This is a genomic window from Pseudomonas sp. NPDC099000, from assembly GCF_044759925.1.
Classification (GTDB): Bacteria; Pseudomonadota; Gammaproteobacteria; order Pseudomonadales; family Pseudomonadaceae; genus Aquipseudomonas.
Genome location: NZ_JBIWAF010000005.1, coordinates 112,999 through 208,516 on the forward strand (window position 1 = coordinate 112,999; position 95,518 = coordinate 208,516).

The 95,518-nt window shown below is 59.2% G+C and carries 80 protein-coding genes (1 of these 80 cut by a window edge); 33 read left to right on the forward strand and 47 right to left on the reverse strand.

All coding sequences use genetic code 11. The features are described 5' to 3' along the window. Positions 1-2,883, reverse strand: the 5' portion of a protein-coding gene (locus ACIQV9_RS08945; protein WP_403100153.1) for a transglycosylase domain-containing protein. The gene continues 234 nt to the left of window position 1, outside the view; 2,883 of the gene's 3,117 nt are visible here — the first part of the coding sequence; the start codon lies at positions 2,881-2,883; its stop codon lies beyond the left edge, outside the window. Between the two features lie 317 nt (positions 2,884-3,200). Then, complete coding sequence (locus ACIQV9_RS08950; RefSeq protein ID WP_403100155.1) at positions 3,201-3,659, reverse strand: REP-associated tyrosine transposase; 459 nt, start codon at positions 3,657-3,659, stop codon at positions 3,201-3,203. A gap of 662 nt (positions 3,660-4,321) precedes the next feature. Here ACIQV9_RS08950 and ACIQV9_RS08955 point away from each other — a divergent pair. Beyond that, positions 4,322-5,743, forward strand: coding sequence for an amino acid permease (locus tag ACIQV9_RS08955; protein ID WP_403100157.1), 1,422 nt, complete (start codon positions 4,322-4,324; stop codon positions 5,741-5,743). 253 nt (positions 5,744-5,996) lie between these two features. Here ACIQV9_RS08955 and ACIQV9_RS08960 read toward each other — a convergent pair whose 3' ends face one another. Then, on the reverse strand, positions 5,997-7,121 hold the full coding sequence (locus ACIQV9_RS08960; RefSeq protein ID WP_403100159.1) for an OpgC family protein: 1,125 nt from the start codon (positions 7,119-7,121) through the stop codon (positions 5,997-5,999). A gap of 250 nt (positions 7,122-7,371) precedes the next feature. On the opposite strand from ACIQV9_RS08960, the gene ACIQV9_RS08965 reads away from it, so the two are divergent. Both ACIQV9_RS08965 and ACIQV9_RS08970 read left to right on the forward strand, forming a co-directional pair. Then, a complete protein-coding gene (locus ACIQV9_RS08965) occupies positions 7,372-8,877 on the forward strand; it encodes a glucosyltransferase domain-containing protein (RefSeq protein WP_403100161.1) in 1,506 nt (501 codons plus the stop codon). Between the two features lie 119 nt (positions 8,878-8,996). Then, positions 8,997-9,371: a GtrA family protein gene (locus ACIQV9_RS08970; protein WP_403100163.1), complete on the forward strand. Its 375-nt coding sequence runs from the start codon at positions 8,997-8,999 to the stop codon at positions 9,369-9,371. A gap of 50 nt (positions 9,372-9,421) precedes the next feature. On the opposite strand, the gene ACIQV9_RS08975 is transcribed toward ACIQV9_RS08970, so the two are convergent. Both ACIQV9_RS08975 and ACIQV9_RS08980 read right to left on the reverse strand, forming a co-directional pair. Next, a complete protein-coding gene (locus ACIQV9_RS08975; RefSeq protein ID WP_403100164.1) occupies positions 9,422-11,041 on the reverse strand; it encodes an FMN-binding glutamate synthase family protein in 1,620 nt (539 codons plus the stop codon). Positions 11,042-11,191: 150 nt separating this feature from the next. Next, positions 11,192-11,992 (reverse strand): LuxR C-terminal-related transcriptional regulator, encoded by an 801-nt coding sequence (locus ACIQV9_RS08980; RefSeq protein ID WP_059406091.1) that lies wholly within the window; start codon positions 11,990-11,992, stop codon positions 11,192-11,194. Between the two features lie 124 nt (positions 11,993-12,116). Between ACIQV9_RS08980 and ACIQV9_RS08985 the strand changes: the two genes are divergently transcribed. Together ACIQV9_RS08985 and ACIQV9_RS08990 are read left to right on the forward strand one after the other, a co-directional pair. After that, positions 12,117-12,938 carry a carbon-nitrogen hydrolase family protein gene (locus ACIQV9_RS08985; protein ID WP_403100166.1) on the forward strand — a complete coding sequence of 274 codons (822 nt, stop codon included), beginning with the start codon at positions 12,117-12,119 and terminating at the stop codon, positions 12,936-12,938. A 184-nt stretch (positions 12,939-13,122) separates the two neighbouring features. Further along, the gene (locus ACIQV9_RS08990) at positions 13,123-14,448 is read left to right on the forward strand and encodes an APC family permease (RefSeq protein ID WP_403100169.1); all 1,326 of its coding nucleotides are present in this window, start codon (positions 13,123-13,125) and stop codon (positions 14,446-14,448) included. A gap of 124 nt (positions 14,449-14,572) precedes the next feature. Here ACIQV9_RS08990 and ACIQV9_RS08995 read toward each other — a convergent pair whose 3' ends face one another. From ACIQV9_RS08995 to ACIQV9_RS09015, 5 genes are read right to left on the reverse strand one after another with little or no spacing between them, the layout of a single operon-like run. Beyond that, a complete protein-coding gene (locus ACIQV9_RS08995; RefSeq protein WP_403100170.1) occupies positions 14,573-15,979 on the reverse strand; it encodes an ATP-binding protein in 1,407 nt (468 codons plus the stop codon). Beyond that, positions 15,976-17,787, reverse strand: coding sequence for a DAHL domain-containing protein (locus tag ACIQV9_RS09000; RefSeq protein ID WP_403100172.1), 1,812 nt, complete (start codon positions 17,785-17,787; stop codon positions 15,976-15,978). Before ACIQV9_RS09000 ends, ACIQV9_RS08995 begins: the two co-directional genes overlap by 4 nt. Continuing rightward, a complete protein-coding gene (locus ACIQV9_RS09005) occupies positions 17,784-18,743 on the reverse strand; it encodes a cytochrome-c peroxidase (RefSeq protein WP_403100174.1) in 960 nt (319 codons plus the stop codon). Before ACIQV9_RS09005 ends, ACIQV9_RS09000 begins: the two co-directional genes overlap by 4 nt. A gap of 44 nt (positions 18,744-18,787) precedes the next feature. After that, the gene (locus ACIQV9_RS09010; RefSeq protein ID WP_403100177.1) at positions 18,788-20,662 is read right to left on the reverse strand and encodes a putative bifunctional diguanylate cyclase/phosphodiesterase; all 1,875 of its coding nucleotides are present in this window, start codon (positions 20,660-20,662) and stop codon (positions 18,788-18,790) included. Next, entirely contained in the window at positions 20,659-22,956 is a 2,298-nt protein-coding gene (locus ACIQV9_RS09015) for an EAL domain-containing protein (RefSeq protein WP_403100179.1), read from the reverse strand. The genes ACIQV9_RS09010 and ACIQV9_RS09015 overlap by 4 nt, the downstream gene beginning before the upstream one ends. A 257-nt stretch (positions 22,957-23,213) precedes the next feature. On the opposite strand from ACIQV9_RS09015, the gene ACIQV9_RS09020 reads away from it, so the two are divergent. The 4 genes from ACIQV9_RS09020 to ACIQV9_RS09035 all read left to right on the forward strand — a co-directional run bounded on the left by ACIQV9_RS09020 (position 23,214) and on the right by ACIQV9_RS09035 (position 26,385). Next, complete coding sequence (locus ACIQV9_RS09020; RefSeq protein ID WP_403100182.1) at positions 23,214-24,593, forward strand: HD domain-containing phosphohydrolase; 1,380 nt, start codon at positions 23,214-23,216, stop codon at positions 24,591-24,593. Positions 24,594-24,780: 187 nt separating this feature from the next. Then, entirely contained in the window at positions 24,781-25,215 is a 435-nt protein-coding gene (locus ACIQV9_RS09025) for an NUDIX domain-containing protein (protein WP_403100184.1), read from the forward strand. Between the two features lie 25 nt (positions 25,216-25,240). Beyond that, positions 25,241-25,879 (forward strand): LysE family translocator, encoded by a 639-nt coding sequence (locus ACIQV9_RS09030; RefSeq protein WP_403100187.1) that lies wholly within the window; start codon positions 25,241-25,243, stop codon positions 25,877-25,879. Positions 25,880-25,881: 2 nt separating this feature from the next. Next, a complete protein-coding gene (locus tag ACIQV9_RS09035; protein ID WP_403100190.1) occupies positions 25,882-26,385 on the forward strand; it encodes a GNAT family N-acetyltransferase in 504 nt (167 codons plus the stop codon). A 154-nt stretch (positions 26,386-26,539) separates the two neighbouring features. Here the strand turns inward: ACIQV9_RS09035 and metR are convergent, their stop codons facing one another. Then, positions 26,540-27,457, reverse strand: coding sequence for a transcriptional regulator MetR (metR, locus tag ACIQV9_RS09040; protein WP_008155262.1), 918 nt, complete (start codon positions 27,455-27,457; stop codon positions 26,540-26,542). 119 nt (positions 27,458-27,576) lie between these two features. On the opposite strand from metR, the gene metE reads away from it, so the two are divergent. Then, entirely contained in the window at positions 27,577-29,889 is a 2,313-nt protein-coding gene (gene metE, locus ACIQV9_RS09045; protein WP_403100195.1) for a 5-methyltetrahydropteroyltriglutamate--homocysteine S-methyltransferase, read from the forward strand. 98 nt (positions 29,890-29,987) lie between these two features. Here the strand turns inward: metE and ACIQV9_RS09050 are convergent, their stop codons facing one another. After that, positions 29,988-33,335, reverse strand: coding sequence for a hypothetical protein (locus ACIQV9_RS09050; protein WP_403100198.1), 3,348 nt, complete (start codon positions 33,333-33,335; stop codon positions 29,988-29,990). Between the two features lie 259 nt (positions 33,336-33,594). Here ACIQV9_RS09050 and ACIQV9_RS09055 point away from each other — a divergent pair, with 259 nt between their 5' ends. Then, complete coding sequence (locus tag ACIQV9_RS09055) at positions 33,595-34,614, forward strand: alpha/beta fold hydrolase (protein ID WP_403100200.1); 1,020 nt, start codon at positions 33,595-33,597, stop codon at positions 34,612-34,614. A gap of 225 nt (positions 34,615-34,839) precedes the next feature. Here the strand turns inward: ACIQV9_RS09055 and ACIQV9_RS09060 are convergent, their stop codons facing one another. Continuing rightward, positions 34,840-35,199 (reverse strand): DUF6124 family protein, encoded by a 360-nt coding sequence (locus ACIQV9_RS09060; RefSeq protein WP_403100203.1) that lies wholly within the window; start codon positions 35,197-35,199, stop codon positions 34,840-34,842. 532 nt (positions 35,200-35,731) lie between these two features. On the opposite strand from ACIQV9_RS09060, the gene ACIQV9_RS09065 reads away from it, so the two are divergent. After that, positions 35,732-36,397 (forward strand): DsbA family oxidoreductase, encoded by a 666-nt coding sequence (locus tag ACIQV9_RS09065; protein WP_403100206.1) that lies wholly within the window; start codon positions 35,732-35,734, stop codon positions 36,395-36,397. Positions 36,398-36,555: 158 nt separating this feature from the next. Here the strand turns inward: ACIQV9_RS09065 and ACIQV9_RS09070 are convergent, their stop codons facing one another. The 10 genes from ACIQV9_RS09070 to ACIQV9_RS09115 form a co-directional block, all read right to left on the reverse strand. Then, positions 36,556-37,884, reverse strand: coding sequence for a sigma-54-dependent transcriptional regulator (locus tag ACIQV9_RS09070; protein ID WP_403100209.1), 1,329 nt, complete (start codon positions 37,882-37,884; stop codon positions 36,556-36,558). Further along, positions 37,881-39,782 (reverse strand): ATP-binding protein, encoded by a 1,902-nt coding sequence (locus tag ACIQV9_RS09075; protein WP_403100211.1) that lies wholly within the window; start codon positions 39,780-39,782, stop codon positions 37,881-37,883. Before ACIQV9_RS09075 ends, ACIQV9_RS09070 begins: the two co-directional genes overlap by 4 nt. 198 nt (positions 39,783-39,980) lie before the next feature. Then, positions 39,981-40,715, reverse strand: coding sequence for an amino acid ABC transporter ATP-binding protein (locus tag ACIQV9_RS09080; RefSeq protein ID WP_403100214.1), 735 nt, complete (start codon positions 40,713-40,715; stop codon positions 39,981-39,983). Next, entirely contained in the window at positions 40,712-41,383 is a 672-nt protein-coding gene (locus ACIQV9_RS09085; protein WP_109634474.1) for an amino acid ABC transporter permease, read from the reverse strand. The genes ACIQV9_RS09080 and ACIQV9_RS09085 overlap by 4 nt, the downstream gene beginning before the upstream one ends. Then, positions 41,383-42,129, reverse strand: coding sequence for an amino acid ABC transporter permease (locus tag ACIQV9_RS09090; RefSeq protein ID WP_403100216.1), 747 nt, complete (start codon positions 42,127-42,129; stop codon positions 41,383-41,385). The genes ACIQV9_RS09085 and ACIQV9_RS09090 overlap by 1 nt, the downstream gene beginning before the upstream one ends. 192 nt (positions 42,130-42,321) lie before the next feature. After that, a complete protein-coding gene (locus tag ACIQV9_RS09095) occupies positions 42,322-43,236 on the reverse strand; it encodes a glutamate/aspartate ABC transporter substrate-binding protein (protein ID WP_403100219.1) in 915 nt (304 codons plus the stop codon). Between the two features lie 445 nt (positions 43,237-43,681). Further along, positions 43,682-45,220 carry a glycerol-3-phosphate dehydrogenase gene (gene glpD / locus ACIQV9_RS09100; RefSeq protein WP_403100221.1) on the reverse strand — a complete coding sequence of 513 codons (1,539 nt, stop codon included), beginning with the start codon at positions 45,218-45,220 and terminating at the stop codon, positions 43,682-43,684. A 316-nt stretch (positions 45,221-45,536) separates the two neighbouring features. Then, entirely contained in the window at positions 45,537-46,292 is a 756-nt protein-coding gene (locus tag ACIQV9_RS09105; RefSeq protein WP_007916700.1) for a DeoR/GlpR family transcriptional regulator, read from the reverse strand. Between the two features lie 83 nt (positions 46,293-46,375). After that, on the reverse strand, positions 46,376-47,881 hold the full coding sequence (gene glpK / locus ACIQV9_RS09110) for a glycerol kinase GlpK (protein ID WP_403100224.1): 1,506 nt from the start codon (positions 47,879-47,881) through the stop codon (positions 46,376-46,378). A 75-nt stretch (positions 47,882-47,956) separates the two neighbouring features. Beyond that, entirely contained in the window at positions 47,957-48,808 is an 852-nt protein-coding gene (locus ACIQV9_RS09115; protein WP_403100226.1) for an MIP/aquaporin family protein, read from the reverse strand. Between the two features lie 371 nt (positions 48,809-49,179). On the opposite strand from ACIQV9_RS09115, the gene ybaK reads away from it, so the two are divergent. After that, positions 49,180-49,650: a Cys-tRNA(Pro) deacylase gene (ybaK, locus tag ACIQV9_RS09120; protein WP_403100229.1), complete on the forward strand. Its 471-nt coding sequence runs from the start codon at positions 49,180-49,182 to the stop codon at positions 49,648-49,650. Between the two features lie 15 nt (positions 49,651-49,665). After that, positions 49,666-50,448, forward strand: a complete 783-nt coding sequence (locus ACIQV9_RS09125) for a PhzF family phenazine biosynthesis protein (RefSeq protein WP_403100232.1) — start codon at positions 49,666-49,668, stop codon at positions 50,446-50,448. Between the two features lie 125 nt (positions 50,449-50,573). On the opposite strand, the gene ACIQV9_RS09130 is transcribed toward ACIQV9_RS09125, so the two are convergent. Further along, positions 50,574-51,683 carry an ABC transporter ATP-binding protein gene (locus ACIQV9_RS09130; protein ID WP_403100235.1) on the reverse strand — a complete coding sequence of 370 codons (1,110 nt, stop codon included), beginning with the start codon at positions 51,681-51,683 and terminating at the stop codon, positions 50,574-50,576. Continuing rightward, on the reverse strand, positions 51,680-52,600 hold the full coding sequence (argF, locus tag ACIQV9_RS09135; RefSeq protein WP_403100237.1) for an ornithine carbamoyltransferase: 921 nt from the start codon (positions 52,598-52,600) through the stop codon (positions 51,680-51,682). The genes ACIQV9_RS09130 and argF overlap by 4 nt, the downstream gene beginning before the upstream one ends. A gap of 449 nt (positions 52,601-53,049) precedes the next feature. Between argF and ACIQV9_RS09140 the strand changes: the two genes are divergently transcribed. The 5 genes from ACIQV9_RS09140 to grxD all read left to right on the forward strand — a co-directional run bounded on the left by ACIQV9_RS09140 (position 53,050) and on the right by grxD (position 56,701). Then, a complete protein-coding gene (locus ACIQV9_RS09140) occupies positions 53,050-53,256 on the forward strand; it encodes a hypothetical protein (protein WP_010457690.1) in 207 nt (68 codons plus the stop codon). Then, entirely contained in the window at positions 53,237-53,572 is a 336-nt protein-coding gene (locus tag ACIQV9_RS09145; RefSeq protein ID WP_403100240.1) for a hypothetical protein, read from the forward strand. Before ACIQV9_RS09140 ends, ACIQV9_RS09145 begins: the two co-directional genes overlap by 20 nt. 153 nt (positions 53,573-53,725) lie before the next feature. Continuing rightward, positions 53,726-54,019, forward strand: coding sequence for a hypothetical protein (locus ACIQV9_RS09150; RefSeq protein WP_403100243.1), 294 nt, complete (start codon positions 53,726-53,728; stop codon positions 54,017-54,019). 134 nt (positions 54,020-54,153) lie between these two features. Continuing rightward, a complete protein-coding gene (locus tag ACIQV9_RS09155) occupies positions 54,154-56,262 on the forward strand; it encodes a molybdopterin oxidoreductase family protein (protein ID WP_403100246.1) in 2,109 nt (702 codons plus the stop codon). Between the two features lie 97 nt (positions 56,263-56,359). After that, positions 56,360-56,701, forward strand: coding sequence for a Grx4 family monothiol glutaredoxin (gene grxD, locus ACIQV9_RS09160; RefSeq protein ID WP_010457686.1), 342 nt, complete (start codon positions 56,360-56,362; stop codon positions 56,699-56,701). Positions 56,702-56,875: 174 nt separating this feature from the next. Here grxD and bfr read toward each other — a convergent pair whose 3' ends face one another. Together bfr and ACIQV9_RS09170 are read right to left on the reverse strand one after the other, a co-directional pair. Beyond that, positions 56,876-57,349 carry a bacterioferritin gene (gene bfr / locus ACIQV9_RS09165; protein ID WP_064679481.1) on the reverse strand — a complete coding sequence of 158 codons (474 nt, stop codon included), beginning with the start codon at positions 57,347-57,349 and terminating at the stop codon, positions 56,876-56,878. A gap of 199 nt (positions 57,350-57,548) precedes the next feature. Continuing rightward, positions 57,549-57,767, reverse strand: a complete 219-nt coding sequence (locus ACIQV9_RS09170) for a bacterioferritin-associated ferredoxin (protein ID WP_403100253.1) — start codon at positions 57,765-57,767, stop codon at positions 57,549-57,551. Positions 57,768-58,083: 316 nt separating this feature from the next. On the opposite strand from ACIQV9_RS09170, the gene ACIQV9_RS09175 reads away from it, so the two are divergent. Further along, complete coding sequence (locus tag ACIQV9_RS09175; protein ID WP_109634439.1) at positions 58,084-58,686, forward strand: peroxiredoxin; 603 nt, start codon at positions 58,084-58,086, stop codon at positions 58,684-58,686. Positions 58,687-58,763: 77 nt separating this feature from the next. Here the strand turns inward: ACIQV9_RS09175 and rnt are convergent, their stop codons facing one another. Beyond that, positions 58,764-59,441, reverse strand: coding sequence for a ribonuclease T (rnt, locus tag ACIQV9_RS09180; RefSeq protein WP_064679478.1), 678 nt, complete (start codon positions 59,439-59,441; stop codon positions 58,764-58,766). Next, positions 59,438-60,484, reverse strand: a complete 1,047-nt coding sequence (gene pyrC / locus ACIQV9_RS09185) for a dihydroorotase (RefSeq protein ID WP_403100257.1) — start codon at positions 60,482-60,484, stop codon at positions 59,438-59,440. Before pyrC ends, rnt begins: the two co-directional genes overlap by 4 nt. Before the next feature lie 157 nt (positions 60,485-60,641). Between pyrC and ACIQV9_RS09190 the strand changes: the two genes are divergently transcribed. Continuing rightward, positions 60,642-61,550, forward strand: a complete 909-nt coding sequence (locus tag ACIQV9_RS09190) for an OmpA family protein (RefSeq protein WP_403100259.1) — start codon at positions 60,642-60,644, stop codon at positions 61,548-61,550. 129 nt (positions 61,551-61,679) lie between these two features. Further along, complete coding sequence (locus tag ACIQV9_RS09195) at positions 61,680-62,897, forward strand: argininosuccinate synthase (RefSeq protein ID WP_007898502.1); 1,218 nt, start codon at positions 61,680-61,682, stop codon at positions 62,895-62,897. A gap of 180 nt (positions 62,898-63,077) precedes the next feature. On the opposite strand, the gene ACIQV9_RS09200 is transcribed toward ACIQV9_RS09195, so the two are convergent. Next, the gene (locus ACIQV9_RS09200; RefSeq protein WP_403100262.1) at positions 63,078-63,647 is read right to left on the reverse strand and encodes a hypothetical protein; all 570 of its coding nucleotides are present in this window, start codon (positions 63,645-63,647) and stop codon (positions 63,078-63,080) included. A 598-nt stretch (positions 63,648-64,245) separates the two neighbouring features. Here ACIQV9_RS09200 and ACIQV9_RS09205 point away from each other — a divergent pair. After that, positions 64,246-64,872, forward strand: coding sequence for a response regulator transcription factor (locus ACIQV9_RS09205; RefSeq protein WP_010457667.1), 627 nt, complete (start codon positions 64,246-64,248; stop codon positions 64,870-64,872). 91 nt (positions 64,873-64,963) lie between these two features. Here ACIQV9_RS09205 and ACIQV9_RS09210 read toward each other — a convergent pair whose 3' ends face one another. The 8 genes from ACIQV9_RS09210 to metG all read right to left on the reverse strand — a co-directional run bounded on the left by ACIQV9_RS09210 (position 64,964) and on the right by metG (position 71,762). Beyond that, positions 64,964-65,143 (reverse strand): PA3496 family putative envelope integrity protein, encoded by a 180-nt coding sequence (locus ACIQV9_RS09210; RefSeq protein ID WP_007898493.1) that lies wholly within the window; start codon positions 65,141-65,143, stop codon positions 64,964-64,966. 107 nt (positions 65,144-65,250) lie between these two features. Beyond that, on the reverse strand, positions 65,251-65,889 hold the full coding sequence (gene nth, locus ACIQV9_RS09215; protein ID WP_403100266.1) for an endonuclease III: 639 nt from the start codon (positions 65,887-65,889) through the stop codon (positions 65,251-65,253). 25 nt (positions 65,890-65,914) lie between these two features. Then, positions 65,915-66,433: an Rnf-Nqr domain containing protein gene (locus ACIQV9_RS09220; RefSeq protein WP_403100269.1), complete on the reverse strand. Its 519-nt coding sequence runs from the start codon at positions 66,431-66,433 to the stop codon at positions 65,915-65,917. After that, on the reverse strand, positions 66,426-67,037 hold the full coding sequence (locus ACIQV9_RS09225; protein WP_403100272.1) for an RnfABCDGE type electron transport complex subunit G: 612 nt from the start codon (positions 67,035-67,037) through the stop codon (positions 66,426-66,428). The genes ACIQV9_RS09220 and ACIQV9_RS09225 overlap by 8 nt, the downstream gene beginning before the upstream one ends. Next, positions 67,034-68,017 carry an RnfABCDGE type electron transport complex subunit D gene (locus ACIQV9_RS09230; protein WP_403100275.1) on the reverse strand — a complete coding sequence of 328 codons (984 nt, stop codon included), beginning with the start codon at positions 68,015-68,017 and terminating at the stop codon, positions 67,034-67,036. The genes ACIQV9_RS09225 and ACIQV9_RS09230 overlap by 4 nt, the downstream gene beginning before the upstream one ends. Continuing rightward, positions 68,004-69,014 carry an electron transport complex subunit RsxB gene (gene rsxB, locus ACIQV9_RS09235; protein WP_403100278.1) on the reverse strand — a complete coding sequence of 337 codons (1,011 nt, stop codon included), beginning with the start codon at positions 69,012-69,014 and terminating at the stop codon, positions 68,004-68,006. The genes ACIQV9_RS09230 and rsxB overlap by 14 nt, the downstream gene beginning before the upstream one ends. After that, positions 69,011-69,580: an Rnf-Nqr domain containing protein gene (locus tag ACIQV9_RS09240; RefSeq protein ID WP_403100281.1), complete on the reverse strand. Its 570-nt coding sequence runs from the start codon at positions 69,578-69,580 to the stop codon at positions 69,011-69,013. Before ACIQV9_RS09240 ends, rsxB begins: the two co-directional genes overlap by 4 nt. A gap of 130 nt (positions 69,581-69,710) precedes the next feature. Beyond that, a complete protein-coding gene (gene metG / locus ACIQV9_RS09245; RefSeq protein WP_403100284.1) occupies positions 69,711-71,762 on the reverse strand; it encodes a methionine--tRNA ligase in 2,052 nt (683 codons plus the stop codon). A 353-nt stretch (positions 71,763-72,115) separates the two neighbouring features. Here metG and apbC point away from each other — a divergent pair, with 353 nt between their 5' ends. Beyond that, on the forward strand, positions 72,116-73,210 hold the full coding sequence (gene apbC, locus ACIQV9_RS09250) for an iron-sulfur cluster carrier protein ApbC (protein WP_403100287.1): 1,095 nt from the start codon (positions 72,116-72,118) through the stop codon (positions 73,208-73,210). A gap of 92 nt (positions 73,211-73,302) precedes the next feature. On the opposite strand, the gene ACIQV9_RS09255 is transcribed toward apbC, so the two are convergent. Next, positions 73,303-74,061, reverse strand: a complete 759-nt coding sequence (locus ACIQV9_RS09255) for an SDR family oxidoreductase (RefSeq protein ID WP_403100290.1) — start codon at positions 74,059-74,061, stop codon at positions 73,303-73,305. Between the two features lie 166 nt (positions 74,062-74,227). Here ACIQV9_RS09255 and ACIQV9_RS09260 point away from each other — a divergent pair, with 166 nt between their 5' ends. The 4 genes from ACIQV9_RS09260 (at position 74,228) to groL (ending at position 77,736) form a co-directional block, all read left to right on the forward strand. Next, the gene (locus tag ACIQV9_RS09260; protein WP_403100292.1) at positions 74,228-74,959 is read left to right on the forward strand and encodes a HugZ family protein; all 732 of its coding nucleotides are present in this window, start codon (positions 74,228-74,230) and stop codon (positions 74,957-74,959) included. Positions 74,960-75,025: 66 nt separating this feature from the next. Continuing rightward, on the forward strand, positions 75,026-75,502 hold the full coding sequence (locus ACIQV9_RS09265) for an FxsA family protein (RefSeq protein WP_403100295.1): 477 nt from the start codon (positions 75,026-75,028) through the stop codon (positions 75,500-75,502). A gap of 247 nt (positions 75,503-75,749) precedes the next feature. Then, entirely contained in the window at positions 75,750-76,043 is a 294-nt protein-coding gene (locus ACIQV9_RS09270) for a co-chaperone GroES (protein ID WP_007948593.1), read from the forward strand. A 49-nt stretch (positions 76,044-76,092) separates the two neighbouring features. Further along, complete coding sequence (gene groL, locus ACIQV9_RS09275; RefSeq protein WP_008155543.1) at positions 76,093-77,736, forward strand: chaperonin GroEL; 1,644 nt, start codon at positions 76,093-76,095, stop codon at positions 77,734-77,736. Between the two features lie 171 nt (positions 77,737-77,907). Here the strand turns inward: groL and ACIQV9_RS09280 are convergent, their stop codons facing one another. Then, positions 77,908-78,651, reverse strand: coding sequence for a phosphatase PAP2 family protein (locus ACIQV9_RS09280; RefSeq protein WP_403100299.1), 744 nt, complete (start codon positions 78,649-78,651; stop codon positions 77,908-77,910). 219 nt (positions 78,652-78,870) lie between these two features. Here ACIQV9_RS09280 and colR point away from each other — a divergent pair, with 219 nt between their 5' ends. The 5 genes from colR (at position 78,871) to ACIQV9_RS09305 (ending at position 82,594) form a co-directional block, all read left to right on the forward strand. Continuing rightward, positions 78,871-79,554, forward strand: a complete 684-nt coding sequence (gene colR / locus ACIQV9_RS09285) for a two-component system response regulator ColR (protein WP_054045155.1) — start codon at positions 78,871-78,873, stop codon at positions 79,552-79,554. Continuing rightward, positions 79,544-80,818: a sensor histidine kinase gene (locus ACIQV9_RS09290; protein WP_403100302.1), complete on the forward strand. Its 1,275-nt coding sequence runs from the start codon at positions 79,544-79,546 to the stop codon at positions 80,816-80,818. The genes colR and ACIQV9_RS09290 overlap by 11 nt, the downstream gene beginning before the upstream one ends. A gap of 159 nt (positions 80,819-80,977) precedes the next feature. Continuing rightward, positions 80,978-81,646, forward strand: a complete 669-nt coding sequence (locus tag ACIQV9_RS09295) for a class I SAM-dependent methyltransferase (RefSeq protein ID WP_403100506.1) — start codon at positions 80,978-80,980, stop codon at positions 81,644-81,646. Positions 81,647-81,650: 4 nt separating this feature from the next. Next, the gene (locus ACIQV9_RS09300) at positions 81,651-82,364 is read left to right on the forward strand and encodes a lipopolysaccharide kinase InaA family protein (RefSeq protein WP_403100304.1); all 714 of its coding nucleotides are present in this window, start codon (positions 81,651-81,653) and stop codon (positions 82,362-82,364) included. Positions 82,365-82,366: 2 nt separating this feature from the next. After that, positions 82,367-82,594 (forward strand): hypothetical protein, encoded by a 228-nt coding sequence (locus ACIQV9_RS09305; protein WP_403100307.1) that lies wholly within the window; start codon positions 82,367-82,369, stop codon positions 82,592-82,594. 256 nt (positions 82,595-82,850) lie between these two features. Here the strand turns inward: ACIQV9_RS09305 and ACIQV9_RS09310 are convergent, their stop codons facing one another. From ACIQV9_RS09310 to ACIQV9_RS09340, 7 genes are all read right to left on the reverse strand, one after another. After that, complete coding sequence (locus ACIQV9_RS09310) at positions 82,851-85,886, reverse strand: multidrug efflux RND transporter permease subunit (RefSeq protein WP_403100309.1); 3,036 nt, start codon at positions 85,884-85,886, stop codon at positions 82,851-82,853. A gap of 13 nt (positions 85,887-85,899) precedes the next feature. Beyond that, positions 85,900-87,048, reverse strand: coding sequence for an efflux RND transporter periplasmic adaptor subunit (locus tag ACIQV9_RS09315; protein ID WP_403100312.1), 1,149 nt, complete (start codon positions 87,046-87,048; stop codon positions 85,900-85,902). Between the two features lie 204 nt (positions 87,049-87,252). After that, positions 87,253-88,350 carry a DUF1513 domain-containing protein gene (locus ACIQV9_RS09320; protein WP_403100314.1) on the reverse strand — a complete coding sequence of 366 codons (1,098 nt, stop codon included), beginning with the start codon at positions 88,348-88,350 and terminating at the stop codon, positions 87,253-87,255. Positions 88,351-88,364: 14 nt separating this feature from the next. Further along, positions 88,365-89,429 carry an imelysin family protein gene (locus ACIQV9_RS09325; protein ID WP_403100316.1) on the reverse strand — a complete coding sequence of 355 codons (1,065 nt, stop codon included), beginning with the start codon at positions 89,427-89,429 and terminating at the stop codon, positions 88,365-88,367. Positions 89,430-89,455: 26 nt separating this feature from the next. Then, a complete protein-coding gene (locus ACIQV9_RS09330) occupies positions 89,456-90,883 on the reverse strand; it encodes a di-heme oxidoredictase family protein (RefSeq protein ID WP_403100319.1) in 1,428 nt (475 codons plus the stop codon). Between the two features lie 327 nt (positions 90,884-91,210). Then, positions 91,211-92,560, reverse strand: a complete 1,350-nt coding sequence (locus ACIQV9_RS09335; RefSeq protein WP_403100322.1) for an imelysin family protein — start codon at positions 92,558-92,560, stop codon at positions 91,211-91,213. Between the two features lie 208 nt (positions 92,561-92,768). Further along, on the reverse strand, positions 92,769-94,820 hold the full coding sequence (locus ACIQV9_RS09340; protein WP_403100324.1) for a putative bifunctional diguanylate cyclase/phosphodiesterase: 2,052 nt from the start codon (positions 94,818-94,820) through the stop codon (positions 92,769-92,771). Positions 94,821-95,518 lie beyond the last annotated feature (698 nt).

The window sequence follows — 95,518 nt, forward strand, 5'->3', positions numbered from 1 at the left end:
GCCGGAACCAATGGCTTCGATGCGGTTATCCCCGGTCCCGGTCTTGCCGCCCATCGCCAGGGGTTTGCCGTCGGGCGTGATGAAACTGCCGGAAACACGTTTGGCCGTACCGGCGTCCACCACTTGCGACAAGGCCTCGCGCATGGCCGTGGCCACTTCGGACGGCATCACCCGTTTGCCGGCGTCCGGGTCATTGATCAGTTTGGTTTCGTATGGCGTATTCGCCGCGAAATTCAGGGTGTCGATGCGCAATGTCGGCATGCGCACACCGTCGTTGAGGATGGTACCGATCAACTCGCCCAACGCTGCCGGGCGATCGCCGGAGCTGCCGATGGCAGTGGCCAGCGAGGGCACCAGGTGATCGAACGGGTAACCGACTTTCTGCCAGCGCTGATGAATGTCGAGGAAGGCTTCGATTTCCAGCATGGTACGAATGCGGCTGTCGCGGGCGCCCTTGTGACGACTCTTGAACAGCCAGCTGTAGACTTCCTGGCGCTCGAAGTGGCTGGCTTTGACGATCTGGCTCCACTTGGCATCCGGGTTATTCAGCAGGTAACCCATGAGCCACAGGTCCAGCGGGTGAACCTTGGCGATGAAGCCTTGATCCGGCAAGTCGTAGGCGCCGGGGCTGTAATTCTCGTAGAGCCGTTGCAGGCGTTCGTCGGTGAGTTTTTCGGTGAGCTTGGCGCCTTTGAGGTGCGCGCGCACAAAGGCGTTGAAACTTTCCTGACTGGCCTGGGGCAACAGATAACGGTGCACCGCCGCCATGCGAATCGGCGTCGGACGCATGCTGTCGAGGAAGGTGTCGAGCCGCGCCTGGGTGTCCTTGTTTTTGTATTTTTTCCAGAACTTCAGCAGGAACGAAGTGCCTTCGCGGTCGGCAAACGAGGCCAGGTATTCCTGACGCCGCGGGTCGCGATCGTCCTTGAGCAATTCGGCGCTGTTGTTGGGGCCGGAATACGTGGTGTAGCGCACCAGGTCACGCATCAGCCGAATGAACGGCAGGTTGATCGACTCACGCAAGGCATCGCGCAAGGTCGGAATGCGGCCGTTGTCTTCCTTGCGGAAGTTGACGAAGGTGTGCAGCCCGCCGCCGGTGAAAAACGCTTCGCCGGGGCTGGCCGAATATTTACGATCCAGCGCGGCGCCGAGCATGGCCGGCAGGTTGCGGTCTTTGTTCTGAATCAGGTAATCGACGGCCCAGCGGCTCAGGCGATCCTGATCCGGGATGTCGACTTTCTTCAACTCCGGGACGGTCATCGTGGCGTATTTATCGTGCAGCTCGGCCATGATTTGCAGGTAAGTCGTGAGTACGCGCATTTTCGCGGTGGAGCCCAGTTCCAGCTTGCTGCCCTCGTTGATGTCGAACGGCTGGTCGGTGCTGTCGGTCTGCACCCGCACGCGCGCGCCGTCCGGTGTCAGCTCAAACAGCGTGAAGCTGTAGCGCACCTGGGTGGTGCTGGTGGGGGTGAGCAAGCGTTCGCCCATCAGACCGATTTGTGTGGCAAACGCCGGGTCGGCCAGGTGTTTGAGGTACTCGGTGGCCTGGGTCTGCAAGTCACCTTGCAGGGTGCTGGTGGCGGACAGGTCGAGGCGGTCGAGGTCGTACAGCGGACGGTTGAGCAGCCCGCCCAGACGACTGCGCGCTACGCTGATGCCTTTGTTGGTTTCAATCGGCTGAATGGTCGGCTGGGTCTGCCAGTCGCGGTAGGTCACCTTGCTGGCCAGGGCGGCGGCAGCGAAGGGCGCGTCGATCACACCATTCGCCGCCAGCAGGCGGATGTGGCTGTCGGTGAGATCCGCCAGTTCATCGTGACCCTTGGTCAGGTAGTGAGAAGGGCGGCGCTGGGCGATCATCAGCGAGAGCATTTCACGCAGGGCCAGGCCTTTTTCGGCCATGCTCTTGGGATCCGTGTCGGTGCTGGCCAGCCGTTCGTTGGCCTTGTTGAAATCGGCGCCGTACCAGACGCGCAAGCCCTCGGCCATGCCATGTACTTCACCGTGGCCCGGTACCGCCGACAACGGCACGCTGTTGAGGTAGTCGCGCACCACATTCTGCCGGGTCTGCAAGGTTTCCGGCCCCGCTTGATAAGCACGCACGGTGGCGGAAATCATCTGCCGGATCTTTTCTGCGCCCGAGACCGTCAGGCCATCGGGCGAGTGCCGGTATTTCTCAAGTTGCGTCGCCAGCGTACTGCCGCCCGCCGACTGGCCCGGCAGGTGTATCAGTTTGGCCACCTGCGACCAGATCGCCATGCCGAACCGCGGCCAGTCCACGGCGGGGTTGGCCAAGGGTTGCTTGGGGTCGAGCAAAAAGCGGTTTTCAATAAACAACAGACTGCTGACCACCACCGGCGGAATCGACTCAAAGCTTGAATACAGTTGTTGTGGGTATTTGTACTGGTACAGCGGCGCCGCACGGCAATCGGTGATCGACAGTCCAGCCTGTATTTTCTCCGCATAGGGCACGAAAAAGCCCTTGTCGGTGTAGTCCATCAGCTTTTCAGAGAAGCGGGTTTGTGAGGCAATGACATAGTCACGCTTGAGCAATCGCGGCAGGAACTCACCCAGCGAGCTGTAACCCAAACGCAGGTCGAACGGGCCTGCACCGGGATAGCGAATGGCGTCGCTGGGGCCGGGTTTCATTTCGTAACTCAGGGAGGCGGCGAATTTGCTGACCTCGCGGGATTGAAACTTCGAGGTGCGCATTTCCTTGGCAGCGGCGAGCCCCAGGACAATCAGGATAATGACCAGCAACAACCAGAACGCCCCCCATCCGTGCGTCATACGACTGCCAGGGGGTTTTTCAGGTAAAGGCGCTTCATCCACACGTTCAGTCGGAACCACAGTTTTACTCGAATCGGTTTGCCATAAAGCGCCCATAGTCGATTGATCCATTCACGCAGATTGATCGGACTTGTCTGAAGCTTAGTCGGTGGTTGGCGATGGTGAAAAAATTGTGGGTGCACAAATTTCGAATTTTCATCGTCAAGTACCTGAGGAAAGGAGCTTTTGGGGTGAGGGGATTGATGTGGTGAGGGAGCCTTTTGTGGCGAGGGGGCTTGCCCCCGTTGGAGTGCGAAGCGCTCCCCCGTCATTTCAGCCACACCGCATCCGCAGGATTTACGACTGCTGCGCAGCCGAACGGGGGCAAGCCCCCTCGCCACAGGAAGCCCCTTGCCACAGGTTTTTTGTTCGTTTTATAGCCAGTTGGCATCCCAGAGCGGGTAATCACCGATTTTTTCTACCAACCCTGCGCGCAATGGATTAGCAACAATGTAGCGAGCGAACGGAAGAAGTTCTTCGCCATCGCGGATCGCTCGGTCGTGGAAACCGGTTTGCCATAGCGGGCCATGCCTATCAGTCATTTTGTTCACTGTTTGAGTGCAACGTGACTTGATGGAACCGATGACACCACCCAGATCGTTTTCTTTCAGTTGCATAAGCCAATGAAAGTGATCGGGCATTACAACCCAAGCTATTGAGTCTACAAGCCCTGCATCGTGTGCTCGTCGGAGTTCTGCAACAAGTAAACGCCCCACTCGCCAATCAGAAAATAGGGGTTGGCGGTCATGAACGACTGCAGTGATGAGATAGGCGCGACCGCTCTCGGAATTCCTGCCTGAACGCAGGCGGTGGGAGTTTGGTTGAGTAGGCAATCCAATGCTTCCTTGCATGAAAGTTAAGTGACGCTTTCAGGCTAGTAGGGAGTGATCTGCAAGAACGCTGAGACTATTGAGTGAAATTTCTGATTTCTGTGCAGGACCCAGCGAAGTGATCGGCAGAGACTTTGTGGCTGCGGGGCTTTTGTGGCGAGGGGGCTTGCCCCCGTTGGAGTGCGAAGCGCTCCCCCGTCATTTCAGCCACACCGCATCCGCAGGATTTACGACTGCTGCGCAGCCGAACGGGGGCAAGCCCCCTCGCCACAACAGCTCCTTTGCCTAAGGACGCGTAAGTACGCCTGAAAAGCTTGAGCCAGAGCCATCGATCAGCAAATAAGGCTTAGCCGGGGGCATGACGATGCACCAATGCTGTGCAATACTCCGCGGCGTTTCAGCTGGTGAAATATCCTACAAAAGTCAGGTAATGCCCCTCCGCTAACCGGGCTTTTCCCGAGAGTTCTGGCTGAATGTTGTGGTTTATAGAGTGAAAAACCCTGTACGAAGCTTTTTATACTGCACGCCCCGCTGATCTTGCAGGTGTTGTCCTGCAAGACGGGTTTGCTCACGAAGCAGGCCCGGTTTCTCAGAAGCAATGGCTTACCGGTCAGCGCTTTGTTACTCGGTGGTCATATCCAATAACAAGACGAGGTTGTACCCCTATGCCAGTCGGCAATCACCTGCCCCACGGCGAGACCGCTCAGGGCGGCCCGCTTAAACGCGAACTCGGCGAACGGCATATTCGCTTGATGGCGCTCGGTGCCTGTATCGGCGTCGGCCTGTTTCTCGGTTCGGCCAAGGCCATCGAAATGGCCGGCCCGGCAATCATGCTGTCCTACATCATCGGCGGTCTGGCGATCCTGGTGATCATGCGCGCCCTCGGCGAAATGGCCGTGCACAACCCGGTCGCCGGCTCCTTCAGCCGTTACGCTCAAGACTACCTCGGCCCTTTGGCGGGCTTCCTGACAGGCTGGAACTACTGGTTCCTGTGGCTGGTGACCTGTGTCGCGGAAATCACCGCCGTGGCGGTGTACATGGGCGTCTGGTTCCCCGATGTGCCACGCTGGATCTGGGCACTCGCTGCGTTGATCAGCATGGGCTCGATCAACCTGATCGCGGTGAAAGCCTTCGGTGAATTCGAGTTCTGGTTCGCCCTGATCAAGATCGTCACCATCATCGCGATGGTGGTCGGCGGCATCGGCGTGATCGCGTTCGGCTTCGGCAACGACGGCGTAGCACTGGGGATTTCCAATCTCTGGGCCCACGGCGGCTTCATGCCCAACGGCGTGCAAGGCGTGTTGATGTCGCTGCAGATGGTGATGTTCGCCTACCTCGGCGTCGAGATGATCGGCCTGACCGCCGGTGAAGCGAAGAACCCGCAGAAGACCATTCCCAACGCGATCGGCTCGGTGTTCTGGCGGATTCTGCTGTTCTACGTCGGTGCGTTGTTCGTGATTCTGTCGATCTACCCGTGGAACGAAATCGGCACCCAGGGCAGTCCGTTCGTGATGACCTTTGAACGTCTGGGCATCAAGACCGCGGCCGGCATCATCAACTTCGTGGTGATCACCGCGGCGCTGTCGTCCTGCAACGGCGGCATCTTCAGCACCGGGCGCATGCTCTACAGCCTGGCGCAGAACGGCCAGGCCCCGGCCGGTTTCGCCAAGACCTCGAACAACGGCGTGCCACGTCGGGCGCTGCTGCTGTCGATCGGCGCGTTGTTGCTGGGCGTTTTGCTCAACTACCTGGTGCCTGAAAAAGTCTTCGTCTGGGTGACGGCGATTGCCACCTTCGGCGCGATCTGGACCTGGGTGATGATCCTGCTGGCCCAGCTCAAGTTCCGCAAAGGCCTGAGCGCCAGCGAACGTGCCGGCCTGAAATACAAGATGTGGCTGTACCCGGTCAGCTCGTACCTGGCGCTGGCGTTCCTGGTGCTGGTGGTCGGCCTGATGGCCTACTTCCCGGAAACCCGCGTGGCGCTCTACGTCGGCCCGGCGTTCCTGGTGCTGCTGACGGTGTTGTTCTATGTGTTCAAGCTGCAACCGACCAATGTGTCGCAAGGTGCGGTGCGTTCGGCTTCGTAAGTCGTAACGCCTGAAACGCAAAAGCCCCGGTCCGTTGGCCGGGGCTTTTTATTGGCTGACGAAATCCCTGTGGCGAGGGGGCTTTTGTGGCGAGGGGATTTATCCCCGTTGGGCGGCGCAGCCGCCCCAAAACCGGCGGTCGCGATAAGTCAGGTATACCGAGTGCTATGGTTTTACGACTGCTGCGCAGCCGAACGGGGATAAATCCCCTCGCCACAAAAGTCCCCTTGCCACAAGGGTTACTGTGTCGATATCAAGCGGCGGCGACGTGAGCCGACCGATTCAGGCGTTTGTTGAAATCCAGCCAAACCCCCAACAACCCCATCAACCCCGCTCCCACCAACGCGGTGAAGATTTGCATGGCAAACGCATCGTCGGTCAGGGCGTTGACCATGTCCGCCAACGGCGCCAACAACACGCCGAGGCAGAACACTTCCAGCGAATAACGCCCCATGCGACTGCATTGCTGCGCCAGCCAGTTCTGCGTCCAGCCAGTGTCCGGCAACAGTTTCGCCGTGACATACGCCAGCGCCAGAAAGTGCAGAAGACGCACCGGCGACAGGTCGGTCTTGCTGATCGGATACAACAGGTTGCTCAGGCTGCTCGGTACCATCGCATCATGCAGTTGCGGCCACCGCCACAATACGGTCAGTACTCCGGCAACGCCTGCGTATAACGCCGCACTCACAAACAATGGCTGGCGCAGCAACGAGCGTCTGTCGGGCAACCGCGGGCGTTGCCCATGAATCGCAGCGGCACCGCCGAGTACGAACAACAGTTGCCAGGCGACGGGGTTGAAATACCACACGCCGTCCTTGATGGCGGCCAGATTCCAACCGAACAACGGCACCGTCAGGTACACCGCAAACGACATCGCCACCACCACCCATGGTTTGCGCACAAATATCGGCAGCACCAGCGGCAAACCTGCCAGCAGCACGATGTAGAGCGGTAACGGGTCCATCAGGTTCGGTTTGAAGCGCAACAGCAGCTCATCGATCAAGGCTTGCTGCGGGTTGCTGATGAAGTGGTGCATGCCCATCTCCTCCACCAGATCTCGGGTTTCCACATGGCTGTTGGCGAAGAACACGATGCCCATCAGCATCGCCAGCAGGAAAATATGCACCACATACAACACCCAGGCGCGGCGCAGGATTTTCACGCAGGCAATCAGGTAACCGTCGCGGGCGAGGATCTTGCCGTAGGCCAGGACCGCCGCGTAACCGGCGAGGAACACGAAGATTTCCGCGGCATCGCTGAAACCGAAATTGCGCAGGGTGATTTGACCCAAAGGGTTGTGGGGCACGTGATCCCAGAAAATGAAGATCAGCGCCAGGCCGCGGAAAAAGTCGATCCGGTGATCGCGTTCAGTCGTCATGGCTGCGGGCTCTTGAACGGGTTTTGAAGTAGGCGCGGCCTGCGACACAAAGGGTTGCGCGCCGCACATTGGCGGCGCGCAGGGTGCAGGGATTCACCGGCAATTGCAAAGTGCGGATATTACGGAATGTCTCAGTGCATTGCCGAGGGGGCCACCGCCTGTCTAAAAGACGCGCAGGTCCGCGATCTCTAACTACCGTCGGGGTTCAAAGCTTTATCGATTGAAGGCGGAATTCCCATGAGGCGCCGGCATGAAGATCAGCGATTGGCTCGACAAAGAACTCACAGGCCGCCAAGTCTGGTTGTTGTTTCTGTTCGCGACGCTGATTTACATCCTGCCGCTGATCCTCGCGGATTATCCCTACATCGATGACAACTGGCGTGCCCTGGCCGCCGGCACCGGCTGGGCGGAGGAGGGCCGGTTGTTCGCGCAGTGGTTCTACAACCTGCTGACCTTCAGCGGCGCCGCGCCGAACATCTTCCCGCTGCCGCTGTTGATCGCCACGCTGGCGATGAGCTCAGCCCTGACCCGGCTGACATTCCACTACTTCCCAGAACCGACGTTTACCCATTGCCTGGTGCTGCTGCCGCTTTGGTATAACCCGTTTTTCCTGCAAAACCTGTCGTATCAATATGACGGACCGACCATGGCGCTGAGCCTGGTGGCGGTGATCTACGCGACCACCTTTCAAAGCCCCTCGCGCGTCCAGCATCTGTTGATACCGGCCGCGCTGATTGCCTTGGCCATCGGGCTTTATCAGGTCAGCTTCAATGTGTTTCTCGGTCTGTGTTGCCTGGAGTTGTTGCGGCGCACGGACGACCCATTGGCATGGCCTGCGTGGTGGCGATTGATCGGCTGCAAAGTTGTACAGGTTGGGCTGGCCGGTTTGATTTATTACGCCACCGCCTACTCCTTCATGACTCAGAGCCGAACCTCATTGTTGAACGGGGCAGCGGCGCCGTTGCTGCAAATTGAAACCAATGCGGGCCGGGTGCTGGAAAAGATCGTACTGCTGTTCCATGGCGGGTTTGCCTGGGTGTTCGCCGCGCTGTTGCTGTGCGCCGTCGCCGGTGCCGTGGGCGTAGGACAGCGTGTACTGAAGCGTGCCGACACTGGGCTGAACAAAACCGTGATCGGCCTGCTGTGCCTGTTGATCTTGCCCGTACTGATGTTGCTGGTGCCGGGCGCCTCATTGTTTTTCCGCGACTTCAATGAAGGCGCCCGCACCTTGATGGGCTTTGCGGTCGTGCTGGTATTGCTGTTCTACCTGAGCCATCGGGCGCTGGCGCCGGTGCACGGAAAGCTGCCGTTGCTGTTGCTGGTTCCATTGTTGGCGATGCTCTCGCTTTCCTTCGCTTATGGACGGGTGCTGACGTTACAAAAGACTTTCGCGACTAATGCGCTGTCTGCCTTGAGTGCCGACATTGCTTCGCGCCCGGCGTTGCGCGAAGCCAAGCGCATTTATATGTCGGTGACGTACTCCGATCACTGGCTGGTGGGGGCTGTCGGGTCGTTCAAGCAGATACCGGTTTTGCATTACTTGTTGAACATCGACTTCTACATGCTCGCGGAAAACCTGCCTAAAGCAGGCATTACCAATGTGGTCAGGGAAAAGGAACGGCGCAACGCGACGATGGTGGGTTACCAGGGTTATGCACCACTGGTGGACAGTCTGTTTTATCGGATTTATCTGCTGGGAGATTACGGCTTTATCGTCATGAAAGAACCTGTCCGGATCCCCTCGCTCCAGTGGTGAAGCCCTTGACCGTTGGTCTGGAATACCGCGCTACCTGTTAGTTCTTACAGTAGACGCGCAACTGTCTGCGACTTTAGGTTTGAACCGCACCTGAAACCGGAACAGTTCAAGGAACGGACATGAAAGCCTTATGGAAAGAATTCTCCACGTATGCGGTCGTTGGCGTGGCCAATACGCTCATTCATTGGCAGATGTTTTATGTACTCACCATCGCCGCAGAATTGAGTCAGGCTGCCAGTAATTTTTCGGCGTTTTGTGTGGCCGCAACGTTCTCATTCTATGTGCATGCGCTCTACACGTTTGAGGCCGGGGCATCGGTAGTTCGTTATCTGCTGTATGTGTTGTTTATGGGGGTAATGAGTTTTGTCGTCGGGCATTACGCCGATGTCTGGAAAATCCACGGGCTGGTGACCGTAGGGTCGTTCTCGTTGTTGAGTCTGGTCTGCGGGTTCTTCTTTTCGAGATTTGTCCTGTATGGCGAGCGCGAAGCGTGAACGTGCCGCTGATGCCAGCCTCCCCATAAGGCTGGCATGCAGGATAATCTTTACGCGGCAATCACTTCGTTAGGCTCAAAACTATCCGCCCGCGCCATCTGCCACATCCGCGAGTAAAACTCGCCGTTCACCTCACCAGTGAGCAATTCCCCCGGTTTCAAGAACACATGCAACTGCGAGAACAACTTGATCTCGGTCGCCGACATGCGCCGCACCAGATGCTTGGCCGACAGTTGTGAAGGATGATCGAGGCCGGCGGCCGCGAGCATTTCCGCCAGGGCCTTGAGCGTGTTGCGGTGAAAGTTGAACACGCGCTGGGCCTTGTCCGGGACCACCAGTGCACGTTGACGCAGGGTGTCTTGAGTGGCGACGCCGGTCGGGCATTTGTTGGTGTGGCAGCTTTGCGACTGGATGCATCCGATGGCGAACATGAAGCCGCGTGCCGAGTTGGCCCAGTCGGCGCCGATGGCCAGGACGCTGGCGATGTCGAAGGCACTGACGATCTTGCCGCTGGCGCCGAGTTTGATTTTGTCGCGCAGGTTCAGGCCGACCAGCGTGTTGTGCACGAATAGCAGGCCTTCGCGCATTGGCACGCCGATGTGGTCGGTGAACTCCACGGGCGCGGCGCCGGTTCCGCCTTCCTTGCCGTCGACCACGATGAAGTCCGGGAGAATGCCGGTCTCAAGCATGGCCTTGGCGATGCCCATGAATTCCCACGGGTGACCAAGGCAGAACTTGAAACCCACCGGTTTGCCGCCGGACAGTTCACGCAATTGCTGGATGAAGTGCATCAGTTCTATCGGCGTGGAGAACGCGCTGTGCCGCGACGGCGAGATGCAATCTTCGCCCATCAGGATGCCGCGGGTTTCGGCGATTTCCTGGGTGACTTTGTGCTTGGGCAGGATGCCGCCATGGCCGGGTTTGGCGCCTTGCGACATCTTGATTTCGATCATCCGTACTTGCGGCGTTTGCGCCTGGGCGGCAAAGCGCTCTGGATCGAAGCGCCCGTCAGCGGTGCGGCAACCGAAGTAGCCGCTGCCCAGTTCCCAGGTCAGGTCGCCGCCGTTTTCCCGGTGATAGGCGCTGATGCTGCCTTCGCCCGTGTCATGGGCGAAGTTGCCGAGTTTGGCGCCTTGGTTCAACGCGCGAATGGCATTGGCGCTGAGCGAGCCGAAGCTCATGGCCGAGATGTTGAACACCGACGCCGAGTACGGCTGAGTGCACTGTGGCCCGCCGACGATGACCCGGAAACTGCTCGGGTCGCTCAACGGCGCCGGGCGCATCGAGTGGCCGATGAATTCGAAACCCGATTGGTAAACATCGATCAGCGTGCCGAAGGGTTTGTCGGCGCTTTCATTCTTGGCCCGGGAATAGACCAGCGAGCGCTGGGCCCGGGAGAAGGGCAGGGCGTCGCTGTCGGATTCGAGCAGGTATTGGCGGATTTCCGGGCGAATGCCCTCCACCAGATAGCGAATGTTGCCCAGGATCGGGTAGTTGCGCCGCACCGCGTGGGGGCTTTGCAGCAGATCGAACAGGCCCACCAGGCTCAGAACGCCGGTCATGGCGGTGATCGGCCAGAGCCAGTCGTGTTCGAGGAAGGGCAGGCTGGCGAGGGTGAATATCACGCAAGCGGCAAAGAAGGCGTAGCGGCTCAGGAGTGACAGGCTCATACGGGTTCCTTGGTTCGGACTCGGTTAGCAGGTACACACGGACCCTGTAGGAGCGAAGCTTGCTCGCGAAAGCGGTGTATCAGCCAATATCAATGTTGAAAGAAATGGCCTCTTCGCGAGCAAGCTTCGCTCCTACAGGCCCGTGCTATGTCAGGCATTTTGCGCCTGGAGGAATATCGAGAACAGCTCGGACTGGGACTTGATCCCCAGCTTGCTGTACATGTGTTTCTTATGGACTTTCACGGTTTCTACAGAGATTTCCAGCTTGCGGGCGATTTCTTTGCTGGAGCAACCGCTGAGCATCAAGCGCCCGACATCCAGCTCCCGGGCGGTCAATTGCGCGCCCTTGAGTTGTTGCACCGACGCTTCCAGCTGCACACGCCAATCGCCCTGGATCGGTGCCGGCGCCAGGGCCACGACTTCGTTGATTTCGTAGGGCAGGCGCTGGCGCAACAGGCCGAGCACCCAAGGCTGGATCAGCGACAGCAAGGCAATCTGCTGGCCGCTGAAACGCTGCTTGCTACCCAATGACAGACACAATGTGCGGTCGCCTTCGAGCTGACAATTGAACTGGATTTCATCGGCCACCACATTCAGACGAAAGTAGCGTTGGTAATACTCGGTCAGCTCGAAGTGCTCCGGCGCCACTTCCGACAGTCGATAAAGGCCGGTGCGCGATTGCTCGCGGCAGGCGATGTAAAACGGGTCGAGCAAGTACAGCCCGCGCAGGTAATCCTGGAACAACTGGTCGGGGCTGCCGTCCTCGCCCGGGCATTCGGCGAAGACCTGCGGGTGCTGGTCCGCGCTGAAAAGCAGCGCCACCCAGCTGTCGAAGGTCACGTACTGATCCAGCAGACGCACCAGCTGCGTCCAGAAGTTGGGCTTGTCGAGGGCGTCGATCAGTTGCCCGACCGAGCGGTGCCAAGCGATATCGTCTAATGAAAGTGTCATGCCTCTACCCCTATCGGGTTACCCCAGCGGCGTGATTCCCCGGCCGGTGGCTTGCTGCGCATACTGGCGCACAGACACAGACCGGGCAATCTTTCTGCCGCCCGGCCCATAACAAGGACTCCCCATGAAAGTCGAACTCGCCCAGCTGGCGGGCCGTGACAACGGCACAGCGTACAACCTCGAACGAGCCTTGGCGGCCATCGCGGCCTGCAACGCGGATACGCAACTGATCGTCTTCCCGGAAACCCACCTGATGGGCTTTCCGACCGCCGACACCGTGGCCCAAACCGCCGAACCGCTGGACGGGCCGACGGTCAGCGCCGTCGTGGCGGCTGCCCGTGAACGCAACATCGCCGTGGTGATCGGCATGGCCGAGAACGACAACGGCCGCTTCTACAACACCACGCTGCTGATAACCCCGGAAGGCATCGCCCTGAAATACCGCAAGACCCACCTGTGGGCGTCGGATCGCGGCGTGTTCGAGGCGGGCGACCGTTACGCCACCTGCGAGTGGAACGGCGTGCGGGTCGGCCTGCTGATTTGCTACGACATCGAATTCCCGGAAACCGCCCGCGCCCTGGCGCAACTGGGCGCCGAATTGCTGATCGTCACCAACGGCAACATGGACCCTTACGGCCCGACTCACCGCACCGCGATCATGGCGCGTGCCCAGGAAAACCAGGCGTTTGCGCTGATGGTCAACCGGGTAAAAGAGAGCGATGACGGGTTGGTGTTCGCCGGTGGCAGTGCGCTGGTCGATCCGCTGGGCACCTTGTTGTTCGAGGCCGGGCGCGATGAAGGGCAGTTTGCGGTTGAGCTGGATTTCAGCCGGCTGGAGGCGGCACGCAAGGACTATCGGTACCTGGATGATCAGCGACTGCGGTTGCCGGGGGAGATAGTTGAGCATGCTTGTGGATTGCGGGAGCTGCTCATTCCTAAAAACTGAAGAAGACCGATCGTTCCCACGCTCTGCGTGGGAATGCAGCCAGGGACGCTCTGCGTCCCAAGAGCGGACGCAGAGCGTCCATTGAGGCATTCCCACGCAGAGCGTGGGAACGATCATGCAATCCCCGAAATTTAGCGCCGAACTCGGCTCTGCCATAAATCTAATAAATTCGGAGTAGTCGCTCATGGCTCGTTTGCAACGCACCCTGTCATTGGGTTCGGTGGTGCTGTTCGGCATCGCCTACATGACGCCGATCATCGTGCTCGGCACGTTTGGCATTCTTGCTCAATCCACCGCCGGCATAGTTCCAGCCGCGTATCTGGCGGCGCTGGTGGCGATGTTTTTCACCGCCATGAGTTACGGGCGAATGGCCTCGGCGTTCCCCGTCGCAGGCTCGGCTTACAGCTACGTACGCAAGGCGATCAGCCCGAAACTCGGGTTCATCGCCGGTTGGGCGGTGCTGCTCGATTACCTGTTCCTGCCCATGGCGATCTGGCTGATCGGCGCCGCCTACCTCAACTCCGCGTTCCCGGCAGTGCCGCAGTGGATCTGGGTGCTGGCGTTCATCGGCATCACCAGCGCGATCAACATCGTCGGCCTGAAACTGGCCAACGGCATCAACGCCTTGCTGATGCTCGTGCAATTCCTGGTGCTGATCGCCTTCGTCGCGTTGTGCATCCACTACGTCGGGGGGGATGCGAGCACGCCGTTGTGGTCGATCAAGCCGTTCTTCAACGGCGACATGCAGATGCCGCTGATCATGAGCGGCGCGGCCATCGCCTGTTACTCGTTTCTCGGTTTCGACGCGGTCAGCACCCTGACTGAAGAAACCCGCGATCCGCGCCGCACTATTCCGCGGGCAATCATGCTGATTACCCTGATCGGCGGGCTGATCTTCGTCAGCGTCTCGTACTTCGTGCAGATCGCGCATCCCTCGTTCCAGTTCGACAGCGTCGACTCGGCGGCCTATGAAATTGCCCGCAACATCGGTGGCGACCTGTTCGTGACGATCTTCCTGATCGGTCTGATCGTCGGGCAGTTTGCTTCGGGCCTGTCGGCTCAGGCCAGTGGTTCGCGTCTGCTGTTCGCCATGGGCCGCGACGGTGTGCTGCCCAAATCGTTTTTCGGCAGCTTGCATGAGCGCTTTGGTACACCGGTCAACAGCATCCTGTTGTGCGCCGTGGTGGCGTTGCTGGCGCTGAAACTGGACGTCACCACCTCGACCTCGTTCATCAACTTCGGCGCGTTCCTGGCGTTCAGTCTGGTGAACCTGTCGGTGATCTTTCACTACTGGATCGGCGGCGAAAACAAAGGCCTGCGCGAGTTCGTGCTGTTCCTGTTATTCCCGTTCATTGGCCTGGCGGCAGATTTGTGGCTGATGGTCAGCCTCGATCACCTGGCGATCTACCTGGGCCTGAGCTGGCTGGCGATTGGCGTGGTGTACCTGGCGGTGCTGACCGGTGGTTTCCGCCGCCAGCCACCGGAGATGGATTTCCAGGAGGCCACCTGACCCCCGGACAATGCATAACCCTGTGGGAGTGAGCCTGCTCGCGATAGGGCCATATCAGTCAACATCAATGGTGACTGATACACCGCTATCGCGAGCAGGCTCACTCCCACATTTATTACGGTGTTCAGGCGGCTGGTTTTGTCTGGTGCACGGGCAACTCGACTCGGAACGTGGTCCCCACGCCCACCTCACTGCGCACCGAAATATCCCCCCGATGCTTCTTCACGATGCCATAGGACAGGGACAATCCAAGCCCTGTCCCCTGGCCCACCGGTTTGGTGGTGAAGAACGGGTCGAAGATTTTCTGCAGGCTGTCCGGCGCAATACCGGAGCCGGTGTCAGCCACCTCAATCCACACCCGTTCACCCTCAAACCCGGTGCGCAGGGTGATGGTGCCGTGCTGCGGGCCCATCGCCTGGGACGCGTTGACGATCAGGTTCATGATCACCTGGTTGATTTGCGACGGCAGGCACTCGATGTCGGGCAGCGTCTGATACTCCTTCACCACATCGGCCTTGTACTTGAGTTCATTGGCGACGATGTTCAGGGTCGATTCGATGCCTTGTTGCAGATTGGTCCACTGCCATTCCTGGTTGGAGTCCACCCGGGAGAAGTCCTTCAGGTCCTTGACGATCTGCCCGACGCGGTTGATGCCTTCCTTGGATTCCTTGATCAGCAACGGAATGTCGTCGCGCAGAAACTCCAGTTCGATCCGTTCCCGTAACTGCCCAAGCCGCTTGATCACCTCACTCGACGCAATCGCTTCTTCGGCCTCGCGATAGGCGTCGAGCATTTCCTGCAGTTGCTTGAAGTAGCCGTCGAGGCTGCCGAGGTTGGAGGAAATGAAGCCGATGGGGTTGTTGATTTCATGGGCGACCCCGGCGGCCAATTGCCCCAGGGAGGCGAGTTTTTCCGATTGCACCAGTTGCGATTCAAGCTGTTTGCGCTCGTCGATCTCCCGCTGCAACGCCTCGCTGGCTTGTTTGAACTCGGTGGTGCGCTGATCCACCAGATGCTCCAGGTGGCTCATCTGCACAAAGGCGCGTTCGGTCATCTCCCATTTGGTCAGCAGGGTGTTGGCCATCTGCTGGACTTCGATGTTGTCGAACGGTTTTTTCAGGATCAGCAAGCGGTCGTGGGCCTGCAAACGGTCCAGCAGTTCATCCCAGGAATAGTCGGAGTACGCGGTACATACCACCACCTGCAGGCGCGGGTCTTCCTGCCACAGATGCTCGATGGTCTGCGCGCCGTCCCAGCCCTCGGGCATGCGCATGTCGACGAACGCGAGGGCGTAGGGACGGTTTTCCTGCAGGGCCTGAGTGAGTTTGCCCAGGCCTTCCTGACCGCCATAGGCCGAGTCCAGTTCGAACAGGGCAGTGGTGGCTTTGATTTCACTGCCAAACAGCGTGGCTTCCATCTCGTCCAGTTCGACGTGCTGCCCCGAAACCGGTGTGAGGATCTTGCGAAAGTCGTCATGAATCGATGGCGTGTCGTCGATCAGCAGAATGCGCCGGTTCGAAAGCTCACTCATGCTTCCTCCGGGACGGTTTTGAGCGGGATCTGCAGGGTGAACTGCGCGCCCTTGCCAGGCCCGTCGCTGTGGGCGCTGAGATGGCCGTTCATCTCGATCGCCGCCAGCGCGCAGCTGTGCAGACCGAAGCCGTGGCCTTCCTTGCGGGTGGTAAAGCCGTGGGCAAAGATGCGCGTCATGTTCTCCGGCGGGATGCCCTCACCATCATCCTTGACGCTGATTTGCAGGGTGGCGTCTTCGACGATTTTCACCCCCAGGGTCATTTGTCGCGGACGATTGCTGAGGCCGGACATGGCGTATTTGGCATTGCTGATGAGGTTGATCAGGATCAGCAACAACCGGTGCTTGTCGCCCATGACCTGCGGCACCTCGTTGTACTCCTTGACCACCGTGACGTGATGCCGGGTCAGGGCGCCGGAGTTCATGCGCAGGGCGTCTTCCAGCAGTTCGCTGATGTGCAGCGGTTCCATCAGGCTGTTGGCGCCGGCGTAAGACTGCTGGGTGGCGACGATGTCCTTGATGTGGTCGACGCTTTTGGTCAGTTGGGCGAGTTCGTCGGTCATGCTCTGTTGTTCGAGCGCTATGGCGTCGACCAGTTGATTGAGGTAGCCGGGCAGCAACTTGCCTTTGTCGTCCTGGGTCAGAAAGGCACCCAGGTCGCCCTGGTGTTCGTTAATCAGTTGCATCGCCTTGCCCAGCCCCTGGGCCTTGCTGCTACGCAGTTTGCGGCTGACCAGGTCGGCGGAGATGTTCACGCTGTTGAGCACGTTGCCGACGTTGTGCAGCACATTGGTGGCGATTTCCGCCATGCCGGCCTGGCGCGCGGTGTCCAGCAGTTCGCTCTGGGTATCCTTGAGTTCGCGGGTGCGTTCTTCGACCCGTTTTTCGAGATCGTCATTGGCGGTTTTCAGGGCTTTGTTGACGCGACTGATCACCGTGAAACTGCGCATCAGGTGAATCGCCAGGTACACCAGCAACATCACCAGCAGCACGGAAAACACCAGCATGTAAAAGTGATAACGCTGATTGACCGCATCGGTGCGCTGCTGATCGTTGTTCAGCAGATCGGTGATGCCGTCCAGCCGGCCGGCCACGGGAGTGGCCTCGATGTTTTCCAGCAAGCGGTTGACCACCGGTTGTTCACGCAGAATCAGCTCGATGTGGTTATTGAGAACATCCAGCGGACTGTGGAATTCCTCCGGCAGTCGCAGTTTGTTCACTTTCAGTTTGCTCAACCCCACCAGGATTTCAGCGGCCTTGGCGTCAGAGATGACCATGGCGAACTCCATGGTGCTGAGTACCAGGTCATAGGTGTCGTTGGCGATGTATTGCAGTTGCAGTTTGTCTACGTCCTGCAACTGGGCGAGGGGTTCCTGAATGTCGTCTTCGGCGGTCGGTAGAAACGCCAGTGAGTTGCGCAGCACGGCATTGTGAGATTTGAACTGCTCCACCAGCCGGATCTTTTCCTCGAAGGCGCTCAGGTACGCATCATGGCTGGTCAGCCAGACAGGCGAGGCGTTGCGGCCATGATTCGACTCCATCGTGTCGAACCGTTCCCACAGCTGCGTCATCTCGATCAGTGGTGTGACCAGCGGATCGTAGTTGTGGTTGATGGCAATCCTGGCCTTGAGGATTTCCGTTTCCCACTGCGCATTCAGCTGTTTCATTCGGGAAATCAGATCCCGGGACTCCGTGTACGTCGATGTCTGGTTCGAGCTGGATTTGAGGTACAAAAACAGCAGCGTCGAGGCCAGTAACAGGGCCACGACACCGAGAAGTGCCAAGCTGCGTCGGCGGGACATTTTCATAACGGTTTGCCGTCCCATTCACCGGTCAGGGTCTTGAGGAATTTGATAATCAGCACCTTGTCCTCGGTGGAGGGGATGCGCCCCAGCTGAAACTTGAACATCACGTCCACGGCCTCTTCGAGGGTTTTGGCCGAACCGTCGTGAAAGTACGGCGCGGTCACGGCGACGTTGCGCAGGCTCGGGACCTTGAACACGTTGCGGTCCTCTTCGTCCTTGGTGACCAGGTAGCGGCCCAGGTCGGTTTCGGTCGGGTTGCCCCGGGTCTTGAAGTAATCGCCTATCACTCCGAATTTCTGGAACATGTTGCCGCCGATGTTGACCCCCTGATGGCAGGCGATGCAGCCGTATTCCTTGAAGCGTTGGTAACCGTATTTCTCTTCGCGGGTGAGGATGTCGGTATCGCCCAGCAGGTATTGGTCGAAACGCGAGTTGGCGCTGATCAGCGTGCGCTCGTAGGTGGCCAGGGCGTTTTGCACATTGATCATGGTCACGCCATCCGGGTAGGCATTGCCGAACGCGGTTTGATAAGCCGCGTCGGCAGACAGCGTTTGCACCACGTGTTCCCAGTTGCTGCCCATTTCACTGGGGCTTTGCACCACGGCGTGGATCTGGGTTTCCAGGGTGGCGACGCGGCCATTCCAGAACTGCCGGAAATTCAGGCTGGCGTTGAACACGCTCGGGGTGTTGACCACCACTGGCTCGCCGTTGAAACCGATGGAAAACGCCTTGTTATCGGCGCCACCGCTTTCCAGGCGATGGCAACTGGCACAGGACAGGCTGCCGTTGACCGACAAGCGTGGTTCATTGAACAACTGGCGACCGAGTTCGACCCGCAGAGGGTTTTGCTTTGGCACGGCCGGTAGCGGTTTGAGCGGTTCGTTTAGTGGCGCGCCGCTGGCCGTCAGACAAAGCCCCAGCAGAGGCATCAGGAGCAAGCGGTGGAGAAATGGCGACATCTGATAATTCCTTGGCTGGTAGCCCGTGTGTCGCTGCTGATCGGTCATGTGGCGGCAGAGGGAGGGGATTTCACCGACATCAGGTACTGCACAAAGGCGTCCGGTGGCACGGCTTTGCTGAAGTAGTAGCCCTGGCCTTCTTCGCACTGATGGGCCTTGAGGAAATCCAGCTGCTCGAGGGTTTCCACCCCTTCGGCGATGATGGTCAGCTTGAGGCTCTTGCCCAAGCTGATAATGGCGCTGACCAGGGCTGCGTCATTGCTGTCTCGGCTCAGCCCACGAATAAATGACTGGTCGATTTTCAGCACGTCGATGGGAAACCGTCGCAGGTAGCTCAGGCTGGAATAACCGGTACCGAAGTCGTCGATGGCCAGCCGCACCCCCAGGGCCTTGATCCGGTTCAGGGCGGTGACGGTGGCATCGACGTTCTGCATCAGTACGCCTTCGGTGATTTCAAGCTCCAGCAATGACGGGGCCAGACCGGTTTGTTTAAGGATCTGTTCGATGCCATCGACAAAGTCACGCTGGCGGAAATCGATGGCCGATACGTTCACCGACATGCACAGCTTCGGCAGCCCCGATGCCTGCCAGGCGCAGGCTTGTCGACAGGCCTGGCCCAAAACCCATTTGCTCAACGGCACGATCAAGCCACTGTCTTCGGCCACACTGATGAAATCCGTGGGATAGACCAGGCCGTGCCCCGGCTTTTTCCAGCGAATCAGCGCCTCGGCACCGACTACCTGGCCACTGCCCAGGTCCAGTTTGGGCTGGTAATGCAGGACAAATTCGTCCCGCTCCAGTGCCAGGCGAATACCCGATTCGATGCTCTGCTGGTCCCGGGCGCGCTGGTTCATCTCGTCAATGAAAAAGCTGAAGTCGTTGGGGCCGCTTTCCTTGACGTTACGCATCGCAGTTTCGGCTTTCTTGATCAGTGCGATGGCATCGAAGCCGTCATCGGGGTAGATGCTGATGCCCAGGCTGGCGGTCACGCTCAGGTCATGGCCGGCGATGTGCTGGGGCATGCGGATGGCGTTCAAGAGTTTTTCGGCGATGCCTTTGGTCTGCTGGGGATGGCGGATATCGGCGAGGATCACCACGAATTCGTCAGAGCCGTAGCGAAACACCGAATCGGACTCGCGCACTGTGGACACCAGGTTACGCCCGACTCGTTTGAGCATCTCGTCACCGGCCGGATGGCCCAGGGCATTGTTGATGCGCTTGAAGCGATCAAGGCCCAGAAACATCACGGCCAGTTGTTTGTCATGGCGGCGGGACAACGCCAGGGACTGGTTCAGTCGATCACCGAGCAGCGTGCTGTTGGGCAGCTCGGTCAAGATGTCGTATTGCAACAGGTGGGACACCTTGAGCAGTTCGTGGACCCGCGCCTCGATGGTTTGCTCCAGGCTTTGCACTTTCGTCTCCGCGTCCTGGGTCATCTGCCATTTCCAGGTCAGGGCGCTGGCCATCTGACGGATTTCCAGACTGTCGAAGGGCTTTTTCAACACCAGCAACTGGTCGCCGAACTCCAGCCGTTCAGCCATGTCTTCCCAGCTGTAGTCCGAAAAGGCTGTGCACAGGGCGATTTGCAGGTGCGGGTCGACCTTCCAGAGTCGTTCGATGGTTTCCAGCCCGTCCCAACCCGGCGGCATGCGCATGTCGGTGAACGCCATGGCGTAGGGGCGACCTTCGGCCTGGGCACGCTTGACCATTTCGAGGGCTTCCTGGCCCTGATAGGCAGAATCGAGCTGGAAGGAGAGCCGAGCCGGCTGTTGCGTGCCGAACAGCGCCTCTTCAGTACCGGCCAGGCTCTGTTCTCCTTCGGTATCGGGGCCAAGGATCTTGCGAAAGTCCTGATGGATCGACGGCGTGTCATCGATGATCAGAATGCGCCGGTTGGTCTGGACGGACGAAGTTTTCATCCCTTGTCCTCCGTGGCGTGCGGATTGTCCAGGATCGGTCCGTCGCTTGCGGGCACGATGCTGCCGGCTTTGAGCAACTGGGCGGCTTGTTGGCTGCTGACCGCTTTACTGAAAAAGTAACCCTGAGCGTTCATTGGCGAGCCTGTGGCCATCAGCGAACTACGTTGCTCCTGGGTTTCGACACCTTCGGCGATGATTCCGATCCCTACCTCGCGAGCGAAGTTGATGATTGCGCGCAACGTGTTGGCGCTCGCCGGGTCGCGGGCAGCGGTGTCGATGAAGGCCTGGGCAAGTTTCAGGTGATTGACCTGGTAGGTCTTGAGGTAGTCGAACGAGGAGTACTCGGTGCCGAAGTCGTCGATGGCGATTTTCACCCCCAACTCCCGCAGGCGCGGCAGCACGTCGTTGTGGGTCCATTTGGTCTGGGCCAGGGTTGCTTCGGTCACATCGAAGCGCAGGTCCCAGGCGCACAGTTCCCAGCGCGCGGTGGTACGCAGTACGTCATAGATCAGCTCGGGCCCGCTTTTGAGCTGGGCCAGGGACAGCTTGATGGCAATCACCGGCGGCGCCATGCCATCGTCGCGCCACTGGCGCATTTGCTGGCAGGCTCGATCCAGCACCCAGTGACCGAGGGCGATGATGGCGCCGGTTTTTTCCGCAGCCGGCAGGAACGCCGGCGCTTCCAGCAAGCCGCGCTCGGGGTGGTTCCAGCTGACCTGGGCTTCCATGCCGAGGATCTTGCCGGTGCTCAGGTCAACTTCGGGCCAGTAATTGAGTTCGAGTTCTCCATGTTCAATGGCGGTTTTCAGATCGTTGGCGATGGTCATGCGCTCGACCACCTCCTGATTGATCTCCTCGGAGTGAAAGTGATACTGGTTGCGGCCCTTTTCCTTGGAGCGATAGAGCGCCATGTCGGACTGGTTCAGCAGGCTGTCGGCGCTGGTGATGAGCGGCGAATAGCTGCTGATGCCGATGCTGACCGATACGCGCACGTCATTGCCGGCCAGCGAGTAGGGCAGCACCAGCGCATCGCGGACCTTGGCCGCCAGGGACGCGGACTGGGTCGGGTCGCTGACGTCCAGTTGCAGGATGGCGAACTCGTCGCCGCCGAGGCGGGCGACCACATCGTTTTCGCGCACACAGGCTTTGATGCGCCGGGCCACTTCCTGCAGCAACAGATCTCCTACCGGGTGGCCGAGGGTATCGTTGATCCGTTTGAAGTGATCGAGGTCCAGGTAGAACATCGCGAACGGCGTTGCGCCTCGACGCGCGGCGGCGAACGCCTGGTGCAGACGCTCGATCAAGGTGGCACGGTTGGCCAGCGCCGTCAGCCCGTCGGTGCGGGCCAGCAGGGCGATTTTCTCCTCGGCGACCTTGCGTTCAGTGACGTCGATGATGATGCCTTCGACTTCCAGCAGACGTCCTTCGTCGTCACGCACTGGGATATAACGGTTTTCGACCCAGCGCCAGGCACCATCGCCGGTGCGCATCCGGAACTCGATGGACGCGCCCGCCGCATGGCGATCCAGCACCCGGGCCATGGCCGTGTCGACTTTCGATTGGTCGTCGGGATGAATCAACTCCTGAGCCCAGTTGGCCGAGGCCACCAGGTTCGCTGCGACGTGACCGTACTTGGTGATGTTGTGGGAGATGTACATCAGCGGGAACGACGGTTCGCCCCGCAGGCGATAGAGAATGGTCGGGCTGTTCTGCACGATGATGTTGGCGTCGGACAGCTCCCGGGTACGTTCTTCGACGGCCTGTTCCAGCAGCGACATTTTCAGCTCGGCGTCTTCTGTCATCTGCCATTTGGCGGTCAGGGCGCTGGCCATCTGCCGGATTTCGATGGCATCGAAGGGTTTTTTGAGAATCAGCAGGCGATCGCCCAGCTCCAGGCGTTCATCGATGTCTTCCCAGGAATAGTCGGAATAGGCGGTGCACAGCGCCACTTGCAGCTTGGGATCGACCTGCCACAGCCGTTCGATGGTTTCCAGACCGTCCCAGCCCGGCGGCATGCGCATGTCGATGAAGGCCATCGCGTAGGGCAGGTCGTTGGCCAACGCTTGCTCGACCTTGTCCAGCGCTTCGAAACCCTGAAATGCCGAATCGAGCATGAAACTTTGCAGTGTTACCGTCGATTGAGTACCGAACAGGGCGTTTTCGGCGCTGGTCAGTTCGTCGTCATCGATCGATGGCGGGCTGAGGATCTTGCTGAAGTCCGCATGAATCGAAGTGGTGTCGTCGACGATAAGAATCCGACGGTTGGTTCGCGCCAGCAGCGTATTCATAGGCATACGCCGGGAGCGGTGGCAGTGTGGTGCGGTGTGCTCATAGGGGCATCCTTTCCCTGATCACGTGGCAACGGTGCAGATAATGGATCCGAGTAGACTGAGCATAGTCGCCCGTGCAGCACTTCGCCCGGTCGACCGAAACGAATCATTTCCAGGGGCCTGGCTTAAAATCATCTAGCCTGTAGCTCAGGCAGGGCCGGAAACGGAATGTTTTGGCTGATGACTGACGCAACAATGCCCGTTTCGCTTGAGGTAATGCCATGGAAGAGCAACTCCCCACGACTGTCACCTATAAACCCACGGTTCTGCTGGTCGACGATGAGGAATCGATCCTCAACAGTCTGCGCCGGCTCTTGCGCGGCCAGCCCTTTGAAGTGCTGCTAGCGACCAGCGGTGCCCAGGCCCTGGAAATCATGTCGAAACAGCCCGTCGACCTGGTGATGAGCGATGCGCGCATGCCCAATATGGACGGCGCCACGCTGCTGGCGCACATCCACCAGCGCCATCCCGGCACGCTGCGCATTCTGCTCACCGGTTACGCCGACCTGACGATGATCGTCAAAGCGATCAACGAGGGGCAGATTGACCGTTACATCAGCAAACCCTGGCACGATGAGGAGTTGCTGCTGACGTTGCGCCAATCCCTCGCCTACCAGCATTCCGAGCGCGAACGCCTGCGTCTGGTGCAGGAGACGTGGGACCGCAACGAAGAATTGAAGTTGCTCAACGCGACCCTGGAAAAACACGTCGCGTCCCGCACCGCCGAGCTGCAGCAGACTGCCGACATGCTCGACCTGGCCTACGAAGAGCTCAAACACAGCTATGTCACCGGCACCGAGGTGTTTTCGCTGCTGGCCAACCTGCGTTTGCCGCCGGCCAAGCAGACGAACCGGCAGATCATCGAACTGGTGCGGGTGTATTGCAAACTCCATGGCCTGGACGAAGGCAGCACCCGCGACCTGACCATGGCCGCGGCGCTCTACAACATCGGCAAACTGAGCTGGACCGACAGCATGATGACCGCGCCTGCTGACCTGCTGCACCACAGCGATAAGGAACGCTATCGCGGTTATCCGAAGCAGAGCGAGTCGCTGCTGATGACCCTCGATCCGATGAAAGATGCCGCGCGCCTGATCCTTCACCATCAGGAGCGCTGGGATGGCACGGGATTCCCCGACCGGCTCAAGGGCGAGGCGATTCCGCTCGGTTCGCGGTGGCTGAAACTGGCGGTGGATTTCATCGAGTTGCAGCGCGGGCTGATCCTTGAACGGCAGATGAACAGCGATGAAGCCCTGGTCTATATCCGCCAGTACGCCGGTCGTCTCTACGATCCTGATCTGGTGGAGGACTTCATTCAGGTCTGCGCCGCCTACCTGAGCGATGTGTCGCTGGCCGATCCGACGGTCAAGGTATTGACCACCCGGGACCTGGCGGCCGGCATGGTGCTGGCGCGCAACCTCAATGCGGATAACGGCATGCTGCTGCTCAATGCGGGCAAGGTGCTGAGTGGGCCGCTGGTGGAGAAACTGATCGCGTTCGAGGCGATGGAAGGGGCGAAATACAGTGTTTTTGTGAAAGTGCCAGAGGAGGTAGATGCCCCAATCCTCGAAGCGGGTCCGGTTGCCCAGGCCCAGCCCTGAACCCTGTGGGAGCGAGCCTGCTCGCGATGACGGACTGACATTCACCATTGATGTCGACTGAAAGACCGCTATCGCGAGCAGGCTCGCTCCTACAATGGGCTGGGCGTTTGGCAGAGATCTTTCGGGATGACGCAGAACCCGTGCCCATGTGATCCTTGCGGTTTTAACCCAAGGCCAATCCTGATCCATGACGCTTTCATCTGCCGCTTCCTCCCGCATCATCCGCATCGCCGCCGCCCTGCTGATCGGCCCCGACGGTCGCACGCTGTTGGTCCGCAAGCGCGGCACCGAAGCCTTCATGCAACCCGGCGGCAAGATCGAGGCTCACGAGCAACCGGTTCACGCCCTGGCCCGTGAACTGGAAGAAGAGCTTGGCCTGGTCATCGACCCCGCGCATGCCACCTACCTCGGGCCCTTCTCGGCACCGGCCGCCAACGAGCCGGGGTTTGTCGTCCAGGCCGAGCTCTTTCAGCTGACCATCGATTCAGTCGTGTCGCCTGCGGCGGAGATCGAAGAAGTGCGCTGGATCGATCCGGCCACCGACGGCAATCTCACACTCGCACCATTGACACGGGACCTGATCCTGCCGTTTTATCGAGCGTCGCTGACCGCGACCACCTGATCATTCACGGACTAGGATTGCCCTCATGATCCCGCTTCAAGATTTGCTGATATTCGCCGCTGCCGCGTTACTGATGGTGCTGACGCCAGGGCCGAACATGATTTACCTGATCTCCCGTTCGATCTGCCAGGGTCGCAAGGCCGGCGTCACTTCGTTGCTTGGCGTGGTCGCGGGGTTTTTCGTGCATTTGTTCGCCGCCGCGGCCGGCCTGACCGCGGTGTTCCTGGCGGTGCCGTTGGCCTACGAAGTGCTGAAATGGGCCGGCGCGCTGTACCTGGTGTGGCTGGCCTGGCAGGCGGTCAAACCCGGCGCGCGTTCACCGTTTGAAGCGCAGCAGTTGCCGCCGGACTCGTCGCGCAAACTGATCACCATGGGGTTTCTCACCAGCGCCCTGAACCCGAAGATCGCAGTGTTTTACCTGTCGGTGTTTCCGCAATTCATTACGCCTGAGCATGGCTCGGTGTTTACCCAAAGTATCGTGCTGGGCCTGACCCAGATCAGCGTCAGTTTCTGCGTCAACCTGCTGATCGCGATATTCGCGGCGGGCATCGCGTCGTGGTTCGTCAACAACCCGACCTGGCTGGCGCTGCAACGCTATTTCATGGGCTTTGTCCTGTCCGCGCTGGCAGTGCGGCTGATGATTGAGCAACGTCGGACGGCTTGATCATGTGGATTGAACGACTGGATGCCAGCCATGCCCTGGACTATCGGGCGCTGATGCTCGAAGCCTACGACCTGCATCCGCAAGCCTTCACCTCGAGTGTGCGCGAACGCGCCGCGATGCCGTTGAGTTGGTGGGAATCGCGCCTGACCGGAAAACTGGATGTGGTGCTCGGGGCGTTCGAGGACGGCAAGTTGGCGGGCATCGTCGGCCTGGCCTTCGAATCCCGGGAAAAGGCCCGGCACAAGGCGACGCTGTTTGGCATGTACGTGTCCGGCAAGGTCCGGCAGCGTGGGTTGGGTCGGCAACTGGTGCAAGCCGCGTTGGATGAAGCGCAGAACCATAAAGGCCTGCGACTGATCCAGCTGACCGTCACCGCCGGCAATGAGGCGGCGTTCAACCTGTATCAGCGTTGCGGCTTTGTACAGTACGGCCTCGAACCCATGGCGGTCCGCGTCGGCGAAGACTACTTCGACAAAATCCACATGTGGCGTGAACTCACCGCATAAGCCCTGGTGAATGGGCTTTTGTGGCGAGGGGGCTTGCCCCCGTTGGAGTGCGAAGCGCTCCCCGGCATTCTTTCAGGCAAACCTTGTTCGCAGGTTTTAGGGCCGCTTCGCAGCCCAACGGGGACAAGTCCCCTCGCCACAGGGACCGTGTCGGCTAGCGGACGGCGCTGACCCCGTCGAGTGTCGAGAACGATGTGTCCTTGGCCGTCAGCAGGAAATCGCGCATGTACGGCGCATCCAGCATGTCCGCGCGGATCCCCGCATACAGCGTCGCAAACAATCCCTTCTCGCCCAGCCGCTTGGCCTTCACGTAACCCCGTGAGCTGTATTCATGCAGCGCCCAATGGGGCATGCCGCACACGCCGCGTCCGCTGGCGACCAATTGCATCATCATCACCGTCAGTTCCGAGGTGCGGACCTGGGCCGGTTCGATGTCGGCCGGTTCGAGGAAGCGGGTGAAGATGTCCAGCCGATCGCGTTCCACCGGGTAGGTGATCAGCGTTTCCGTGAGCAGATCTTCCGGAACGATGTAGGCCTTGCTCGCCAAACGGTGCTGGTTGGCCACCGCGAGCATCGCTTCATACGTGAACAACGGCACGTAAGTGATCCCGGCCAGTTCCAGCGGATCGGAGGTCACCACCAAATCCAGATCACCACGGGCCAGCGCCGGCAGCGGGGCGAAGGAGAAGCCCGAGGCCAGGTCCAGTTCGACTTCCGGCCAGGCATCGCGGAACTGGTCGATGGTCGGCATCAGCCACTGGAAGCAACTGTGGCACTCGATCGCCATGTGCAAACGGCCCGCCGTACCGCCCGCCAAACGCGCGATATCACGCTCGGCACCGCGCAGCAGCGGCAGGGTCGCGTCGGCCAGTTGCAGCAGGCGCAAACCGGCGCTGGTGAAACGCACCGGTTTGGTCTTGCGCACGAACAGCGGCATGCCCATGCGCTCCTCCAGTTCCTTGAACTGGTGGGACAGGGCCGACTGGGTCAGGTGCAGGCGGTCGGCGGCATCGACCAGGCTGTCGGCTTCGCGCAAGGCGTGCAGGGTCTTCAGGTGGCGGATTTCAAGCACCGGGGGCTCCATGAGGAAAACTTGTGATCAACACGAAAAGGTTGAGTTTGTCTCATGTTGGGTTGGCTGTCGACAATAGCGCCATGTTTTACAGCCTCTTTTACAGGAAGAAACTCACCATGGCTCTGGCACACACACTTGGTTTCCCACGCATCGGTGCAGACCGCGAACTGAAAAAAGCCCTCGAATCCTACTGGAAGGGCGACCTTGATCAGGACTCGCTGAAAAGCGTCGGCCACCAGTTGCGCGCCACCCACTGGCAGTTGCAGAAAGACGCCGGCATCGACCTGCTGCCCGTCGGCGACTTCGCCTGGTACGACCAAGTGCTGACCCATTCCCTGACCTTCGGTGTGATCCCCGAGCGTTTCGACAGTGCCAAGGATGCGCGCGGCCTGCCGACCCTCGACACCCTGTTCGCCATGGCCCGTGGCGCCACGGCGGCCTGCTGCGGCGGTGAACACACCAAGGCGCAATACGCCCAGGAGCTGACCAAGTGGTTCGACACCAACTACCACTACCTGGTCCCGGAATTCACGTCTGACCAACAATTCAAGCTGAGCTGGGAACAGCTGTTCGACGAAGTCGACGAAGCCAAGGCCCTCGGCCACAACGTCAAACCCGTCATCATCGGCCCGCTGACTTACCTGTGGCTGGGCAAGGCCAAAGGCAACGACTTCGACAAGCTCGATCTGCTGGAGCGCCTGCTGCCGATCTACGGTGAAATCCTCGGCCGCCTCGCCGCTCAAGGCGTGGAATGGGTGCAGATCGACGAACCGATCCTGACCCTCGACCTGCCGCAAGCCTGGAAAAACGCCTTCGAACGCGCTTATCACATCCTTCAATACTCGCCGCTGAAAAAACTCGTGGCGACCTACTTCAGTGGCCTCGAAGATAACCTTGGCCTGGCGGTCGGCCTGCCGGTGCAAGGCTTGCATATCGACGCGGTGCGGGCGCCGGATCAACTCGGCCAGGTGCTCGATCGCCTGCCGACCTACAAGATTCTTTCGGTGGGCCTGGTCAACGGTCGCAACGTCTGGCGTTGCGAACTGGAGCAAGTCCTTGCACAACTGCAACCGGCGCAAGAGCGCTTTGGCGACAACCTGTGGGTCAGCAGTTCCTGCTCGCTGCTGCACAGCCCGGTGGACCTGGAACGCGAAGACAAACTCGACCCGGAACTGAAAAGCTGGCTGGCCTTTGCGGTGCAGAAGTGCGGTGAAATCGCCGTGTTGCGCGATGCCCTGAACGACCCGCAATCGCCCAAGGTGCAAGCGGCTTTGGCCCAGAGCCGAGCGATTCAGACCAGCCGCGCCGAGTCACCGCGTATCCACAAAGCCGAAGTGCAGGCACGCATCAACGCCATCAGCGCGGCGGACAGCCAACGTCATTCGTCGTTTGCCAAACGCATCGCGCAGCAACAGGCGCGCTTGAAACTGCCGCCATTCCCGACCACCACCATCGGCTCGTTCCCGCAGACCGGCTCGATCCGTCTGGCGCGCCAGGCGTTCAAGCAAGGCAAGCTGTCGGCCAACGATTACACCGATGCCATGCACAGCGAAATCCGCCATGCCGTGCAAGTCCAGGAACGCCTGGGCCTGGACGTGCTGGTGCACGGTGAAGCCGAGCGCAACGACATGGTCGAGTACTTCGCCGAGCAACTGGACGGCTACCTGTTCACCCGTTTCGGCTGGGTGCAGAGCTACGGTTCGCGCTGCGTCAAACCGGCGATCATCTATGGCGACCTGAGCCGCCCGACCGCCATGACCGTCGACTGGATCAGTTATGCGCAGAGCCTGACCGACAAGGTCATGAAAGGCATGCTCACCGGTCCCGTGACCATGCTGATGTGGTCGTTCCCCCGCGAAGACGTCTCGCGCAAAATCCAGGCGCAGCAGTTGGCCCTGGCCCTACGTGACGAAGTGGTGGACCTGGAAAACGCCGGCATCAAAATCGTGCAGATCGACGAAGCCGCGTTCCGCGAAGGCTTGCCGCTGCGTCGGGCGCAATGGCAGGAATATCTGGATTGGGCGGTGGAAGCCTTCCGCTTGAGCGCCTCCGGTGTGCGGGATGAAACCCAGATTCACACCCATATGTGCTACAGCGAATTCAACGACGTGATCGAGTCCATCGCGGCGATGGATGCCGACGTGATCACCATCGAAACCTCGCGCTCGGACATGGAATTGCTCGAGGCTTTCGAAGCCTTCGACTACCCGAACGACATCGGGCCGGGTGTCTACGACATCCACTCGCCACGGGTGCCGGACACGGCCGAGATGGTCAAGTTGATGAGCAAAGCGGTGAAGCGCATTCCGGCGGAGCGGTTGTGGGTGAACCCGGATTGCGGATTGAAGACCCGGGCGTGGCCGGAGACTGAGGCAGCGTTGGTCAACATGGTGGCGGCGGCGCGGCAGTTGCGTAGTCAGTTGGCCTGACGGTTAATTGCTTTTTGCTCGAAAGAAAAGCCCGCTGGAACCTTGGTCGTCAGCGGGCTTTACATGGGACGGTTTTTTTGAATCGGCTCGATTGACCGTTAATTCGAGAGCTGTCTGACGGTCAGCAAGTTAATGTAAAAATCATTACCGATGTCTCCTGTCTCGTAGTTGGTAATGTTGAACATGGCGTTGATGGAGGTGGCTGTAAAAGACCCTATCACCGTAATCCATCCCGTATGTTTGTAAATATTCACGACAGGGGTATTAAGCATGTTGTTGACCACCAGGTTTATTTTCGGATCGACGTCGTAGCCGTTCACGGCGGTGTTGTATACCTGGCACGAGAACTCGTACCTGGCGCCAGTCACCAATTGAAACGCACGTGAGAACAGCAGGCCTGAATTGTTTATTTTTCCAGGCGTAAATATATGAAAGAGGGCGTTAGGCGCTGAACCCAGGAAGCGACCTGTTTGTGCACCAATGCCTGGTGCCCAACCATTGAAGTTTGCGTTGTTAAAACTGGTCACGGAGTTCAGATCTGCTTGCACCGTCACAGCCCATGGGGGGGAGACCTGCTGACCATCGGGGGTTTTAGCGGTCAGGCTGTGGCGACCCAACCCGATGTTGATGACTTTCCTCCAGATCCCGTTAATGTCCGCTGTTACCGTTTCTATTGACGATTCACCGTTGAACAAATGGACCACGCTTTTGGGCGTTGCGGTCCCTACGAGTTCAGGTGTTGGGTCATCGCATGTACCACCGTTAACGACTTGCCCGGTAATGGCCCCTTGATTGTCGATCAACTGCGTAATCATCGGCCTTGCCAGCATTTCCGATTTGATCGTCAGTTCCCGCATGGGGAAGAACGTATCAATGCCTCCTTTGTTGCTGAGGTTGGCAATCGACAGGCCGAATACTTCAGTTCCGTCCTTGAACAGTTGCAGTTGCTCCCTGCTGATGACACCGCTTAATCCCGTGTTCACATGGTTGGCGTTAATTACCCCCTCGAACAACATGATGACGTGTTCGCTACCGTCGGCTTTTTGCCCACTCAGGGCCACCCGCATCCGCGTTCCGATGGCAATGAACAGCCAGGCAATCAGCGTCCAGTGAGCATCCCCCGTGAAGTTGTTGAGGTTAAGGACCTTGTGATCCGGCGCCTCTTTAATGGTCATGCGCGGGTAGTTGATGTCTTCATTGGGAATGGAGGTGACTTCGTACCTGGTGGGGGCGGAGCTTTGATCATGTATGCCTTCCTGCGTCACGACATACCAGAAGGACATGAAGGTTCCCATGTTGGCGGGGACGGCGGTCAGGGGCAGGGTGAAGATCAATGTTCCGCTGGCGCTGCCGCCAAGTGTCGCAAGCACCGGGCTGCCAAAGCCCTCGCGCCCTTTGACGAAGAGGGTGACACGATGGGTGGGGTCCATCCCGGTGTAGGTGACTTTGACCGTGGCAAGTTTCTGAGTGTTTTGCGGATTGATACTAGTGCCAGGTGAAGCTTGCACAAGCTCGGGCGGCGGTAGCACCAGGGCCTTGGCGCCGATTCGCAACACCAGTTCGGGCGCTGTCAGCGGGAGTTCGCGCTCGCGCTCGATGTACCAGTCCACCTTGATCACTTGATTGAGCAGTGAATTGATGAGTTCGTAGGCCAGTCTGAATTCAATGTCTTTGTCGAGGTGGGCCGCGGTAATGGGCAACGAGTCTGCAAAAACAGGATTGCCGTCGGGTCCGCGTACTTCCAGATGAACCGTATCGCCGATGCGCGTGTGGCCTTTGGCCAGGCAAATGGCGGAAGTGCCGAAAGGAATGACCTTCGGATCGAGTACGCCGTTTTCGTCTTTGCCGACATCGACGACGCCCAGGAGATTGGTCACTTGCCCGATGCGCAGCCGACGGGTGTAGGACTCAAGAGGTGCGGCATGCCCGATGCCGGTGACGGTATAGGACAGCCGGACCGAACCGTTCTGATAAGTCTCGAAATGGGTGGTTTCACAGACGAATGGCACGACGATGCCCTCCCCCGGAATCACCATGGACTGGGTAACAAACCGTTCGTAAGTTTGCAGGCGCGTTGTGCCGCCGGCGCTTGTACTCAGGCAGGTCAGCGTCACCTTGTCACCGACCGCCAGACCTTCGATTCCAGGTCCGGCATAGACGACCGTCTCTGCCAGATCTGGAGACAGGACCGCCCCGTGAGCTTGCGGCGCAGTAGGTGCTGGGGCTCGGTATTTTTTGCCGATTAGCTCCAGGAAATGGGAGTAGGACGGGGTGCGTTTCTCTACGCCGGCCACGACTCTTATGCGCTCGTAGTAGATCTCTATGGTCGCCGGGGCCAGATTCTTCACTATTTCGTAAAGCACCTCGACCGTGACGATGCCTCTTTGGTAATTAAACGGACCAAAGGACTGAGTGAGTCCAGTCTTGGGGTTGTAGATAAAGCATTCCACTTTATCTCCAGGGATGGCGTCGGCTCGCTCGACGAAGATTTCAATTTCCATGGGCTTGCCATTGAGATCGTCGATTTTCAGAACATTGCCGTTCGAGCCAACCACTGAAGGCGCTTCAAGATAAGTGAGATTCGGATCCAGTTTTCCTTCACCTGTTTTGGAGGTGAGACTGCTGTTGTGTACTTGGTCACGGATCTTGTAACTCACCAACAACGGGTCAGCGGGGCCGATCAGCTTGAGCACGGCAGCCGACACAAATACAACGATGTTCTGACCGACCTCCTCGGGTTTGAGGGTGTACTCGACGATTTGATTGCCGAACATCAGGGTAATGACGTCACCGACGGTCATGATTGGCCAGGCAGGAATAGTGACGTCCACTCCTTCCTCCACCATCGTCTTATCTATAATGGCCGGGAATCGAGGGGCCTCCAGAGGCACGCGCTCGGGGGTGTTGCCGTTGGGATCGCGGCTGTCCGGAAAGGTTGGCTTAAACCATACGGTGATCTCTTCTGAACGTTCCGGGCCATTGCCGCTGGTGCGTTCGACGGTGTACCACATGCGATGGATGCCGGGTTTTTCGACAGCGGTCCTGGGAATGAAGCTGACGATGTCCTCGTTGTTGTGATTCCTGGGGACGGTTTCGGTCTTGATCAGTGTGCCTCGATCCGCCGGGTCAGCGGCCTGACCCGGGGCGAGGGGGGTGCTCATGTACAAGCGCAAGGTGTCAAACGCCGCCATTAACGCGTAAGAGGGAAAAAGCACCCACCACCCCAGGCCGGGACCTACGGTTTCATCCGCGTTGACCCCATACGAGGCGGTGGGGTAGTCGACCACGTGCCAACCCAGAATCAGGATGGGGAAAATGGCGAATGCGCCATCTTCTGTGAACAGGCCCTGCGACCTGATTCCGGCACACAAGTCGACCTGTTGTTGCGGGCTTTCTTTTTTCAGCTCGGCAAGTTGCTCTGGTGTGAAAAAAAATAAAGCAGTCATAGGTGTTCTCCGACTCGCACGAAAGCGCGCGAACCGGGGGCGGCAAGGCGCGTCAGAGACTGATTGAAAGCTCAAACTGGCAGGCTGGCTACTGTCAGAAATAACAGGTACAGACTGTTTTCTGACCAGCGGTAGTCCTCAACACGTCCCTCGACCGCTCGGCAATCTTCATCAAACTGTCACGTAACTGTGGCAGCGCGCTTGATCAAACTTCATCAGACTCGCGCTCTACTGGGGTTCTGCGTTTCGGTGTTTTTTCATGCGTGCATTCATTTTTCTGGCCTTGCTGTTGTTTGGCCTGCCGTCCTTGGCGGCGTCTCGTTGCGATGTCAATGTTCCCACCCTACAGGCCGATCTGGCGCAGGTGAGCCTGGCGTATCAGAGCATCGGCCGTGCGTCCGACCCGGCGTTGTTGCTGGTGATGGGCCTGGGCGGGCAGTTGATTCACTGGCCGGATGAGGTGGTGGTCGCGCTGTGTCAGCAGGGTTTTCGGGTGATTCGTTATGACAATCGCGACGTCGGCCTGTCGACCTGGCGGCAAGCGCCCGTCGACGCCAACCTGACCTTCGAAGTGCTGCGTTACAAACTCGGGTTGCCGGTGGCGGCGCCGTATACCCTGACCGACATGGCCGACGATGCCTTCGGCCTGATGGATGCGCTGAAGGTTGAGCAATTCCACGTCCTGGGCGCGAGCATGGGCGGGATGATCGCCCAGCACATGGCGGCGATGGCGCCGCAGCGGGTCGAGAGTCTGACACTGATCATGACCAGCTCCGGGGCCGAAGGCTTGCCGGCGCCGAGTGCGGCGTTGGTGCAGTTGTTGTCGCGGCGGAGCGCGCCGAATCGCGAAGTGGCGCTGGAACAACAGGCGGACTTGCTGGCGGCGCTGGGCAGCCCGACGGTGAGCGATGATAGGCAGGCGTTGCTGCATCAAGCGGCGCTTTCTTATGACCGGGCGTTCAATCCTGAGGGCGTGAAGCGCCAGATCATGGCGATCCTCGCCGAGCGCAGTCGCGTGGCGCTGCTTAACCAATTGCGCGTTCCGACGCTGGTGGTCCACGGCACGGCCGATCCGCTGTTGCCGGTGATGCATGGCGTGCACCTGGCGGCGCATATTCGTGGCAGTCAGTTGAAGCTGATTCCGGGGTTGGCGCATCGGTTCCAGGAAGCGTTCAAGGCGCCATTGTTGGCGGCGGTGTTGCCGTACTTGCAGGCCCATCGCGAAGACACTTCGCATTGGGCACAGATCGATCCGGTGCCAACCCCGAACCTCCTGTAATCCCCAAATCCAACCTGTGAAACAAAATCCTGTGGTGAGGCAATGCTGTTCACTTAAGACAATCTCCAGTCGAGCAGGAACCTGTGGCGAGGGGATTTATCCCCGTTCGGCTGCGAAGCAGTCGTAAATCCAGACAACTCGGTCTGTCTGAACGGACGCGGGGGCGGCTTCGCCACCCAACGGGGATAAATCCCCTCACCACAAAGGCTCCCTTGCCTCAGTTGGTTATGTCGATGGAACGAGGTTATCCAGCATTCGGTTTACCGCCAGTTCGCCCAGCATGACGGACTGCTGAATGCCCAACACGGTGTTGCGCTGCGGGCCTTCCAGCAATCCGGCGAAATCACTCAGCATCACGCTCGCTGACGCCAGGGATTCACAGGCATTGGCCAGCAGGGTTTCGTGATCGATGTCGGGGGCGATGGTGTAAATGGTGCTGGGCCGGCGTGGAGTGTCTTTGGGGATGACCGGTTTGAGGTAGTAATCTAGGGCGCGGTCGGCGGCTTGATTGAGTTTTTTGGAGTCCGGGGCTTCGTAGGGGGAAACGTCGTCGGTTTCCGGTGGATTTGGTGTGATCTTGAACATTGGATTGGTACTCCTGTTAATAGAGCCGCAACCTGTCTCGCTACTAAACGGAAGGGTGGCAGCTGTGCGCAAGTTAGTAGACCGGCCACCAATCCAAAACCGGCGCGTCCGAGGACGCCATGCGCACAGCTACCATCAAGTGCAGGCGAATGCCTGACTATATGACGCATGTACGTCCGGATTGGAAAGGCCGGGCTACTAAACCCGATCACTGGGAATCAGTGACACGAACCAAGTTACCGACGGCCCCCAAAGCGCACAAGCCGGCGGATTCTGACGTGGTTGTAGGCGACGGCGCAAGGCGCTGTAGCTTTCAGGAAGTAACCTTAAACAGAACTAAACACACTCCCCAAAACACCCCAAAACCCCTGTAGGAGTGAGCCTGCTCGCGATAGCGGTGTATCAGCCACAGCAGTGTTGACTGCAAGACCGCTATCGCGAGCAGGCTCTCTCCTACAGGGGACCTGCGCGCGCCAGCCTTCGGGTGTATCGTTCGAACTTTCCGGCGCGATCCAAGCCTGCGAGGTGAATGATGAGTACCCCCCTGAAAATCGATTTCGTCAGCGACGTGTCCTGCCCGTGGTGCGTGGTCGGCCTGTACGGCCTGACCCGCGCGCTGGAAGTGCTGCGTGATGAGGTCCAGGCCGAGATCCGTTTCCAGCCGTTCGAACTGAACCCGAAGATGGGGCCTGAAGGGCAGAACATCACCGAACACATCACCGAAAAGTACGGCTCGACGCCTGAGCAATCGCAGAAGAACCGCGAGATGATCCGCGCCCGTGGCGCCGAAGTCGGGTTTGCGTTTCGCACCGACGGCAACAGCCGCATCTACAACACCTTTGATGCGCACCGATTGTTGTACTGGGCGGGGCAGGAAGGGTTGCAGTTCAATCTGAAGGAAGCGCTGTTCAAGGCGTACTTCACTGATGGCGGCAATCCGTCCGACCACGGGCAGTTGGTGCAGATTGCTGAAAGCGTGGGGCTGGATCGGCAGCGGGCCGAGGCGATTCTGGCGTCCGATGAGTTTGCCAAAGAGGTGCTCGAAGAAGAGCAGTTGTGGCTGTCGCGCGGGGTGAGTTCGGTGCCGACGGTGGTGTTTAACGGGCAATACGCAGTCAGTGGCGGGCAGCCGGTCGAGACGTTCGTCGGGGCGATTCGGCAGATCATGAGCGAATCAAAGGGCGGGACCGTTAGCTGATCACGCGGCTGGCCGAATTAATAACTGTGGGCGAGCCTGGTCGCGATGGCGGTGTATCAGCCAACATCAATGTTGAATGTTATGGCCTCATCGCGAGCAGGCTCGCTCCGACAGGGATTTGGCTGCCGCACCCAGCGCCGCTTTCAGCATCAAATCCATCAGTGGCTCAGTCCGTACTTTTTGACTTTGTCGAACAGCGTGGTCTTGGCCATGCCCAGTTCCAGGCTGGCCTGGGTCAGGTTGCCGCCGCTGCGTTGCAACGCGTCGCTGAGCAGGTTGCGTTCGAACGCTTCCACCGCTTCGGCAAAGGCCAGACCCTGAGCGCTGCCGCTGGCGCCGGATTTCTTGAAAGCCGGCAGGCCGAGGGCAAAACGCTCGGCGACGTTGCGTAGTTCGCGCACGTTGCCGGGCCAGTCGTGGCTCATGAGGTTCGACAGGGTCTGGTTGTCCAGCTCCGGCACGGCGCGGTCGAAGCGCAAGGACGATTGCTGCAGGAAGTGTTCGAACAGTTGCAGGATGTCTTCGCGACGTTCGCGCAGGGGCGGCAGTTCCAGGGTTACCACGTTCAGGCGGTAATACAGGTCGCTGCGAAACTCGCCGGCCTTGCTCGACTCGTCGAGGTCGGACTTGGTCGCCGCAATCACCCGGCAATCCACGGCCACGCTCTGGTTCGAACCCAGGCGTTCGAGGGTGCGTTCCTGCAACACCCGCAGCAGTTTGATCTGCAAGGGCAGGGGCATGCTTTCGACTTCGTCGAGAAACAGCGTGCCACCGTCGGCGTGTTCGATCTTGCCGATCCGCCGTTTACCGGCGCCGGTGAAGGCATTGGCTTCATGGCCGAAGATCTCGCTTTCAAACAGATTCTCCGGCAGACCGCCGCAGTTCAGCGCGACGAACTGTTTGGTGTGGCGGCGACTGAAGTCGTGCAGGCAGCGCGCGACCAGTTCCTTACCAGTGCCGGTTTCGCCTTCGATCAGCACGTTCGCCGAGGTATCGGCGACGTTGGCAATGAGTTCGCGCAGGTTCTGCATGGCCGGCGAGCGGCCGATAATCCGACCTTCCAGGGAATCACGCTCCGCCAGTTGCCGGCGCAACGAAGACACTTCCCGGGCCAGGCTGCGTTGCTCCAGGGCGCGACGGGCGACATCGACGAGGCGTTCCGGCGAGAAAGGTTTCTCCATGAAGTCATAGGCGCCTTTCTGCATCGCGCCGACGGCCATGGAGATGTCGCCGTGGCCGGTGATCAGCACCACCGGCAGGCTGCGATCGCGGGCCTTGAGGCGGGTCAGCAGTTCCAGGCCATCGATGCCCGGCAGGCGAATGTCGCTGATGACGATGCCGGCAAAGTTGTCGCCAACCCGTTCCAGCGCTTCTTCGGCGCTGCCCACACCCACGCAGGGAATGTCTTCGAGGGTCAGCGCCTGTTGGCAGCCGAGCAGCACATGGGGGTCGTCTTCGACGATCAGCACACTAAGGTCGTTGTTCATATTGGCTCGGCGTGAATGGGGCTTACCAACGGTAAACTGAGGACGAAGGTGGTGCCACCGCTGGCCGGGTGTTCGACACCCAGGTGCCCACCGGTGGCGGCGGCCAGGCTGGCGGAAAGTGTCAGGCCCAGGCCCAGGCCTTGTTCGCCGGGCTTGGTGGTGAAGAACGGTTCGAACAGATGCTTGCGCGCTTCGGCATCGATACCGTGGCCGTTGTCGCGCACGCGCAGGCGATATTTGCCATCGAATGCTTCGCCCTCCAGCCACAGCTCGGGCAACGGTTGCGCCTGCATGGCGTCGAGCGCGTTGCCGATCAGGTTGACCAGAATCTGCTCGAGGCGGGTCTGATCGATCTGCACCTGCACGTCTTTGAAGTCACGGTGCAGTTGCAGATGGACACTTTCCACGCGACCGCCGAGCAGTTGCAACGCGGCGTCAACCGCTTTGCCCAGGCACGCCTGGCCCTTGTCGTCACCGCGACGGGCGAAGGAACGCAGGCTGGCGGTGATCCGGCCCATGCGGTCGATCAATTCGTTGATGGTCTTGAGGTTGGTGCTGGCCACGTCCAGTTGACCGCGCTCTAAAAAGCGCACGGTATTGCCGGACAAGGTGCGCAGCGCCGCCAGCGGCTGGTTCAGTTCGTGGGCGATGCTGGTCGACATCTGGCCGATGGCGGCGAGTTTGCCGGCTTGCACCAGCTCATCCTGGGCGCGGCGCAACGTCTCTTCGGCCTGACGCCGTTCGCGGATTTGGCCCTTGAGGCGTTCGTTGCTGGCGCGCAGGTCGGTGGTACGTTCGGTAATCCGACGCTCCAGTTGATTGTTGGCTTCCTGCAGGGCTTCTCGGGCAGCGAGGCGGGTGGCGATCACCTTGCGCCGCTCGTTCCAGGCAATCAGCAGGAACGCCACCAGGGCAAACGCCACCGCCACCAGAATCCCCTGATTGATCGCTTCACGGCGCAAATCCTGGAGCGGTGTGAGCAGGGTGAAGTTCCACGGGGTGTCGCTCAGGGGACGGGTTTGCGAAAGGTAGCTGATGTCCTCTTCGTCGGACTCCACTTCACTGTTAGCGGGGAAGATCAGTTTTTCTTCGCCTTCGGCCAGTTTCTCCCGAGCCAGCGGTTGCAGTTCGTTCAGCGGGAACCAGTAGTACTGCAGGCTGCGGGCCAGTTTTTCCTTGGTTTCGTCGCTCAACGGCACAACCGACTTGAGTCGTCTTGCCGGATCGCTGGAGAGAATGATGATGCCGTTCTCGTCGCTGACGAAGGCTTCGAGGCGCGCGCGCTGCCAGCGTTCTTCCATGGCTTCGAGGCGCACTTTGACCACCGCGACGCCGATGATCTTGCCGTGTTCTTCCAGGCCGTGGGCCAGGTAATAACCGGGTTCGCCGCTGGTGCTGCCGATGCCGTAGAAGCGTCCCGGCTGACCGCGCACGGCGTTCTGGAAATAGGCGCGAAAGGACAGGTCTTCACCCAGGTAACTGTCGACATCGCGCCAGTTGCTGGTGGCCATGACGCGGCCGGTGGTGTCCATCACGTAGATCGCCCGACTGCGGCTGCGCCGGTTCAGGCCTTCGAGGTATTCATTGACCGTTTGCCGGTATTCCGGTGACGGGTCGGCCAGCAGTTTTGAAACACTGGATTCAAGTTCCAGCAGGCTGGGGAGGTAGGTGTACTTGCTGATCTCGCTCTCGACGGCGCGGGCGTGCAGTTCGAGCTGACGCTGGCCGTTCTCGCTGAGGCTGCGAATCCCGTAGTGTTCACTGACCCAGAAGCCGAGGTAGCCCAATCCGATCATCAGGGCGATGACCAGGGGAGGCAGGAACAGATGGCGAATCAGACGGGGTTTCACGGCGAGTGATGGCGGCGCGGCGCGATAGAGAGTGGGGTCGCATTTCATCACAGATGCCTTGGGTCAACCACAACGCAAATCTCAAGACCACCACCGGCCCCATATGGGAGCAGGCCTGTGTGGTGAGTGGGTTTTGTGGTGAGTGGTTCTGTGGCGAGGGGATAAATCCCCTCGCCACAAAAACCACTCACTCCCAAATCCCTCACCACAAAAGCTCGCTCCCACATTTGGGGAGCGGTGCCTTTCTTAGTGCTGCAGAATCTTGTTGAGGAAATGCTGCGTACGCTCGGCGCGGTGGGTGATGTCGCCGAAGAAGTCCTCTTTCTTGCAGTCTTCGATGATTTTGCCCTGGTCCATGAAGATCACGCGATCCGCCACTTTGCGGGCAAAGCCCATTTCGTGGGTCACGCACATCATGGTCATGCCTTCGTGGGCCAGTTGCACCATCACGTCGAGCACTTCGTTGACCATTTCAGGGTCCAGCGCCGAGGTCGGTTCGTCGAACAGCATGACGATCGGGTCCATCGCCAGCGCACGGGCAATCGCCACACGCTGTTGCTGGCCACCGGAGAGTTGGCCAGGGTGCTTGTGGGCGTGAGCCGAGAGGCCGACGCGCTCAAGCAGTTGCAGGCCTTTCTTGGTGGCTTCGTCCTTGCTGCGGCCCAACACCTTGATCTGCGCGATGGTCAGGTTTTCGGTAATGGTCAGGTGCGGGAACAGTTCGAAATGCTGGAACACCATGCCCACGCGCGAGCGCAGTTTCGGCAAGTCGGTCTTCGGGTCGGCGATGGACGTGCCATCGACCACCACGTCGCCTTTCTGGAACGGTTCCAGGGCGTTGACGCATTTGATCAGGGTGGATTTGCCGGAGCCGGACGGCCCGCACACCACGATCACTTCGCCTTTTTTGACCTCGGTGCTGCAGTCAGTCAGTACCTGGAAGTCGCCATACCACTTGTTGACATTCTTGATAGAGATCATACGGCAAACCTTTTTTGCAGACGCTTGACCAGCAGCGAGGCGGCAAAGCTGATTGTGAAGTACGTGAGACCTGCAAAGATCAGGAACTCATTGGAGCGACCGATGATGTCGCCACTGGCACGGGAGGCATTGAGGAAGTCCACCAGGCCGACCGCGTAGACCAGCGAAGTGTCCTGGAACAGGATGATGCTCTGTTGCAGCAGCAGCGGGGTCATCTTGCGGAACGCTTGCGGCAGGATGATCAAACGCATCATCTGGCCATATGTCATGCCCAAAGCCTGGGCAGCACCCATCTGGCCCTTGGGAATCGACTGCACGCCGGCCCGGACGATTTCGCAGAAGTACGCCGCTTCGAACATCATGAAGGCCACGATGCAGGAGGCAAACGCGCCGATCGGGGTGTCTTCGCCGGTGATCCAGCGCAGCACGAACGGCACCGCCAGGTAGAACCAGGTGATGACCAGCAGCAGCGGGATCGAACGGAAGTAGTTGACGTAGGCGCCGGCGATGTTCGACAGCAGCTTGCTGTGGGACAGGCGCATCAGGGCCAGGATCGTGCCGAGGATGATCCCGCCGACGACGCCCAGCGCCATCAGTTGCAGGGTCATGACCATGCCGTTCCACAGGCCCGGCAGGGAAGGGACGATGCCCGAGAAGTCGAATTCCATCATTTACCCCCTACGGAGATCAGGCCCGGTACGGCGACTTTCTTCTCGACCCCACGCATCAGCAGCATCAGGCTCATGTTCAGGGTGAAGTAGATCAGGGTGGCCAGGGTGAAGGCTTCGAACAGGTTGGCGGAGAACTCGGCGGTCTGTTTGGTCTGCGCGAGCAGCTCCATCAGGCCGATCAGCGACGCCACGGAGGAGTTCTTGAACACGTTCAGGAATTCCGAGGTCAGCGGCGGAATGATGATCCGGTAGGCCTGGGGCAGCAGCACGTTCCAGTAGATCTGCGGCAGCTTGAAGCCCATGGCGCGAGCGGCCGCTTCCTGGCCGCGAGGCAGCGCCTGGATGCCGGTACGCACTTGTTCGCACACGCGGGCGGCGGTGAACAGGCCCAGACAGACGACGACGCTGAGGAAAGCCGAGGTGGTCGGGTTCAGGTCCTGTTTGTACCAGTCCTGCAGGTTTTGCGGCAGCAGATCGGGTACCAGGAAGTACCAGATGAACAGCTGAACCAGCAACGGCACATTACGGAAGAGTTCGACGTAGCAGGTCGCGATGCCCGATACGATGCGATTCGGCACGGTGCGCATGACGCCCAGAACCGAGCCCAGCAGCAGCGCGATGATCCAGGCGGCGACGGCGATGGCGATGGTCCAGCCCAAACCGGAGAGGTACCAGTCGAAATAAATTTCGCTGCCCACGCCGGTGGACTTGAAGAATACGCCCCAGTCCCAGTTGTAATTCATTAGGGTCTCCCCTCAGATCGTTCGATGTACAAATGCCCGCCTGGGGAAGCTCCGTTCCCGCCCGACCTTGACGATCAGGCACACACGAGCGGCTCGACAGCCACCGGTTCGAGTGTTTCCAAAAATGCCAGCAGGGAGTGACTATCTCCTGAAAGGGCAGAGGCCCTCTCAGGAGATAAGGTTAGTCAGAAATCAGGATTTCTTGTCGTCAGCCGCTTTATCGGTCGGATTGGCGATCAGTTCCTTGATCTTCTCGCTCATCGGGAAGTTCAGGTTCAGGCCTTTTGGCGGGATTGGCTGCATGAACCATTTTTCGTAGATCTTGTTGATCTCGCCCGACTTGTAGGTTGCGATGATTGCGTCGTCCACAGCCTTCTTGAACGGCTCGTCGCCCTTGCGAACCATGCAGCCGTAGATTTCATAGGACTGTGCAGTACCGGTCACCGACCAGTCCGTCGGCTTCTTGGCCTTGGCCATTTCACCGGCCAGCAAGGCGTCGTCCATCATGAATGCAACAGCGCGCCCGGTTTCCAGCATCTGGAAGGACTCGCCGTGGTCCTTGGCGGAGATCACGTTCATGCCCATCTGTTTGTCGGCGTTCATCGACTTGAGGATGCGCTCGGACGTGGTGCCGGCGGTGGTCACGACGTTCTTGCCTTTCAGGTTGTCGAAGTCTTTGTATTCGGAAGCGGTTTTCGACAGCAGGCGAGTACCCACTTCGAAAATGCCGACAGAGAAGTCGACTTGCTGCTGACGCTCGACGTTGTTGGTGGTGGAACCGCACTCGACGTCCACGGTGCCGTTCTGCACCAGCGGGATACGGGTTTGCGAGGTGACCAGGTTGTATTTGACCTGGAGGTTGGGCATGTCCAGGTCTTTCTTGATGGCTTCGACGATTTTCAGCTGGATATCGTGGGAGTAGCCAACCGGTTTGCCGGAAGCATCAGCGATATAGGAAAACGGGATGGAAGCGTCACGATGCCCGAGGGTGATCACACCGGACTCTTTGATCTTCTTCAGTGTGCCGGTGAGCTCGGCAGCGAAAACTGGAGTGCTAATCAGAGCGGCAGCAATGGCTGCGCCCAGGATATGGGGAACGATGCGCATCAAATTTTCCTCGACATTGTTTTTATATGGAGCCAGTTCATCGGCCCTTTTTGTGCTTCGAATGCCTGACGGCTCCTGAAGTGGGATGCAACAGGCATTCGTTCAAGAGTGTAGAGCATGACTCGTGCCAGGCCAGGCGACACAGATCAAGTCATTGATTTGTAAGGGGATTAAATATTTATGGCGTTAATTTTTGCGACGGATAATCCGGTTAACCGAATCGACCGACAGGTCGCGTTCGGAAAACCGAATACGATCTCGTGACTGCACATATCCCTGTGGGAGCGGGCTTGCCCGCGATGAGGCCATCAAATCCAACATTATTGAGCCTGACAGTCCGCAATCGCGGGCAAGCCCGCTCCCACATTGATCTGTGGTGTCCTCCAGAATGGAAAAAACCCCTGAATCGTGAGATTCAGGGGCTTCGCTTTAACCGGATTCCCGATCAGGCCGCTTCGATCTTGCTGCGGTTCTGCTCGACCTTGCTCAGGTAGTCCGCCAGTTTCTGCTGTTCCGCCGGGGTAGTGAACAAGCCCAATTTACTGCGGCGCCACAGAATGTCATGGGCGGTGGTTGCCCATTCTTCGCTGCACAGGTAATCGACTTCGCGGGTGTAGAGACCGCCGCCGATGTGTTCGCCCAGGTCGCTGAGGTTCTGCACGCCTTCCATCATGCACCAGGTACGGCTGCCATAGGTGGTCGCCCAGCGGCGTGAGATTTCAGTCGGAACCCAGTCGAACTTGTCGCGAATCAGCGAGCTCAGCGCCTGCGGAGTGGTCATGTCTTCGCCGCCCGGCAGGGTGGCGCTGGCGGTCCAGCTTGGCTTGATGTGCGTGAAGTACGGCGCCAGTTGTGCCAGCGCCGACTCGGCCAGTTTGCGGTAGGTGGTCAGCTTGCCGCCGAACACCGACAGCAACGGCGCTTCTTCGCCAGTGCCCGACAGTGCCAACGTGTAGTCGCGGGTGACGGCCGACGGGTTGTCGGATTCGTCGTTGCACAGCGGACGAACGCCGGAATAGCTGTGCAGGATATCGTCGCGGCTGATCCGCTTCTTGAAGTGGGCGTTGACCACTTTCAACAGGTAATCGGTTTCGCCTTCGGTGATCGCCACTTTTGCCGGATCGCCGGTGTACTCGCGGTCGGTGGTGCCGATCAGGGTGAAGTGGTTCAGGTACGGAATGGTGAAGACGATGCGCTGATCTTCGTTTTGCAGAATGTGCGCGTGTTCGCCTTCGTACAGTTTCGGCACGATCAGGTGGCTGCCCTGGATCAGGCGGATGCCGTATGGCGATTCCATCTTCAGGTCGTCACGAATGAACTTGGCGACCCATGGGCCGGCGGCGTTCACCAGTGCCTTGGCGCGGATCGAAAACAGGCTGCCATCGGCGCGTTCCAGGTGCAGATGCCACAAACCCTTGGTGCGACGGGCGCTGACGCAACGGGTCTGGGTGTGAACGTGGGCGCCTTTCTCGCGGGCGGCCATGGCGTTCAGTACCACCAGACGCGCATCGTCGACCCAGCAATCGGAGTATTCGAAGCCTTTGGTGATTTCGCTTTTAAGCGGGCTGTCCGGACCGAACTTCAGGCTTTTCGAGCCTTCGAGTTTTTCCCGCTTGCCGAGGTGGTCATACAGGAACAGGCCGGCGCGGATCATCCAGGCCGGACGCAGGTGCGGACGGTGCGGCAACACGAAGCGCATTTGCTTGACGATGTGCGGCGCCTTGGCCAGCAGCACTTCGCGTTCGGCGAGGGCTTCGCGCACCAGGCGGAATTCGTAATGTTCGAGGTAGCGCAGGCCGCCGTGGATCAGTTTGCTGCTGGCGGACGAGGTGTGGCTGGCCAGGTCATCCTTTTCGCAAAGGAACACCGAGAGGCCGCGACCGGCGGCATCTGCTGCGATCCCCACGCCATTGATCCCACCACCGATGACGGCGATGTCGTAGACCTCAGCGAGAGGGGGCGTAGGCAAGGTAGAAGTGGGCATCGGCTGGCCTCGGGCTTTTTTGATTTTCTGTATTGGAATACGAACATTAATGTTCATTTGCGAAAATAGTAGCCCATTAAACCGCCCGCAGCCAGTCAACTTCGATTGAAAATACTGATCGAAGGGGCGGGAAAGGAAAATTTACGAACATTTAGGTCGTTGCAAGGAACAAATGTGGCGAGGGGATTCATCCCCGTTCGGCTGCGAAGCAGTCGTCAAACCACCACACGAGGTGTATCAGAAATACCGTAGTTGCAGGTTTTAGGGCTGCTGCGCAGCCCAACGGGGATAAATCCCCTCACCACAGGGGAGGGGTTTAAACGACTTCGAGCCGAATCTTGTGCTGACTCAACAACTGCGCCAACGCCGGCACAGGCTGCTGATCGGTCACCAGGCAATCAATCAGACTGATAGGCCCCAGGCGAATCATGGCGTTGCGCCCGAATTTGCTGGAGTCAGCCGCCAGAATCACCTGCCGGGCATTGGCGATGATCGCCTGCGACACCCGCACTTCCTGGTAATCGAAGTCCAGCAGGCTGCCGTCTTCATCGATGCCGCTGATGCCGACCAGGGCGAAGTCCACCTTGAACTGGTTGATGAAGTCGACACTCGCCTGGCCGACCACGCCGCCATCGCGCCGCACATTGCCACCGGTCAGCAGAACGTCGAAGTCGTCCTTGGCGCTGAGCATCGAGGCCACGTGCAGGTTGTTGGTGATGATCTTCAGGTGGTTGTGGTTGAGCAACGCCCGGGCAATCGATTCGGTGGTGGTGCCGATATTGATGAACAGCGAGGCGTGATCCGGGATCTGCGCCGCAATGGCTTCGCCGATACGCTGCTTTTCATCGCGCATCTGGTCGGCGCGCATGGCGTAGGCGGTGTTTTCGACACTGGAATCGTAGGCCGCGCCGCCGTGATAGCGACGCAACAAATTGGCTTCCGCGAGCTGATTGATATCGCGGCGGATGGTCTGCGGTGTAACGACGAACAGCGTAGCCATTTCCTCGATGCTGACATAGCCGCGTTCGCGGACCAGTTCGAGGATTTGCTGCTGACGGGGAGGCAGATTCATGGGGCTTCCTTTGGCTGCCGTGCAAAATTTGCCCATGATGCCGCAGGAATCTGCTCCCGACCAGTTACAACCCTGTTGTTGGCTTATTCAGCGCCTTCATGCGGTTCCCAGTCGCGGGTGCGGCTGACGGCTTTTTTCCAGCCGGCGTAGAGTTTTTCCTTGGCGGTTTCGTCCAGGGTCGGTTCGAATTCGCGTTCGATCACCGCCTTGCCGCGCAACTCATCCAGGCTGCCCCAGAAACCACACGCCAGGCCGGCCAGGTAAGCGGCGCCCAGTGCAGTGGTCTCGCGCATTTGCGGACGCTCGACCTGAGTGCCGAGGATGTCGGCCTGGAACTGCATCAGGAAGTTGTTCGCGACCGCGCCGCCGTCCACGCGCAGGGATTTCAAACGTTCGCCGGAATCCTGTTGCATGGCGTCCAGAACGTCGCGGGTCTGGTAGGCAATCGACTCCAGGGCTGCACGAATAATGTGATCCACACGCACGCCGCGGGTCAGGCCGAACAGGGCACCACGGGCGTACGGGTCCCAGTAGGGAGCGCCGAGGCCGGTAAAGGCCGGTACCAGGTACACGCCGTTGCTGTCCTTGACCTTGTTGGCGAAATATTCGGTGTCGTGGGCGTCGTTGATGATCTTCAGTTCGTCACGCAGCCACTGAACGGTCGAGCCACCGTTGAACACGGCGCCTTCGAGGGCGTAAGCCACTTCGCCGCGTGGGCCGCAAGCGATGGTGGTGAGCATGCCGTGCTTGGACTTCACGGCTTTGTCGCCAGTGTTCATCAACAGGAAGCAGCCGGTGCCGTAGGTGTTTTTCGCCTGGCCCGGCTCGACGCACATCTGGCCGAAAAGGGCTGCTTGCTGATCGCCGGCAATACCGCCGATGGCGATGCCGCTTTTGGTGTGGCCGTAGATTTCTGACGAGGACTTCACTTCCGGCAGCATCTCGCGCGGAATATCCAGCACCTCCAGCATCTTCGCGTCCCACTCCAGGGTGTGGATGTTGAAGAGCATGGTGCGCGAGGCGTTGGTGTAGTCGGTGACGTGCACCTTGCCGCCGGTAAATTTCCAGATCAACCAGCTGTCGACGGTGCCGAACAGCAGTTCACCTTTACGCGCACGCTCGCGGCTGCCTTCGACGTTGTCGAGGATCCACTTGAGTTTGGTGCCGGAGAAGTACGGGTCGGTGACCAGACCTGTGGTTTCGCTGATGTATTGCTCGTGGCCATCGCGCTTGAGCTGCTGGCAGATCTCGGTGCTGCGGCGGCACTGCCAGACGATCGCGTTGTAGATCGGGCGGCCGGTGGTCTTGTCCCAGACCACGGTCGTTTCGCGCTGGTTGGTAATGCCGATGGCCGCGACCTGGTCGTGATGCAGGCCGGCTTGAGCCAGGGCCTCGACCATCACGGCGCTTTGGGTGGCGAAGATTTCCATCGGGTCGTGTTCGACCCAACCGGCTTGCGGGTAATGCTGGGCGAATTCGCGCTGGGCGGTGCACACCACGTTCGCGTCGCGGTCGAAAATGATCGCGCGGGAGCTGGTCGTACCCTGATCGAGGGCAATGATGTAGTTCTTATTCTGAATGTCGGTCATGTCGATTGCCTTGGACGAAAAAAGGAAGTGAGGTCAGGCGCGAGACCAAAAGGGCAGGATCACGCGCCTACGGTATCAAGAAGTTCTTGGTTTGCCGTCAATGGCCGGTGTTGCGTCCTTTGTAGCAGGTATGGCGCTGGGCAGATGACGGGCAATCAGCCCGCGATACGCGGCAGCGCCGAGGCAGGCACCGACAATCGGTGCAAAAATCGGAATCAGGAAATACGGGATATCGCGGCCGCCGGTGAGGGAAATTTCACCCCAGCCGGTGAAGAAAGTCATCAGCTTCGGACCGAAATCACGCGCCGGGTTCATCGCGAAACCGGTCAGCGGGCCCATGGAGCTGCCAATTACTGCAATCAGCAAACCGATCAGCAACGGTGCCAGAGGCCCTTTTGGCAGACCATTGTTGTCGTCGGTCAGGGACATGATCACGCCCATCAGGATGGCGGTGATGATGACTTCAACCAGGAAAGCCTGGGCGGTGGACAGGGCCGGGTTGGGGAAGGTGGAAAACACCGACGCCAATTCAAGGCTGGCCTGGGTGCCACGGACCATATGGTGAGTTTGTTCGAAGTCGAAGAATAGATTGCTGTACAGCGTGTAGACCAAAAATGCGCCGCAGAACGCGCCAGCAATTTGAGAAAGGATATAGAACGGCAGTTTGCGCTTTTCGAAGTCGGCGAAAATGCTCAGGGCGATGCTCACGGCAGGATTGAGGTGAGCCCCGGAAACCCCGGCGGTCAGGTAGATCGCCATGCTCACACCGACGCCCCAGATGATGCTGATTTCCCACAGGCCAAAGCTGGCACCCGCGACCTTGAGCGCGGCAACACAACCGGTGCCGAAAAAGATAAGCAGTGCAGTGCCCAGAAACTCGGCCATGCATTGGCTTGAGAGCGACGGTTGTTGTAAAGCAGTTGTCATTGAAAACCTCGTTTTTGTTGTTGTCTGGCGCTTCTTTCGTCATGGCCAAAGCGCGTTTTCCACCGAGGCAGAATCCCCATCCTGTTCTCGGCCTGCTGCTGGGGTGCTGCGATGACACATTCGTACAGTATTCAGATTCGAAAAAATATAGACAAGAAACGCTGCTGTCAAAGGTCGAAAGTGAACCGTCAGTCACAATTCAACTATTAGTCACGTGAATGATCGTATCGTTCACGCCGCAGGCTGATCACGGACGAGCGGCAGGCGGCGCTGCCAAGCCTTTGAAACAGTGGCGCAATAGAGCCTTTTTCCGATCAATGTCCTAGAATCCAGCGCAGGATTTTTCTACTGCCGCCCAGTCTGGAGCTGCCATGACCCCCGCATTGGATTTGTTGAAAAAAGTTCGAGCCGAACATCGCGTGCACAGTTATGAACATGATCCGAAGGCCGCGTCCTATGGGCTGGAGGCCGCGGAGAAACTGGGACTGGACCCGGCGCAAGTGTTCAAGACGTTGCTGGCGGCGAGTGAGAAAGGTGAGTTGCTGGTGGCGGTGGTGCCGGTCGTCGGAAGTCTGGACTTGAAGCATCTGGCTCACGCGGCGGGTGTGAAAAAAGTCGAAATGGCCGATCCTGCCGCTGCGCAACGCGCGACGGGTTATCTGTTGGGCGGGATCAGTCCGCTGGGGCAGAAGAAGCGTTTGCGCACATTTATCGATACCTCCGCTCAGCCCTTTGCAACCATTTTCGTCAGCGCCGGTCGGCGCGGTCTGGAAGTTGAATTGGCGCCGGCCGTGCTGGCCGAGCACACACAGGCCAAGTTCGCCGATATCGGCCGCGTCTGAATCAGGGAGAAGGTTATGCAGCTTGAATTTCATCAGGTCGATGCGTTTAGTGATAGTCCGTTCAGTGGCAACCCGGCGATGGTGTATCGGCTCGAGGCCTGGCTCGCCGATGAGTTGATGCAGAAGATCGCCGCCGAGCACAACCTCGCCGAAACCGCCTTCCTGGTGCGCGAAGGGCAGGACTGGCACATTCGCTGGTTTACCCCGACCACTGAGGTGCCGTTGTGCGGCCATGCGACCCTGGCCAGCGCGCATGTGTTGTTTGAAATCTATAAGGAACCGGCCGAGCGCCTGGACTTCATCTGCAAGTCCGGGCCGTTGAGTGTGACTCGGGAGGGTGGACGCTTGTGGCTGGATTTTCCGGCCATCGTGCCGTCTGAAGTGGGCGTGACCCTGGATGTCGAACGCGCCTTGGGCGTCGAAGTAGTCGACGTGTTGGGTTCAAATGAATTGTTCGTGGTGCTGGAATCGGAGCAGGCGGTGCTCGATTGTCAGCCAGACATGATTGCCCTGGGCAAACTGCCGTGGCCCGGCGCAATTGTCACCGCCAAGGGTGGCAAGCATGATTTTGTGTCGCGTTACTTCGCCCCGGCGATCGGCATCAATGAAGACCCGGTCACCGGTTCGACCCATTGCAGCTTGATTCCTTACTGGTCGAAGCGATTGGGCAAGTCGAGCCTCACGGCATATCAGTGCTCGAAGCGAGGCGGGGAGTTGTTTTGCCGGCTGGAAGGGGATCGGGTGAAGATCGGCGGGAATGCGACGCTGGTTGCGAGCGGAACACTGATGCTCGGATGATTTTCTGATTTTCGGTTGATTTCTGTAGGAGCGAGGCTTGCCCGCGAAGGCGTCAGGCCTGCCAAAGAAGGTTTCGACTGACACGACGCCTTCGCGGGCAAGCCTCGCTCCTACAGGTTTCTGTATCAGCTGGCGGTGCTGTAGCGCCGGACGCCGGACTCTACCGCCGGAATCTGCGCTGCCGTGCTGCCGGACGCCTGGAACAACACCAGGTGTTCAGCCGCGACTCGAATGCCCACCTCGGCGCCGACTTGATGATCGGCATGGCTCGGGAAAATCGACTCCAGCTGCGCACCGGTAGGCAGCTGCAAACGGTACAGCGTCGAGGCCCCCTGGAAAGACTTGCCGACAATCCGCGCCTTCAAACCGCTGTCGGGTGCATAAACGATATCGTCCGGGCGCAGCAACACGTCCACCGCACCGCCCACTGGCCAGGTGTAGGCACGGTTACCGCGTAACTCACCCAACTCAGTCTGCACCGACTCGGGGCTGCTCAGCTGACCGCGAATGAAATAACCCTGGCCAATGAAGCTGGCCACAAACGGCGTCAGTGGTTCGTGGTACAGGTTGTAGGGCGTGTCCCATTGTTCCAGCCGGCCTTCCTTGAACACCCCGACGTGATCGCTCACCGCGAAAGCTTCTTCCTGGTCGTGGGTCACCAGAATCGCGCTGGTGCCACGGGCCTTGAGAATGTCGCGCACCTCATGGCTGAGCTTGCGCCGCAGTTCGCCATCGAGGTTGGAGAACGGTTCGTCGAGCAACAGCAATTGCGGTTCCGGTGCCAGTGCGCGGGCCAATGCGACACGCTGCTGCTGACCACCGGACAACTCATGCGGGAAGCGCTTGCCAAGGTTTTTCAGGTTGACCAGTTCCAGCAATTCTTCGGTGACGCGATCCTTTTGCGGATGCTTGCGGATCCCGAAGGCGATGTTCTCGGCCACGCTCAGGTGCGGAAACAGCGCGTAGTCCTGGAACACCATGCCGATCCGGCGTTTCTCCGGCGCGAGGGTGAAACCGGCGCGGGAGAGGGTCTCGCCCGCCAGCGTGATTTCACCTTCGTGCACCGGTTCGAAACCGGCAATCGCCCGTAGCGTGGTGGTCTTGCCGCAGCCCGAAGAGCCCAACAGGCACCCGATGTCACCGGCATTCAAATGCAGGTTGAGGTTCTGCACGACTCGCTGGTCTTGATAGCCACAGGCGAGGTTGCGCAGGTTAAGCAGTAATGGATGGCTCATGCGTGGTGATACGAAGGCGGGACGAGAAACTCGAGCAGGGCCTTTTGTGCGTGAAGACGGTTTTCCGCTTGATCCCAGGCGACGGAGCGCTTGTCATCGAGCACGTCGAGGCTGATTTCCTCGCCCCGGTGGGCCGGCAGGCAGTGCATGAACAGCACGTCCTCGGCAGCCAGGTCGAGCAGGGCGCGAGTCACCTGGAACGGCGCGAACAGCTTCAGGCGCTTGGCGGTTTCTTCTTCCTGGCCCATGGAGGTCCAGACGTCGGTGCTCACCAGGTGGGCGCCGCGCACGGCGTCCTTCGGATCGCGGACGATGGTCACGCGATCACCGGCCTTGGCCACGAATTGCGGGTTGGGTTCAAAACCTTCAGGGCAGGCGATACGCAACTGGAAGTCGAACTGGATCGCCGCTTCTATATAGCTGTTGCACATGTTGTTGCCGTCGCCGATCCAGGCCACGGTCTTGCCCTGGATCGAGCCGCGATGTTCTAGGAAGGTTTGCATGTCGGCCAGCAACTGGCACGGGTGCAGGTCATCGGACAGGCCGTTGATCAGCGGGACGCGCGAATTGGCGGCAAATTCGGTCAGGGTACTGTGGGAAAACGTGCGGATCATCACCGCATCGAGCATGCTCGACATGACAATGGCGGCGTCTCCGATCGGCTCGCCACGGCCCAGCTGCGTGTCGCGCGGTGACAGGAAAATGGCCTGGCCGCCGAGCTGGATCATGCCGGCTTCGAACGAAATTCGGGTGCGGGTCGAGGACTTTTCGAAAATCATCCCGAGCACGCGGTTTTTCAGAGGCTCGAACAGTACGCCGCGGTTACGCAGGTCCTTGAGCTCAACGCCTCGACGGATCACGCTGACCAGCTCTTCGGGCGTGCAATCCATCAGGGAGAGAAAGTGCCTTGCGCTCATCATTGACTACCTTTTTGCAACAGACCGCAGATACTCAAAGCCTTGTTTAACTGAAAAACGGGCGAGACCTGCGGCGTAAGCCGCACGGGGCGACGAAATAGGGGGAGGCGCGATATTGACATTAAATGTCGCGTTTTTCCAATAGGAGGCTTTTTTTACGGCTTCCAACATGTTTCAAGCTTTACAGCGCGATCCGCGTTGCGAGGTTGAGAGCAGCATTTGTACACGGTGCCGAAGCTCGATTGCAATAAATGCCGTGATCTGGCTCGACATCCGGCGAAGATTGAAAGACCCGCCCACCAGCGGTCTCCGGGCCCCGTTACAAGCTCGCGGAGTTGTTTACTGTTACGTTTTCGGGTGCCGGGTCTCGGACTGCGCTCAGGTATTATCTGCCCCATTGCGGATTCTCGACTGCGTAAAGTCAAACACTCCCAGGGAGGGAGCGCTGTATGGCGATCAATAAACCCGGACACACTGGCCTGACACGTCTTCGTCGTGTTTCACCGGCCTTCGATATGGCTGTCATTTCTACGGTCATGGGCTTCGCGATTATCGCAAGCACGATTTATCCAGGCGTTCCGAGCGCCGTGGTTGGCGCCATCGTCGGCGCTTTTATCGGCGTGAAGAATTTCAGGGATGACGCGATTGCAGATTGATTCGACCCAGTTTTTGGTAGTGGGGGGATTGGTCGCAATTGGAATCTACCTGGGGGCTTCGCTACTCGCCCGGTCGACGCCGGACCTTAAGCATGGAGCTGCCCTGGTGGTCGCGTGGTTCACCGTGGTGAGCGTCATTGATATTGCTTTGCAGGTCTATCAAGCCGAGCCTCATCAACTGGGCATCCTGGCAAACCAGAAAGCTATCATCCTGATCGGGTCCGGCGTGATGCTTTGGCTGGCGGTCGGCGGAATCTGGACGGCCTTGGCCTCACCTCTAAAAAAGAAGGCGTTGAAGATTTCTCAACCGCAGTGAGTCTGTCTGTGGGATCGAACTTATGTTTTGGAAATGTTGCTCGTGTCTTGCCTGTTTCAAGGCGCCGGCTGTCACCGTGCCCCGGATGAAACATTTGCTAATGCAAAGTGCTGGGTTATAACTAACTCACGAGTGACGCAGGAAGCCTTCGGAATGGAATCGAAAGAACAGCTGTTAATGGAATTACTCGGCCTCACGGCCCGTTCACTGACCCACCTCACCGCTTCCATGACGTCGATGTCCTTCGAATTGATGCGCAGTGAAGACGAAGTGACCAAGGCGGCCGGTCGACGCATGATCGACCGCATGGCAACCATCAGCACGGGGCTCGACGAGCACTGGCGACTGATCGGCGAGCTCACCGGCGTACATGTCGCCCAGGAGCAGATCGAAACCATTCAGGACATCCAGTTGCAGGCGCCGCCGCCCGGGTTGCCGCCGAACTGACTGTGCGCGGCCATCGGCTGGCCTGATGGTCATCGATTCACAAGACGAACGTCGCTGGCGCAGTCGCGGGTCACGCGCCATAGTTTTGTTTCCGCGGCCGAAATTGCCCGCCCAGAACAAAACAGAGACTGGCCATGACCAAGACTCTCCATCACCGTGCCTGCCACCTGTGTGAAGCCATCTGCGGCCTGACCATCGAGACCTCCGAGGTTGAAGGCAATGGCGTGCAGATCACCTCAATCAAGGGCGACCCGCTGGATACGTTCAGCCGTGGGCACATCTGCCCCAAGGCGGTTGCCCTGCAAGACATCCAGAACGATCCGGATCGCCTGCGTCAGCCGATGTTGCGAGTGGGCAGCGAATGGCAGCCTATCGAGTGGGAAGACGCCTTCAGCCTTGTCGCCGAACGCCTGGCGGCGATTCAGGAGCATCACGGGCAGAACGCGGTGGCGGTCTATCAAGGCAACCCCAGCGTGCACAACTATGGGTTGATGACCCACAGCAATTATTTCCTGGGCCTGTTGAAAACCCGCAACCGGTTTTCCGCGACCTCGGTCGATCAGTTGCCTCATCACCTGACCAGCCATTTGATGTACGGCCACGGTCTGCTGCTGCCGATTCCGGACATCGACCACACCGATTTCATGCTGATTCTCGGCGGCAATCCCCTGGCCTCCAACGGCAGCATCATGACCGTGCCGGATGTGGAGAAGCGCCTGAAGGCGATTCAGGCACGGGGCGGAAAAGTGGTGGTGGTTGATCCGCGCCGCAGTGAAACGGCAGCGATGGCCGATCAGCATCTGTTCGTGCGCCCCGGTGGCGATGCGGCGCTGTTGTTCGGATTGCTCAATACCTTGTTCACCGAAGGTCTGACCCGCGACAGCCATTTGCCGGTGGACGGTCTGGATGAAGTCCGTCAGGCGATCACCACATTCACTGCCGACACAATGAGCCCTTTGTGTGCGGTGCCGGCAGAACAGATTCGCCAACTGGCCCGGGATTTCGCGGCGGCGCCGACAGCGGTCTGCTATGGCCGGATGGGCGTCTCGACCCAGGCCTTCGGCACGCTGTGTCATTGGCTGGTGCAACTGATCAATCTGGTCACCGGCAACCTCGACCGCGTCGGCGGTGCGTTGTGCACCGAACCTGCGGTGGATCTGGTGGCCTCGACGTCGGGCGGGCATTTCAATCTGTGGCAGAGCCGCGTGTCCGGGCGTCCCGAGTACGGCGGCGAATTGCCGGTGTCGGCCCTGGCGGAAGAGATGCTGACGGGCGGGGAAGGGCAGGTCCGTGCGCTGATCACCGTGGCCGGCAACCCGGTGCTGTCCACACCCAATGGCCGGCAACTGGAGCAGGCGCTGGACGGGCTGGAGTTCATGGTCAGCATCGACCTGTACATCAATGAAACCACGCGCTATGCCGACCTGATCCTGCCGTCGACCTCGGCACTGGAAAACGATCACTACGACACCACGTTCAACATGTTTGCGGTGCGAAACGTATCCCGTTTCAACCGGGCGATTCTGGCGAAACCAGAAGGCGCGTTGCATGACTGGGAGATTTTTGTCGGCCTGGCCCAGGCTTTTGCGGCGAAGACAGGCAAGGAACTGAAACCGACCATTGCACCTGCGCAGATGATCGATCGTGGGCTGCGGATGGGGCTTTATGGCGATGCCTCGCAGCATAAGCTTTCGTTGGCGACGCTGTTCGATCACCCGCACGGCGTCGATCTGGGCGCGCTCAAATCCAACCTGGCGCCACGCCTGAAAACCGCCAACCAGCGAGTCCAGGCCGCGCCGGCTGCGATTCTCGCCGACCTGGCACGCTTCGCCGCGCTGCAAGCACCGGCCGCCGACGAATTGCTGATGATTGGTCGTCGCCATGTGCGCAGCAACAACTCGTGGATGCACAACTATCACCGTCTGGTGAAGGGCAAGCCGCGCCATCAATTGCTGATGCACCCGGATGACCTGGCTAGCCGTGGACTCGGTGATGGGCAGCGCGTGCGGGTCAGTTCGCGGGTCGGTGTGATCGAAGTGGAAGTGGTCGCCAGCCTGGACATGATGAAAGGCGTGGTCAGCCTGCCTCACGGTTGGGGCCATGCGCGTCCCGGCGTGCAGATGACGATCGCCAGTAGTCAACCGGGCTCCAGCGCCAATGACCTGACCGATGAGTGTCAGCTCGACGAGTTGTCGGGGAATGCGGCGTTGAACGGTGTTCCGGTGACGGTGGTGGCGGCTTGATTGTGTCTGTCGGGGAGACCGAGCATGGCGCTCGGGTTTCCGTTACAATGCGCCACCGTGCCGACCTCTGAGTCGGAAAGTTCAGCCGAGGTGCTCCATGGATATCATCGAAACGATTAAAGAGCAGATTGCTAACAACACCATTCTGCTTTACATGAAAGGTTCGCCGAATGCCCCGCAGTGTGGCTTCTCCGCGAAAGCCGCGCAGGCCGTGATGGCATGTGGTGAAAAGTTTGCGTACGTGGACATCCTGCAGAACCCGGAAATCCGCGCCAACCTGCCAAAATACGCCAACTGGCCAACCTTCCCGCAGCTGTGGGTCGGTGGTGAGCTGGTCGGCGGTAGCGACATCATGACTGAAATGTCGGCTGATGGTTCGCTGCAGGCCACGATCAAGGCGGCTGTTGAAGCGGCTGCTGCCAACAAGACCGAAGCCTGATCCGGTTCCTGTAGGAGCGAGGCTTGCCCGCGAATAGGGCGCCTCGGTCTTCAGGAATACCGCGTCATCGTTCTTCGCGAGCAAGCATCGCTCCTACAAGAGCGACATTAAAAAGCCCCGCCTCTTCAAAAGAGTGCGGGGCTTTTTATTGTCTCGAGTTTAGCGGGCGCTAACTTACTCTTCGCCCATCTGCGACTGCAGATAGTTCTCAAGACCGACTTTATCGATCAGGCCCAGTTGGGTTTCCAGCCAGTCGATGTGTTCTTCTTCGGACTCAAGGATATCTTCGAGCAATTCACGGCTACCGAAGTCGCCGACGGTTTCACAATGAGCGATGGCAACCTTGAGGTCGGCATGACCGGTTTTTTCGATACGCAGGTCGCACTCAAGCATTTCCTGGGTGTGTTCGCCGATCTGCAGCTTGCCCAGGTCCTGGACGTTCGGCAGGCCTTCGAGGAACAGGATGCGCTTGATCAGCTTGTCCGCGTGTTTCATCTCGTCGATGGATTCGTGGTATTCGTGCTTGCCGAGCTTGTTCAGACCCCAGTCTTCGTACATGCGCGCATGCAGAAAGTATTGATTGATCGCGACCAGCTCATTGGCAAGGATCTTGTTGAGATGCTGGATGACTGTAATGTCGCCTTTCATGATGGGGTCCTGCCCTGTATTAGTTGTCAATAGGGCAGAGTTTGAGCCGCACAACTAAGAGTGTCAAACCTAAGTTATTGAAACTTAAATGAAAATTAATCGGAATAAGAATGTTTGTGTTCCGCGTCTAGAGCGTAAGCGGTTGATTTTCAGACATAAAAAAACCGGACATCAAGTCCGGTTCTTTGGAATACGGTATTTACGCGGCAGTAAATTCTACCGGGTAGGGGATCGCGGCCTGTGACGATTGCAATTTAGTCAGGGTTTCACGCACCACTTCCTTGGCAAGGCAGGCACATTTACCGCATTGGCTGGCTACGCCAGTCGCCTGACGGACTTCTTTGTAGCTGCAGCAACCTTCATAGATTGCATCGCGGATTTGACCGTCGGTGACGCCAGTGCAGAGGCAGACATACATAAGCTAAGAACCGTCGCTGGTGGTGACTCAGTTGCGATGGATCTTAATGTTAACGAGAATGATTGTCAAAGTGGTTTCTGAAAGCTTTGCGTTATAAGCGCGTATGACTGACGAACGGTTTTCATCCAGGCATCTGCCATTACCCTGCCGCGATGGCCAATTTGGTGCGCCGATGAAAAACCGTTGAGGACAGCTCAAAAACGCCGTGTATGATGGTCGGTCCTTGCGAAGGGGGTCGTGTCACAGGGCTGTCGCCTGAGGGTGGCAGGCTGACGCGAACCCAGTTCTTCACGATATATAGACCAGGAGATATTCAATGAGCGTACTCGTAGGCAAACAAGCCCCGGACTTCACCGTACCTGCCGTCCTCGGCAATGGCGAAATCGTAGACAGCTACACCTTGTCCTCGGCCATCAAAGGCAAATACGGCCTGGTGTTCTTCTACCCACTGGACTTCACTTTCGTTTGCCCATCCGAGCTGATCGCTCTGGACAACCGCATGGCTGACTTCAAGGCCCGTAACGTTGAAGTGGTCGCGGTGTCGATCGATTCGCACTTCACCCACAACGCATGGCGCAACACCCCGGTGAACAATGGCGGTATCGGCCAGGTTCGTTACACCATGGCTGCCGACATGAAGCACGAAATTGCCAAGGCCTACGACGTTGAGTCCGAAGGCGGCGTGGCTTTCCGTGGCGCGTTCCTGATCGACGACAAAGGCATTGTCCGCTCGCAGATCATCAACGACCTGCCGCTGGGCCGTAACATGGAAGAGCTGATCCGTCTGGTCGACGCACTGCAATTCCACGAAGAGCACGGCGAAGTTTGCCCTGCCAACTGGAAAAAAGGCGACAAAGGCATGACCGCTTCGACCGAAGGCGTCGCGGCTTACCTGACCGAGAACGCTGCGGCGCTGTAAGCCCAAGCGTCAGGCATAAAAAAACCGGCTGTTGAGGCCGGTTTTTTTATGGGCGGGAGAAATCCAGCGACCGAGGATCAGTCGTTGAAGTCTTCCCAGCCACCCATTTGTTTCCAGCGATTGACGATGCCGCAGAACAGCTCGGCCGTCTTCTCGGTGTCGTAGCGCGCCGAGTGAGCCTCGCGACCGTCGAAGTCGATGTCCGCCGCCTGGCAAGCCTTGGCCAGTACGGTTTGACCGTAAGCCAGGCCAGCGAGGGTGGCTGTATCGAAACTGGAGAATGGATGAAACGGGTTACGTTTCATGTCCAGACGCGCGACAGCGGCGTTGAGGAAGCCCAGATCGAAGCTGCTGTTGTGCCCGACCAGAATTGCCCGTTTGCAGCCGTTGGCTTTCAAGGCCTTGCGGATGCCACGGAAAATATCGGTCAGGGCTGCTTCCTCGCTCACTGCCATACGCAGCGGATGATCGAGCTTGATTCCGGTGAATTCCAGCGCGGCCGCTTCAATGTTCGCGCCTTCAAAAGGCTCGACGCGGAAGAAATAGGTGTGATCGGGGTACACGAACCCTTTTTCATCCATGGCGATGGTGGTCGCGGCGATTTCCAGCAAGGCGTCAGTGGCAGAGTTGAAACCACCGGTTTCAACGTCGACAACAACTGGCAGGTATCCACGGAAGCGCTCAGCCATCGGGTGGCGCGAACCACCTCCGCCGCCTTGACCGTCCTGTTCGTCGTCGAAATGGTCTTCACTCACGCGTGTTCCTCCAGCAGGCGCCAGCGCAGTTTTTCACCGGCGCGCAGCGGGATTACGGTCAGCTCGCCAAATGGCAGGCTGGTTGGGGCGGTCCACTCATCGCGGACCAGGGTGATGCGATCGGTGTTCACCGGCAAGCCATAGAAGCGCGGGCCGTTGAGGCTGGCGAAGGCTTCGAGCTTGTCCAGCGCGTTGCGTTGTTCAAAGGCTTCGGCATACATCTCGATTGCCGCATAAGCGGTGTAGCAACCGGCACAGCCGCACGCTGCTTCTTTGGCGTGCTGGGCGTGAGGCGCCGAGTCGGTGCCGAGGAAGAACTTGTCGCTGCCGCTGGTGGCAGCGTCGAGCAGGGCTTCCTGGTGGGTATTGCGCTTGAGGATCGGCAGGCAATAGAAGTGCGGCCGAATCCCGCCCACCAGCATGTGGTTGCGGTTGTACAGCAGGTGATGCGCGGTGATGGTCGCGCCAACGTTGGCCGAAGCCTCGTTGACGAACTGCACGGCGTCCGCGGTGGTGATGTGCTCGAACACCACTTTGAGCGTCGGGAAACGCTCGACCACACGACGCATGTGCTCATCGATGAAGATTTTTTCGCGGTCGAACACATCGACGTCGCCGCGGGTGACTTCACCGTGAACCAACAAAGGCATCCCGACGTCGGCCATGGCCTCAAGTGCAGGGAAGATCTTGTCGATGCTGGTGACGCCAGAGTCCGAGTTGGTGGTCGCGCCGGCCGGGTACAGCTTGGCGGCGTGAATGAAGCCGCTGGCCTTGGCCTCGCGAATTTCGTCGGGCTGGGTGCGGTCGGTCAGGTACAGCACCATCAACGGTTCGAAACGACTGCCGGCCGGGCGTGCAGCGAGAATCCGCTGGCGATAGGCGTCGGCTTCAGCGGCGTTACGCACCGGAGGTACCAGGTTGGGCATGATGATGGCGCGACCAAAGGTGCGCGCGACATCCGCAACGGTATTGGTCAACACAGCACCATCGCGAAGATGAATATGCCAGTCGTCGGGACGCAGCAGGGTCAGGCGGTCGGACATGAGGGGATTCCAGGCGGGTCAAACTCTGGGGAATGCTACCGGAAAAGACTCTTCCAGGCACTCGCTATCAAGTTTTGCAGGAAGCTTCCGATATCCAACAGGTATGCCGGAAATATGTGTGTCGGTCTTTTTGTTGTAGAAGCCAGTGGAGCCTCCCGTGCGCCAGCGTTATTTAGCCTTGCTCAGTGTGTTTGCCAGCCTCCCTGCGATGGCGCTCACTTTCCAGACGCGTCTGGAGAGCATCGAGTGGACGGTCGAAGGTGACAAGTTCGAATGCCGCCTGACTCAACCGATTACCGATTTCGGTTCGGGTGAATTCGTGCGCCGTGCCGGCGAGCAGGCGACGTTTCGTCTGAAAGCCTACAACGCGATGATCGGCGGTGGTTCGGCGACCCTGCTGGCGGCCGCTGCGCCTTGGCAACCGGGACGTGGCGACATCAATCTGGGTTCGGTGAGAATCGGCAGCGGCAATGTGTTGTTCAACAGTTCGCAGGTTCAGGCCGGGCGCCTGATCAGCGGGTTGATGGACGGCCGCAGTCCGGTCATCCGGCATTCCTCTGGCGATGGTCGTGTGTCTGAAGTGCGCCTGTTGCCGGTCAAGTTCAGCAAGGCCTTCAACGACTATCAGGGCTGCGTGGCGAAACTGCTGCCGAAGAATTTCGAGCAGGTCAAACAGTCCGAAATCGGCTTCCCGGGTGAAGGCGTCGATCTCGATCCACAAGCCAAGGCGCAGTTGCAGGTGATGCTGGAGTTCATGAAGGCGGATCCGACGGTCAATCACATCGAGCTCGACGGGCACTCCGACAACAGCGGCAACCGCCTGACCAACCGCGAACTGTCACGCCGCCGGGCGTTGGCGGTGATGGACTATTTCAAGGCCAATGGCATCCAGGAATCGCAGATCACCCTGCGTTTCCACGGTGAGCGCTACCCTGTGGCGCCGAACACCAACGCCAGCAACCGCGCGAAGAATCGCCGGGTCGCCGTGCGCCTGGAGCGGGTAGCGCCGACCGAGAAAGTCGCGCCTCAGACCACGACACCGGGAAGCGCTCCGGCGACCTCCTGACTCCGCTGAAATCGTCGCTCGCTCGACAGAATCTGTCGCTTCGTCGTCATAAGCTGTCGCGCCTCTGTAAATTATTCCGTATGACCGGTAGACTTCACGGCTTTCCGTAGAACCCCGTGGAGTGATGGCATGGCGGACGTAAACAAGGTCGTTCTGGCGTATTCCGGCGGCCTGGACACTTCGGTGATCCTCAAGTGGCTGCAGGATACTTATAACTGTGAAGTCGTGACCTTCACCGCTGACCTCGGTCAGGGCGAAGAGGTTGAACCTGCACGTGCCAAGGCTCAGGCCATGGGCGTGAAAGAGATCTACATCGACGATCTGCGCGAAGAATTCGTGCGTGATTTCGTTTTCCCGATGTTCCGCGCCAACACCGTTTACGAAGGCGAGTACCTGCTGGGTACTTCAATCGCTCGTCCGTTGATCGCCAAACGCCTGATCGAAATCGCCAACGAAACCGGCGCTGACGCCATTTCCCACGGCGCCACCGGCAAGGGCAACGACCAGGTTCGTTTCGAGCTGGGCGCCTACGCACTCAAGCCAGGTGTGAAAGTGATCGCCCCTTGGCGCGAGTGGGACCTGCTCTCCCGTGAAAAGCTGATGGATTATGCTGAAAAGCACAACATCCCGATCGAGCGCCACGGCAAGAAGAAATCCCCGTATTCGATGGATGCCAACCTGCTGCACATCTCCTATGAAGGCGGCGTGCTGGAAGACACCTGGACCGAGCACGAAGAAGACATGTGGAAATGGACCGTCTCCCCGGAGAAGGCTCCAGACAAGGCTCAATACCTGGAACTGACCTACCGCAACGGCGACATCGTGGCACTGGACGGCGTCGAAATGACTCCGGCCACCGTGCTGGCGACCCTGAACCGTATCGGTGGCGAACACGGTATCGGCCGTCTCGACATCGTCGAGAACCGTTACGTGGGCATGAAGTCCCGTGGCTGCTACGAAACCCCTGGCGGCACCATCATGCTGCGCGCTCACCGTGCGATCGAATCGATCACCCTGGACCGCGAAGTGGCTCACCTCAAAGACGAGCTGATGCCTAAATACGCCAGCCTGATCTACACCGGTTACTGGTGGAGCCCTGAGCGTCTGATGCTGCAACAGATGATCGATGCGTCCCAGGCTCACGTGAACGGCGTTGTGCGCCTGAAGCTGTACAAGGGCAATGTGATCGTCACCGGTCGCAAGTCCGACGAATCGTTGTTCGATGCCAACATCGCGACCTTCGAGGAAGACGGCGGCGCCTACAACCAGGCCGACGCGGCGGGCTTCATCAAGCTCAACGCCTTGCGCATGCGCATTGCTGCGAACAAAGGCCGGAAGCTTTTCTGAGACCTTTGAAGCTGCAACGACGGTAATGGAAATGTGGCCTTGTCGCTGACAAGGCCACAATTCTGAAAGAGGGATTTTTCCTGCCGGGCATCATGTTTCAACTTTCTTGTTGTTACAAATACGCTTTCTCTGCTTTTGCGGTCCGATTGCCCTTCGAGCGCTGTCTTCTGCTATCGGCACTCAAGCCATCATCGTCATGCCATGTGAGTTCAAATTGTAGGCAACCCAGAACGCCGTGCTGTTGCGTTTCTTTGTTTGTTTCGAATGCTTGTGTGCGCCTTCCTTCAGCAACGCCTCTGAATCAGTACACGTGAGAAACACGATCACGCGCGCAGGGTTTTCCTGTGGTTGCTGGACCTTTTCCATCAAGGTGTTGAAATCCATTTTGTTACTCATCCATCGTGCATCGACGATGTGCAGATCCTTTAACAGCACCGTTGCGCGTAAGTGATGCTCAATCAACTGCTCTGGTGTATTGCCTTGCGATTGATCGGCATCGGCCATGGCCTTGATAAAATGCTTTCCTTTCTCAAAATCAGAGGGCGCGTAAAGCGATCGATAGTTGAAGTTGAGTGTGACGAAGAATAGAAAGAGCAAATAAAAGGGAAAGCTGATAAGGAACCAGATATAGATCTCTCGTTCCTTATCGTCGAGAAAGGGAAGAGAAATAGCAGCTGAAGTTTCAGACAGTGTTGCAAATATTGCAATGATTGTCATGGGGTTGGAAATTCTTGTTTTGAGTTTGTTCATATTGTTTGCTCATGAAGGATTGTCTGTTCTCGATCGATTTATGGAGTGGTTTCGGGTTTTGGTAAGTCGGTGTAGTCGGGAAGGCAGTCTACTGTTTTGGTGGTGTCCTTTTAGTGGGTTTATTAACGGGTGTCATAATAGCCGTATTGTTTGCGAGTCGGGTATTTTTATTGTTCTTGTTTTAATAAGTGCAGGGTTGATTGCTGTTCTTGAAGTGTTTCTTGTTGTAAGGCTTGTTGTAATGGATTTAGTGGGTAGGTCTGGATTTTTACGAACTAGTGAGAATGTTGGCTTGACAATGTCGGTTGCTTTTTAAGCGTAGCTCAATCGTCAGCGTTTGTCGGATCCTTCCGCCAGCCTCTGGTTTCTTTGATTTCCTGATGTAAATCGATACAAAAACAGATTTAAAAGCACCGTGCGGACGGGGCGGTAAAATTTAAGACACACAGTATTCGTGTGATTTTTGTAAGACATGTCCTGCTTGTTTGTAGGGAATGTCTCTCGCTGCGGGTGGCCGAGGGGGGCGGCATGCCACTGATGAAACGACTAGGCTATTGTGCTGGCTCTAAAAATTCGAACAGCGAAATTGGACTTGCCCATGAATAAAGTGCTGATCGTGGATGATCACCCCGTCATTCGTCTTGCGGTACGTATGCTGATGGAGCGTCATGGCTACGAAGTCATTGCAGAAACAGATAACGGTGTGGATGCGTTACAACTTGCCCGCGAACTTATGCCGGATATTGTCATTCTGGATATTGGAATACCGAAGCTGGACGGTCTGGAAGTCATTGCGCGTCTGACAACAACGGCGATGCCTCTTAAAGTGCTGATATTGACCTCTCAGGCCCCCGGACATTTTTCCATGCGTTGCATGCAGTCGGGGGCCGCCGGGTATGTCTGCAAACAACAGGATCTCACTGAATTGCTCAGTGCGATAAAAGCCGTACTTTCAGGCTACAGCTACTTTCCGAATCAAGCGCTGCACACCGTTCGTTCCAGTCTCGGGAATGCCAGTGAAGCCGATATGGTGGATCGTCTGTCCGGGCGCGAAATGATGGTGTTGCAACAGTTGGCCCGAGGAAAGACAAACAAGGAGATTGCCGATGGAATGTTCCTCAGCAATAAAACGGTCAGTACTTACAAGACACGCCTGTTGTTGAAACTCAATGCTCGTTCTTTGGTTGATCTGATCGAACTCGCTCAACGCAATGGACTGGTATGAACGCATTGGCGATCGACGAGGCGCGATGAAAGGGTGATCGCCCGGGATTGGCACTTAGTAAAAAGCCTCCGTTTCGGGAGGCTTTTAGGTGTCAAAGGTCAAAATCGTAATCGGCCAATTGCTTTTGCAGTCGGCGCTCCTCCAGCAGATTGTCGATGGTGCGGCGTTTGCTCAGGTTGGTCTTTGCCACTTCAACCACCGGTTCAGCGTCATCGGCCTCAACGGGTGTGAAGTCGTCTTCTACGTCCAATTGCTCTTTGCCAGTGCTCATAAAGTTAACTCCAGGCTAAGACTGCCTTTGGCGCTCCTTATATCGACAATCGCCCGGCGGGTAAAAAAGATTTTTTCAATCGATGGATCAATAAATCTAATAGCGCCTCAATCGTCCGAGGTCTTTTGCTTGTATTCGCACAGGTCTTCGATCCGGCAGCTACCGCAACGAGGCTTGCGGGCCAGGCAAACGTAGCGGCCATGAAGGATCAGCCAATGGTGTGAATCGAGCAGGTATTGTTTGGGGACAAACTTCATCAGCTTCATCTCCACCTCGACCACGTTTTTGCCCGGCGCAATGCCCGTGCGGTTGCTGACCCGAAAAATGTGGGTGTCCACGGCCATGGTCAGTTGCCGAAAAGCGGTATTGAGCACCACGTTGGCGGTCTTGCGGCCGACGCCGGGCAGCGCCTCCAGTTCCTCTCGGGTTTGCGGAACCTCGCCGCCATGGCGCTCCACCAGCAAACGACAGGTTTCGATCACGTTTTTCGCTTTGCTGTTGAACAGGCCGATGGTCTTGATGTATTCCGACAGCCCTTCAACGCCCAAGGCATGAATCGTCGCCGGCGTATTGGCCACCGGATAGAGTTTGGCGGTGGCCTTGTTCACGCCGACATCAGTCGACTGCGCGGACAGAATGACGGCAATCAGCAATTCGAACGGCGAGGAATAGGCCAGTTCGGTCTTCGGTTCCGGGTTGTCTTCGTGAAACCTGCGGAAAATTTCCAGACGTTTTGCGGCATTCATGGACAGTGCGTTTCCTCGAAATCGGTCAGTGTGAGGGTGTCGGTCGGTGCCAGGCCTGCCAGGCCTGCCAGGCGGCGATCAGCAGTCCCAGGAGAATGAATCCGCCAGGGACCAGCGTGGCCAGGTGCAGGCCGCCGTTACCAATGACCTCGCGCAGCAGGCCAAGACCCACCATCAACGCGCCAAACAGGCCACACAAGCGCAGGCGATCAAGCCGTGGCTCCTGGAAAAAACCATTGTGTTCCAGCACCACGCATTGCAGGGCGATCAATCCTGCATAGATCCCCACGTGCTGGTGCCATTGAAGTGACAAGACCTGTGCGGCCAGTTCCGCGCAACTGGTCAACGTGGCAGCCAACAGGATGCTCGCAAGCAAACGGGTGGACGGGATCAGCCGTGAGCGCAAGGCGGCCATGCTGACGCCATAAGCATTGATCACCACGAAGAACATCAGCCACAGGCCGAGGGCGGTCAACCAGGCGTCCGTAGCGCCGATCAGAGGCGCAAGCATCAAAGAGTTGCGCAGTGTCGATGCCTTATTCATGCGTACTGCTCCCGGTCAGCTGTTGCGGTTGTTCGTCGAAGAAACGCAACGCGTCATGAACGGCGCCGATCACCGCTCGTGAAGTAATGGTCGCGCCCGCTATCTGATCGAACTGACCCTGATCTTTTTTCAAGGCCCAGCCCGTGTCACCAGGGTCTGCTCGGGACTTGCCGGTAAAGACCTGAAGCCAGGCATTGGGCCAGTCGGCGATCTTGCCACCCAGCGCGGGGGTCTCCGATTGCTTGAGGGTTTTGACCCCCAGCAACTTGCCGTTGGCGCCGATGGCGATCAACAGTTCGATGGAGCCCTCGTAGCCCAGGGTCTGGCTGCGCAGCAACACCGCGCGAGGTTCGCCGGCCTTGGTCGTCAGATAGCCCCCCAGCAGCGTGCTGTTGGGCAGCCGAATGTTTTCGAGGGCGAGTGGCTGGTCCAGCGGTTGATTGTCGTAGCTGTCTGGCGGTAGCAGGTCCAGCAGGTTGCGGCTGTCGATCAAGCGCTGTTGCGCACTGATGCGCGGTTCGCTGGCGTGTTGCACGAAGTACGTCGCGCCAATCCCCAGTCCGGCCAGCAGCACCAGAATCACAACGCTCGTCGCTCGGTTCATGGGGCAATCTGCTCCTGCCTGGACGCGACTAACCGCTCCAGCGCCGGGACACATAGGTTCATCAGCAACACGGCAAACGCCACGCCGTCCGGGTAACCGCCCCAGGTGCGAATCAGGTAGGTCAGTAATCCCACCCCGGCACCGAACAACAGTCGGGCACCGGGGCTTTTCGCGCCGGACACCGGCTCGGTGGCAATAAAGAATGCACCCAGCATGGTCGCGCCGGTGAGCAGGTGAAACAGTGGCGAGCCATGGGAGTCGGAGCCCGAACCGTTCCAGCACAGCAGACTGATGATGAACAGGCTGGCGAGCATGCCGACCGGTGCGTGCCAGGTGAACACCCGACGTTGCAGGAGGAAAGCGCCGCCGACGAGAAAGGCCAGGTTGACCCATTCCACACCGCGTCCGCCGAAATGACCGAACGCCGGGTTGCTCGCGAAGAGTTCATCCATGGTCAGGCTTTTGTTGATCCGCAGGCTGTCCAGCGCCGTGGCCTGGACCCACGCATCTGGCGCCTGGCCGAAGCCGAAGACCTGTTGCAAGCCACCGAGCAGATTCATGCCGTGGGACGACGGCCACAGGGTCATCTGCTGGGGAAAGGTCACCAGCACCAGGGCAAAACCAAGCATCGCCGGGTTGAACGGATTCTTGCCGACGCCACCATAAAGGTGTTTGCCGAGCAGGGCGAACGCCGCCGCACTGACCGTCAGCCACCATGGGCAATAAGGTGGCAAGGCCAGGGCCAGCAAGGTCGCGCTGACCAGGGCGCTACCGTCGCTCAAGGTCGGTTTGATGGATTGCTTGCGCAGTTGCAACACCGATGCTTCAACCGCCAATGCGGTAGTCACCGCCAGAATCAGGTTGATCAATACGCCCCAGCCATACAGCCAGAACAACGCCAGCATCCCAGGCACGGTGGCCAGCAACACCAGCTTCATGGCCTGCTGAAGGCGTTCGTCCACCGATTCAAGGGGCGACATAGGCATCCACCTGACGCTCGGCGTCCGTCACTGCGCGTTCCAGCGCTGCAATCTGTTCAGCTGCGGCTTCGCTGGTTTGCGCTTTCTTGAGTTCGGCGCGGCGCATGGCCAGCTGGATCTTCGCCCGTTTCAGCTCGACATCCTTCGCTGGCGCGGCCGGTGCCGGGGTTGGCGGTGCGCTACTTTCCAGCTTTGCCAAGGCTTGCTCCGCCACTTCGAATTGCTGTTGAAGCACGATCAGTTGTGACTGCTGCTCAAAGGTCGGCGGATGCCCGAACGCCTTGAGCGACTTGTTCAGTTGCGCGCGACTCATCGCCAGGTCGATCTTGGCTTTTTTCAACGCGGCATCGGCGTTTGCCGCTTTCTGCGCGCGCACTCGCTCAAGCGCAGACTGAACCGGGTCGAGCGTCGGCACTTCGTTGTGCTGCACGGCGCGTTGGGCGCGGGCCTGACGTTCGGCGAGCTTCTGCTCTTCCTCACGGCGCAAGCGGGCGTTGCGCTGTTCGAAGCGACGCCGCGCATGATTGCGTTTGGCGGTGCGCGCCTGTTGTTCCTCAAGGCTGAACGCCAGGCCACCGACAATCGGCAGTACCGTGGCCAAGGGCAGTGGCCGCATCTCGATGCAGTCCACCGGGCAGGGCGCGACACACAGGTCGCAACCGGTGCATTCGTCGACGATCACCGTGTGCATCAATTTCGCCGCGCCGACGATTGCATCCACCGGACAAGCCTGGATGCACTTGGTGCAACCAATACACTCCACTTCACGAATATAGGCGATCTGCGCCGGTGCCGAGCCGCGACTGACGTCCAGTTCCAGCACCGGCACTTTCAGCAACTCAGCCAGCGCCGAGATGGTTTCGCTGCCCCCTGGCGGGCACTTGTTGATCGGCTCGCCGCTGGCGATGCCTTCGGCGTACGGTTTGCATCCGGGGTGGCCGCACTTGCCGCATTGGGTCTGCGGCAAGAGGGCGTCGATGCGTTGAATCAGACTCATGTTTTGATCAGCCCGCTGAATCCGAGAAAAGCCACTGCGATCAGTCCGGCGCCGATCAACTCGATCGGCAAGCCACGAAAGGGCAGGGGGACATCGTTATCGAGAGTGCGCTGGCGTAAATCGCTGAACAGGGTCAGCACCAGCCAGAACCCCAGCCCGGCGCCGAGGCACAGGGTAGTGGCATGAAAAAATCCCTGGTCGTCCGTGGCGTTGAGCAATGTCAGCCCAAGCACACCCGCGTTGCCCAGCAGCAGCGGCCAGAGGCCATCGAACGCAAGCCTGGGAAGCAACCGCGACAGCAGCTTCAACAGTGGGCCGATCAGCAAAACGCTCAACGGCAGGAGCACGAAAAGGCGTAGCGAAGTCAGTTCCAGTGGCACCAGCAGCCAGTGATAGGCCGAGTAGCCCAGCATGCCGACTATCAGCATCAGACACGTTGTCGCACTGCCCAATGCATGAACCTGATCGCGCTCGCTGTCCAGCAGCGGATCGACGCCCAGCGGCCAGTGCAACACGAGGTTGTTGATCAGGGCAGTGCTGATAAGCGTAAGAAGCAATTCGGTCATGATCGTGCCGGCAAGAAGAGGCCTGTCTAACAAGGTTAGGCATTATCCGGCAAGGACGGAGGGTGGGGCCAGATATGAAAATCCCACAGTCGCGCCAGGCACGACTGTGGGATCGATTTACCGCAGAAACTTACTTGATGCGCTGACCCGGCTTGGCGCCGCTGTCGGGGCTGAGCAGGTAGATTTCTTCACCGCCAGGACCGGCCGCCATCACCATGCCTTCGGAAATGCCGAACTTCATTTTCCGTGGCTTGAGGTTGGCGATCATCATGGTCAGACGGCCATTGAGCTTGGACGGATCCGGGTAAGCACTCTTGATCCCGGAGAACACGTTGCGTTGCTCGTCACCGATGTCCAGGGTCAGGCGCAGCAGTTTGTCGGCCCCTTCCACGTGCTCGGCCTTGAGGATCAAGGCCACGCGCAGGTCGACAGCAGCGAAGGCGTCGAACTCGATTTCCGGCGACAGCGGATCCTTGGCCAGTTCGCCGTTGCCGGCAGGCGCAGCGTCACCGGTGTCGGTTGCGCTGGCGGTCAGGTCTTCTTTCGACGCGTCGCTCATGGCTTGCACTTTTACCGGGTCGATACGGGTCATCAGCGGCTTGAACTCGTTCAACTGATGGTTGCTGAGCAAGGTGGCGTGGTCATTCCAGGTCAGCGGCGCGACGTTGAGGAACGCCTCGGCGTCCGCGGCCAGCAGCGGCAGCACCGGCTTGAGGAAAATCACCAGTTGGCGGAACAGGTTCACGCCCAAGGCGCAGATGGCCTGGACTTCGTCCTGCTTGCCTTCCTGTTTGTTCAGCGACCACGGCGCCTTGTCGGCGATCCAGGCGTTGGCACGGTCGGCCAGGCCCATGATCTCGCGCATGGCACGGGCGAAGTCGCGAGCCTCGTAGGCCTCGGCAATGCTTGGCGCTGCGGCGAAGAACGCGTCGGTCAGTTCTGGCGCGGCATTACCTGCCACCAGTACACCGGCGTTGCCTTTATGGATGAAGCCGGCGCAACGGCTGGCGATGTTGACGACTTTACCGACCAGATCGGAGTTGACCTTCTGCACGAAATCTTCAAGGTTCAGGTCAAGGTCGTCGACGCCACGGCTCAGCTTGGCCGCGTAGTAGTAGCGCAGATATTCCGGCGACAGGTGGTCCAGGTAAGTTCGGGCCTTGATGAAGGTGCCACGGGATTTGGACATTTTCTGCCCGTTGACGGTCAGGTAACCGTGCACGTTGATGCCGGTCGGCTTGCGGAAGCCGGCGCCTTCGAGCATCGCTGGCCAGAACAGGGCGTGGAAGTTGACGATGTCCTTGCCGATGAAATGGTACAGCTCGGCGGTGGAATCCTTGCCCCAGAACGCGTCGAAATCAAGTGTAGGCGTGCGGTCACACAGGTTCTTGAAGCTGGCCATGTAGCCGATCGGCGCGTCCAGCCAGACGTAGAAGTATTTGCCTGGCTCGTCAGGGATTTCGAAACCGAAGTACGGCGCATCGCGGGAGATGTCCCACTGTTGCAGGCCGGCGTCCAGCCATTCGGCGATCTTGTTCGCCACGGCTTCTTGCAGGGTGCCGCTGCGGGTCCAGGTCTGCAGCATTTCCTGGAAGTCCGGCAGCTTGAAGAAGAAGTGCTGGGAATCCTTGAGCACCGGGGTGGCGCCGGAGATCGCCGACTTCGGTTCCTTCAGGTCGGTCGGCGCGTAGGTCGCACCGCATTTTTCGCAGTTGTCGCCATATTGGTCTTCAGTGCCGCACTTCGGGCAGGTGCCCTTGATGAAGCGGTCGGCCAGGAACATTTTCTTTTCCGGGTCGAAGTACTGAGTGATCGAGCGCTGGGCGATGTGCCCGGCGTCGCGCAGCTTCAGGTAGATCTGGCTCGACAGCTCACGGTTTTCTTCTGCGTGAGTGGAGTGGAAGTTGTCGAAGTCCACCAGGAACTCGGCAAAGTCGGCGCTGTGTTCAGCCTGGACGTTGGCGATCAGTTGTTCCGGGGTGATGCCTTCCTTTTCGGCGCGCAGCATGATGGCCGAACCGTGGGCGTCGTCGGCGCAGACATAAATGCATTGGTTGCCGCGGTGCTTCTGGAAGCGCACCCACATATCGGTCTGGATGTATTCCAGCATGTGGCCAAGATGGATCGAACCATTGGCATAGGGCAGGGCGCTGGTGACGAGGATCTTGCGTGGCTCGGACATGGGGCTCGGCTACTTGATGAAACGGAGGTCGGCCACTATAAAGCGCCGGCGCATATTTTTCACCCCCGAGGCCTGAGGGCTTATTGTTGCAAAAGGACTTTTGTGGTGAGGGGATTTATCTGTGGCGAGGGGATTTATCCCCGTTGGGTGGCGAAGCCGCCCCATAAATTTGCCATCACGCTATATCCAGTAAACCGAGTGCGATGGGTTTACGACTGCTGCGCAGTCGAACGGGGATAAATCCCCTCGCCACAGGATTGCGCTCACAACAAATGATCTTCGGGCATGCCGACTTGAGTGCGGAACGGTTAGGATACCCGCCTGATTTTCCAGTCTTGCTATCGGAGTTGCCCATGAGCGCCGTCAATCGCGCAGCGGTGGAAGCCGTCCTTCGCCAATACACCGACCCTTATCTGAACCAGGACCCGGTCAGCGCCGGGTGCGTGCGCAGCATCGACATCCAGGGCGATCGCGTCAGCGTGCAGCTGGAGCTGGGTTACGCCGCCGGTCTGTTCAAAAGTGGCTGGTCGCAGATGCTGCAAATGGCGATCGAAGGTCTCGACGGCGTGACGAGCGCTCGCGTTGACATCACCAGTGTGATGGCCGCGCACAAGGCGCAGGCGCAAATCCCGGGCCTGGCCAACGTCAAGAACGTGGTCGCCGTGGCGTCCGGCAAGGGCGGTGTGGGCAAATCCACCACCGCCGCCAACCTCGCGCTGGCCCTGGCCCGTGAAGGCGCCAAGGTCGGGATTCTCGACGCGGACATCTACGGCCCGAGTCAGGGCATCATGTTCGGCATCCCTGAAGGCACCCGACCGAAGGTCAAGGATCAGAAATGGTTCGTGCCGATCGAGTCCCATGGCGTGGAAGTAATGTCCATGGCCTTCCTGACCGACGACAACACGCCGATGGTCTGGCGCGGGCCGATGGTCTCCGGTGCGTTGTTGCAGCTGGTCACGCAAACCGCCTGGGGCGACCTGGATTACCTGGTCATCGACATGCCGCCAGGCACCGGTGACATCCAGCTGACCCTGGCGCAAAAAGTCCCGGTGGCCGGTGCCGTCATTGTCACCACCCCGCAAGACCTGGCGCTGCTGGACGCGCGCAAAGGCGTGGAGATGTTCCGCAAGGTCAACATCCCGGTACTGGGCGTGGTGGAAAACATGGCCGTGCACATCTGCTCCAACTGCGGGCATGCCGAGCATCTGTTTGGTGAAGGTGGTGGGGTGAAGCTGGCCAACCAGTATGGCGTCGAGCTGCTGGCGTCGTTGCCGCTGGCAATGGCTATCCGCGAACAGGCCGATGGCGGCAAGCCAACGGTGATCGCCGAGCCGGACAGCCCGATTGCGCTGGTGTACCAGGAACTCGCCCGCCATGTTGGCGCGCGGATTGTGTTGCAGGAAGCGGCATCGCCTGCAATGCCGAACATCACCATCAGCGACGATTAAAACGCTTGCGTAGGAGCCAGGCTTGCCGGCGAAGGCGTCTTCAAGGCCGCTTTCGCCGGCAAGCCTGGCTCCTACAGGACTGTGATCTTGCTTTAGACGCGCAAACCGCCATCCATTTCCAGAATCCGGCCGGTGTAGTAGTCGTTCTCGAAAATGTACGCCGCCGAGTGGGCGATCTCTTCCGGTTTGCCCATGCGCTTGAGCGGAATCCCCGCCGTCATCTTCTCCAGCGCTTCAGGCTTCATGCCCAATGTCATCTCGGTTTCGATAAAGCCCGGTGCGATGCCCGCCACGCGAATGCCATAACGCGCCAGTTCCTTGGCCCAGGTCACGGTCGCTGCAGCCACGCCAGCCTTGGCGGCGGAGTAGTTGGTCTGGCCGACGTTGCCGGCGCGGGAGATCGAGGAGATATTGATGATCGCGCCGCTGTTGTTCAGCTCGACCATTTTTGCCGCGACTTCACGGGTGCACAGGAACACGCCGGTCAGGTTGACGTCGATGACCGCCTGCCATTGGGCCAGGCTCATCTTGGTCATTTCGCCGTCCTTGACCTTCAGCAGCAGGCCGTCACGCAGGATGCCGGCGTTGTTGATCAGGCCATGAATCGCGCCGAAATCTTCGGCCACTTGGGCGACCATATGTGTCACTTGCTCTTCATTGGCGACGTTGCACAGGTAAGCCCGAGCCTCGACGCCCTTGGCTTTGCACGCCGCGACCGTGTCGTCGAGCTTTTCCTGGTTCAGGTCCACCAGCGCCAGCTTCGCGCCTTTACCCGCGAAATACTCGGCCATGGAGCGGCCTAAACCCTGGCAACCGCCAGTGATAATGATTACTTTGTCAGTGAGTTGCATTCGCATGCCCCAATAGCAGGTTCAGAGTGGTTTCCTTCCTAGAGGGCCTCTCGATCTGCACCTGATGTGGCCTGGTTGCACATGAGAACTGCCCCGATGGCGTACTGGTACTTATCCCCAGGCGCCTGTCCGTTTTTTCGACGGATTCTATATAAGGAGTCATAAATTGAGCGTTGAAGCGGCCAAGAATGCCCGAGAATTGCTTCTCAAGGAATACCGCGGGGTGCTGTCGACGCACTCCAAGTCGATGCCCGGCTTCCCGTTTGGCTCCGTCGTTCCGTATTGCCTCGACGAGCAGGGCCGGCCGCTGATCCTGATCAGCCGCATCGCCCAGCACACCCACAACCTGCAGAAAGATCCGAAATGCTCGCTGTTTGTGGGCGAGCGTGAGGCCGACGATGTGCAAGCCGTTGGTCGCCTGACTTACCTGGCCGAAGCGGAAAAGCTCGAAGACGAGGCCGCGATCGAAGCGGCGGCCGAGCGTTACTACCGCTATTTCCCGGAGTCGCAGAGCTACCACAAGGCCCACGATTTCGATTTCTGGGTGCTCAAGCCCGTGCGTCACCGTTACATCGGCGGTTTCGGCGCGATTCACTGGGTCGATCAGTTGACCCTGGCCAACCCGTTCGCCGGCAAGGCCGAAGTGAGCATGGTCGAGCACATGAATGCTGATCACGCCAAAGCCATCGCACACTACGTCGACCTGGCGGGGCTGCCGAAAACCGAACCGGCGCAACTGGCCGGTATCGACGGCGAAGGCATGCACCTGCGCATTGGTCAGGCCCTTTACTGGCTACCGTTCCAGGCAACTTGTAATACGCCGACACAAGTGCGCGAAGCCTTGGTTTTCCTGGCTCACGCCGAGCATTGGCCGAAAAATGAAGTGGCTGACGCTTGAATTCACGAAACGGCGACGTCATCTAGGGAAGACTGGCAAGGCATTCTTGCGTTGAGGAACCATTTGATGCGCCCTTTTTTATTGCTCTTTGTACTGTTTCCGGTGTTGGAGCTGTTCGTATTCGTCAAGGTCAGCGGGGCCATCGGGTTTTTCCCGGCCCTGCTGCTGATCATTCTCGGCTCGATGCTCGGCGTGTTCGTGCTGCGTATCGCCGGTCTGGCCACCGCGTTGCGTGCGCGTGAAAGCCTGAACCGCGGCGAGCTGCCGGCCCAGACCATGCTGGAAGGTTTGATGCTGGCCCTGGCGGGCGGCCTGTTGATCCTGCCGGGCTTCGTCACGGACGTGCTGGGTCTGATCATGCTGCTGCCGATCTCCCGTCGACTGCTGGCCAATAAAATGCGTCAGCGCGCTGAAGAGGCGGCGATCCGTCAGCGGGCGTTTGCCGATGATCTTCAACCACGTGGCGGTCCTGCTCCGCAGCAGCCGCTGGGCCGCGAGCCCAACGTGATCGAAGGCGAGTTCGAACACCGCGATTCCAGGTAAAGCGTTTCAGCTTCACGGCACCTTCGGGTGCCGTGTTCGTTTTTGGGGCATTGATGCAAAAAATTTCGATCCCCGCCCTTGTAATAAGCTTATGCGCCCTTATGTAACGGTCACCGCAAGGTTTCTGGCGATCACGCCAGACAGACTTCCGCGGTTCGCTTGACGAACCGCACCCGGCACCGCCGGATTTGTTAAACCCGCCGGGAATACACCGGCCGATGAAAACCACAATTAGGAGAGATCGACAATGAAGCTTCGTCCTCTGCATGACCGCGTCGTCGTCCGTCGCAGCGAAGAAGAAAAGAAAACCGCTGGCGGTATCGTCCTGCCAGGTTCGGCTGCTGAAAAGCCAAACCAGGGCGAAGTCCTCGCTGTAGGCCCAGGCAAAGTCCTGGACAACGGTGAAGTGCGTGCGCTGTCCGTGAAAGTGGGTGACAAGGTTGTGTTCGGCCCTTACTCCGGCAGCAACACTGTGAAAGTTGACGGCGAAGACCTGCTGGTCATCGGCGAGAGCGAAATCCTCGCTGTTGTCGAAGGCTGATTCCCCGCTCATTTTCCCGCTACTACAAAGTATTTAAGGAATATCGATCATGGCTGCTAAAGAAGTTAAATTCGGCGATTCCGCCCGTAAGAAAATGCTCGCCGGTGTCAACGTCCTGGCTGACGCAGTAAAAGCGACCCTGGGCCCTAAAGGCCGTAACGTGATCATCGAGAAGAGCTTCGGCGCTCCGACCATCACCAAGGACGGCGTGTCCGTTGCCAAAGAAATCGAGCTGAAAGATCGCTTCGAAAACATGGGCGCGCAGCTGGTCAAAGACGTTGCCTCCCGTGCCAACGATGACGCAGGCGACGGCACCACCACCGCTACCGTTCTGGCTCAATCGATCGTCAACGAAGGCCTGAAAGCCGTCGCTGCCGGCATGAACCCGATGGACCTGAAACGCGGCATCGACAAAGCGACCATCGCTATCGTCAAAGAGCTGAAAGCCCTGTCCAAGCCTTGCGCTGACACCAAGGCCATCGCTCAGGTCGGCACCATCTCGGCCAACTCCGACAGCTCCATCGGCGACATCATTGCCGAAGCCATGGAAAAAGTCGGTAAAGAAGGCGTGATCACCGTTGAAGAAGGCTCGGGCCTGGAGAACGAACTGTCGGTTGTTGAAGGCATGCAGTTCGACCGTGGCTACCTGTCCCCGTACTTCGTCAACAAGCCAGAGACCATGACTGCCGAGCTCGACGGTCCGCTGATCCTGCTGGTCGACAAAAAGATCTCGAACATCCGCGAAATGCTGCCAGTACTGGAAGCCGTTGCCAAAGCCGGCCGTCCACTGCTGATCGTGGCCGAAGACGTTGAAGGCGAAGCCCTGGCGACTCTGGTTGTGAACAACATGCGTGGCATCGTTAAAGTCGCAGCCGTCAAGGCTCCAGGCTTCGGCGACCGTCGCAAGGCCATGCTGCAGGACATCGCTGTTCTGACCGGCGGTACCGTTATCTCCGAAGAGATCGGCCTGAGCCTGGAAAGCACTACCCTGGAACACCTGGGTAATGCCAAGCGCGTGATCCTGTCCAAAGAAAACACCACCGTGATCGACGGCGCCGGCGTTGAAGCTGATATCCAGGCTCGCGTTCTGCAGATCCGTCAGCAAGTGGCTGACACTTCGTCCGACTACGACCGTGAAAAACTGCAAGAGCGTCTGGCCAAGCTGTCCGGCGGCGTTGCAGTGATCAAGGTTGGCGCCGGTTCCGAAGTTGAAATGAAAGAGAAGAAAGCCCGCGTTGAAGACGCCCTGCACGCTACCCGTGCAGCCGTTGAAGAAGGCGTGGTACCTGGCGGTGGCGTGGCACTGGTTCGCGCTCTGCAGGCTATCTCCGAGCTCAAAGGCGACAACGATGACCAGAACGTTGGCATCCAGTTGCTGCGTCGCGCTGTTGAAGCGCCACTGCGTCAGATCGTTGCCAACTCCGGCGACGAGCCAAGCGTTGTGGTCGACAAGGTCAAGCAGGGTTCGGGTAACTACGGTTACAACGCTGCGACCGGCGAATACGGCGACATGATCGAAATGGGCATCCTGGACCCGGCTAAAGTGACTCGTTCGGCTCTGCAAGCGGCTTCGTCGATTGCCAGCCTGATGATCACCACCGAAGCCATGATCGCCGAGATCAAGGAAGACGGCCCAGCTGGCGGCGGTATGCCAGACATGGGCGGTATGGGTGGCATGGGCGGCATGATGTAAGCCAGCCTTACCCCGGTACATAAAAGCCCCGCCGGCGATGAGCCGGCGGGGTTTTTTATTACCCGTCGTAAAAAACAGGTTGTTGCTTAGGGCCTCTTCGCGGGCAAGCCTCGCTCCTACAGGTCCAGCGAAATCCCTGTAGGAGCGAGGCTTGCCCGCGAAGGCGTCAGTTCAGGCGCTGACCGGTTGTGCTTCGGACTCTCTCTCAACCTTGGAAGCCGGTCGATACAGGATGTAGTAGTAAGACCCCAAACAGATCAACCAGCAAAAAATCGCCGTCCACACGTTATGCGAAAAGAAGTGCGCCCCCTGCATCATCCGGCTCACCGAAAACACCGTCCCCAATGCAAAGGCAAACACAAACGCCTGTCGTGCCAGCCGTGGACGTCGGTCACGCAGTACAAAGAACAACGCAAACAGCGTAAACCCGGTGGCCGCATGTCCCCCCGGCCAGCAACGCCCGGGCTTGTCGGTCTGCGGACGCGGGCTGAGCAGTTCGCTGTAGGTTTCGTGGCCACCGAACTGCTCGAGGCTCCAGGGGCATTGCACCGCCGTCACCGCTTTGACCGGGGTCACGAACGAGGTCGCCAGCGCCAGCGACAACACCAGACAACCCAGTTCGCGTTTGAACGGCTTGAGCCGGTCCATGAAAAACGAGCCTATAAAGCCGATGATCGCAAACACCGAAAACGCGATGACCACCTGCTTGGCGCGGTCATGCAGAATGTTTTCAAGAAAGTAACTGTGGCGCCCGATGAAATCCCCGGCGACCGGGTCGTAGAACAGTTTGGCCAGGTCCATGTCCAGGGACGTCAGTTCGAGCAGCAGCAAAATGATCGCCGCAATGGTGGGGACACCCAGGCACACCCAAAAGTTGAGCGGTCTGGAAGCGGGGCGGGCGGCGGTCGAAGCCATGGCAGTTCCTTGGTCGATAAAGGGGTCTGGAGAGCGCATCCGCGCGGAGTCTGAGCCCGGCGCTGTCGTCGGCGTGTGAATCGAGAGTGAAAAACTTGTTAAGGCCTTTATTAGCTTTTCTGGCGGATTGACAACTGCACGCAGCCCTAGCCCTGAGCCACACTTGGCCTTAAGCTGCGCGGGCCATGACGGCCGTTACTGTGTGCGGAGGAGGTGCCCATGCGAATTCTATTGGTTGAAGACAACCGCGATATCCTGGCCAATCTGGCCGATTACCTGGGGCTCAAAGGCTACACCGTGGATTGCGCGCAGGACGGTTTGTCAGGCTTGCACCTGGCGGCCACCGAGCACTATGACTTGATCGTGCTCGACATCATGTTGCCCGGCATTGACGGCTATACCCTGTGCAAACGCTTGCGTGAAGATGCCCGCCGCGACACGCCGGTGATCATGCTCACCGCGCGCGATCAGCTGGATGACCGGCTGCAAGGCTTCAAGTCCGGTGCCGATGACTACCTGATCAAACCGTTCGCCCTGTCCGAACTGGCGGCGCGGATTGAGGCGGTCATGCGTCGTGCCCAAGGTGGCGGTCGACGCGCCTTGCAGGTGGGTGATTTGAGCTATGACCTCGACACCCTGGAGGTGACCCGCGAAGGTCGTCTGCTCAAACTCAACCCGGTCGGCCTGAAGTTGCTGGCCGTGCTGATGCAGAAAAGTCCGCATGTTCTGCGACGCGAAATTCTCGAAGAAGCCCTCTGGGGCGATGACTGCCCGGACAGCGACAGCCTGCGCAGCCACGTCCACCAATTGCGCCAGGTGATCGACAAGCCCTTCGCCAAGCCCTTGCTGCAAACCGTGCACGGTGTGGGTTATCGCTTGGCCGAGGGCCGTGATGGAGTTTAAGCAGAGCCTTGCTCAACGGATCATCATCGCCTTTGCGCTGATGAGCGCACTGGTGGCAGGCGCCTTCGCCATGGGCATTGTGGCGACCGTGCACCTGGTCGAAGAAAAGCTGATTTCGGCCGGGCTGGGGGGTGATTTGCAACGGCTGTTGCTGATGGACAGCGTTTCTGACTGGAGCCATCGCCCCGAGCCGGACCAGATGTTCTATTTCAGCGGTGGGCCGGGGGACTTCGAGCTGCCCAAGGATTTGCGGCACCTGGACTCCGGATTCCACGAGGTCTTTCGCGAGCAACTGTCGTATCACGCGATGGTCGAAGTCGTCGATGGCCGGCGCTACGTATTGCTTCAGGACCAAAGCGATTTCGAAGAGCGTGAGCGGGTGCTGTTTGCCGTGGTGCTGGTGGGTTTCGTGCTGAGCCTGGCGCTCGCGATCTTTCTCGGTTGGGTCCTGGCGCGCAAAGTGATGGCGCCGGTGGTACGACTGGCTCGCCAGGTGCGTCATCGCGATCAATTGCTGGGGCTGGCGCCGCCTCTGGCGCCGGATTATGCCGCTGACGAAGTGGGCGAGCTGGCCGTTGCCTTCGACGCCACCCTTGGGCGTTTGCGCCAGGCATTGACCCGTGAGCGACTGTTTACCAGTGACGTCAGCCACGAACTGCGCACACCGTTGATGGTGCTGGCCAGTTCCTGTGAGTTGTTGTTGGAAAACCCCGGTATCGACCAGCGTGGCCGTGCCCAGGTCGAGCGAATTGCCCGTGCGTGCGCCGAGATGCGCGAATTGGTGCAAACGTTTCTGATGTTGGCCAGGACCCAGCGAGAAGACGCCAGCATGGCGCCACAGCAGACGCTGGGGCAGGTCGCCGACGGGCTGCTCAACCAGTGGCGCGAACCGATTGAAGCCAAGGGGCTGAGCCTGGACTTCGAACCGGGCAATCCGCTGGGCACTTGTTACAACGCAACCCTTTTGCACGCCGTCATGGGCAACTTGTTGCGTAACGCACTGCATTACACCGAACGCGGGTTTATCCGCTTGACCCTCACGGTCACGGGTTTCACGGTCGAGGACAGCGGTGTGGGCATTCCCGAGGAAAAACGCGAGGCAATGTTCGAACCTTTCGTGCGCGGCAGCGAAAAGCGCGGCGAGGGCCTGGGACTGGGATTGTCGCTGGTACAGCGGATCTGCGAGAACCAGGGCTGGAGCGTCAGCCTGACCAATATGGAACCTAATGGCTGTCGTTTTCAGGTGGAATTGAGCCAAATTTAGCGGTGCTTGAGAAGTTGAAGCTCCCGGCCCTGACAGCCGCCCTGAAAAATCTTGAAATGATTGCGCAATTCCTTAACAATTTTTTCACAAAGGTATGACCTGACACTGACACTACGCTACCTAAGGTACTTGTCATCAGAAGTTCAGGAGACCTTAATGATGGACGGCCCGATCAAACTCGATTTTTCCGAAAAGTACGACGATCAACACGCTCAAAGGTATTTGCAGAAGCATCAGGATGGCCTCGGTCGTAAGCTATCCCACTGGCGTGACGTGCAGTTGGCGCGAAAGGCGCTGAAGCTGGTCGGTGAGCCAGGGCTGGTCCTCGATTTGCCGTGTGGGGCAGGGCGTTTTTGGCCAATGCTGGCGGAAAAAGCCAATCGCGCGATCATCGGTGCCGACAACTCCGAGTCAATGTTGAAGATTGCCACCCAGGCGCAACCAGCCGAAGTGGTCAAACGGGTACAGCCCTTGCACACTTCTGCATTCGACATTGCATTGCCCGACAACGCTGTCGACAGCATTTTCTGCATGCGTTTGCTGCATCACATCGGTGAAGCCGAGCATCGACTGGCCATTCTGCGCGAATTTGAACGAGTCACGCGTGACAGCGTGATCCTTTCGTTGTGGGTGGATGGCAATTTCAAAGCCTGGAAACGCAAGCGCTCAGAGAAACGGCGTGGGCAGGAAGGTTATCAAAATCGGTTTGTGTTACCGGCTGCCACGGTAGAAAAGGAGTTTGAACAGGCGGGGTTCCGTATTCAGGAACAACTGGACTTTTTACCGCTCTATGCCATGTGGCGAGTTTACGTATTACGCAAGAGGTAACAGGATGGCAGTGCAATGTGCAGCAGAAACGGACGTCGCTTCTCAGGACCGCTTCGACTATTTCTGGAATCAGCGCGGTGAATGGGTAGAAGAACCCAACATCCGTCGCGGTGGAGAAAGTGGCGTGCAGCGTGTCATGGGCAGTGATGGACAGCTGCTCTATGCCAAGCGGCAGACCGGGCATATCTATCGCAGCTGGCTGCACCCCTTCGGCCGCCCGACCGTATTGCGCGAGCGTGATGCGCTCATTGGCCTGCGCTCGCTTGGCGTGAGAGTTCCGGAAATCATTTTCTGCGGCGCACAGCGCGACCCTGTGCACAAATGGCGCGCATTGCTGGTGACCAAGTCGCTGGACGGCTTTGAGGAAATCGAACACTGGTACGCCGGTGGCGGTCGCGAGCGCCACGGCGAGGCGGTGCATGACCGCGTGTTGAAGGACCTGGCCGAGAACCTGGCCCGCATGCACAAGGGCCGTTGGCAGCACAGCTGCATCTACATCAAGCACGTTTTCGTGCGGGTTACCGGTGAGGGCGAGTTGGCCAACGTCGAAATTGCCTTGATCGACCTGGAGAAATGCCGACAGCGCTTGACCGCCTATCGCGCGGCTGCTCATGACCTGAAGCAGCTGCGCCGCCACTCGTCGTTCAGCACGGCAGACTGGCGCAAACTCGTCTACTTTTATGAGACGGCGTTTGGCAGCGCTATCAAAGGTTTATAGCAATGAAACTAGAAATTGCTCGAGGTGTGTTTTTGATAGGAGCCTTGGCAGTTGCTTCATTTGCGGTGGCAGCGTGGGAGCAGCCCCGCACGCAAGTCCTTAGTTCAGTGAGCGGTGACGCCCACTGTCCGTTGCCTCGGGTAGCCAAGGCATCCGTAGCATCACAACCCGATCATGATTTATTGCTGTTCATGTTCGGACTTTCTCAAGGAATGAGGCCACAAAGTTGAACAGATTGAAGCCCAAATAAAAGGCCTCGCCAAATGCGAGGCCTTTTTTTGTGCCCGGATTCCAGGCCTTGCATAGCCCCCTGTGCCGATCGTTCCCACGCTCCGCGTGGGAGTGCCTCAACGGACGCTCCGCGTTCGGCTGTTGATGGGACGCGGAGCGTCCCGGGCTGCATTCCCACGCAGAGCGTGGGAACGATCATTCAACGGATAAGTTGACTGATCCGCCGCCATCGCGAGCAAGCTCGCTCCCACAGGGTTATGGGTGTTCTTTGGCATCGGGTTTGGCCAGCAAGGTGTAGATGCACGGCAACACAAACAGTGTAAACAACGTCCCGATCGACATCCCCGTTGCGATCACCATGCCGATATCAAACCGGCTGACCGCGCCCGCGCCTGTAGCGATGATCAACGGCACCATGCCGAACACCATTGCCGCCGTGGTCATCAACACCGGACGCAATCGAATCGCCGCCGCTTCCTCCACAGCCTCTCGAGGTGTCAGGCCTTTCTCCTTGCGCAGCTGGTTGGCGAACTCGACGATCAGGATGCCGTGCTTGCTGATCAGCCCGATCAAGGTCACCAGCCCCACCTGGGTGTAAATGTTCATGCTCGACCACCCCAGGAACAGCGGAATCAACGCGCCACAAATCGACAGTGGCACGGTCACCAAAATCACCAGAGGATCGCGGAAGCTTTCGAACTGGGCCGCCAGCACCAGGAAAATGATCGCGAGCGCCAGGGCGAAGGTCACCCACAGCGCGCTGCCTTCCTGGACGTATTGGCGCGACGCACCGGCGTAATCGATGGCAAAACCGGCCGGCGCTTCTTCCTGCGTGATCTGGCGCACGGCGTCGATGGCCTCACCCATGCTGACCAGCGGCACCCCGGACAGGATGGCCGAGTTGAGTTGCTGGAACTGGTTCAACTGCCGTGGACGCGCCCGGTCGGTGACGGTGATCAGGGTCGACAGGGCCAGCAGTTCGCCTTGGGTGTTTTTCACGTAATAGTTGTTCAGCCAGTCCGGGTTGTCCCGGAAAGGTCGTTCGACCTGAGCGATGACCTTGTAGCTGCGACCTTCAATAGTGAAACGGTTGATCTCCGCCTGACCCAGCAACGTGGCCAGTGTTCCGCCCAGGTCCTGCATGGACACACCCATCTGCGCGGCTTTGGCGCGATCGATGTCCACGACAACTTCAGGTTTATCGAAGGCCAGGTCGACGTCGACAAAGGCGAACTTGCCGGACTCCATCGCCCGTTTTTTCACCCGGTCCATCACTTGCAGTAGCGCCTCGTAATCGTTGGCCGTGTTGATGACGAATTGAAACGGCAACCCTTCGCCGGTGCCGGGCAGGGAGGGCAGGTTGAAGCCAAAGATCTGCAACCCCGAAATGCTCTCCAGTTTGCGCTGGACCTCGGGCAGGATTGCCATTTGCGTACGGTCCCGTTCGTTCCACGGTTTGAGCAGGAAACCGCCAATCCCCGATTGCACGCCGCTGAATCCATTGATCTGGAACGAGGAGTAGTACTCGGGAAACTCCTTGAAGATCGTGATGAATTCGTCGGTGTAGGTGTTCAGGTAATCGAGGTTGGCCGGTTGCGGGGCGTTGGCCAGCATGAAAATGATGCCCTGATCTTCGTCGGGCGCCAGTTCCGACTTGGTGAATTTGAGCAGCACCGGAATCAGGCACAGCACGATCACCGCAAACACCAGCACCACCGGCCGAGTGTTGAGGGTACCGTGGAGCATGCTTTGGTATCGGCGCTTGAGGCCTTCGAAAATCAGGTCCAGTCGGTGCGCGAGGCCACTGGGATTTTCGTCGTGGCGCAGCAAAAAGGCACACATCATCGGCGACAGGGTCAGCGCGACTACGCCGGAAATCACCACCGCCCCGGCCAGCGTCAGGGCGAACTCCTTGAACAGCGCCCCGGTGAGCCCGGTCAGGAAACCGATGGGCGCATACACCGCCGCCAAGGTGATGGTCATCGAGACCACCGGCATCGCAATTTCCCGAGCGCCTTCGATGGCCGCGTCCAGCGGCGTCTTGCCTTCCTCGATGTGCCGGTGAATGTTCTCCACCACCACAATGGCATCGTCCACCACCAATCCGATCGCCAGCACCATCGCCAGCAGGGTCAACAGGTTGATCGAGTAGCCCATCATCTGCATGAAGAACATCACGCCGATCATCGACAGCGGAATGGTCACCACCGGGATCACTACCGAACGCAGCGCCCCGAGAAACAGAAACACCACCACGATCACGATCAGCACGGCTTCGAAGAGGGTTTTCACCACTTCATCGATCGAGGCCTGGATGAACAGCGTGGCGTCGTAGGCAATTTCCCCTTTGAGGTTGGGCGGCAGCTGGGCTTCCAGCTCCGGCATGATCTTGCGCACTTCCTTGATCACGTCCAGCGGGTTGGCGCCCGGCGTGGCCTTGATGCCGATGTACACCGAAGGCGTGCCACCGAACGAACTGATCGAGTCGTAGTTTTCCGCACCCATCTCGACCCGCGCCACATCGCTGAGCAGCACGCGACTGTCGCCATCGACCTTGAGCGGAATCGCGGCGAACGCTTCGGCGGATTTCAGCTCGGTGTTGGCATTGATGCTGGTGACGACGTACTCGCCTTTCACTTCACCGGCGGCGGAGAGGAAGTTGTACTGGCGCACCGCGTTGGTCACGTCGCTGGCGCTCAGGCCGAACCCGGCCAGCTTCATCGGGTCCAGCCACAGACGCATGGCGAACACCTGGTTGCCGAGAATCTCGGCTTCCGCCATGCCCGGCAGTGTCGCCAGTTTCGGCTGGATGACCCGCGACAGGTAGTCAGTGATCTGTGGGTTGCTCAGTTCCTTGCTGAAGAAACTGATGTACATGAGGGCCGAGGCGTCGGCCGCTTCTTTACTCAACACCGGGTCTTCGGCGTCCTGAGGCAGCTGGTTTTTCACCTCATTGGCCTTGGCCAGCAGCTCGGTGAACAAGCGGTCGCTGTTGGAGCCGATGCGCGCGTAGATCGAAATCACCGAGAAGTTCTGTCGACTGACCGAGGTCATGTAGTCGATGCCTTCGGCACTGGCCAGGCTCTGCTGCATCGGTTGGGTGATGTAGCCCTGAATGGTTTCGGCGTTGGCCCCGGGGTACGCCGTGGTCACCGTGATCAGGGCGTTTTCCATTTGCGGGTATTGGCGCAGCGGCAGCTTGCTCCAGGCCTGGAAGCCCAGCAGCACAATCAACAGGCTGACCACGGTGGCGAGCACCGGGCGGCGGATGAACGGGTCAGTAAAAGCCATGTGGATTCCTTGATCAGTCAACGCGAGGCTGACTGCTCTTCTCGGCTAGGGTCTTGTCGTCGCTGATGGCAATGTGTGCGCCGTTGTCCAGTTTGATCTGACCGGCCGTGACCACTTTTTCGCCGTTCTGCACGCCTTTGGTAATCATCACCAGCCCGTCTCGGCGCTCGCCGGTTTCGATGAAACGCCGTTCGGCGATCAGGATTGGCTGGCCCTTGTCGTCTTTTTCGAGGCTGCCGTCTTCGGCTTTTTTCTGCGCGACGACGTAGAGCGAGTTGCCGTACAGCGTGTAGGTAATCGCGCTTTCCGGCACGACGATGCGCAGCTGCGGGTCGGGCAGCATCACTTGCAGGCTGGCGAACATGCCCGGCAGCAGTTTGCCGTCAGGGTTGTCCAGGGTCGCGCGGACCTGCACGTTGCGGGTGCTGTTTTCGACTTTCGGGTTGATCGCGCTGATGGTGCCGGGGAAGGTCTGTGTCGGATAGGCCGAGACAATGATCTGCACCGACTGGCCGACGCCGATCTTCGGCACCGACTGCTCGGGCACGAAGAAGTCGACGTAGAGGCTGCTGAGATCTTGCAGGGTGGCAATCATGGTGCCGCTGGCCACGTAGTCACCGACATCGACCTGACGAATACCGATGGTGCCGCTGAACGGGGCGAGAATGCGCTTTTTCGCCAGCGACGCCTTGAGCTGGTTAACCGTGGCCTGGTCCTTTTTCATGATCGCCGAGAGTCGGTCGAACTCACCTTTGGAGATCGCCTGGCTGCCCACCAGTTGGCTGCCGCGGTTGTAATTCACTGTCGACAGCCCGAGGTCCGCCATCGCGGTTTCCAGCAAAGCCTTTTCCACGCCGCTGTCGAGTTGCACGATCGGCTGGCCGGCCTTGACCTGCTGCCCGGACTCGAACTGCACATCCATGACGGTGCCGGCGATCTCCAGGCTCAGGTCGACCCCTTGCAACGCCTTGATTGTGCCAACGGACGGCAGACGGGCCTGCCACGGGCGTTCGGCGGCAGTGGTCGCGGCGACACTGATCGGCGGTTTCGGCGCGGAAAAGCCTTGAATCATCGTGTAGATGGAGAAGGCTTTGTAACCGGCCAGGACCAGCACGATCAGCAGAACAACACCCAACATGATCAGCATGCGGCGACGCAGCATATTTCCACTTCCTTGGAGAAAATCAGGTGAGACAGTGGGGCACATTACTCCGAGAGTGGCAGTGAATCCAACTGCCACTTATTACAGGATCTCGCAAAACCTGTAGGAGCGAAGCTTGCTCGCGAAAGCGGTGTGTCAGTCAACGAAGATACCGACTGATAGGGCGCCTTCGCGAGCAAGCTTCGCTCCTACAAGAGGGAAAGGTCAGATGAGATGCAGGTGGTTGTCCCAGAGCCCTGCCGGCAGCTCCAGCGGTTTTGCAACCAGATTTGTCTGGCGGCAATCGTAGTACCGGCAGCGTCCCTGACCCGAGGTCACGACGAACCCATCCGCCACCGCGCCAACCCCGGCGCAGTCGGGAAGCGGCGCATCCAGGCGCACTTCGCCGCTGTCCATGTCCCAGATGAAAAAGCGGTTGCCGCGCGGCGCGGTCAACGCGACCAGCCGCAAGTCACTGTGGACCGCAACGCTGGCGGTGTAATGCCCCATCGCCTGCAACTGATGCTCCGGCACCGGGAACGCCACGAACGGTTGGCCGGGTCGCTTGATCGCCAGCAGCTCCGAAGACTCGTGGGACGGCCCCATGAACTGCTGACCGGCGACGATGGTGCCGTCGCTGGCGATCCCCAGATGCCGCACGCTGTTCATCTGCTGGGCGAGGGTTTCCTTGCTCAGCAGCGTGCCGTCCCGTTGCATCAACACCAGGCTCGGCTCCATGGCGTTGAGGTTCATCTCGACCCGGCTTTCCGCCTCGGTGCGAATGCCGCCGTTGGCCACTACCAAGGTTTCGCCATCCGGCATCCACGACACCTGATGCGGGCCGATGCCATGGGTGGAAATCTCGCCGCTGTGCACCAGCCGCTCACCTTCGAACTTATACACACCCAACAACCCGCGACCCGGATCAGAGGTGTCATTCTCGGTGGCGTACAGCCAGTCGCCGCTCTTGTGAATCACCGCGTGACCGTAGAAGTGCCGGTTCGGCAGCGAGGCCACGGTTTGCAGCAGCGTGCCGTCGCGCAGGTCGATCAGATAACTCTCGGTGCCCGGACGCCGGGCGACAAACAGCGCGATCGGCAGCGTCGGGTGGTTGATGATGTCGTGGCAACGCTGGCCGACCTGGGTGGCGAACACACGGGTGCCGTCCAGCCGATAACCGACGGCGTAATGCTTGCCGTCGCCATCGTCCCGCGCCGACAGCAGCAGCGGGCTCTTGTCCTTTTGCTTGAACAGCGTCCAGCCGCCCAGTGTCACTGCTCCCAGCAGCAAACTACCTAAAGTCAGAGCCTGACGTCGCAGCATGGCACTCGCCCTCATCAATCACCGTCGTTGGCGTTGAAGCCCAGTTGGATGCCCAGCGCCTTGGCCAGTTCACCTTCGTGCAGGCGATGGACGACGTTGAGGCTGTCGTAGATATCGTTGAGTTGCTGGCGCCCGGCGTCGTCGTTGAGCATCTCGGTCAGCGGACGTTGATTGCTGGCGAACAGCTTCAGGGACGCGGCGTAAGCGGCATCGATCTTGTCCGCCAACGGTTTCTGCTCGCTCGGCAACAGGCCGCGCAGGCCTTTGTTGTCGACGCCTTCCCACACGGTTTTGGCCGCGGCGAGGCTGGCTTCCAGGCCGGTCAGGGACGACTGGCTGCGCCAGGCATCGGCCTGGAACGGTTGCGGCACGCCTTTGCTCTGACGGCCCATCGGCGTGCCGAGTTTTTTCTTCAAGGTGTCGAGGGCGGTGACCTGGACTCGCAGCAGATCGGCGATGGCCTCATGGGAATCGGCGTAGCGCTGGTTGGGGAATTTGCTCATCTGCGCGAGCATGCCGTCGGTGTGGTTCCAGCTTTGTAGTATCTCTTCGGCCAGTTGCTTCTGACGCTCGCCGATTGCCTTCAGCAGTGGGCAATACTTGGCTTTTTGCGCGTCGTTGGCCACGTCAGGCTTGCTGTCGAACAGGATGTATTCATAGGCCGAGAGGCCCTGTACCACGACGCTGGACTTTGCCAGGGCGGTGGCATCGATCTGCGGCTGCGCGATGACCAGTTGCTCGACCTGACGGCCGACCAGGTTTTTCTTGTCCGGCCAGAACTGCACCTGCCAGGCGCGATTGCCTTCGGCCAGCGGGCCGATCAACAGCGGTTGCAGCTCGGCCCAGGCTTTTTGTGCGTGCAGGAAGTCGGCGCGGGCGGTGTCGAGGTTTTCCTTGCCTTCGCAGTAGGCGAGGGCGCTGACGGCCAATTGGCGGTCGGCTTCAACCCAGCGAGTGTAGGTCGGCAGGATCACTGACTTGGCAATCGCCGCAGAGGTGACAGCTTGTGGGTCCTGTGGCGAACAGGCGCCCAAGGCTAGCGCTGCAAGGCTGGTGAACAACAATTTGGGACGGAACATGTCGGGCTCCCGCTATGGAATACGTATTAAAGGGAATTCAAAAACGCCAGCAACGCAGCGCGCTGCTCGGCATTGAAAGACAAAACCTGTTGCTGGGCCGCTTTCGCTTCGCCGCCATGCCAGAGCACGGCTTCCAGCAGATTTCGCGCGCGGCCGTCATGCAAAAACTGGGTGTGGCCACTGACCGCCTGCGTCAGGCCGATGCCCCACAACGGCGGGGTGCGCCAGTCGCGGCCGCTGGCCTGGAATTCGGTGCGGTTGTCGGCCAGACCGTCGCCCATGTCGTGCAGCAGCAGATCGCTGTAAGGGCGAATCACTTGATTGGCCAGTTCAGGTTCGGCGGCGTTGGCGGCGGTGGTGTATTTGGGGGTGTGACAGGACTGGCAGCCAGCCTGGAAAAACAGGTTCTTGCCGGCCAGCACTTCGGGCGCGTTGACGTCGCGACGGGCCGGCACGGCGAGATTACGGCTGTAGAACAGTACCAGGCGCAGGATGTTATCGCTGACTTCCGGCTCGCCATTCGGGCCGTTGCCGGTCGGCGCCTGTTTGCAGGCTGTTTGCGCCTCGGTGCAGTCGTCGAAGGGGCGCAGGCTGGTGGTCAGGCCCATGTCGCCGGAAAACGCGTGAATGTTCTGTTGATTGAGGTTCGGTTGCCCGGCTTTCCAGCCGAACCGGCCAAGGACGGTCTTCTGTTGCACGTCGTCCCAGACCCGGTTCGGCCGCCCGGCGATGCCGTTTTTGTCCTTGGCCTGAGCCTCGGCGTTGGCCAGGATCGCTTCGTCAGGGATGGCTTCGAGCAAGCCCAGGCCAATCATCGGCGGGGCAACGCGCGCCGAGAAACGGGTGTCGGGGTGCATCGGGCCGTAACCCAGCTGAGTGATGTTCAGGCTCGGTTTGCGCAACTCGATTTCGGTGCCGTCCTTGAAGCGGACCGGAACGGGGGTGTAATCGACCCGCACTTTGCCTTCCGGGGTCACGCCGGGTATGGCCATGTCCTGGAACTGGCCGCCGTAGACCGGCTCCGGGACCACGCCGAGCTGCTCGATGACCTTGGCGTAGGCCGGCGCGTCCGGGATCGACAGGCGCACCAGCATCGATACCGCGTTCGTGGCATCGGGCGTCGGCGGATGACCGCGACCGTCCTTGATGTGACAGCCCTGACAGGCGTTGGTGTTGAACAACGGACCGAGGCCGTCCCGGGCAGTGGTGGTCGACGGGGCGATCACCCAAGGGTTGCGGAAGAAGCTGTTGCCGACGCTGAAATCCACGCGCCGTGACGGCGACAGGTTGGCGGAGGGCAGGGAGAAAGCATTTTGATCGGTCTTGCGCACAGTCGCTGCGCCACCGGACCGGGCTTCACCGGGTTCGGCCTCGGTAAAACGCGGGGCGTCATCGCAGGCACTCAGGCCCAGGGCCAGCAACAGTGCGGACAAGCGAAGAAGCAGCGAGGGCATCAGACATCCTGCAAGACGAGCAAAACAAGGGCGCAAAGTCTAACAGGGCAAGGGAGTTTGAATAAGAGGAATTATCGTTTGGTTGATGTGGGGCATGTATTCACAGAAGACCGAGTCGCGGCCATCGCGAGCAGGCTCGCTCCCACAGGATTTGCGCAAGACCCTGTAGGAGCGAGGCTTGCCCGCGAAGGCGGCGTCACATTAAACATATTTAGTGACTGGGACACCGCCTTCGCGAGCAAGCTTCGCTCCTACCAGAAACAGTTTTGGGCAGATATGAAAAAGGCGACCCGAAGGTCGCCTCTGTAGTCACTCAGCCAGCGTTGATCAGAACTCGTGATCAGCGTTGTCCGGGTTCAGGTCGCTGATGCCCAGTTTGCCGGCGGCGGCTTCGATCGAACCGGTCTGCTTGACCAGGGCCGCGATAGCGTCGCGAACGATCTGGTTGCCAGCGGTGTTGCCGGCAGCGATCAACTGGTCGTAGTGCTCACCCTTGTTGGCGTGATCGACGATGACCTGCATCTTGGCTTCGGTGGCAGCCAGGTCGGCTTTCAGCGCGGTGTCGGCAGCCGGGTCGGCTTTGGCCACCAGGGACGACAGGCTGGCGCCGGTCATTTTGGTGCCGTCTACGCGGGTGTATTCGCCCAGGTACACGTTGCGAACACCCTTGGCATCGTAGAACTGCGAGTTATGGGTGTTGTCGCTGAAGCAATCGTGTTCGTCTTCAGGGGAGTTGGCTTCCAGGGAAACCTTCATGCGCTCGCCCGCCAGTTCGCCCAGGGACAGGCTGCCCATGCCGAACAGCATTTTGCGCAGGCCGGAATCAACCGATTCCGCTTCCAGAGTGGCGCGGTAGTTGTCGGCCACGTTCGGCTTCCAGTTACCGACCATTTCTTCCAGGTCGCTGACCAGCAACTGGGTGACAGACTTCAGGTAAGCGCGGCGACGATCGTTGTGACCGCCGGTGGCGCCTTTGCCTTCCAGGTAGTCGGAGGCTGGACGGTTGCCGGCGCCAGGGCCGGTGCCGTTCAGGTCCTGGCCCCAGAGCAGGAATTCGATGGCGTGGTAGCCGGTGGCGACGTTGGCCTCGGAACCGCCCAGCTCGTTCAGGCTGGCGAGTTTTTCCGGGGTGATGTCTTTGACGTCGATCTTGTCTTCGCCGACCTGAACCTGGGTATTGGCGATGATGTTGGCCGTGGCGCCCGGGTTACCCAGTGCGTGCTCGTAGGATTTGTCGACGTAGTCGATCAGGCCTTCGTCCAGAGGCCAGGCGTTCACCTGACCTTCCCAGTCGTCGATGATGGTGTTGCCGAAGCGGAACACTTCGCTCTGCAGGTAAGGAACGCGGGCAGCAACCCAGGCAGCCTTGGCAGCTTTCAGGGTGTCGGCGTTCGGCTTGGCGAGGAAGGCGTCAACGGCGGTTTGCAGGGTCTTCGCGGTGGATTCGGCATCGCTGTAAACGGCGTAGACGATGTCGGCGTAATGCGCGACAACGGCTTTGGCGGCGGCTTCGTCGACCTTGCTGGTAGCGGCAGGTGCGGCAGCTGGAGCCGGCGCGGTCGTGCTGGCGGCCGGCGTAGGCGCTGGAGCTGCTGCTTTGTCTTTACCTTCGCCACAACCGGCGAGGGAAATAGCGATGGCCAACAGACTGGCGGTAGCCAGAGGCATACGAATCATGGCGAACATCCTGCTTCGAGAGAGGGTGGTAGGGCGCAGCAAGTGCGCAAAACTGCGACATAATGCAAATCTTTCGCATTATGTGTAAAGGGTTGTAGCTGGAAATATTTCTTATTCGCGCGGGGTTTGTGTCGTAGATCAAGAGAACGCAGCCTCGTTTCACTCGACAGCTGCTACAGAGTGAAACGAGGCTGCGATTTTTTGATCTCTACAAAATAGCCGCGTTACTGCGTTGCGCCTGTTTCAGGTAGGCGCCCAATTCCCGCGCCGGCAGCGGTTTGCTGTAGTGGTAGCCCTGACCTTCGTGGCAGCCTTCGGAGATGATGTAGGCCTCTTGCTCGGCGGTTTCCACGCCTTCGGCAATCACCTGCATGCCCAGGCTCTTGCCCAGCTGGATGATCGCGCGAACGATGGTGGCATCGTCGTCGTCATCGAGCAGGTCCTGCACGAAGCTCTTGTCGATCTTGATCTTGTCCAGCGGCAGGCTTTTCAGATAACTCAAGGACGAATAACCGGTACCGAAATCGTCGATCGCAATCAATGCGCCGGAGCGACGCAGGCTTAACAGATGCTGGGCGGCGGTGCTGATGTCTTCCATCAGGCCGGTTTCGGTGACTTCCAGCTCCAGGCTGCGAGGGGGAAGGCGGTACATCTGCAGCAGGTTGTTGACCACTCGCGGCAGCTCGGCATGGTGCAGTTGCACCGTGGACAGATTTACCGCCATGCGCAGGTCGGTGAAACCCTGGTCATGCCACTCGCGCAGTTGTTTGCAGGCCTGATCCAGCACCCACTCGCCGATGGCGATGATGGTGCCGTTCTGCTCGGCCAACGGGATGAACAGGTCGGGCGGCACCAGGCCATGTTCGGGATGCTGCCAGCGAATCAGTGCCTCGACACCCACCACCCGGTGATCGCGATAGCTGATCTGCGGTTGATAGACGAGGTAGAACTGGTCCCGCCGCAGGGCGTCGCGCAGGTCTTTTTCCAGTTCCCGACGGCGGCGCATCTCGGTGTCGACGCTGGCAATGTAGAACTGATAACGGTTGCGCGAGCGGGTTTTCGCCAGCGTCATGGTCTGCTCGGCTTTTTGCAGCAGTTTCTCGGTGCTGTCGCCGTCCTCGGGAAACAGGGTGATGCCGATGGTCGCGCGCAGGCGGATTTCCTGATGATCGAGGGCAAACGCCGCTTCCAGGTCATCGAGGATGCTTTGCGCCAGTTCGGCGGCTTCATAAGGTTGTTCGATATCGGCCTGGACCAGGGCGAACTGGTCACCACCGAGACGGGCGAGGGAGCCGAGGCGGCCACTGTGAGCGCGCAGGCGATCGGCCAGGGCCAGCAGCAATTGGTCGCCGGTCTGATAGCTGAACTGTTCGTTGATGCCTTTGAAGTCGTCCAGACCTACAACCAAAACCGCCACCCGGCGCTGCAATTTGCCGGCGTCGACCAGGATTTTGTCCAGTTGCTGCTGCAATTGCTGACGGTTCGGCAAACCGGTGAGGAAGTCGTACTGGGCCATGCGCAGCAGGCTGTTTTCCGCCTCATGGCGCAGGTGGGTGTTGCGCTCGATGGATTCTAGCAACTGGTTGGCGGTGTTGATCCAGATCCCCAGTTCGTTCTTTTCATGACCCTTGAGCAGCGGGATCTTGTGTTCGCTGGGGCGGTCCGGATTGATTTCGGTCAGGTGTTCGATGATTCGCGACAGCGGTTTGGTCAGCAGCCAGTGGTAGACCAGGTACAGCACCAGGCCCATGGCCAGGGCGCGTAACACGCCGGAGATGAAGATGATCACTGAACTGACGATGAAACCCTGCCCATAGGTGGCGGTGTCGAGGGTGATGCTCAGGTCGCCGTAATATTCGCTGTAGGGGCCGCGACCGACCAGTTGGGTGGTGAAGGTGCGTTCCTTGCCAAGAATGAGGTCGGTCAGCCAGCGGCTGTTTGAATGCTGCAACTCACGGGATTTTTGCGCGAGCATGGCTTCGTTGGGATGGCCAATGGAGGCCTGGCGCACGGCTTCGTCCTGGAACAGGCCTTCGATGACCTGCATGCCCATTTCCCGGTCCAGGCTGTAGACGGCCTGGGTCGAAGGGTCGCGGAACATGTCGAGGATGCGCTCGGCATCGTTGGCCACGGCCTGGCGTGTTTTATAGGCATCGAAAACGATCTGCGCGCAGCTCAAGACCACGCCGACGATCAATGCCGACAGGAGCACGACCCGGAGCAACTTCACCGACAAGCTGTTCTTGAGTTCCAGCTTCAAAGGGTTATTCCTTGTTCCGTGCGGGTAGCATCAAGTTGCCATGAGTATTGGCAATCCCGTGATGGCAGTCAAAGGGACAATCAACCTCAGGGTTTTTTGCCTGTAGCTTGGCCGAAATGCTGTTGTTTTGAGTATTTGCCCTATTAGTACTGTGTCGGTAGTTGAGTCCTTCAACTTGAGGGGGATTGGGACTATTTTTCCTTTTGTTGATGTTAGCCTGCTGTGGCGTGTGGGCAAGGGGCCGAATGCTCGTTTCATTGTCCGAGATTGGCTTGGTTACTTGGCGGCCTTATAGCCGACCATGTTCTTGTGGGTTTGTGTACATATCCATTGCTGCGGTAACGGCTGCTTATGGTTTCGCCCTTACGGCGAGTCCCTTTTGTCAAACGCCACAAAAGGAACCAAAAAGTCTCGCCCCAAGCGTCCGGCCCCTCGCTAAGGCTCGGCGTTCCTTCGCTCCGGTATCCATCCGGGGACACTGCCCTCCGGTCTGCTTCGCGACGACCTACATGCAGCGTGTTCGACTGCGTCGAACGGCGCTACACGCCACTCCCCGGATGAACACCTCCACTCAGCCTCCCGACGGGGCGGGTGGATCAAGATCAAAAGCAGGCGAGCTAACGCTCGGCCTATTGAGTGGTGAGAAGCGAAGCGTGTACACCGAACCCTTGTAGGAGCGAGCCTGCTCGCGATGGCGG

Coding starts and splice junctions, on each gene's coding strand:
- ACIQV9_RS09010 (WP_403100177.1), bottom strand. CDS start 20,662: ATGAAAACTTCGTCCGTCCAGACCAACCGGCGCATTCTGATCATCGAT.
- glpK (WP_403100224.1), bottom strand. CDS start 47,881: ATGACCGACATTCAGAATAAGAACTACATCATTGCCCTCGATCAGGGT.
- metE (WP_403100195.1), top strand. CDS start 27,577: ATGGCTCTGGCACACACACTTGGTTTCCCACGCATCGGTGCAGACCGC.
- ACIQV9_RS08980 (WP_059406091.1), bottom strand. CDS start 11,992: ATGACACTTTCATTAGACGATATCGCTTGGCACCGCTCGGTCGGGCAA.
- ACIQV9_RS09335 (WP_403100322.1), bottom strand. CDS start 92,560: ATGATTCGTATGCCTCTGGCTACCGCCAGTCTGTTGGCCATCGCTATT.
- ACIQV9_RS09115 (WP_403100226.1), bottom strand. CDS start 48,808: ATGACAACTGCTTTACAACAACCGTCGCTCTCAAGCCAATGCATGGCC.
- ACIQV9_RS09280 (WP_403100299.1), bottom strand. CDS start 78,651: ATGGCTTCGACCGCCGCCCGCCCCGCTTCCAGACCGCTCAACTTTTGG.
- ACIQV9_RS08990 (WP_403100169.1), top strand. CDS start 13,123: ATGGCTCGTTTGCAACGCACCCTGTCATTGGGTTCGGTGGTGCTGTTC.
- ACIQV9_RS08970 (WP_403100163.1), top strand. CDS start 8,997: ATGAAAGCCTTATGGAAAGAATTCTCCACGTATGCGGTCGTTGGCGTG.
- ACIQV9_RS09255 (WP_403100290.1), bottom strand. CDS start 74,061: ATGCAACTCACTGACAAAGTAATCATTATCACTGGCGGTTGCCAGGGT.
- ACIQV9_RS09325 (WP_403100316.1), bottom strand. CDS start 89,429: ATGTTCCGTCCCAAATTGTTGTTCACCAGCCTTGCAGCGCTAGCCTTG.
- ACIQV9_RS09300 (WP_403100304.1), top strand. CDS start 81,651: ATGGCAGTGCAATGTGCAGCAGAAACGGACGTCGCTTCTCAGGACCGC.
- ACIQV9_RS09290 (WP_403100302.1), top strand. CDS start 79,544: ATGGAGTTTAAGCAGAGCCTTGCTCAACGGATCATCATCGCCTTTGCG.
- ACIQV9_RS09095 (WP_403100219.1), bottom strand. CDS start 43,236: ATGCGCATCGTTCCCCATATCCTGGGCGCAGCCATTGCTGCCGCTCTG.
- glpD (WP_403100221.1), bottom strand. CDS start 45,220: ATGCCCACTTCTACCTTGCCTACGCCCCCTCTCGCTGAGGTCTACGAC.
- ACIQV9_RS09240 (WP_403100281.1), bottom strand. CDS start 69,580: ATGACCGAATTGCTTCTTACGCTTATCAGCACTGCCCTGATCAACAAC.
- nth (WP_403100266.1), bottom strand. CDS start 65,889: ATGAATGCCGCAAAACGTCTGGAAATTTTCCGCAGGTTTCACGAAGAC.
- ACIQV9_RS09085 (WP_109634474.1), bottom strand. CDS start 41,383: ATGGAATTCGACTTCTCGGGCATCGTCCCTTCCCTGCCGGGCCTGTGG.
- ACIQV9_RS09150 (WP_403100243.1), top strand. CDS start 53,726: ATGGAATCGAAAGAACAGCTGTTAATGGAATTACTCGGCCTCACGGCC.
- ACIQV9_RS09310 (WP_403100309.1), bottom strand. CDS start 85,886: ATGGCTTTTACTGACCCGTTCATCCGCCGCCCGGTGCTCGCCACCGTG.
- ACIQV9_RS09005 (WP_403100174.1), bottom strand. CDS start 18,743: ATGTCGCCATTTCTCCACCGCTTGCTCCTGATGCCTCTGCTGGGGCTT.
- apbC (WP_403100287.1), top strand. CDS start 72,116: ATGAGCGCCGTCAATCGCGCAGCGGTGGAAGCCGTCCTTCGCCAATAC.
- ACIQV9_RS09075 (WP_403100211.1), bottom strand. CDS start 39,782: ATGAAATGCGACCCCACTCTCTATCGCGCCGCGCCGCCATCACTCGCC.
- ACIQV9_RS08975 (WP_403100164.1), bottom strand. CDS start 11,041: ATGAGCCTGTCACTCCTGAGCCGCTACGCCTTCTTTGCCGCTTGCGTG.
- ACIQV9_RS08960 (WP_403100159.1), bottom strand. CDS start 7,121: ATGACGACTGAACGCGATCACCGGATCGACTTTTTCCGCGGCCTGGCG.
- ACIQV9_RS09000 (WP_403100172.1), bottom strand. CDS start 17,787: ATGAAAATGTCCCGCCGACGCAGCTTGGCACTTCTCGGTGTCGTGGCC.
- ACIQV9_RS09200 (WP_403100262.1), bottom strand. CDS start 63,647: ATGAACAAACTCAAAACAAGAATTTCCAACCCCATGACAATCATTGCA.
- ACIQV9_RS09195 (WP_007898502.1), top strand. CDS start 61,680: ATGGCGGACGTAAACAAGGTCGTTCTGGCGTATTCCGGCGGCCTGGAC.
- metG (WP_403100284.1), bottom strand. CDS start 71,762: ATGTCCGAGCCACGCAAGATCCTCGTCACCAGCGCCCTGCCCTATGCC.
- ACIQV9_RS09155 (WP_403100246.1), top strand. CDS start 54,154: ATGACCAAGACTCTCCATCACCGTGCCTGCCACCTGTGTGAAGCCATC.
- ACIQV9_RS09015 (WP_403100179.1), bottom strand. CDS start 22,956: ATGCCTATGAATACGCTGCTGGCGCGAACCAACCGTCGGATTCTTATC.
- ACIQV9_RS09025 (WP_403100184.1), top strand. CDS start 24,781: ATGACGCTTTCATCTGCCGCTTCCTCCCGCATCATCCGCATCGCCGCC.
- ACIQV9_RS09330 (WP_403100319.1), bottom strand. CDS start 90,883: ATGCCCTCGCTGCTTCTTCGCTTGTCCGCACTGTTGCTGGCCCTGGGC.
- pyrC (WP_403100257.1), bottom strand. CDS start 60,484: ATGTCCGACCGCCTGACCCTGCTGCGTCCCGACGACTGGCATATTCAT.
- ACIQV9_RS09230 (WP_403100275.1), bottom strand. CDS start 68,017: ATGTCGCCCCTTGAATCGGTGGACGAACGCCTTCAGCAGGCCATGAAG.
- ACIQV9_RS09205 (WP_010457667.1), top strand. CDS start 64,246: ATGAATAAAGTGCTGATCGTGGATGATCACCCCGTCATTCGTCTTGCG.
- ACIQV9_RS09210 (WP_007898493.1), bottom strand. CDS start 65,143: ATGAGCACTGGCAAAGAGCAATTGGACGTAGAAGACGACTTCACACCC.
- ACIQV9_RS09305 (WP_403100307.1), top strand. CDS start 82,367: ATGAAACTAGAAATTGCTCGAGGTGTGTTTTTGATAGGAGCCTTGGCA.
- ACIQV9_RS09320 (WP_403100314.1), bottom strand. CDS start 88,350: ATGCTGCGACGTCAGGCTCTGACTTTAGGTAGTTTGCTGCTGGGAGCA.
- groL (WP_008155543.1), top strand. CDS start 76,093: ATGGCTGCTAAAGAAGTTAAATTCGGCGATTCCGCCCGTAAGAAAATG.
- ACIQV9_RS09220 (WP_403100269.1), bottom strand. CDS start 66,433: ATGAATAAGGCATCGACACTGCGCAACTCTTTGATGCTTGCGCCTCTG.
- ACIQV9_RS09055 (WP_403100200.1), top strand. CDS start 33,595: ATGCGTGCATTCATTTTTCTGGCCTTGCTGTTGTTTGGCCTGCCGTCC.
- ACIQV9_RS09140 (WP_010457690.1), top strand. CDS start 53,050: ATGGCGATCAATAAACCCGGACACACTGGCCTGACACGTCTTCGTCGT.
- ACIQV9_RS09105 (WP_007916700.1), bottom strand. CDS start 46,292: ATGAATCTGCCTCCCCGTCAGCAGCAAATCCTCGAACTGGTCCGCGAA.
- ACIQV9_RS09060 (WP_403100203.1), bottom strand. CDS start 35,199: ATGTTCAAGATCACACCAAATCCACCGGAAACCGACGACGTTTCCCCC.
- ACIQV9_RS09030 (WP_403100187.1), top strand. CDS start 25,241: ATGATCCCGCTTCAAGATTTGCTGATATTCGCCGCTGCCGCGTTACTG.
- ACIQV9_RS09035 (WP_403100190.1), top strand. CDS start 25,882: ATGTGGATTGAACGACTGGATGCCAGCCATGCCCTGGACTATCGGGCG.
- ACIQV9_RS09265 (WP_403100295.1), top strand. CDS start 75,026: ATGCGCCCTTTTTTATTGCTCTTTGTACTGTTTCCGGTGTTGGAGCTG.
- rsxB (WP_403100278.1), bottom strand. CDS start 69,014: ATGAGTCTGATTCAACGCATCGACGCCCTCTTGCCGCAGACCCAATGC.
- ACIQV9_RS09295 (WP_403100506.1), top strand. CDS start 80,978: ATGGACGGCCCGATCAAACTCGATTTTTCCGAAAAGTACGACGATCAA.
- ACIQV9_RS08995 (WP_403100170.1), bottom strand. CDS start 15,979: ATGAGTGAGCTTTCGAACCGGCGCATTCTGCTGATCGACGACACGCCA.
- ACIQV9_RS09050 (WP_403100198.1), bottom strand. CDS start 33,335: ATGACTGCTTTATTTTTTTTCACACCAGAGCAACTTGCCGAGCTGAAA.
- ACIQV9_RS09020 (WP_403100182.1), top strand. CDS start 23,214: ATGGAAGAGCAACTCCCCACGACTGTCACCTATAAACCCACGGTTCTG.
- ACIQV9_RS09175 (WP_109634439.1), top strand. CDS start 58,084: ATGAGCGTACTCGTAGGCAAACAAGCCCCGGACTTCACCGTACCTGCC.
- ACIQV9_RS09125 (WP_403100232.1), top strand. CDS start 49,666: ATGCAGCTTGAATTTCATCAGGTCGATGCGTTTAGTGATAGTCCGTTC.
- ACIQV9_RS08965 (WP_403100161.1), top strand. CDS start 7,372: ATGAAGATCAGCGATTGGCTCGACAAAGAACTCACAGGCCGCCAAGTC.
- ACIQV9_RS09225 (WP_403100272.1), bottom strand. CDS start 67,037: ATGAACCGAGCGACGAGCGTTGTGATTCTGGTGCTGCTGGCCGGACTG.
- ACIQV9_RS08955 (WP_403100157.1), top strand. CDS start 4,322: ATGCCAGTCGGCAATCACCTGCCCCACGGCGAGACCGCTCAGGGCGGC.
- grxD (WP_010457686.1), top strand. CDS start 56,360: ATGGATATCATCGAAACGATTAAAGAGCAGATTGCTAACAACACCATT.
- ACIQV9_RS08985 (WP_403100166.1), top strand. CDS start 12,117: ATGAAAGTCGAACTCGCCCAGCTGGCGGGCCGTGACAACGGCACAGCG.
- bfr (WP_064679481.1), bottom strand. CDS start 57,349: ATGAAAGGCGACATTACAGTCATCCAGCATCTCAACAAGATCCTTGCC.
- ybaK (WP_403100229.1), top strand. CDS start 49,180: ATGACCCCCGCATTGGATTTGTTGAAAAAAGTTCGAGCCGAACATCGC.
- argF (WP_403100237.1), bottom strand. CDS start 52,600: ATGAGCGCAAGGCACTTTCTCTCCCTGATGGATTGCACGCCCGAAGAG.
- ACIQV9_RS09070 (WP_403100209.1), bottom strand. CDS start 37,884: ATGAACAACGACCTTAGTGTGCTGATCGTCGAAGACGACCCCCATGTG.
- ACIQV9_RS09130 (WP_403100235.1), bottom strand. CDS start 51,683: ATGAGCCATCCATTACTGCTTAACCTGCGCAACCTCGCCTGTGGCTAT.
- ACIQV9_RS09080 (WP_403100214.1), bottom strand. CDS start 40,715: ATGATCTCTATCAAGAATGTCAACAAGTGGTATGGCGACTTCCAGGTA.
- colR (WP_054045155.1), top strand. CDS start 78,871: ATGCGAATTCTATTGGTTGAAGACAACCGCGATATCCTGGCCAATCTG.
- ACIQV9_RS09065 (WP_403100206.1), top strand. CDS start 35,732: ATGAGTACCCCCCTGAAAATCGATTTCGTCAGCGACGTGTCCTGCCCG.
- ACIQV9_RS09145 (WP_403100240.1), top strand. CDS start 53,237: ATGACGCGATTGCAGATTGATTCGACCCAGTTTTTGGTAGTGGGGGGA.
- ACIQV9_RS09090 (WP_403100216.1), bottom strand. CDS start 42,129: ATGAATTACAACTGGGACTGGGGCGTATTCTTCAAGTCCACCGGCGTG.
- ACIQV9_RS09170 (WP_403100253.1), bottom strand. CDS start 57,767: ATGTATGTCTGCCTCTGCACTGGCGTCACCGACGGTCAAATCCGCGAT.
- ACIQV9_RS09315 (WP_403100312.1), bottom strand. CDS start 87,048: ATGCTGCGTCGCCGCATGCTGATCATGTTGGGTGTTGTTCTGCTGATC.
- ACIQV9_RS09270 (WP_007948593.1), top strand. CDS start 75,750: ATGAAGCTTCGTCCTCTGCATGACCGCGTCGTCGTCCGTCGCAGCGAA.